96 protein-coding genes, 2 tRNA genes, 3 rRNA genes and 1 pseudogene (2 of these 102 running past the window's edge) are annotated in these 115,343 nt (G+C 48.8%); 46 read left to right on the top strand and 56 right to left on the bottom strand.

Going from position 1 to position 115,343, the window contains the following annotated elements; all coding sequences use genetic code 11:
• From TOLA_RS01870 to TOLA_RS01835, 8 genes are all read left to right on the top strand, one after another.
• Positions 1 to 874 carry the 3' portion of an efflux RND transporter periplasmic adaptor subunit gene (locus tag TOLA_RS01870; protein WP_425358055.1) on the top strand. It extends 314 nt beyond the left edge of the window, so only the last 874 of its 1,188 coding nucleotides appear in the window; the start codon falls outside the window, past its left edge; its stop codon occupies positions 872 to 874.
• A 17-nt stretch (positions 875 to 891) separates the two neighbouring features.
• Positions 892 to 4,038 carry an efflux RND transporter permease subunit gene (locus tag TOLA_RS01865; protein ID WP_012728582.1) on the top strand — a complete coding sequence of 1,049 codons (3,147 nt, stop codon included), beginning with the start codon at positions 892 to 894 and terminating at the stop codon, positions 4,036 to 4,038.
• Positions 4,031 to 5,422: an efflux transporter outer membrane subunit gene (locus tag TOLA_RS01860; RefSeq protein WP_012728581.1), complete on the top strand. Its 1,392-nt coding sequence runs from the start codon at positions 4,031 to 4,033 to the stop codon at positions 5,420 to 5,422. Before TOLA_RS01865 ends, TOLA_RS01860 begins: the two co-directional genes overlap by 8 nt.
• A gap of 269 nt (positions 5,423 to 5,691) precedes the next feature.
• The gene (locus TOLA_RS01855) at positions 5,692 to 6,384 is read left to right on the top strand and encodes a hypothetical protein (RefSeq protein WP_012728580.1); all 693 of its coding nucleotides are present in this window, start codon (positions 5,692 to 5,694) and stop codon (positions 6,382 to 6,384) included.
• Positions 6,385 to 6,401: 17 nt separating this feature from the next.
• Positions 6,402 to 8,270: a low affinity potassium transporter Kup gene (gene kup, locus TOLA_RS01850; protein WP_012728579.1), complete on the top strand. Its 1,869-nt coding sequence runs from the start codon at positions 6,402 to 6,404 to the stop codon at positions 8,268 to 8,270.
• A 143-nt stretch (positions 8,271 to 8,413) separates the two neighbouring features.
• Positions 8,414 to 10,603, top strand: a complete 2,190-nt coding sequence (uvrD, locus tag TOLA_RS01845; RefSeq protein ID WP_012728578.1) for a DNA helicase II — start codon at positions 8,414 to 8,416, stop codon at positions 10,601 to 10,603.
• A gap of 162 nt (positions 10,604 to 10,765) precedes the next feature.
• A complete protein-coding gene (locus TOLA_RS01840; protein WP_012728577.1) occupies positions 10,766 to 11,362 on the top strand; it encodes a LemA family protein in 597 nt (198 codons plus the stop codon).
• A 12-nt stretch (positions 11,363 to 11,374) separates the two neighbouring features.
• On the top strand, positions 11,375 to 13,360 hold the full coding sequence (locus tag TOLA_RS01835; protein WP_012728576.1) for a M48 family metallopeptidase: 1,986 nt from the start codon (positions 11,375 to 11,377) through the stop codon (positions 13,358 to 13,360).
• A gap of 54 nt (positions 13,361 to 13,414) precedes the next feature.
• Here the strand turns inward: TOLA_RS01835 and dmeF are convergent, their stop codons facing one another.
• Positions 13,415 to 14,389, bottom strand: coding sequence for a CDF family Co(II)/Ni(II) efflux transporter DmeF (dmeF, locus tag TOLA_RS01830; RefSeq protein ID WP_425358054.1), 975 nt, complete (start codon positions 14,387 to 14,389; stop codon positions 13,415 to 13,417).
• Between the two features lie 117 nt (positions 14,390 to 14,506).
• On the opposite strand from dmeF, the gene TOLA_RS01825 reads away from it, so the two are divergent.
• The 6 genes from TOLA_RS01825 to TOLA_RS01800 all read left to right on the top strand — a co-directional run bounded on the left by TOLA_RS01825 (position 14,507) and on the right by TOLA_RS01800 (position 20,813).
• A complete protein-coding gene (locus tag TOLA_RS01825; RefSeq protein WP_012728574.1) occupies positions 14,507 to 14,776 on the top strand; it encodes a metal/formaldehyde-sensitive transcriptional repressor in 270 nt (89 codons plus the stop codon).
• A 245-nt stretch (positions 14,777 to 15,021) separates the two neighbouring features.
• Positions 15,022 to 16,278, top strand: a complete 1,257-nt coding sequence (gene sstT / locus TOLA_RS01820; protein ID WP_012728573.1) for a serine/threonine transporter SstT — start codon at positions 15,022 to 15,024, stop codon at positions 16,276 to 16,278.
• Between the two features lie 200 nt (positions 16,279 to 16,478).
• The gene (locus TOLA_RS01815; protein WP_012728572.1) at positions 16,479 to 17,063 is read left to right on the top strand and encodes a cytochrome b/b6 domain-containing protein; all 585 of its coding nucleotides are present in this window, start codon (positions 16,479 to 16,481) and stop codon (positions 17,061 to 17,063) included.
• A 307-nt stretch (positions 17,064 to 17,370) separates the two neighbouring features.
• Positions 17,371 to 17,889 (top strand): Hcp family type VI secretion system effector, encoded by a 519-nt coding sequence (locus TOLA_RS01810; protein WP_012728571.1) that lies wholly within the window; start codon positions 17,371 to 17,373, stop codon positions 17,887 to 17,889.
• Between the two features lie 89 nt (positions 17,890 to 17,978).
• Positions 17,979 to 20,141, top strand: coding sequence for a type VI secretion system Vgr family protein (locus tag TOLA_RS01805; RefSeq protein ID WP_012728570.1), 2,163 nt, complete (start codon positions 17,979 to 17,981; stop codon positions 20,139 to 20,141).
• A 3-nt stretch (positions 20,142 to 20,144) separates the two neighbouring features.
• On the top strand, positions 20,145 to 20,813 hold the full coding sequence (locus tag TOLA_RS01800) for a hypothetical protein (protein WP_012728569.1): 669 nt from the start codon (positions 20,145 to 20,147) through the stop codon (positions 20,811 to 20,813).
• Between the two features lie 325 nt (positions 20,814 to 21,138).
• Here the strand turns inward: TOLA_RS01800 and TOLA_RS01790 are convergent, their stop codons facing one another.
• Positions 21,139 to 21,549, bottom strand: a complete 411-nt coding sequence (locus TOLA_RS01790) for a hypothetical protein (protein WP_012728568.1) — start codon at positions 21,547 to 21,549, stop codon at positions 21,139 to 21,141.
• A gap of 113 nt (positions 21,550 to 21,662) precedes the next feature.
• Here TOLA_RS01790 and TOLA_RS01785 point away from each other — a divergent pair, with 113 nt between their 5' ends.
• Positions 21,663 to 21,908, top strand: coding sequence for a hypothetical protein (locus TOLA_RS01785; RefSeq protein ID WP_012728567.1), 246 nt, complete (start codon positions 21,663 to 21,665; stop codon positions 21,906 to 21,908).
• Between the two features lie 156 nt (positions 21,909 to 22,064).
• A complete protein-coding gene (gene yihA, locus TOLA_RS01775) occupies positions 22,065 to 22,703 on the top strand; it encodes a ribosome biogenesis GTP-binding protein YihA/YsxC (protein ID WP_012728566.1) in 639 nt (212 codons plus the stop codon).
• A 43-nt stretch (positions 22,704 to 22,746) separates the two neighbouring features.
• Here yihA and polA read toward each other — a convergent pair whose 3' ends face one another.
• On the bottom strand, positions 22,747 to 25,479 hold the full coding sequence (polA, locus tag TOLA_RS01770; RefSeq protein WP_012728565.1) for a DNA polymerase I: 2,733 nt from the start codon (positions 25,477 to 25,479) through the stop codon (positions 22,747 to 22,749).
• Between the two features lie 308 nt (positions 25,480 to 25,787).
• A complete protein-coding gene (locus TOLA_RS01765; protein ID WP_012728564.1) occupies positions 25,788 to 26,447 on the bottom strand; it encodes a 7-cyano-7-deazaguanine/7-aminomethyl-7-deazaguanine transporter in 660 nt (219 codons plus the stop codon).
• 889 nt (positions 26,448 to 27,336) lie between these two features.
• Here TOLA_RS01765 and ubiE point away from each other — a divergent pair.
• The 4 genes from ubiE to hemB are packed head-to-tail and all read left to right on the top strand — an operon-like array spanning position 27,337 to position 31,386.
• Positions 27,337 to 28,080, top strand: a complete 744-nt coding sequence (gene ubiE, locus TOLA_RS01760) for a bifunctional demethylmenaquinone methyltransferase/2-methoxy-6-polyprenyl-1,4-benzoquinol methylase UbiE (RefSeq protein ID WP_012728562.1) — start codon at positions 27,337 to 27,339, stop codon at positions 28,078 to 28,080.
• A 24-nt stretch (positions 28,081 to 28,104) separates the two neighbouring features.
• Entirely contained in the window at positions 28,105 to 28,725 is a 621-nt protein-coding gene (locus tag TOLA_RS01755) for a ubiquinone biosynthesis accessory factor UbiJ (protein WP_012728561.1), read from the top strand.
• Positions 28,722 to 30,353 carry a ubiquinone biosynthesis regulatory protein kinase UbiB gene (gene ubiB, locus TOLA_RS01750; protein WP_012728560.1) on the top strand — a complete coding sequence of 544 codons (1,632 nt, stop codon included), beginning with the start codon at positions 28,722 to 28,724 and terminating at the stop codon, positions 30,351 to 30,353. The genes TOLA_RS01755 and ubiB overlap by 4 nt, the downstream gene beginning before the upstream one ends.
• A 22-nt stretch (positions 30,354 to 30,375) precedes the next feature.
• Positions 30,376 to 31,386 (top strand): porphobilinogen synthase, encoded by a 1,011-nt coding sequence (gene hemB / locus TOLA_RS01745; protein ID WP_012728559.1) that lies wholly within the window; start codon positions 30,376 to 30,378, stop codon positions 31,384 to 31,386.
• Between the two features lie 36 nt (positions 31,387 to 31,422).
• Here the strand turns inward: hemB and TOLA_RS01740 are convergent, their stop codons facing one another.
• From TOLA_RS01740 to TOLA_RS01705, 8 genes are all read right to left on the bottom strand, one after another.
• Positions 31,423 to 31,806 carry an EF-hand domain-containing protein gene (locus TOLA_RS01740; protein WP_012728558.1) on the bottom strand — a complete coding sequence of 128 codons (384 nt, stop codon included), beginning with the start codon at positions 31,804 to 31,806 and terminating at the stop codon, positions 31,423 to 31,425.
• A 146-nt stretch (positions 31,807 to 31,952) separates the two neighbouring features.
• Positions 31,953 to 32,381, bottom strand: coding sequence for a L,D-transpeptidase family protein (locus TOLA_RS01735; RefSeq protein ID WP_425358053.1), 429 nt, complete (start codon positions 32,379 to 32,381; stop codon positions 31,953 to 31,955).
• 254 nt (positions 32,382 to 32,635) lie between these two features.
• Positions 32,636 to 32,712: transfer RNA gene (locus TOLA_RS01730), tRNA-Asp, on the bottom strand.
• Positions 32,713 to 32,775: 63 nt separating this feature from the next.
• A 5S ribosomal RNA gene (rrf, locus tag TOLA_RS01725) occupies positions 32,776 to 32,890 on the bottom strand.
• A gap of 126 nt (positions 32,891 to 33,016) precedes the next feature.
• Positions 33,017 to 35,905, bottom strand: a 23S ribosomal RNA gene (locus tag TOLA_RS01720).
• A 135-nt stretch (positions 35,906 to 36,040) separates the two neighbouring features.
• Positions 36,041 to 36,116, bottom strand: a tRNA-Glu gene (locus tag TOLA_RS01715).
• A 44-nt stretch (positions 36,117 to 36,160) separates the two neighbouring features.
• Positions 36,161 to 37,706: ribosomal RNA gene (locus TOLA_RS01710) — 16S ribosomal RNA — on the bottom strand.
• Together the 16S, 23S and 5S rRNA genes with 2 tRNA genes alongside form the textbook arrangement of a ribosomal RNA operon.
• A 352-nt stretch (positions 37,707 to 38,058) precedes the next feature.
• Positions 38,059 to 38,868: an undecaprenyl-diphosphate phosphatase gene (locus TOLA_RS01705; protein ID WP_012728556.1), complete on the bottom strand. Its 810-nt coding sequence runs from the start codon at positions 38,866 to 38,868 to the stop codon at positions 38,059 to 38,061.
• 218 nt (positions 38,869 to 39,086) lie between these two features.
• Here TOLA_RS01705 and TOLA_RS01700 point away from each other — a divergent pair, with 218 nt between their 5' ends.
• Together TOLA_RS01700 and TOLA_RS01695 are read left to right on the top strand one after the other, a co-directional pair.
• Complete coding sequence (locus TOLA_RS01700) at positions 39,087 to 39,908, top strand: Cof-type HAD-IIB family hydrolase (RefSeq protein ID WP_012728555.1); 822 nt, start codon at positions 39,087 to 39,089, stop codon at positions 39,906 to 39,908.
• A 449-nt stretch (positions 39,909 to 40,357) separates the two neighbouring features.
• Positions 40,358 to 40,834 (top strand): Dps family protein, encoded by a 477-nt coding sequence (locus TOLA_RS01695; protein WP_012728554.1) that lies wholly within the window; start codon positions 40,358 to 40,360, stop codon positions 40,832 to 40,834.
• 135 nt (positions 40,835 to 40,969) lie between these two features.
• On the opposite strand, the gene TOLA_RS01690 is transcribed toward TOLA_RS01695, so the two are convergent.
• Positions 40,970 to 42,031, bottom strand: coding sequence for a YeiH family protein (locus tag TOLA_RS01690; protein ID WP_012728553.1), 1,062 nt, complete (start codon positions 42,029 to 42,031; stop codon positions 40,970 to 40,972).
• 118 nt (positions 42,032 to 42,149) lie between these two features.
• On the opposite strand from TOLA_RS01690, the gene TOLA_RS01685 reads away from it, so the two are divergent.
• Positions 42,150 to 42,743, top strand: coding sequence for a class I SAM-dependent methyltransferase (locus TOLA_RS01685; protein WP_012728552.1), 594 nt, complete (start codon positions 42,150 to 42,152; stop codon positions 42,741 to 42,743).
• Between the two features lie 64 nt (positions 42,744 to 42,807).
• On the top strand, positions 42,808 to 43,416 hold the full coding sequence (locus tag TOLA_RS01680; RefSeq protein ID WP_012728551.1) for a class I SAM-dependent DNA methyltransferase: 609 nt from the start codon (positions 42,808 to 42,810) through the stop codon (positions 43,414 to 43,416).
• 7 nt (positions 43,417 to 43,423) lie between these two features.
• On the opposite strand, the gene TOLA_RS01675 is transcribed toward TOLA_RS01680, so the two are convergent.
• The 12 genes from TOLA_RS01675 to TOLA_RS01625 form a co-directional block, all read right to left on the bottom strand.
• Positions 43,424 to 43,762, bottom strand: coding sequence for a rhodanese-like domain-containing protein (locus tag TOLA_RS01675; RefSeq protein ID WP_012728550.1), 339 nt, complete (start codon positions 43,760 to 43,762; stop codon positions 43,424 to 43,426).
• 29 nt (positions 43,763 to 43,791) lie between these two features.
• A complete protein-coding gene (locus TOLA_RS01670) occupies positions 43,792 to 44,634 on the bottom strand; it encodes an MBL fold metallo-hydrolase (protein WP_012728549.1) in 843 nt (280 codons plus the stop codon).
• A 1-nt stretch (position 44,635) separates the two neighbouring features.
• Positions 44,636 to 45,061, bottom strand: coding sequence for a PaaI family thioesterase (locus TOLA_RS01665; RefSeq protein ID WP_012728548.1), 426 nt, complete (start codon positions 45,059 to 45,061; stop codon positions 44,636 to 44,638).
• Between the two features lie 53 nt (positions 45,062 to 45,114).
• Positions 45,115 to 45,459 carry a carboxymuconolactone decarboxylase family protein gene (locus TOLA_RS01660; protein ID WP_012728547.1) on the bottom strand — a complete coding sequence of 115 codons (345 nt, stop codon included), beginning with the start codon at positions 45,457 to 45,459 and terminating at the stop codon, positions 45,115 to 45,117.
• Between the two features lie 29 nt (positions 45,460 to 45,488).
• Complete coding sequence (locus TOLA_RS01655; RefSeq protein ID WP_012728546.1) at positions 45,489 to 47,198, bottom strand: FAD-dependent oxidoreductase; 1,710 nt, start codon at positions 47,196 to 47,198, stop codon at positions 45,489 to 45,491.
• 51 nt (positions 47,199 to 47,249) lie between these two features.
• Positions 47,250 to 48,227: an SLAC1 anion channel family protein gene (locus TOLA_RS01650; protein ID WP_012728545.1), complete on the bottom strand. Its 978-nt coding sequence runs from the start codon at positions 48,225 to 48,227 to the stop codon at positions 47,250 to 47,252.
• 54 nt (positions 48,228 to 48,281) lie between these two features.
• Complete coding sequence (locus tag TOLA_RS01645) at positions 48,282 to 48,929, bottom strand: peroxiredoxin (protein WP_012728544.1); 648 nt, start codon at positions 48,927 to 48,929, stop codon at positions 48,282 to 48,284.
• A 100-nt stretch (positions 48,930 to 49,029) separates the two neighbouring features.
• Complete coding sequence (locus tag TOLA_RS16750) at positions 49,030 to 49,197, bottom strand: hypothetical protein (RefSeq protein WP_012728543.1); 168 nt, start codon at positions 49,195 to 49,197, stop codon at positions 49,030 to 49,032.
• The gene (locus TOLA_RS01640) at positions 49,194 to 49,739 is read right to left on the bottom strand and encodes a NifB/NifX family molybdenum-iron cluster-binding protein (RefSeq protein WP_012728542.1); all 546 of its coding nucleotides are present in this window, start codon (positions 49,737 to 49,739) and stop codon (positions 49,194 to 49,196) included. The genes TOLA_RS16750 and TOLA_RS01640 overlap by 4 nt, the downstream gene beginning before the upstream one ends.
• A 294-nt stretch (positions 49,740 to 50,033) precedes the next feature.
• On the bottom strand, positions 50,034 to 50,456 hold the full coding sequence (gene fur / locus TOLA_RS01635) for a ferric iron uptake transcriptional regulator (protein WP_012728541.1): 423 nt from the start codon (positions 50,454 to 50,456) through the stop codon (positions 50,034 to 50,036).
• 98 nt (positions 50,457 to 50,554) lie between these two features.
• Positions 50,555 to 51,079, bottom strand: a complete 525-nt coding sequence (gene dsbB / locus TOLA_RS01630) for a disulfide bond formation protein DsbB (RefSeq protein WP_012728540.1) — start codon at positions 51,077 to 51,079, stop codon at positions 50,555 to 50,557.
• A gap of 177 nt (positions 51,080 to 51,256) precedes the next feature.
• Positions 51,257 to 51,628 (bottom strand): TSUP family transporter, encoded by a 372-nt coding sequence (locus tag TOLA_RS01625; RefSeq protein ID WP_012728539.1) that lies wholly within the window; start codon positions 51,626 to 51,628, stop codon positions 51,257 to 51,259.
• 191 nt (positions 51,629 to 51,819) lie between these two features.
• On the opposite strand from TOLA_RS01625, the gene ykgO reads away from it, so the two are divergent.
• Positions 51,820 to 51,945 carry a type B 50S ribosomal protein L36 gene (gene ykgO, locus TOLA_RS16425; protein ID WP_012728538.1) on the top strand — a complete coding sequence of 42 codons (126 nt, stop codon included), beginning with the start codon at positions 51,820 to 51,822 and terminating at the stop codon, positions 51,943 to 51,945.
• A 125-nt stretch (positions 51,946 to 52,070) separates the two neighbouring features.
• On the opposite strand, the gene TOLA_RS01620 is transcribed toward ykgO, so the two are convergent.
• The 10 genes and pseudogenes from TOLA_RS01620 to glmU all read right to left on the bottom strand — a co-directional run bounded on the left by TOLA_RS01620 (position 52,071) and on the right by glmU (position 64,568).
• Positions 52,071 to 52,352, bottom strand: coding sequence for a DUF134 domain-containing protein (locus TOLA_RS01620; RefSeq protein ID WP_012728537.1), 282 nt, complete (start codon positions 52,350 to 52,352; stop codon positions 52,071 to 52,073).
• A gap of 127 nt (positions 52,353 to 52,479) precedes the next feature.
• Entirely contained in the window at positions 52,480 to 54,096 is a 1,617-nt protein-coding gene (locus tag TOLA_RS01615) for a Tn7-like element transposition protein TnsE (RefSeq protein WP_012728536.1), read from the bottom strand.
• 11 nt (positions 54,097 to 54,107) lie between these two features.
• Positions 54,108 to 55,625 (bottom strand): TnsD family Tn7-like transposition protein, encoded by a 1,518-nt coding sequence (locus TOLA_RS01610; protein ID WP_012728535.1) that lies wholly within the window; start codon positions 55,623 to 55,625, stop codon positions 54,108 to 54,110.
• A gap of 4 nt (positions 55,626 to 55,629) precedes the next feature.
• Positions 55,630 to 55,842, bottom strand: a complete 213-nt coding sequence (locus TOLA_RS17040; RefSeq protein ID WP_425358052.1) for a hypothetical protein — start codon at positions 55,840 to 55,842, stop codon at positions 55,630 to 55,632.
• 609 nt (positions 55,843 to 56,451) lie between these two features.
• A pseudogene (locus TOLA_RS17035) lies at positions 56,452 to 56,994 on the bottom strand (ATP-binding protein); the annotation flags it as partial.
• Positions 56,995 to 57,293: 299 nt separating this feature from the next.
• Positions 57,294 to 59,381, bottom strand: coding sequence for a DDE-type integrase/transposase/recombinase (locus TOLA_RS01600; RefSeq protein WP_012728533.1), 2,088 nt, complete (start codon positions 59,379 to 59,381; stop codon positions 57,294 to 57,296).
• Entirely contained in the window at positions 59,365 to 60,195 is an 831-nt protein-coding gene (locus tag TOLA_RS01595) for a heteromeric transposase endonuclease subunit TnsA (protein ID WP_012728532.1), read from the bottom strand. The genes TOLA_RS01600 and TOLA_RS01595 overlap by 17 nt, the downstream gene beginning before the upstream one ends.
• A 159-nt stretch (positions 60,196 to 60,354) precedes the next feature.
• Positions 60,355 to 62,190 carry a glutamine--fructose-6-phosphate transaminase (isomerizing) gene (glmS, locus tag TOLA_RS01590; protein ID WP_012728531.1) on the bottom strand — a complete coding sequence of 612 codons (1,836 nt, stop codon included), beginning with the start codon at positions 62,188 to 62,190 and terminating at the stop codon, positions 60,355 to 60,357.
• A 104-nt stretch (positions 62,191 to 62,294) separates the two neighbouring features.
• The gene (locus TOLA_RS01585; RefSeq protein ID WP_012728530.1) at positions 62,295 to 63,068 is read right to left on the bottom strand and encodes a DeoR/GlpR family DNA-binding transcription regulator; all 774 of its coding nucleotides are present in this window, start codon (positions 63,066 to 63,068) and stop codon (positions 62,295 to 62,297) included.
• 135 nt (positions 63,069 to 63,203) lie between these two features.
• Entirely contained in the window at positions 63,204 to 64,568 is a 1,365-nt protein-coding gene (gene glmU, locus TOLA_RS01580; protein WP_012728529.1) for a bifunctional UDP-N-acetylglucosamine diphosphorylase/glucosamine-1-phosphate N-acetyltransferase GlmU, read from the bottom strand.
• A gap of 240 nt (positions 64,569 to 64,808) precedes the next feature.
• Between glmU and TOLA_RS16280 the strand changes: the two genes are divergently transcribed.
• The 8 genes from TOLA_RS16280 (at position 64,809) to TOLA_RS01540 (ending at position 74,040) form a co-directional block, all read left to right on the top strand.
• A complete protein-coding gene (locus TOLA_RS16280; RefSeq protein WP_012728528.1) occupies positions 64,809 to 65,573 on the top strand; it encodes a helix-turn-helix transcriptional regulator in 765 nt (254 codons plus the stop codon).
• Between the two features lie 177 nt (positions 65,574 to 65,750).
• The gene (locus TOLA_RS01570; RefSeq protein ID WP_012728527.1) at positions 65,751 to 66,602 is read left to right on the top strand and encodes a TOBE domain-containing protein; all 852 of its coding nucleotides are present in this window, start codon (positions 65,751 to 65,753) and stop codon (positions 66,600 to 66,602) included.
• A 13-nt stretch (positions 66,603 to 66,615) separates the two neighbouring features.
• The gene (gene modB, locus TOLA_RS01565; RefSeq protein ID WP_012728526.1) at positions 66,616 to 67,293 is read left to right on the top strand and encodes a molybdate ABC transporter permease subunit; all 678 of its coding nucleotides are present in this window, start codon (positions 66,616 to 66,618) and stop codon (positions 67,291 to 67,293) included.
• Complete coding sequence (gene modC, locus TOLA_RS01560) at positions 67,286 to 68,371, top strand: molybdenum ABC transporter ATP-binding protein (RefSeq protein WP_012728525.1); 1,086 nt, start codon at positions 67,286 to 67,288, stop codon at positions 68,369 to 68,371. The genes modB and modC overlap by 8 nt, the downstream gene beginning before the upstream one ends.
• A 95-nt stretch (positions 68,372 to 68,466) precedes the next feature.
• Positions 68,467 to 69,378, top strand: a complete 912-nt coding sequence (locus TOLA_RS01555) for an O-acetylserine/cysteine exporter (protein ID WP_012728524.1) — start codon at positions 68,467 to 68,469, stop codon at positions 69,376 to 69,378.
• 96 nt (positions 69,379 to 69,474) lie between these two features.
• Positions 69,475 to 70,677, top strand: a complete 1,203-nt coding sequence (locus tag TOLA_RS01550) for an efflux RND transporter periplasmic adaptor subunit (protein WP_012728523.1) — start codon at positions 69,475 to 69,477, stop codon at positions 70,675 to 70,677.
• Positions 70,674 to 72,653, top strand: coding sequence for a MacB family efflux pump subunit (locus TOLA_RS01545; protein WP_012728522.1), 1,980 nt, complete (start codon positions 70,674 to 70,676; stop codon positions 72,651 to 72,653). Before TOLA_RS01550 ends, TOLA_RS01545 begins: the two co-directional genes overlap by 4 nt.
• Positions 72,646 to 74,040, top strand: coding sequence for an efflux transporter outer membrane subunit (locus tag TOLA_RS01540; protein ID WP_012728521.1), 1,395 nt, complete (start codon positions 72,646 to 72,648; stop codon positions 74,038 to 74,040). Before TOLA_RS01545 ends, TOLA_RS01540 begins: the two co-directional genes overlap by 8 nt.
• A gap of 24 nt (positions 74,041 to 74,064) precedes the next feature.
• On the opposite strand, the gene TOLA_RS01535 is transcribed toward TOLA_RS01540, so the two are convergent.
• The 3 genes from TOLA_RS01535 to cra form a co-directional block, all read right to left on the bottom strand.
• On the bottom strand, positions 74,065 to 75,435 hold the full coding sequence (locus TOLA_RS01535; protein ID WP_012728520.1) for an MATE family efflux transporter: 1,371 nt from the start codon (positions 75,433 to 75,435) through the stop codon (positions 74,065 to 74,067).
• 145 nt (positions 75,436 to 75,580) lie between these two features.
• Positions 75,581 to 76,048, bottom strand: a complete 468-nt coding sequence (locus TOLA_RS01530) for an RpiB/LacA/LacB family sugar-phosphate isomerase (RefSeq protein ID WP_012728519.1) — start codon at positions 76,046 to 76,048, stop codon at positions 75,581 to 75,583.
• A 72-nt stretch (positions 76,049 to 76,120) separates the two neighbouring features.
• Positions 76,121 to 77,116 carry a catabolite repressor/activator gene (gene cra, locus TOLA_RS01525; protein WP_012728518.1) on the bottom strand — a complete coding sequence of 332 codons (996 nt, stop codon included), beginning with the start codon at positions 77,114 to 77,116 and terminating at the stop codon, positions 76,121 to 76,123.
• A gap of 256 nt (positions 77,117 to 77,372) precedes the next feature.
• Here cra and fruB point away from each other — a divergent pair, with 256 nt between their 5' ends.
• Genes fruB through TOLA_RS01510 form a run of 3 tightly spaced genes read left to right on the top strand, consistent with a single transcriptional unit; the run spans position 77,373 to position 81,194 of the window.
• Positions 77,373 to 78,506: a fused PTS fructose transporter subunit IIA/HPr protein gene (gene fruB / locus TOLA_RS01520; protein WP_012728517.1), complete on the top strand. Its 1,134-nt coding sequence runs from the start codon at positions 77,373 to 77,375 to the stop codon at positions 78,504 to 78,506.
• Positions 78,499 to 79,437 (top strand): 1-phosphofructokinase, encoded by a 939-nt coding sequence (gene pfkB / locus TOLA_RS01515; RefSeq protein ID WP_012728516.1) that lies wholly within the window; start codon positions 78,499 to 78,501, stop codon positions 79,435 to 79,437. The genes fruB and pfkB overlap by 8 nt, the downstream gene beginning before the upstream one ends.
• An 11-nt stretch (positions 79,438 to 79,448) precedes the next feature.
• Positions 79,449 to 81,194, top strand: coding sequence for a PTS fructose-like transporter subunit IIB (locus tag TOLA_RS01510; RefSeq protein ID WP_012728515.1), 1,746 nt, complete (start codon positions 79,449 to 79,451; stop codon positions 81,192 to 81,194).
• A 273-nt stretch (positions 81,195 to 81,467) separates the two neighbouring features.
• Here TOLA_RS01510 and TOLA_RS01500 read toward each other — a convergent pair whose 3' ends face one another.
• The 3 genes from TOLA_RS01500 to TOLA_RS01490 all read right to left on the bottom strand — a co-directional run bounded on the left by TOLA_RS01500 (position 81,468) and on the right by TOLA_RS01490 (position 85,264).
• Positions 81,468 to 82,004: an MltR family transcriptional regulator gene (locus tag TOLA_RS01500; protein ID WP_012728514.1), complete on the bottom strand. Its 537-nt coding sequence runs from the start codon at positions 82,002 to 82,004 to the stop codon at positions 81,468 to 81,470.
• A 134-nt stretch (positions 82,005 to 82,138) separates the two neighbouring features.
• Complete coding sequence (locus TOLA_RS01495) at positions 82,139 to 83,287, bottom strand: mannitol-1-phosphate 5-dehydrogenase (RefSeq protein ID WP_012728513.1); 1,149 nt, start codon at positions 83,285 to 83,287, stop codon at positions 82,139 to 82,141.
• 57 nt (positions 83,288 to 83,344) lie between these two features.
• Entirely contained in the window at positions 83,345 to 85,264 is a 1,920-nt protein-coding gene (locus tag TOLA_RS01490) for a PTS mannitol transporter subunit IICBA (RefSeq protein WP_012728512.1), read from the bottom strand.
• 441 nt (positions 85,265 to 85,705) lie between these two features.
• Between TOLA_RS01490 and TOLA_RS01485 the strand changes: the two genes are divergently transcribed.
• Positions 85,706 to 87,379: a GGDEF domain-containing protein gene (locus TOLA_RS01485; RefSeq protein ID WP_012728511.1), complete on the top strand. Its 1,674-nt coding sequence runs from the start codon at positions 85,706 to 85,708 to the stop codon at positions 87,377 to 87,379.
• 68 nt (positions 87,380 to 87,447) lie between these two features.
• On the opposite strand, the gene pgi is transcribed toward TOLA_RS01485, so the two are convergent.
• Both pgi and ilvY read right to left on the bottom strand, forming a co-directional pair.
• Entirely contained in the window at positions 87,448 to 89,097 is a 1,650-nt protein-coding gene (gene pgi / locus TOLA_RS01480) for a glucose-6-phosphate isomerase (protein WP_012728510.1), read from the bottom strand.
• 139 nt (positions 89,098 to 89,236) lie between these two features.
• Positions 89,237 to 90,115, bottom strand: coding sequence for an HTH-type transcriptional activator IlvY (gene ilvY / locus TOLA_RS01475; protein WP_012728509.1), 879 nt, complete (start codon positions 90,113 to 90,115; stop codon positions 89,237 to 89,239).
• Positions 90,116 to 90,267: 152 nt separating this feature from the next.
• On the opposite strand from ilvY, the gene ilvC reads away from it, so the two are divergent.
• The 4 genes from ilvC (at position 90,268) to TOLA_RS01455 (ending at position 95,428) form a co-directional block, all read left to right on the top strand.
• Positions 90,268 to 91,752, top strand: coding sequence for a ketol-acid reductoisomerase (gene ilvC, locus TOLA_RS01470; protein ID WP_012728508.1), 1,485 nt, complete (start codon positions 90,268 to 90,270; stop codon positions 91,750 to 91,752).
• 157 nt (positions 91,753 to 91,909) lie between these two features.
• Positions 91,910 to 93,211 carry a PqiA/YebS family transporter subunit gene (locus TOLA_RS01465; protein ID WP_012728507.1) on the top strand — a complete coding sequence of 434 codons (1,302 nt, stop codon included), beginning with the start codon at positions 91,910 to 91,912 and terminating at the stop codon, positions 93,209 to 93,211.
• Positions 93,201 to 94,838, top strand: a complete 1,638-nt coding sequence (gene pqiB, locus TOLA_RS01460; RefSeq protein ID WP_012728506.1) for an intermembrane transport protein PqiB — start codon at positions 93,201 to 93,203, stop codon at positions 94,836 to 94,838. The genes TOLA_RS01465 and pqiB overlap by 11 nt, the downstream gene beginning before the upstream one ends.
• Entirely contained in the window at positions 94,835 to 95,428 is a 594-nt protein-coding gene (locus tag TOLA_RS01455) for a PqiC family protein (protein ID WP_012728505.1), read from the top strand. The genes pqiB and TOLA_RS01455 overlap by 4 nt, the downstream gene beginning before the upstream one ends.
• On the opposite strand, the gene TOLA_RS01450 is transcribed toward TOLA_RS01455, so the two are convergent.
• The 4 genes from TOLA_RS01450 to TOLA_RS01435 are packed head-to-tail and all read right to left on the bottom strand — an operon-like array spanning position 95,416 to position 99,276.
• Positions 95,416 to 96,423 carry an NAD-dependent epimerase gene (locus tag TOLA_RS01450; protein WP_012728504.1) on the bottom strand — a complete coding sequence of 336 codons (1,008 nt, stop codon included), beginning with the start codon at positions 96,421 to 96,423 and terminating at the stop codon, positions 95,416 to 95,418. The two genes, TOLA_RS01455 and TOLA_RS01450, sit on opposite strands and share 13 nt — an antisense overlap.
• A 2-nt stretch (positions 96,424 to 96,425) precedes the next feature.
• Entirely contained in the window at positions 96,426 to 98,141 is a 1,716-nt protein-coding gene (locus tag TOLA_RS01445; protein WP_012728503.1) for an ArnT family glycosyltransferase, read from the bottom strand.
• A gap of 27 nt (positions 98,142 to 98,168) precedes the next feature.
• Positions 98,169 to 98,510 (bottom strand): lipid-A-disaccharide synthase N-terminal domain-containing protein, encoded by a 342-nt coding sequence (locus TOLA_RS01440; protein ID WP_012728502.1) that lies wholly within the window; start codon positions 98,508 to 98,510, stop codon positions 98,169 to 98,171.
• Positions 98,500 to 99,276, bottom strand: coding sequence for a glycosyltransferase family 2 protein (locus TOLA_RS01435; RefSeq protein WP_012728501.1), 777 nt, complete (start codon positions 99,274 to 99,276; stop codon positions 98,500 to 98,502). Before TOLA_RS01435 ends, TOLA_RS01440 begins: the two co-directional genes overlap by 11 nt.
• Before the next feature lie 204 nt (positions 99,277 to 99,480).
• Here TOLA_RS01435 and tcdA point away from each other — a divergent pair, with 204 nt between their 5' ends.
• Positions 99,481 to 100,260: a tRNA cyclic N6-threonylcarbamoyladenosine(37) synthase TcdA gene (gene tcdA, locus TOLA_RS01430; protein WP_012728500.1), complete on the top strand. Its 780-nt coding sequence runs from the start codon at positions 99,481 to 99,483 to the stop codon at positions 100,258 to 100,260.
• 64 nt (positions 100,261 to 100,324) lie between these two features.
• Here the strand turns inward: tcdA and TOLA_RS01425 are convergent, their stop codons facing one another.
• From TOLA_RS01425 to TOLA_RS01405, 5 genes are all read right to left on the bottom strand, one after another.
• Positions 100,325 to 101,002 carry an EAL domain-containing protein gene (locus tag TOLA_RS01425; RefSeq protein ID WP_012728499.1) on the bottom strand — a complete coding sequence of 226 codons (678 nt, stop codon included), beginning with the start codon at positions 101,000 to 101,002 and terminating at the stop codon, positions 100,325 to 100,327.
• A gap of 77 nt (positions 101,003 to 101,079) precedes the next feature.
• A complete protein-coding gene (locus TOLA_RS01420) occupies positions 101,080 to 101,538 on the bottom strand; it encodes a SufE family protein (protein WP_012728498.1) in 459 nt (152 codons plus the stop codon).
• Positions 101,531 to 102,757, bottom strand: coding sequence for an aminotransferase class V-fold PLP-dependent enzyme (locus TOLA_RS01415; protein ID WP_012728497.1), 1,227 nt, complete (start codon positions 102,755 to 102,757; stop codon positions 101,531 to 101,533). The genes TOLA_RS01420 and TOLA_RS01415 overlap by 8 nt, the downstream gene beginning before the upstream one ends.
• Positions 102,758 to 102,866: 109 nt before the next feature.
• On the bottom strand, positions 102,867 to 103,985 hold the full coding sequence (locus TOLA_RS01410; protein ID WP_012728496.1) for a TAXI family TRAP transporter solute-binding subunit: 1,119 nt from the start codon (positions 103,983 to 103,985) through the stop codon (positions 102,867 to 102,869).
• A gap of 42 nt (positions 103,986 to 104,027) precedes the next feature.
• The gene (locus TOLA_RS01405) at positions 104,028 to 104,468 is read right to left on the bottom strand and encodes a hypothetical protein (protein ID WP_041609441.1); all 441 of its coding nucleotides are present in this window, start codon (positions 104,466 to 104,468) and stop codon (positions 104,028 to 104,030) included.
• A gap of 102 nt (positions 104,469 to 104,570) precedes the next feature.
• Here TOLA_RS01405 and rep point away from each other — a divergent pair, with 102 nt between their 5' ends.
• The 3 genes from rep (at position 104,571) to TOLA_RS01390 (ending at position 107,346) form a co-directional block, all read left to right on the top strand.
• Positions 104,571 to 106,601 (top strand): DNA helicase Rep, encoded by a 2,031-nt coding sequence (gene rep / locus TOLA_RS01400; protein ID WP_012728494.1) that lies wholly within the window; start codon positions 104,571 to 104,573, stop codon positions 106,599 to 106,601.
• 4 nt (positions 106,602 to 106,605) lie between these two features.
• Complete coding sequence (locus TOLA_RS01395) at positions 106,606 to 106,908, top strand: hypothetical protein (RefSeq protein WP_012728493.1); 303 nt, start codon at positions 106,606 to 106,608, stop codon at positions 106,906 to 106,908.
• A gap of 108 nt (positions 106,909 to 107,016) precedes the next feature.
• On the top strand, positions 107,017 to 107,346 hold the full coding sequence (locus TOLA_RS01390) for a DUF496 family protein (RefSeq protein WP_012728492.1): 330 nt from the start codon (positions 107,017 to 107,019) through the stop codon (positions 107,344 to 107,346).
• Between the two features lie 43 nt (positions 107,347 to 107,389).
• On the opposite strand, the gene pmbA is transcribed toward TOLA_RS01390, so the two are convergent.
• On the bottom strand, positions 107,390 to 108,733 hold the full coding sequence (gene pmbA, locus TOLA_RS01385; RefSeq protein ID WP_012728491.1) for a metalloprotease PmbA: 1,344 nt from the start codon (positions 108,731 to 108,733) through the stop codon (positions 107,390 to 107,392).
• A gap of 85 nt (positions 108,734 to 108,818) precedes the next feature.
• Between pmbA and yjgA the strand changes: the two genes are divergently transcribed.
• Entirely contained in the window at positions 108,819 to 109,343 is a 525-nt protein-coding gene (yjgA, locus tag TOLA_RS01380) for a ribosome biogenesis factor YjgA (protein WP_012728490.1), read from the top strand.
• Between the two features lie 53 nt (positions 109,344 to 109,396).
• Here yjgA and tldD read toward each other — a convergent pair whose 3' ends face one another.
• The 3 genes in view from tldD to TOLA_RS01365 are tightly spaced (at most 4 nt apart) and all read right to left on the bottom strand, a layout consistent with a single transcriptional unit that may run on beyond the window.
• Positions 109,397 to 110,842 carry a metalloprotease TldD gene (gene tldD / locus TOLA_RS01375; RefSeq protein WP_012728489.1) on the bottom strand — a complete coding sequence of 482 codons (1,446 nt, stop codon included), beginning with the start codon at positions 110,840 to 110,842 and terminating at the stop codon, positions 109,397 to 109,399.
• Positions 110,843 to 110,846: 4 nt separating this feature from the next.
• Positions 110,847 to 111,668 (bottom strand): carbon-nitrogen hydrolase family protein, encoded by an 822-nt coding sequence (locus tag TOLA_RS01370; RefSeq protein ID WP_012728488.1) that lies wholly within the window; start codon positions 111,666 to 111,668, stop codon positions 110,847 to 110,849.
• On the bottom strand, positions 111,668 to 115,343 hold the 3' portion of the coding sequence (locus TOLA_RS01365) for a YhdP family protein (protein ID WP_041609440.1). 143 nt of this gene lie beyond the right edge of the window; 3,676 of the gene's 3,819 nt are visible here — the last part of the coding sequence; its start codon lies off the right edge, out of view; it ends in the stop codon at positions 111,668 to 111,670. Before TOLA_RS01365 ends, TOLA_RS01370 begins: the two co-directional genes overlap by 1 nt.

Below are 115,343 nucleotides of genomic sequence, written 5' to 3'. Positions count from 1 at the left end.
CAGTCTGGCCAGTGCGAAAGCATCCTGGGAGCGCGCGAAGGCATCAGAAGCCATTGCTCGCCTGAAAGCTGAACGCTATCGCGATCTGAGCAAAACCAATGGCGTCAGCCGTCAGGAAAATGATGATGCTGAAGCCAGCTGGAAACAGGCTGTCGCGGATGTTGCCTCAGCCAAAGCCGCGCTTGATACCGCCCGAATCAATCTGGAATACACCAAGGTGAAAGCACCGATTTCCGGCCGCATCGGGAAATCAACTGTCACCGAAGGTGCGCTGGTCACCGCCCAGCAAACCACCGCATTAACGACCGTTCAGCAACTGGATCCGCTGTATGTGGATGTCAGTCAGTCCAGCAATGAATTACTGAAACTGAAAAAAGCGCTGGCAGAAGGTCAGCTGGAAAAAGCTGGTCCTCAGGAAGCAAAAGTTAAGTTATTGCTGGAAGACGGTTCTTATTACACCGAAAGTGGCAAATTACAGTTCTCTGACGTCACAGTGGATGAAGGGACTGGCAGTGTCACCGTGCGCGCTATTTTTGCCAACAGCGAGCTACAGTTACTGCCGGGCATGTTTGTCCGCGCTGAACTGACTGAAGCCACACTGAAAGATGCCTTATTGGTACCGCAACTGGCCGTCAGCCATGATCCTCGGGGTAAAGCGACTGTCTTAGTGGTTAATGCGCAGGATCAGGTTGAGCAGAAAGCATTTGAAACCGCCCGCAGTATCGAGAACAACTGGCTGGTTAAAGACGGGCTGAGTGCCGGCGACCGGATCATTGTGAATGGCGCCCAGAAAGTAAAAGCCGGAATGAAAGTCAGCGCTAAAAACGTTGATGTTGCCTCACTGACCGTAGCCAGCCCGGCCACCAAACAGTAATTATCCGCGGAGTCGTTATGTCCAGATTTTTTATTGATCGCCCGATTTTCGCCTGGGTAATCGCAATAGTGATCATGCTTGCCGGGGCACTGGCAATTAAGTCTTTACCCATAGAGCAATATCCGACGATTGCTCCACCATCCGTGCGTATCAGTACCAGCTACCCGGGAGCCTCAGCTCAGACTGTAGAAGACAGTGTGACCCAGGTACTGGAACAAAACATGACCGGTATTGATAACCTGCTGTATATGTCATCGCAAAGTGACTCCAGCGGCAATGTGACGGTCTCCTTAAGTTTTCTTGCCGGTACCAATGCCGATACAGCGCAGGTCCAGGTACAGAACAAGGTGCAGCAGGCGTTAAGCTCGCTGCCACAAACAGTACAGGATCAAGGGGTTCGCGTAGAAAAATCCACCGAATCATTTCTGATGGTTGCCGGTTTGATCTCTGAGAATGGTGAGATGGATCAGTCAGATATCAGTGACTATATGGTCACCAATATCAAAGAACCGCTCAGTCGTATCAAAGGTGTGGGTACCGTACAAATCTTTGGTTCGCAGTATGCGATGCGCGTCTGGCTGGATCCGAACAAACTCAACAGCTTCAATCTGACACCGGGCGATGTCACCAGCGCCATTACGTCGCAGAATACGCAGATCTCTGTCGGTCAGTTGGGTGCTACCCCTGCTGTTGCCGGACAACAGTTTAATGCCACCATCACCGGTCAGGGTCGTCTGACCAGCATGGATGAATTTAAAAACATCCTGCTGAAAGTGAATACCAATGGTTCACAGGTACGTCTGCGTGATGTTGCCCGGGTCGAGCTCGGTGCGGAAAGTTATAACGCCGTCAGCCGCTATAATGGTAAACCTGCATCGGGTATTGCTATCCGTTTGGCAAGTAATGCAAATGCGTTAGATACAGCCGAGCTGGTTAAAGCCAAGATGGCAGATTTATCAAAGTATTTCCCGACAGGTCTGAAAGTTGTTTATCCGTTTGATACTACGACTTTCGTTAAGATCTCTATCTCTGAAGTAGCACAAACGCTGGTTGAAGCCGTGATACTGGTGTTCTTCATCATGTATCTGTTCCTGCAAAACTTCAGGGCAACCCTGATCCCGACCATTGCCGTACCGGTGGTACTGCTGGGTACATTCGGCATCATGTCGGTATTCGGTTATACCATTAACACCCTGACCATGTTCGGGCTGGTACTGGCCATCGGCCTGCTAGTGGATGACGCGATCGTCGTTGTTGAAAACGTCGAACGTGTGATGTCCGAGGAAGGGCTGTCACCGCTGGAAGCTACCCGGAAATCCATGGATCAGATCACCGGCGCACTGATCGGTATCGCACTGGTGCTGTCCGCCGTATTTGTGCCGATGGCATTCTTCAGCGGCTCCACAGGGGCGATCTACCGTCAGTTCTCGCTGACGATCGTCTCGGCAATGGCGTTGTCTGTTGTTGTTGCCCTGATCCTGACCCCGGCGCTTTGTGCCACCATGCTGAAGCCGGTTCCAAAGGGGGATCATGGTATTCAGACCGGTTTCTTTGGCTGGTTTAACCACATGTTCGAACGCAACAGCCGTCGTTACCGCAATACGGTAGGCCGGATACTGCAACGCAGCGGACGTATGCTGGTGATTTATGTGGTTCTGTTGCTGGGACTGGTCTGGTTATTCACGCGCATGCCTACCTCCTTCCTGCCGGAAGAAGATCAGGGTATTGCGCTGACCATGGTGCAGCTGCCTACCGGTGCTACTCAGGAACGAACCCTGAAAGTACTGGATAAAGTATCTGATCACTTCACTACTGCTGAGAAAAAGAATGTTGAGTCGGTGTTTACCGTGGCTGGCTTCAGTTTCGCCGGTAGCGGACAGAACATGGGCCTGGCATTCGTTAAGCTGAAAGACTGGAGTGAACGTAAAGCCTCAGACGATGCGGCCAGTGCCATTATCGGCCGGGCAATGGGTGCGTTTTCGCAGATCAAAGATGCGTCGATCTTTGCTTTCAACATGTCGAGTATTCCGGCGTTAGGTAACTCCAGTGGTTTTGACCTGTATCTGCAGGATCGCGGCGGACTGGGTCATGAAAAACTGATCGAGGCACGTAACCAGTTACTGGGCATGGCAGCAAAAGAGCCGTCGCTGACCCGTGTCCGCCCAAATGGCATGGAAGATACACCGCAATACAACATCAATATCGACTATGAAAAAGCGATGGCGCTGGGTCTGACGGTCAGTGATATCAACAGTACGTTATCCACTGCCTGGGGTTCAAACTACGTGAACGACTTCATCGATCGGGGTCGTGTGAAAAAAGTGTATGTGCAGGCTGATGCGCCATTCCGCATGCAACCGGAACATCTGCAATTGTGGTATGTGCGTAATGCTCAGGAACAGATGGTACCCTTTTCAGCCTTTGCTGAAGGTAACTGGAGCTATGGTTCACCACGTCTGGAACGCTATAACGGTTCATCTGCAATAGATATAGTAGGTGAAGCTGCCGAAGGCTATACCACTGGTGAAGCTATGGCGACTATGACCAGATTAATCAGTCAGTTACCGGAAGGTATTGGCTTCGAGTGGACAGGCCTTTCTTATCAGGAACAGGAATCCGGTAGTCAGGCCCCTGCGCTGTATGCCATTTCACTGCTGGTGGTATTCCTGTGTCTGGCCGCGTTATATGAAAGCTGGACCATCCCGTTCTCGGTTATGCTGATTGTGCCATTGGGGGTCGTCGGTGCCCTGGCGGCAGCGACATTGCGCGGCTTATCGAACGATATCTTCTTCCAGGTCGGCTTGTTAACCACTATCGGACTGGCGGCGAAAAACGCCATCCTGATCGTAGAGTTTGCCAAAGAGCTGTTCGACAAAGGCATGGGTATCAAACAGGCCGTTATTGAAGCATCGCGTATGCGTCTGCGCCCGATCCTGATGACCTCGCTGGCCTTTATCCTCGGTGTATTCCCACTGGTGATTAGCTCCGGGGCTGGTGCCAGTGGTCGTCATGCTATCGGTACCGGTGTGACCGGCGGGATGATCGCAGCGACAGTTCTTGCTATCTTTTATGTACCGAGCTTCTTCGTACTGGTTATGAAGTACTTCAGTAAACATCGTCATTCGTTACGCGCACCGACTTCTGCGGAGAAACATCATGATTAAACGCCCTATCGCGTTCCTGGTTTCCCTGTTACTGGCAGGCTGTTCACTGGCACCGGACTATCAGCGTCCGGCCGCCCCTATCCCTGCCGGATACGATACTTCATCCGCCAGTACCATCGCGGCGGTAAAAGCAACCGACTGGCAGCAGGCATTTACCGATCCTGCATTGCAAAAGCTGATCGATACCGCATTACAGAACAACCGCGATCTACGGATCGCCATTCTGAATGTGGAAGCCTATCAGGCACAGTACCGCATCCAGCGTGCGGCCCAGTTACCAACGCTGACCGCATCCGGCTATCAGGCCAGACAGCGGATCCCAAGCACCTACAGCGGAACCGCTGATGCCATCAGTAACACCGATTCCGCGACTGTGGGCATCAGTGCCTATGAGCTGGATCTGTTCGGCCGGGTGCAAAGCCTGAAGGATCAGGCGCTGGAAAATTATCTGGCGCAGGAAGAAACTCAACGTAGCACACAGCTGAGTCTGATTGCCAACGTGGCGACCGCCTATATGACCCTGCTGGCGGATCAGGATCTGCTGCGGCTGGCCGAGCAGACAGCCAAAAGCTATGAACAGAGTTATCAGCTGATTGAGCAACGCTATCAGGCCGGTATCTCATCGTCGCTGGATGTCAGTCAGTCCCGCTCTAACTTAGAGAGTGTTCGTTCCAGTCTGGCACAGTACCGCCGTCAGGTCACACTGGATAAAAATGCACTGCGCCTGCTGATGGGAACTAATATTCCGGCTGGCTTATCTTCCGGCTTGCCGGAACAGGATCTGACATTACTGTCACCGCTCGGTGCCGATATACCGTCTACCCTGCTGACCCGTCGTCCTGATATTCTGGCGGCAGAACATTCACTAAAAGCGGCTAATGCCAATATTGGTGCAGCACGCGCGGCGTTCTTCCCGACTATCAGCCTGACCGCGAATGCCGGCAGCATGAGCTCCTCGCTGAACAAGCTGTTTGACGCGGGTTCAGGCACCTGGCTATTCCAGCCAAACATCAGTCTGCCAATCTTTGACTGGGGCAGCCGCGATGCACAACTGGATGTCGCCAAAGTGCAGGAAAAAATCGAAGTTGCGACCTATGAAAAAGCGATTCAGACCGCTTTCCAAGAGGTCTCAGATGGTTTAGCCGCGCAGGATGGCTACCGGGATCAACTCCAGGCACAGCAAGCGCTGGTGGATGCCAACAGAACCTATTATCAGCTGGCACAAAGCCGTTACGAGAAAGGGGTTGATAGCTATCTGACTCTGCTGGATGCCCAGCGCTCACTGTTCTCTGCGGAACAGGGGCTGGTCAGCACCCGTCTTGCACTGCTCAGCAACCGGGTCAGCCTGTTTAAAGCACTCGGTGGTGGCTGGCAGCAAAAGTAATGAATCGTCATCAACCAAGATGAGGGAACCAAACACAATCGTAACAGGTTAAGGATGGTTCTGACCCGGTCACGGGTTATTTTGGTCTTTTCCGGCATGGTTGCCGATCCGGCTTTATATCTTTGATATAAAGCCTTTTTTCTTTCCGGAACCCTCCGTCATCCCGCTACCATCTGCGCTGGTTTTTCCACCGGTAATGCACTTTACGTTTGCTTCTGTGCTAGTATTGCGCCGATTAACAGCCCCTCAGATAAGTCAGTTACGGTTGTATGAACAAAATTAGAAAACTCCTGTTCAGTAGCGGATTACTGCTGTTGCCTTCACTGGCTTACGCGGTTCCGGTCACTGAATTTGTCGATACCCTTTTTATTGGTGGCGGCGTCATGCTGTTTATCGCTGGCGTATTACTGTTGCTGGTACCCGGATTATTCAAGACCGGTGTATTCATCACGTTGCTGGCAGATATTTTATTCATGTTCCGCATGTTGTTTCCGGATGTGCTGGAACAGGATCTGGCTGCGCAATCAGACTGGCAACCGCTGATTGAATCGGCATCTACCGGCAGCAGCCGGTTTTATGCCGCGATCGGTGTTGCACTCATTGTCATTACTACACTGTCATTGCGCTGGTTACTGCATTCTTTTCTGGCAGCACCTTCTGCGGCACCGAAAAGCAGCAGCAGGACATCCCTAACTGCCCGCAAGAAAACGGTCAGCCAGAACCATCCGTCCAGACAAAAACCATCAGGCCGCACTAAATCACGTCTGAATCGGGATCGTGATGATTTCTCCGGCTACACAGAAGAGCCGCCAGCACCACAAGCGGAGCCGGTATCTCCGGTACATAATAAGCGGTTTCGTGTGCACGACTATCTGGAAAACCTGGAACAGCAACAGGCACAACCAGCACCAAGTCCGCAGGAAACAGAACCCGCTATTCACTTTGACCGCATCGAACGCTAAGGATGACCGGTAATCACATGGATGCGCATCAGAAACAATCGTTGCCAGCAGTTACACTGGCAGCGATCGGCGTGGTGTACGGCGATATCGGCACCAGCCCGTTGTATACCTTCAAAGAGTGCTTTTCGCCGCATATTGGTTTGCCGCCGACACAACAAGTGGTCTATGGATTCCTGTCACTGATCTTTTGGGCATTGATACTGGTGGTATCAGTGAAATATCTGGCATTTGTACTGCGTGCAGATAACCGTGGTGAAGGCGGCATTCTGACCCTGATGTCACTGGCCGGCCGTAACACATATGCCGGTACCACAACGGTGCTACTGGTACTGGGTTTGATCGGCGGCGGGTTCTTTTATGGTGAGGTGGTGATCACCCCTGCCATGTCGGTACTTTCGGCACTGGAAGGGTTAAGTGTTGCCACACCGGCACTGACCCCCTACATTCTGCCTGTCGCCATTGCAGTACTAACCGCACTGTTCGTGATCCAAAAACACGGTACTGGCAGTGTCGGTAAATTATTTGGTCCGGTGATGCTACTCTGGTTCTTTTCGCTCGGCACACTCGGCGCTATTAGTATCTTCAAAAACCCGCAGGTACTGGCAGCACTGAATCCACACTGGGCGATCCAGTTCTTCCTCACCTATAAAACCGTCGCGTTCTTCTCATTAGGTTCGGTCGTTCTGGCGATCACCGGGGTGGAGGCGCTGTACGCAGATATGGGACATTTCGGTAAATTCCCGATCCAGCTGGCGTGGTTTACCGTCGCCTTACCGGCGTTGCTGCTGAATTATTTTGGTCAGGGTGCCTTGATCCTGAGTAATCCGGAAGCGATTGCAAACCCGTTTTTCATGCTGGCACCGGAATGGCTGGTCTTCCCGATGGTTATTCTGTCGACAATGGCTACGGTGATTGCCTCGCAGGCAGTGATCTCCGGGGTCTTCTCTCTGACACGTCAGGCCGTTCGTCTGGGTTACTTACCGGGTATGAACATCCTGCATACTTCAGAAGTTGAAGCGGGGCAGATTTACATTCCGTTTGTAAACTGGATGCTCTACATCGCCGTTCTGATCGTTGTGGTCACATTCCGCGAATCCACCAATCTGGCTGCTGCCTATGGTATCGCCGTAACCGGCACCATGGTGATCACGACCATTCTTGCCTGTACCGTGGCGCACTATAACTGGGACTGGCCGAGACGGGTGGTTAAAATCATTCTTATCAGTCTGTTACTGATTGATGTTCCGCTATTTCTGGCTAACGTCGTCAAGTTCTTCGCCGGTGGCTGGCTACCCGTTATGTTAGGCGCCATCATGTTTATGGTGATGGCGACCTGGAAATGGGAACGCTTTCTGTTGCTGCGGCAACTCAGCCGCATGAGTATGCCGCTGGAAAGTTTTGTCGCTATGGTGGAAAAAGAGACACCCCAGAAAGTACCGGGCACAGCCATTTATCTGTCGCGAACCCAGCAGGGTATTCCGCATGCACTGTTGCATAATCTGAATCACAACCATGTGCTGCATGAACGGATCGTACTGATGACTTTCCGAACTCAGGACGTGCCATATGTGGATCCAGACCAGCATATCGAGATCAAATCATTGTCACCGAATGTATGGCGCATTTCAGCGACCTACGGTTTCCATGAAACACCCGATGTGTATGAGGTGTTCCGCCGTTGTGCAATGAAAGGCATGGCGTTTAACCTGAATACCACCTCGTTCTTCCTGTCACGCGAGACGTTGCTCCCGTCACATCGATCAATCCTGGCACGATTACGAGCCGCATTGTTCATCTGGCTAAGCAAAAACTCGCTGCGTACCAACGACTTTATCCATGTACCGGCCGATCGGGTGGTGGAAATGGGTGTACAGGTCGAAGTATAAGCTCACCTGTTGCACATGAGCCGGGGTTATTCCCCGGCTTTTTTGTCTGTTGGGTCTGCGAACAACAACAGGTATAATCTTTTTTTACTGTATAAAAACCCACCCCTGTTCACACCGGGTGAGGCATTATTTCTGGAGCTGTGATGGATATCTCCCACCTGCTGGATGGTCTGAACGATAAACAACGCGACGTCGTTGCAGCTCCGCTGCAAAACATGCTGGTACTGGCTGGTGCCGGTAGTGGCAAGACCCGGGTGCTGGTTCATCGCATTGCCTGGTTGTTACAGATCGAGCAGGTATCCCCGCACAGCATTCTGGCCGTAACCTTCACCAACAAAGCGGCCGCAGAGATGCGCGGACGTATTGAACGTCTGCTCGGAAACAGTCTCGGTTTTGGCCGCGGCGGCATGTGGATCGGCACCTTTCATGGTTTGGCTCATCGTCTGCTGCGGGCTCATCCGCTGGATGCCAATCTGCCGGAAGATTTTCAGATCATCGACAGCGATGATCAGTTGCGGCTGCTGAAACGCATTCTGCGGAACCTGAATCTGGACGAAAAGCAGTGGGTACCCCGCGCCGTTGCCGGTTATATCAACAGCAAAAAAGACGAAGGCTTACGTCCGCACCATATTGATGTTTATGATCCGGTGGGCCGCACCTACCAGAAAATTTATGCCACCTATCAGGAAACCTGTGATCGTGCCGGTTTAGTCGATTTTGCCGAACTGCTGCTGCGGGCCCATGAGTTATGGCTGCATAAACCCCATCTGCTGGAACACTATCAGCAACGCTTCCGCCATATTCTGGTGGATGAATTTCAGGATACTAACGGCATTCAATACGCCTGGATCCGCATGCTCGCCGGTGACAGCAGCAAGGTGATGATCGTCGGGGATGATGACCAGTCCATCTACGGCTGGCGTGGTGCCCGCGTGGAGAACATCCAGCGTTTCATGCAGGATTTTGACGACGTACAAACCATCCGTCTGGAACAGAATTACCGTTCCACCAGCACCATATTGAAAGCGGCTAACCAGCTTATTGCCAACAACTCAGCCCGGCTGGGTAAAGAACTCTGGACGGATGGTGTCGCTGGCGAATCAATTTCCGTCTATGCCGCCTTCAATGAAATTGATGAAGCCCGCTTTGTAGTCAGTCGCCTGAAAGCCTGGCGCGAACAGGGTAACAGCTTGCTGGACGCCGCCATTTTATACCGGAACAACGCCCAGTCGCGCATTCTGGAAGAGGCGCTGATGCAGGAACAGTTACCGTATCGTATCTACGGTGGTCTGCGCTTCTTCGAACGTCAGGAGATCAAAGATGCCATCGCTTACCTGCGTCTGCTCAGCAATCACAGTGACGATGCCTCCTTTGAACGCGTCGTTAACACCCCAACCCGCGGCATCGGCGATCGGACGCTGGGCCTTATCCGGGAAGCAGCTCGTGACCGGAGCCTGAACCTGTGGCAATCCGCCTGGCAGTTGTGTGAGCAGGGTGTGCTGGCTGGCCGGGCTGCCAATGCGGTGCGTAACTTTCTCGCGCTAATCAATCAGCTGGAAACCGATACGTCAGAATTACCGCTGCATGTGCAGGTCGATCGGGTGATCCGCCAGTCCGGTTTATGGACGCATTACGAAAACGAGAAAGGTGAAAAGGGTCAGTCACGTATCGAAAACCTGGAAGAACTGGTCAACGCCACCCGGTTATTTCGTCCGGCCGAAGAATATCTGGATATGAGCCCGCTGACCGCCTTTCTGGCACATGCCACGCTGGAGTCCGGCGATAAACAGGCGGATGAATTTGACGAAGCGGTACAGCTGATGACACTGCACAGCGCCAAAGGGCTCGAATTCCCGCTGGTCTTTATGGTGGGTGTTGAAGAAGGCATGTTCCCCAGCCAGCAGAGTTCGGAAGAACCGGGACGCCTCGAAGAAGAACGCCGTCTCTGCTATGTCGGCATGACCCGAGCGATGCAGAAGCTCTATCTGACGCATGCGGAAAGCCGCCGTCTGTACGGGAAAGAGAGTTACAACCGCCCCAGCCGCTTTCTGAAAGAGTTGCCCAGTGACTGTCTGGAAGAAATCCGGCTGCGGACACAGGTCGGCTGGAGTAACAGCGCTCAGTCGCAAAGCCGTTTTAGTCAGGAAAAGCTGCAGGACAGTTTCGCCAGTACCGGTTTTAAACTGGGTCAACGGGTGCTGCATCCGACCTTTGGTGAAGGTGTGGTGCTTAACTATGAAGGCGTCGGTGCACAAAGCCGGGTGCAGGTAAACTTTGCCACAGCTGGCAGCAAATGGCTGGTCGTTGCCTATGCCCGTCTGGAAGCTATTTAATGCATCATCCGGTCAGGCCCTTGATGGTCTGGCCGTTCATAACTGAATGAAATAAGTCATCGCTTCCGCAAGCTTATATCACTTTTCCTGCACAAAGGACGCGACTAACTCCATCCGGTTACACTACACTCTGCAGAGTTAACTTTTCATGCAGGGATGTGAATGATGATCGGATTACTGGTGGTACTCGGTGTTCTGTTACTGGCCGTGTTCTGGCTTGTCTCTATTTATAATCAGTTGGTTGCACTCAAAGGCCGCTATCAGAATGCGTTTGCTCAGATCGAAGTGCAGCTGAAACGCCGTTACGATTTAATCCCCAATCTGGTCGAAACCGCCAAAGGCTATTTGCAGCATGAGAGTAAAACGCTGACTGCCGTCACTGAAGCACGCAATGCTGCCTTAGCCGGACTGAAAGCCGCCACGGCAGCACCGGGTAATCCGGCGGCCATGCAACAGCTTGCCGCTGCCGAACACCAATTACATGGTGCATTGCAGGGGCTTAACATACAAATCGAAGCTTATCCTGATCTGAAAGCCAATGAGAATATGCTGCAGCTATCAGAAGAGCTGACAGCAACCGAAAACCGCGTCGCCTTTGCCCGTCAGGGATTTAATGATTGTGTCACGGCTTACAACATTTACCGCCAGCAGTTTCCGAACTCACTGATAGCCAATCGTTTCGGGCATACCAGTGATGCTTCATTGCTGGAGATAGAAAATCCGGAAGAATACCGTCAGACACCGAAAGTCAGCTTTTAGTACGGATAACTTATGGATTTTTATCAGTATCAGGATCAGGCGAAAAAAATCAGTGCCCGGCTGTTATTTCTGTTTTTCGCCGGCCTGATCAGTCTGTCGGCTGCACTGACATTTGCCGGATTACTGCTATGGAAACTGACCGATCAGGTCGTGTATATCAATACTGACAGTCAGTTCTGGCACTGGTATATCGTTGGTAACATTGCCATTTTTGCGGCTTTGGTTCTGATCACACTGCTGAAGTACTCCAGCCTGTGCAAAGGTGGCCGTGTCGTAGCCGAAGCATTAGGCGGCCGTTATGTGCATGTAAATACACAAGATCCCGGTGATACCCGGTTGCGCAATGTCGTGGAAGAAATGGCGCTGGCCTCGGGAACCCCGGTACCCAGTGTTTATGTGCTGGATAATGAGCCCGGTATCAACGCGTTTGCTGCCGGCATGAGCGTTAATGATGCCGTGATCGTAGTAACCCAAGGTGCGATCAGTTATCTCAGCCGCGATGAGTTACAGGCCGTTGTGGCGCATGAGTTCAGCCATATCCTGCACGGCGATATCCGGCTGAACCAGCAACTGGCGGCATTGATTGGCAGTCTGATGTTTCTGGGGGAATTAGGCCGCTGGCTGTCACAGGGTTCTGGCCGTCATCGTCACCGGATCAATACCTCTCAGGGAAAAAGCAGCTCTGCGCTGCCCTTTTTTGGCTTAACACTCATGCTGCTGGGCGCAGCCGGAACAGTATGGGGCCGGTTGATGAAGTCAGCCCTGAACCGGCAGCGGGAGTTTCTGGCCGATGCAGCTGCCGTACAGTTCACCCGTTATCCGGCGCCATTAGCCAGTGCACTGAAAAAAGTCGGCGGACACCGCTATGCCTCGCTGATTTTCCATCCGCAGGCAGAGACGTTCAGTCATCTGTTTTTCAGTCAGGGATTGACCCAGAACTTCCGTGGCTGGCTCGCCAGTCACCCGCCATTACAGGAGCGGATCCGGCGTCTGGATCCCGCCTGGGATGGTAAATATTATGCCAATCTGCAACCGATGGCCGATGAAGTACCGCCACCGTTACCTGCGTCTTTCGTTTCAGCCGTACAATTAAAAGCAACCGGTAATCAGGATCTGGCTGCCATGCTGCTGGCACAGAGTGCGCTGGCTACAACCCCGGTGGAAATGCCGAAACGTCCCAAACCGGAACAAACCGGGCTGCCGCTGACTACAGGTTCAGAACCCGTACTTTACGATACAACCGCGCCGGGTGAATGGTTACCACAGTTACCGGAACCACTGGTGCGTGCCGCCCGTTCACCGTTCGATGCCCGTCTGTTGCTGTATCGTCTGGTATTAGCGTCTGACCTGACAATCCGCTTAAAGCAGCGACACCTGCTCGGACAGGAAGAGTCTGCCGTTTTAGCACTGACACAATATCCCGTCCCCTGCGGTCTGCAACTGGCACTGGTGGAACTGGCGATCCCGGCGCTGAAAGAGCTGACGGCGGAACAATATCAGCAATTTCATGACATGCTCTGGCAGCTGATACAGGCAGATCAGCAAGTGTCATTACCGGAGTGGCTGTTGTACCGGATGCTGGTCCACCAGCTGCGTCCCCATTTCAGCGCTGAAGCACGACAAAACATCAACTATCGGGAAATTAACGAACTATCTTCAGCCATCACGGTATGGCTCAGTTATCTGACACATCTGAGCACTCATGACACACCGGCTGAACAGATTTTTGCTGCTTATGCCGCGCCATTAGCGATGACGGAACTAAGTCTGCAACCGATGCCATCGCTGGACACGCTGAGTGCCGCACTCGATCAGCTGCAACAAAGCAGCCCGGCGATCCGTTTTAAATTGCTGCAGACGATTATCGACGCGATAGAGCAGGATGGAAAAATTACCGAACAGGAAGCCGGAGTCTTTCAGATGCTGGCATACTGTCTGGATTGCCCGCTGCCACCACCGCAGGTCTGGAGCCAGAATAACAGCCCGAAAACCGGGTAGCTTGCCAGGTAAAATAAGCCTGGCAAGATATGCCCTGATGGCAGACGGTGGCTGTTAAACTTGCTCGATTGTAATATGCGCCAGTTTATCCAGCTGAGATAACGCGCCGCGCAGTTCTGAAATAGATTCAGGTTGTGATGACGCCAGACCAATAATCGCCGCATAACGCTGTTCACCGATACGCCAGACATGCAGATCACTGATCTGTAAGTCATGCCCGATGGCAGTTTCCAGAATCGCGGCCCGCATACTGTTCTGGTTATCTGCATCGATCAGAATCAGGGTACTTTCTTTCAGCAATCCCCAGGCCCAGACCAGGATAACGACACCACCAACGATCCCCATCAGCGGATCCAGCCAGGCCGCACCCCATAGCAAACCGCCTGCTAATGCAAAAATAGCCAGTACCGAGGTAGCGGCATCGGTGAGTACGTGGATATAGGCCGCTTTCTTATTCAAATCATGATGACCATGATCGTGGCTGTGGTCGTGGTCGTGGTCGTGGTCGTGGTCGTGGTCGTGGTCGTGGTCGTGGTCGTGGTCGTCAGCATGATGATCATCTGAATGATGATGTCCAAGCCCATGATGATGCTGATCACCCAGTAACCAGGCGCTGAACAGATTCACCGCTAACCCCAATACAGCAACCAGCATGGACTCCACATAGTTGATCTCACCCGGATTTGATAAGCGGGATACCGATTCCGCTATCATCGAAAAGGCGACCGCCGCCAGGATGAGCGCACTGGTATAAGCACCTAGTACTTCAATTTTCCAGGTACCAAATGCCAGCCGGTGATCACCGGCCCAACGTCGTGATAATGCATACGCCAGCAGTGAGATCCCCAAAGCCAGTGCATGCGTACTCATATGCCAGCCATCAGCCAACAGAGCCATCGAATGAAACAACCAGCCGGCGAAAATTTCAACGACCATCATGATAACCGTCAGGATCACAACCCAGCGGATACGCTGTTCAGCGCCCTGAACCGGACGCTGGAAAGCAGCCGCCTGACAACATTGCATCATTTCCCGTACGCTTGACATACAATCCTCACTGAATGAAATTGGTGCTGTTTAAGCAAAGATGAAATTGAGAGTTATTATTAAGTATATACTCCCCCCCAGTATAAACAAGGATCTTTAATGAGCCATACGCTGAAGCATAAGAAACCATTACTGAACCGGGTACGACGTCTTAAAGGACAATTAGAAGCACTGGAACGGGCTCTGGACGAGGAAACCGGCTGTTATCCGATCCTGCAACAGATCACCGCGATCCGGGGGGCAATCAATGGCCTGATGGCAACAGTGATTGAAGGACATATCCGCGAACACATGCAGCCGTTGCTGGAGCAGGATGAACCCCAGGCAACGGAAGAGTTAATAAAAGTGTTGCGTTCGTATCTTAAATAAAGTGGATATCACTACTAAAAAGCCAAAAAGTTGAACGAAATCGTTATTTTTTGCGCTTTTTAGTAGCAAAACAACGCAATGAATGGGATATTTCTCCGCCGCTCAGTGATCCGTGCAGAAAAAACTCGTTTTTCACCCAATTCGAGGCAGATGTCATCGCATCTGTTGTTTTACCGACAATTTATTCTGCTATCACCGGGCACAGGAGTTAATGATCAATACACACTAAGTGTCAGGGACTTTATATGAGCCAAACACCCCCATCTTTTATTCGACTACTCAATAATACCAGTCTGGTCAGCCAGATCCTGATCGGTATGATTGTCGGTATTTTACTCGCTACCCTGATACCCTCTGCGGCCCAGAGTGCCGGCCTGCTGGGTACACTGTTTGTGGGTGCACTGAAAGCGGTCGCCCCTGTATTGGTACTGTTGCTGGTTACCGATTCCATCGCCGGACATAAACAAGGACAGAAAACCAGTATCCGTCCTTTGCTTATTCTCTATCTTTTCGGTACTTTCTGCGCTGCAGTCGTTGCAGTAGTCGCTAGTTTTGCTTTCCCCTCAGTGTTACATCTGAGTGCCCAGAACGCGGATATTGTTCCTCCCGGCGGTATCGCTGAAGTGTTGAATACACTGTTATTCAATGTTGTTGCCAATCCGGTCAAAGCACTGCTGGAAGGTAACTACATCGGTATTCTGGCCTGGGCAATTGCACTGGGTCTGTCATTGCGGAAAGCCAGCGACACAACGAAAGCTGTAATTCATGATCTGTCACATGCCGTATCCGGTATTGTGAAAGGCGTGATCCGCTGTGCCCCACTCGGCATCATGGGTCTGGTCGCTTCTACTTTTGCCGAAACCGGCTTCAGCGCGTTGCTGAGTTATGCACAACTGCTGATAGTACTGATCGGCTGTATGCTGTTCGTTGCCTTTGTGGTAAATCCGCTGATTGTCTTCTGGAAAATCAAGCGTAACCCTTATCCATTGGTGCTGATGTGCCTGAAAGAGAGCGGTGTTACCGCGTTCTTCACCCGTAGCTCTGCAGCGAATATTCCGGTAAACATGGCGTTGTGTGAAAAACTGCGTCTGCCGGAAGAAACCTATGCCGTTTCAATTCCATTAGGCGCCACCATCAACATGGCGGGTGCTGCGATCACCATCACTGTGCTGAGTATGGCGGCAGTAAATACGCTGGGTATCAGTGTCGATCTCGCTACTGCGGTATTACTGAGTGTGGTTGCCACTATCAGTGCCTGTGGCGCCTCTGGTGTCGCCGGTGGTTCTCTGCTGTTGATCCCTCTGGCATGCAGCCTGTTCGGCATCAGTAATGATGTGGCAATGCAGGTGGTTGCTGTTGGTTTCATCATCGGCGTATTGCAGGATTCTGCAGAAACGGCACTGAACAGTTCGACTGATGTCCTGTTTACCGCGGCAGCCTGTATGGCAGAAGACGGCTCACTGAGCGAAGGTAATCTGCAGGAAGATGCAGATATCGTATAACACGTTCTGTTTCAGATAAAAAAGAAGGGCTATCTGTATATAAGATAGCCCTTTTTTATTGTGATTGATCAGCACGATTTTCTTGATACCCCCCTATATTTACTTCTTCTGATTAATGGAAACTTAATCCTCGCCTGTTACCGTAAACGACATCGGCTCAAAGGGCTAAATAAACTCTGCCATCGTTTAAGGAATTTACCGTGGGATTATCTTCAGAAAAAGTGAAAATATGGGACCCCTTCATACGAATATTTCACTGGACCGTCGTCACCCTGTTTTTCTGCAACTATCTGTTGTCAGACAAAGGCATGCCGTTTGAGCGGGGCGGCACACTGCATATCTACGCCGGTTACATTGTTATTGGTTTTGTCCTGGCTCGTCTGATCTGGGGTGTCATCGGTTCACACCATGCCCGCTTTAAGAACTTCATTCCAAAACCTGCCGAATTTATGGCTTACATGCGCGCCATGCTGCGCGGCGAACATACCAATTACGAAGGCCACAACCCTGCCGGGGCAGTAATGATTCTCTGTCTGTTAAGTGGTCTGCTACTCACCGGTCTGACTGGCTGGCTGGCAAGCCTTGCCGATGTATTTGATGGCTGGCAGGCTGGTATTGCCGCCGCAACCGACTTTATCGACTGGGGGGAAATGCATGAGTTCTTTGCCAACCTGACCATGCTGGGAGCCGGAATTCACATCACTGCCGTGCTGATCATCAGTCACCTGATGGGTGAGAATCTGGTACATGCCATGCTCAGTGGCTACAAGAAAAAATCCGGATAACCCCGGCAGAACTAGCAGGGGGAGAGAGAAAGCATCTGATCTCCCCTGTGATTCGCGCAAAATGCTGCACCCTGCCATAAAAGCTGCACATAAATAAAATCCCTTAAATAACAATGCATTACAACGAAAGACCTCATATCTTTCGACCAATCCCCTCTGCATTTCATCTCTCACCACGCCAGCCATCCAATAAATATCCTTATTTTTCAATTAATTAGACAAAGATAAAAGACTGGCACGATCACTGCGTTATATATGCCGTATGCCAATGCCGGCATACCACAATAACCAGATTAGGAGCACAAACATGCCAACTCCCGCGTATATGACTATCAATGGTGAAAAACAAGGTCTGATCACTGCCGGTACTTTTACCGAAGCCTCTGTCGGTAACATCTATCAGGAAGGTCATGAAGATGAAGTGATGGTTCAGGGTTTTGAACATCAGGTCGTTCTGCCACGTGATCCGCAATCAGGCCAGCCATCCGGTCAACGCGTTCATAAACCAGTAAAAATCACCAAAGTTTTCGATAAATGCTCCCCGTTGATTTACAACTCACTGACCTCCGGTGAGCGTCTGCCCAGCGTGAAAATCAAATGGTACCGGACTTCAGCGGCAGGTACTCAGGAGCATTACTTCACGACTGAACTGACTGATGCCATCGTGGTTGACGTGCAGGCCAGCATGCCAAACTGTCAGGATCCATCGCAGGCTCATTTCACTCACCTGGAAGACGTATTCATGACTTACCGGGCAATCAAATGGACACATGAAGTCTCTGGTACTTCTGGTTCTGATGACTGGCGTTCGCCAACTACAGCCTAATCGATCTATCGGGTGACATCAGCCACCCGCTTTCATACCGCATATCTCTGACAGGACATGCGGTTTGTTTTTTCCGGAGGGTATGGTGAATGTGGTTCTTTTCTGCCAATGAAGCGCAGTTTCTTTTTACTGTTGATGGCTGTCATGAAGAGTTAGGCGTATTACGTTTTTCCGGACAGGAAGCCCTCGGTTCTGACTACCTGTTTGAAATTGATGTCGTCTGCGATTCAGACTCGCTGGATCTCCTGGCATTACAGCATCAAACAGCGTGTCTTATCCTGCAGAACAATCCAACCCCACGTTATATTCATGGCATCGTGCTTTGTGCCGGGCATATCAAAACAGACTCCCGTCATCATCACTATCGCTTTCATCTCGTGCCACAAGCAAAGCTGCTTCAGTACAGAACCGATCAGCGTATCTTCCAGAACAAATCAGTGACCGGGATTATCCAGGCTGTCTGGCAACAAGCCGGGCTCAATCCCGCAGCCATCCGTTTTCAAACAACGCAGCAACACCCCCCGCTTGCCTACTGCGTGCAATATAGAGAAACCGACCTGAATTTTATCCAGCGGCTGTGTGAATTTCATAGCCTGTTTTACTACTTCGAACACACGGTCAACCAGCTCACCATGGTTTTTGTTGATGGTAAAGAAAACTGTCCGAAAACCGGAGCAGTCAGCTATCAGCCTGATTCAGGTCAGAATCCGGATAAACCTGCTATCAGCCAGCTGGACTGGCAATTTCAGGCAACGGAGGGATCCACGGAAATAAGAGAATATGACTTTACCCGCCCCTCTTTTTCCCTGACCGGAAAAACACAAACAGCACGGTGTGAATGGTACGAATATGGTACCCGGCAAGACTCTCAGCATCAGGCTGGCAAGCGGGCAGCATTATTTCTGAATCAACAACAAAATGAATGCCAGCGTGCCTATGCAACCGGCAATGTACGGAATATCACTCCGGGTTATTTTTTACCTGTGACGGAACACCCTCTGGCAACGCTCAATATCGACTGGCTGGTGGTTAGTATTCAGCATTCGGGAGAACAACCGCAGGTATTGAAGGAGTTAGCCAGTGGCAGTAGTAAGTATCAGAATAATCTGGTGTTACATCATAAAGATATCCCTTTCAGCCTGCCCCGGATTCATGCCAAACCACAAATCAGTGGCTACCAGACTGCATTAGTGACCGGGCCCGATGGGCAGGAAATTTGCACCGATGAATATGGCAGGATAAAAGTACAGTTTCACTGGGATAAAGACGCGACCGGGGATGCCAACTCCAGTTGCTGGCTGCGGGTAGCACAAGGTTGGGCAGGAGCCGCTTACGGACAGCACTTTCTGCCACGAGTCGGACAAGAAGTCATAGTGGCATTTCTGGAACACGATATTGATCGGCCTTATGTTACCGGCTACGTCTATAACGCAGCAAATACCTCGCCGGTGAAATATCCGGTAAATCATTCACAAAGTGGTATTCGAACCCTGTCCAGCCCGGGTGGCGGTGGTTTCAACGAACTGCGTTTTGAAGATAAAAAAGGCAAAGAGCAAATTGTGCTGCACGCGCAACGTAACTGGTATCGCAAAGTAAAACGCACCAGTCGTACTGAAATTGGCGGCAATGAACATCGGTGGATCGGCGGAAAAGATGTACAACATACTTCCGGTGAAGCACATCTGACTATAAATAAAAACCGCCTGACGGATATATCCGGCAATCAGGATCTACATGTATTACAGAATCAGCACCTGCATATCGACCATAAATGGCTGACAAAAATTGATCAGGAACTGCACGTTAAAGCCGGGCAAACTATGGTATTGGAAGCTGCAACCGCCATGAGCTTTGATGCAGGCGGCAGCACTTTGTTACTTGATGATGCCGGCATTAAACTGCAAGGAGCAAGCATCAGGATCAACAGTGGCGGTGCCATAGCACCAACACTATATCCTATATTACAAAAAATAACATTACCTGTAATATTAAGTTCCATTCAATTGCCAGCCATCAAAAAAATAACACCTCTCAGCAAAATTTATAATTCTAAGCAAGAACCTTCTATTATTTATGATGAGCAAGTTAAATTAATTGAAAAAAACTCAGGAGAACCGTTAAAAAATGTACCATACAAATTAATTAGGAAATCAAATAACGATCTATTAGCTCATGGACATACAGATGAAGGCGGATTAACAGAGCGTGTATTCTGTAAGAACCCAGATGATATAAAAATTCTGATTGGATAAGAAATGAACCTTTCATGCAAAGCAAATGAAACAAAAAACTCTTGCTATATAGCCAATATTGAGGCCAGGTTAATCTATTTTATCTTTTATTATATAAAAGATGGTGATGATAAAGCATTCGAAAGGGCCGGAACAACAAGACACAATCTAATAAAAGAAAAGACAAAAAAAGAAAATAACACTCTGATATTGTCATTTCCAATAAAAACTAGTACCGAATTCAAATCAGCATGGGATAAAATAAAAAACATGCAAAAAGAAAAATTATCCTTAATAAAGGAAGGACATATTTTCTCTCATGCAAGTAAAGGGGAAAGCGAAGATGGTTTGGAGTTTCTAGCATCAAATTCGGAGGATGGGACTATTAGCTATGATGAAATACTAAGTCTACCTAGGTTGTCATGGGCAAAAAACGCGACACTAACACTTTATGGTTGCAACTCAGGTATATCTGGCGAGGCCAGAGACTTATCCATTGCTGAATTATTCAGTGAATCACAAAAAACTATCGTTTGTGGCCAAAAAGGTTATGCTTATTTTTCAGAATCTGATATTGAATATAAAAAAATATCTACTACATCTAAAGAGGTCTATCTTTGGGCATATAAAAGAGGTCAAAATTCAGTTTTTGGTAATGGTTTTAAAATCAAACCACAAATAGTGAGACCATAAGACCATGAAGTTCATAACACTCCCAATTATAATTTTATTTTTTTTGTTTTTTATTGCATCCAAAGGAAATCACATAGGATTCAATATTTTTATTTTATTGTTCCCACTGTCACTAAACTTACTGGCAAGCATTATTTTAAAGAATAAAAAAGGGATTATTTTTTCTGTTTTATGTATTATTGCAATATTCGCCATGGATAAATTAGATTTCATTATAGAGTATGATGCTTGGATAAAAAGAGGAATGCCTGAACCAGGCTCATGGTAACGAGACGAAAATAAAAAGCGAGCTACATAAGCTCGCTTGGGTAATCACAAAGCAATATTAGCCGGCAGAAGCAGCATCAACCACTGCATAGCTCTTCATTACGTCACCATCAAACTTCAACTCAACTACTTTTTCAACTTTAGATGTATCGTTCCCGAAAGCTTTAGCAATGCCAGTGATTGTGCTTAATTTATTATTTACACTGTCCATGTCGTAGGTCCAGACATCCAGCGAGTTATCAGTAGCAGTAGCTTTGGGCTCACCCAGATTTTCTTTTACCTGTGCTTTAGTAGTCACATTTTCCTGAAATTTGGTTTTCAGCAATGCAGTAATCGCCTGATCAGCAGATACACCGGTTTCTTTAGATGAGGCCACTGCCGTCGCCGTTTCAGCCACGGCATCCAGCAATCCCGCATTTGCCACACCAGACATAACCAACAAAGCCCCAGCAACAATAATTTTTTTCATCGATTTTTTTCCAGTTAAATTATCCAGGCTCAGAGAAAAGCCGCGGCGAATGTATAAAATCCAATCATATTGGTCAACTGACTATATTGACACTACCAGGCCAGGAGTTTCTGATGAATAAAACAAAACTACTAGTTCCTTTACCTTGGTTAACACTGGATATGGCCGGGATTTTATTGGTCATGTGGGGAGGGCTGGAATATTTCGGCTGGCTGCACTGGTGGCCGGAAACGTGGCACTACCCTTACTACGAATTGCTGCTGATGATGGTTGGTTTCTTCATGATGGTACCCTATCAGGTGATGTTATTAATGGCAGTGATGCGCAAGATACAGGAAGTGAAAAAAGCACAGCAATGAGAGATCTGCACTCCATGTCAGCACCGTTAGTTAAACAGTCTGAAATCGGGCAGGAAAAGTACCGGTTCACCGTACCGCAGCTGTCCCAACGTTGGGGCTATGCAGCAGTCTGTGATAACATAGCCTATAAATCATTTTTTAGTCAGGACTGCGACTTTGGATACACCGCTGCTGAATTTTCGTAAGGTGCATTTTGTTACCAGTGCACCGGACATTCGTCATCTGCCCAATGACGGTGGCATTGAGATCGCCTTTGCCGGTCGTTCCAACGCAGGTAAATCGTCTGCACTGAATGCACTGACACAACAGCGACAACTGGCCCGTACCAGTAAAACCCCTGGCCGGACTCAGTTAATCAACTTGTTTGAACTGGAACCGGGTAAACGTCTGGTCGACTTGCCGGGTTACGGCTATGCACAAGTGCCGATCGAGATGAAACTGAAATGGCAAGCGGCCTTATCGGAATATCTGCAGAAACGTGAATCGCTGAAGGCCTTAGTATTGCTGATGGATATTCGTCATCCACTCAAGGATCTTGATCTGCAGATGCTGGAATGGGCATCAAACAGCGATCTGAACATACTGGTGCTGTTGACCAAAGCAGACAAGCTGAACCCGGGGCCACGGAAAACTGTCGTCCAGCAAGTGCGCAAAGCTACAATGGTTTTTGGCGACTCAGTACGTGTTGAAGCTTTCTCTTCACTGAAAGGTACCGGTGTTGATGAAGTCACCCGTATTCTTTCTGATTGGTATCAGCCCGAAGATACGCCAGATGAAATAAGCGAAGCAGAATAATCAAACGCCGATGGCTTTCGCTATCGGCGTTTTTGTTTGCAGATCAGTGTGCCTGATCCCAGTTATCACCTACACCAATCCCAACGTCCAATGGTACTTTCAGGCTGGCAGCATCCATCATATATTGCCGGATCACCGGTACATAAGCGTCCAGCTTATCCTCGCGAACTTCAAACACCAATTCATCGTGTACCTGCATCACCATACGGATCGTGCCGTTATCACAGGTTTTGATCCAATCCGCGAGTTTGATCATGGCGCGCTTGATGATATCGGCTGCAGTTCCCTGCATCGGCGCATTGATTGCCGCACGCTCAGCTGCCTTACGCAACCCCATATTTTTCGCTTTAATATCAGGCAGATAAAGCCGACGACCGAACAGTGTTTCCACATAACCCGCCTGTTCTGCTTGCTCACGGGTTCTTTCCATATAAGTCAGCACACCAGGATAACGCTCAAAATAGCGATCCATATAACGCTGCGCTTCACCACGGGGAATACCTAACTGCTTCGCCAGGCCAAACGCACTCATCCCGTAGATCAAACCAAAGTTGATTGCCTTAGCATTCCGGCGCTGCTCACTGGTTACGGCTTCCGGCGTAATATTCATGATTTCGGCAGCTGTTGCCCGGTGAATATCCTGACCATGCGCGAAGGCCTGCAATAAGCCATCATCTTCTGACAGGTGTGCCATGATCCGCAACTCAATCTGCGAGTAGTCAGCCGCTACGATTTTGTAACCGTGATCAGCAACAAAAGCTTGCCGGATCCGACGCCCCTCTTCAGTTCGTACCGGAATATTCTGCAAGTTAGGATCAGAAGAAGATAAGCGCCCCGTGGCCGTAACCGCCTGATGGTAAGAGGTATGCACCCGCCCGGTCGAAGGAGCAATCATCAGCGGTAATTTGTCGGTATAAGTCGATTTCAGTTTGGATAAACTACGGTGTTCCAGCAATAATTTGGGCAGCGGATAGTCATAAGCCAGCTCCTGCAATACTTCCTCGGCTGTTGATGGCGCACCTTTTGGCGTCTTTTTGATCACCGGCAACTGCAGTTTTTCGAATAACACTTCACCGAGCTGTTTCGGGGAACCCAGATTAAATGGACCACCGGCAATTTCATGCGCTTGTGATTCCAGTTCCGCCAGACGCACTTCAATTTGCTGACTCTGATTTTGCAGCAGGAACGGATCGATGAGTGCACCGGTACGTTCCATATCCGACAACACTTCGGCCAGCGGTAATTCCATCTCCAGCAACAATGATTTTAGCGCTGGTTCTTTTTCTACCTGAGGCCAGAGTGTCTGATGTAATCGCAGAGTAATATCCGCATCTTCTGCTGCATAGAATGCCGCCTTTTCCAGCTCAACCTGATTAAAAGTCAGCTGTTTCACCCCTTTCCCGGCGACATCTTCAAACGTCTGAGTGGTGTAATTAAGATATTTCTTCGCCAGATCATCCATGTTATGCCGGGAAGCCGTAGAGTTCAGTACATACGATTCCAGCATGGTATCAAATGCAATGCCCTGCAGATGGATACCATGATTGCGCAGGACATTGCGATCAAACTTCAGATGCTGTCCAACTTTCAGACGGGTTGGATCTTCCAGTAATGGCTTTAGTTTTGCCAGTGTCTGCTCTCGATCCAGTTGTTCTGGTGCACCCAAATAATCATGCGCCAGCGGCAAATATGCCGCATCACCGGGTGCAACGGCAAACGACAAACCAACCACTTGTGCCTGAATATAATCCAGTGAGTTAGTTTCGGTATCAAAAGAAAATAATTCCGCTTGCTGTAATTTCTCAAACCAGCGCGTCAGATCCGCATCTGTCAGAATCGTATCGTAATGTGCAGTCACATCCGATGGCGTGACTATCTCAGCATCAGCCTCGCTGGCGCTTTCCAGTTCCTGCACCAGATTCTTGAATTCAAACTGACGATAGAGTGCCAACAACACATCTTTCTGCAATTCATGGCGTCGCAACTCAGCCAGGGAAACCGGTAATTCCACATCAGTCTTGATCGTCGCCAACTGCTGCGACAGACGAACCATCGCTTCCTGCTCTTTAAATTTAGCGGCAAATGTTTTGGCGCCACGGAAACTGAGCTCCGCTACCCGTTCCGGATGAGCGGCAATGGTGTCAATACTGCCAACGCCCTGCAGAACAGCAACCGCAGTCTTGTCACCAACACCAGCCATACCTGGAATGTTGTCCGAGCTGTCACCCATCAGCGCCAGATAGTCCACGATCAATTCTGGCGGCACACCAAACTTATCAATAACACCCTGACGATCCGTCAGTTGATCCTTCATTGTATCCATCAGCGTGACATGTTCTGACACCAGTTGTGCCATGTCCTTATCACCCGTACTGATCAACGTATCAATTTGCGATTCGGTCGCCTGTCGGGCCAGCGTCCCAATCACGTCATCCGCCTCAACCCCGTCAATTACCAGCAATGGTAATCCCATCGCACCAATAATCTGATGAATGGGCTCGATCTGACTGCGCAAATCATCAGGCATCGGGGGACGGTGGGATTTATATTCTGCATACAGATCGTTACGGAAGCTCTTTCCTTTAGCATCAAAGACCACCGCCACGACTGAATCCGGATACTGTTTCAGCAGGCTGCGCAGCATATTCGTTACTACACGAATAGCCCCCGTCGGTTCACCGTTTGACGTACGTAAATCAGCTTGCTGCGAGGCAAAAAAAGCCCGGTAAAGATAAGAAGAACCATCAACCAGAATCAAAGGAGGCGTCTGTGTCATTGTATTTCGATCTATGAAAGGGAATCGTACTAGCATGCCACAGCTGACTATTCAGCTCCATGACAGGAATCTGTGGATAACTAAATTAATTTGTGGATAAGTTTGTTGAAGAAATTGGCAGAACCTGTTAAACAATATGTAAAACTTTTAAATTCAAATTTAAAATTCAATATTTTCAATGAGTTACAAAAAACAGAATGAAGAATTAACAAGAAACATGATTTATGTCAATGTGGAAAAAAGATTGGCTTTTGGAAAAAAATCATAAAATTGATGCCAAAAATGCTTGATCTTTGGCATCAATTGATTCAGATGGTCTGCCAGTTGGCATTATCCTGTCCCAGCAATTTCCGGGTTAAGTGACGTAATAACACACCATACGCAGGAACAAACAAACCGATACTAATAATCAACTTCACCGCATAATCCACAGCGGCGATTTCCACCCAATGTTCCGCCATAAACGGATCCGGGCTCTGATAAAAGGCAATACCAAAAAACGCAACGGTATCCAGCAAATTGCCAATGATGGTTGAAGCCAGCGGCGCAGCCCACCACTGCGGTAATTGCCGTAGTCTGCTGAATACCGAGATATCCAGGATCTGTCCCAGCAGATAAGCCATAAAACTGGCGCACGCAATTCGGGCCACAAACAAATTAAACTGCGTTATCTGCGCCAATCCCAGAAAGTCACCGGCATTAAACAGCACTGATAACAAATATGAGATCACAAGTGCCGGTAACATGGCATACAGAATGATGCGGCGGGCCAGCAATGAACCAAAAATACGAACCGTTAAATCAGTTGCCAAAAAGATGAATGGGAAACTAAACGCGCCCCAAGTGGTGTGTACACCAGCAATTTCTATTGGTAACTGCACCAGATAATTACTGGATGCGATGATCAGAATATGAAACAAAGACAAACGCCACAGCGCTTGCCGTGACTGATGTTCGGTAAACAGCATAGTATTTCCTTTTTGGATAACGAATGGGGTGAGGGAACCCATGAGTGCTCGTACTTTAACCAACCATTTTGCACATAAAATGGCGGTTGACTATAGCGAGGCGCGCGATTATACCGATAAAAATGGCAGAAACAAGTTCGGCATCAAACTAATAATAAAATCTCATGCTCTTACTTGCAGAACCTTCCAAGCCGTACCATGCTTAGGTTAAGCGAGCAACAAGCTTTTCGGGCGTCAGGATTCCACTTCGCACCCGAAGGATGACGAAGTGAATCGTTCACGACGTTCCGGCTTGTTGGCCGACTGGGTGATTGTTTTTTGTTCTGTCGCAAACGATCCGGTGAGCAGGCTTATAGCCAGACCCGATCAGGACACATGATGATGCCATGCGCAGCTGCAAAAACAATCAGAAGGACCATCTGGGAGCGCTTTGCAAAGTTGGCTGTCGGGAAATACCGGATAGCATCGCAACTAGTAAAGACGGCTCTTCCTAAACTAAGGAGGCAGCACCCTGATAATTCTTTTAAAAGTAATCCAGTGTTAATTATTAGCTAGTTTGAGTGTTTTGTTAGTTAGTTAGTTAGTTAGTTAGTTAGTTAGTTAGTTAGTTAGTTAGTTAGTTAGTTAGTTAGTTAGTTAGTTAGTTAGTTAGTTAGTTAGTTAGTTAGTTAGTTAGTTAGTTAGTTAGTTAGTTAGTTAGCAAGTAAAACCGTTTTGTTGGGGCCCATCCACCGGGCCCCTTTTAATATCTGCAATTTTTTTCTTTTTTCCTGTAAACATCTCATGCCACTCGACCTACCAATCCCGTAACACAATAATGAATCGCTTCTGAAGTCTGGTTAAAATTACGTTACACTGCAGATGTTATTGGCATAAGGAATCGTTGCACATGGCGGACAACACTCATTTCGGCTTCAAGACCGTTGCTGAAACTGAAAAAGAGCATCTGGTGGCAGATGTATTTCATTCGGTTGCAGATAAATATGACCTGATGAATGACTTGATGTCGTTTGGTATTCATCGTCTGTGGAAACGTTTCACCATTGATTGCGCCGGCGTTCGTCCGGGCCAGAAAATATTGGATCTTGCGGGTGGTACCGGCGATCTGACCGCCAAATTCTCACGCTTAGTCGGCGAAAGCGGTGAGGTCATACTGGCTGACATCAACGACTCCATGCTGAAAGTCGGTCGCGAAAAACTGCGCAATAAAGGTCTGGTTAACAATATCCGCTATGTTCAGGCAAATGCTGAGAATTTGCCCTTCCCGGATAATTACTTCGATCTGATAACCATCGGTTTTGGTCTGCGTAATGTGACGCATAAAGATCAGGCATTAGCTTCCATGTACCGGGCCCTTAAACCAGGCGGACGCTTACTGGTACTTGAATTCTCCAAACCGACTAACGCAGTGATGTCAAAACTGTATGACTTCTACTCTTTCAAGGTATTGCCGAAAATGGGGCAATTAGTGGCGAAAGACAGTGACAGTTACCAATATCTGGCGGAATCCATCCGCATGCATCCGGATCAGGAAACACTGAAAGCGATGATGGAATCTGTTGGTTTTGAACAAGTTACATATCATAACCTGACCCAGGGTGTCGTTGCCCTACATCGTGGCTTCAAATTCTGAACATAAAATAACGGGAATAACGGCATGACTCTGTCCCCCCTGAGTGTCGCATTGGCTGCACTGCTGGAAACAGGATTAAACCAGTTATTATCTCTTGATCCCCAGTCAAGAGAACGCAGTAAAACCCTGTATGGCAAAGTGTTAAAACTGGAATTACAGAGACTGCCTGCAATCTGGTTAATTTTCTCGCCACAACAGGTGGATGTATTAACTTGTTATGAGCATCCGGCTCATGCCAGCCTCAGCCTTAAATGGCAAGGATTACAGGTCTTGCGACAGCCGGAGAAGCTGAGCCGTTATATCCGTGAAGAACGGATCGATCTGCAGGGCGATCCTGTCCTGTTTCATGCCTTTAGTCATTTATTCAGCGAATTAGATATCGATTGGGAAGAACAACTTTCAGCCTGCACCGGTGACGTATTGGCACACTGGATATGCCGGGGAATAAACAGAATACAGCAGAGTGCATCCGTACAATTGCTGTCAGCAAAGCAAGAGTTGCGCGAAGCTATTACCGAAGAATGGCAGCTTGCTCCCGGCACTCTACAACTTGCCGCTTTTTGTGATGATGTCTCAGATCTGGAACGGGATAGCGAACGGTTGTTGCAACGGGCAGAACAATTTTTCAAGCGGAGTCAGCAATGATATTGCGCGAATGGCGACGCTTTTACACCATCGGTAGTGTCTTATTACGACATGGCCTGGATGAATTGATCCCCCGCCACTGGCAACCCTGGCCGGTACGTCTGTTCCGACGCTCTCTGTTCTGGCTACGCAATCGTTATCCGGAGCAATCACGGGGAGCGAGATTACGTCATGCGTTTGAAGGCTTAGGACCGGTTTTCATTAAATTCGGGCAAATGCTTTCAACCCGACGCGACTTGCTTCCTCCTGATTTGGCTGAAGAATTAGCGATGTTACAGGATCGGGTCCCTTCTTTTGATGGGCAACTGGCACGGGAGCAAATTGAGCAGGCATTAGGCCAACCAATTGAAGCGCTTTTTGCCGATTTTGATCAACAACCTCTGGCATCCGCGTCGGTGGCTCAGGTGCATACTGCCCGTCTGAAAGAAAATAATGCCGAAATAGTCATTAAGGTGATCCGCCCGGATATTAAACCGGTGATTAATGATGACATCCGGCTGATGCGGCTGTGCGCAAAAATCGTCGCTTTCCTCATACCAAACAACCGGTTACGTCCTGTAGAGGTAATAGAGGAATATCGTCGGACGCTACTGGATGAACTCAATCTGATGAGTGAAGCAGCGAATGCAATTCAGTTGCGCCGGAACTTTGAAAACTCATCCCATTTGTATGTCCCACTGGTGTACTCTGATTATTGCCGGGAGAGTGTACTGGTCATGGAACGGATCTACGGTATCCCGGTTTCTGATCGTGCAGCGCTCGAAGCCAATGGCACCGACCTGAAATTACTGGCTGAACGCGGAGTTGAAGTCTTCTTCACCCAGGTCTTCCGCGACAGTTTTTTCCATGCAGATATGCACCCCGGCAACGTCTTTGTTTCTTATGAACACCCGCACGATCCACAATGGATCGGCATTGACTGTGGGATTGTCGGTACGCTGAATCGACAGGATAAACGTTATCTGGCAGAAAACTTTCTGGCGTTCTTTAACCGCGATTACCGGAAAGTGGCTGAGCTGCATGTGCAATCAGGCTGGGTACCACCAGATACCAAAGTGGAAGAATTTGAGTCTGCATTGCGCACAGTGCTTGAGCCTATTTTCGCCAAACCGCTGGCCGAAATATCGTTCGGGCAGGTATTACTGAATCTATTTAATACCGCCCGCCGTTTTAATATGCATGTACAACCCCAATTGGTTCTGTTGCAGAAAACGCTGCTTTATATCGAAGGGCTGGGCCGGCACCTTTATCCACAACTGGATCTGTGGCAAACCGCAAAGCCGTTTCTGGAACACTGGATGCGACAGCAGATCGGACCTAAGGCTGCATGGCGTGCAATCAAAGAGAAAGCGCCATTCTGGGCCGAAAAATTACCCGATATGCCCGATCTGATTTACGATACTCTGACACAGGTTCAGCATCAGCAGCATATGGTGAAGGGACTTTATCAGCAATATCATCAGCAACACCGCCGCCATGCACAAGCCCGTTTTCTGTTGGGTGCCGGAGCAACTCTGCTGCTCGGTAGTATCCTTCTGCTACCAACGCATGAACAGCTGGCATCGGCTGGCCTGACTATCAGTATTATTTGCTGGCTCAACGGCTGGTGGAAAATATCCCGCCGTTAACCTATCAGCTACAGGAGCATTCATGCCGCAATTTGTATCCTCACCATTTCCGCTTCGCCGTTTGCGCAGAGTCCGTAAACATGAATTCAGCCGCCGTCTGGTACGTGAGAATCAGCTGAGTGTTGATGATCTGATTTATCCGATGTTTGTTTTAGATGGCGAGAGTCGTCGTGAAACGATTACCAGCATGCCGGGAATTGAACGCTTATCACTGGATCTGTTATTACAGGAAGCTGAAGAGTTGGTACGGTTAGGTATCCCAGCCATCGCCCTGTTTCCGGTTATACCCGCAGAACAAAAAAGTTTGCTGGCAGAGGAAGCCTATAACGATGACGGACTGGTCCCCTGTGTTGTGCGCGCACTAAAAGAACGCTTTCCAGAGTTAGGCGTAATCACCGATGTGGCACTTGATCCTTATACGACTCACGGACAGGATGGCATCATTGACGATCATGGGTATGTACTGAATGACATTACCAGCGATATTCTTGTCCGGCAGGCGCTTTGTCATGCGAAAGCCGGAGCAGATATCGTTGCGCCATCCGACATGATGGATGGCCGTATTGCTGCAATCAGACGCTCACTCGAACAACATAATCTGGTCAACACACAGATCATGGCCTACTCCGCTAAATATGCATCCAATTACTACGGACCATTCCGGGATGCTGTCGGCTCTTCGGCTAATCTTGGTAAAGGTAATAAAAATACCTATCAGATGGATCCGGCTAACAGCAATGAAGCCCTACAGGAAGTTGGTCTGGATATACAGGAAGGTGCCGATATGGTGATGGTGAAACCAGGTATGCCTTATCTCGATATCATTCACCGGGTCAAACATCAATATGGTGTACCAACCTTTGCCTACCAGGTTAGTGGGGAATATGCCATGCATATGGCAGCTATCCAAAATGGCTGGTTAAAAGAACGCGAGTGCATCATGGAGTCCCTGCTTTGCTTTAAACGGGCCGGAGCAGATGGCATTCTGACTTATTTTGCTAAACAGGTTGCTTACTGGTTACAGAATAAGTAATACGACAATAAAGCCCCCTCTCGGGGCTTTATTGGTTTATTTTTTAGCCGAATCAACCGCAGTTGATACAACAGGCTTAAGCTGTAACTGACGTTCACGTAGTTGCTGCATCATCTTCTGACGAGCCTCAATACGTGCCGACTTTAATTCATCCTGAGTAACTTCACTATCCCCGTCTTTATCAAAAGCAGAAAATTGCATCTTACTCATACGCTGCTTAATCTGCCGGATCATGCGCTCTTCCTGCAATTGTTTAAATGCAGCAAATTCTTTCTGATCCAACTTACCATCCTGATCTTTATCAGCTTTGGTAAATAAATTATCGGCTTGTACCGGAACAGATTTGGTCTGTGTAACTTCTGTAGCATAAACAGGTGCACACAAAAAAGTTACCAATAACGCAGCTCCCATCACTTTCATTTTTATTTCTCCGGTTATTCGAGCACAGATAAACTAACGAAGAAATCACGTAAATCTATGTCTGAAATAACTTTATTTGCGACAAAATGTGACAGTAACCGCAAAAAAATAAGCCAGCAAAGCTGGCTTACCGGGTAGTCATATACTCAAGGACGGATCTCTATCGGCGTCCCCGGCGATACAGATTCCCAGAGTTCGTCCATATCCGCATTAATCAGTGCAATGCAGCCATTTGTCCAGTTAGAGCGCTGTAAGGTTTCATCACTCATCACCGAGCCTTTACGCTGACCATGCAATAAAATCTGCCCGCCTGGCTCAACACCCAAGTGCTGAGCCCGCTTCATATCGTTCAAACTCGGATAAGATATATGAAATGCTTTATAGTAATTGGAATCCATCTTTCTGTAGTCTAATAAATAACGGCCTTCAGGCGTTTTATTATCACCTTCGCGAATTTTTGGCCCCCGAGGATTAGGGCCTAATGCCACCCAATAGCGCTTTAATGGGACCCCTTTTGAATACAAGGTCAGGCTATACTGTGACTTTTTTACAACAACCAGATCTGCTTTCGGCATTATTGTTGCGTTAACCGAGAAACCTAACAGCAACCCTGAAATCAAAATAGCGAACTTCATGCTTCCGTAACCTTGTCAGTCCATCTTTATCAATTAAAACTATCAACATCTGATCATAGCCATTACTGCGATCAACTCAATGCAATAGTGCAATTTTTAGCGAAGAGTCTGGTACCGGATCGAATACACATAATGTATCTTCTGGATTCCGGACAGCAAAAAGCCCTGAGCATGGCTCAGGGCTTTTGTGTTATTGGCGGAGTGGACGGGACTCGAACCCGCGACCCCCGGCGTGACAGGCCGGTATTCTAACCGACTGAACTACCACTCCGCACTTTTCGTCTATGCTCGCTTAACCGTTGTCACCCGGCCAAGGTCTTCACATTAATTTGGTGCCTGGCAGTGTCCTACTCTCACATGGCGAATGCCACACTACCATCGGCGCTACAACGTTTCACTTCTGTGTTCGGCATGGGTACAGGTGGTTCCATCGCGCTATTGCCGCCAGGCATATTCGGGTCCCTTATCACTAACTCATTGGGTCTCGTTAGCAATAAGTCTTGGAAAGCTGTGACCTCGCGGTCTTTATTTCGTTCATCAATCAAACAAGCGCTTCAAAACTACTTGGGTGTTGTATGGTTAAGCCTCTCGGGTCATTAGTATGGGTTAGCTCAATGTATCACTACACTTACACACCCCACCTATCAACGTCGTAGTCTTCAACGGCCCTTCAGAGGACTTATAGTCCTAGGGATGACTCATCTCGTGGCAAGTTTCCCGCTTAGATGCTTTCAGCGGTTATCTTTTCCGAACTTAGCTACCGGGCAGTGCCATTGGCATGACAACCCGAACACCAGCGGTTCGTTCACTCCGGTCCTCTCGTACTAGGAGCAACCCCACTCAATCATCCAACGCCCACGGCAGATAGGGACCGAACTGTCTCACGACGTTCTGAACCCAGCTCGCGTACCACTTTAAATGGCGAACAGCCATACCCTTGGGACCAACTTCAGCCCCAGGATGTGATGAGCCGACATCGAGGTGCCAAACACCGCCGTCGATATGAACTCTTGGGCGGTATCAGCCTGTTATCCCCGGAGTACCTTTTATCCGTTGAGCGATGGCCCTTCCATTCAGAACCACCGGATCACTATGACCTGCTTTCGCACCTGCTCGACCTGTCCGTCTCGCAGTTAAGCGGGCTTATGCCATTGCACTAACCTCACGATGTCCGACCGTGATTAGCCCACCTTCGTGCTCCTCCGTTACTCTTTGGGAGGAGACCGCCCCAGTCAAACTACCCACCAGACACTGTCCCTGACCCAGATAATGGGTTGAGGTTAGAACATCAAACATACCAGGGTGGTATTTCAAGGTCGGCTCCATGACAACTGGCGTCATCACTTCAAAGCCTCCCACCTATCCTACACAGGTAGGTTCAATGTTCAGTGTCAAGCTATAGTAAAGGTTCACGGGGTCTTTCCGTCTAGCCGCGGGTACACCGCATCTTCACGGCGAATTCGATTTCACTGAGTCTCGGGTGGAGACAGCGTGGCCATGGTTACACCATTCGTGCAGGTCGGAACTTACCCGACAAGGAATTTCGCTACCTTAGGACCGTTATAGTTACGGCCGCCGTTTACCGGGGCTTCGATCAAGAGCTTCGCTTGCGCTAACCCCATCAATTAACCTTCCGGCACCGGGCAGGTGTCACACCCTATACGTCCACTTTCGTGTTTGCAGAGTGCTGTGTTTTTGTTAAACAGTCCCAGCCACCTGGTCACTGCGGCTGTCATTCGCTCCGGAAGTAAATTCCTTCACCAACAACAGCGTACCTTCTCCCGAAGTTACGGTACTATTTTGCCTAGTTCCTTCACCCGAGTTCTCTCAAGCGCCTTGGTATTCTCTACCTGACCACCAGTGTTGGTTTGGGGTACGATTCTTCGTAACCTGAAGCTTAGAGGCTTTTCCTGGAAGCGTGGCATCAGTAACTTCATGACCGTAGTCACTTCGTCTCGGCTCTCGGAATAAAGTACAGCGGATTTGCCTACCGTACATCCCTACCACCTTTCACCAGCACTACCAACCGCTGGCTTACTTAGCCTTCTCCGTCCCCTCATCGCAGTTACAAAAAGTGCAGGAATATTAACCCGCTTCCCATCGACTACGCCTTTCAGCCTCGCCTTAGGGGTCGACTCACCCTGCCCCGATTAACGTTGGACAGGAACCCTTGGTCTTCCGGCGAGGGAGTCTTTCACTCCCTTTAACGTTACTCACGTCAGCATTCGCACTTCTGATATCTCCAGCATGCGTTACCACACACCTTCACAGACTTACAGAACGCTCCCCTACCACTTGCACTTGCGTGCAAATCCGCAGCTTCGGTGACTAGTTTAGCCCCGTTACATCTTCCGCGCAGGCCGACTCGACTAGTGAGCTATTACGCTTTCTTTAAATGATGGCTGCTTCTAAGCCAACATCCTAGCTGTCTGAGCCTTCCCACATCGTTTCCCACTTAACTAGTACTTTGGGACCTTAGCTGGCGGTCTGGGTTGTTTCCCTCTTCACGACGGACGTTAGCACCCGCCGTGTGTCTCCCGGATAGTACTTACTGGTATTCGGAGTTTGCATCGAGTTGGTAAGTCGGGATGACCCCCTAGTCGAAACAGTGCTCTACCCCCAGTAGTATTCGTCCGAGGCGCTACCTAAATAGCTTTCGGGGAGAACCAGATATCTCCGAGTTTGATTGGCCTTTCACCCCTAGCCACAGGTCATCCCCTAATTTTGCAACATTAGTGGGTTCGGTCCTCCAGTACCTGTTACGGCACCTTCAACCTGCCCATGGCTAGATCACTCGGTTTCGGGTCTACACCCTGCAACTAGTCGCCCAGTTAAGACTCGGTTTCCCTACGGCTCCCCTATTCGGTTAACCTTGCTACAGAATGTAAGTCGCTGACCCATTATACAAAAGGTACGCAGTCACCCCACAAAGAGGCTCCCACTGCTTGTACGTACACGGTTTCAGGTTCTATTTCACTCCCCTCACAGGGGTTCTTTTCGCCTTTCCCTCACGGTACTGGTTCACTATCGGTCAGTCAGGAGTATTTAGCCTTGGAGGATGGTCCCCCCATGTTCAGACAGGATACCACGTGTCCCGCCTTACTCGTTTTCATCTCAAGGTCGTTTTCATGTACGGGGCTATCACCCTGTGCCGCCAGCCTTTCCAGACTGTTCCACTAACTTCCAAGAAACTTAAGGGCTAATTCCCGTTCGCTCGCCGCTACTAAGGAAATCTCGGTTGATTTCTTTTCCTCGGGGTACTTAGATGTTTCAGTTCTCCCGGTTCGCCTTGCATGACTATGTATTCATCATGCAATACTGCATAAATGCAGTGGGTTTCCCCATTCGGATATCTGTGAGTAATAGCGTCTCTTACCGACTCCTCACAGCTTAACGCAGGTTAGCACGTCCTTCTTCGCCTCTGACTGCCTAGGCATCCACCGTGTACGCTTAGTCACTTAACCATACAACCCCAAGTAGTTTCCTACTCAACGCTGCATATGTGACCAGTTATACTGGTTTACATACCAAGTTTTTTCCAAGACGCTTGTTTGTCTTGATTGAACTTTTATCAGCTTTCCAAATTTTTAAAGAACTTCTGGCGTCCCCTAGGGGATTCGAACCCCTGTTACCGCCGTGAAAGGGCGATGTCCTGGGCCTCTAGACGAAGGGGACACAAGCAATCTGTGTGAGCACTCACATAGTCAATTAGTTTAAGGTAAGGAGGTGATCCAACCGCAGGTTCCCCTACGGTTACCTTGTTACGACTTCACCCCAGTCATGAATCACACCGTGGTAATCGTCCTCCCCGAAGGGTTAGACTAACTACTTCTGGTACAACCCACTCCCATGGTGTGACGGGCGGTGTGTACAAGGCCCGGGAACGTATTCACCGTGGCATTCTGATCCACGATTACTAGCGATTCCGACTTCACGGAGTCGAGTTGCAGACTCCGATCCGGACTACGACGTACTTTGTGGGTTCCGCTTGCTCTCGCGAGGTCGCTTCCCTCTGTATACGCCATTGTAGCACGTGTGTAGCCCTGGCCGTAAGGGCCATGATGACTTGACGTCATCCCCACCTTCCTCCGGTTTATCACCGGCAGTCTCCCTTGAGTTCCCGGCATTACCCGCTGGCAACAAAGGATAGGGGTTGCGCTCGTTGCGGGACTTAACCCAACATCTCACGACACGAGCTGACGACAGCCATGCAGCACCTGTGTCTGAGTTCCCGAAGGCACATTCGTATCTCTACAAACTTCTCAGCATGTCAAGGCCAGGTAAGGTTCTTCGCGTTGCATCGAATTAAACCACATGCTCCACCGCTTGTGCGGGCCCCCGTCAATTCATTTGAGTTTTAACCTTGCGGCCGTACTCCCCAGGCGGTCGATTTATCGCGTTAGCTTCGGAACCCACGCTCATAATGGCACAAACTCCAAATCGACATCGTTTACAGCGTGGACTACCAGGGTATCTAATCCTGTTTGCTCCCCACGCTTTCGCACCTGAGCGTCAGTCTTTGTCCAGGGGGCCGCCTTCGCCACCGGTATTCCTCCAGATCTCTACGCATTTCACCGCTACACCTGGAATTCTACCCCCCTCTACAAGACTCTAGTCGGACAGTTTCAAATGCAGTTCCCAGGTTGAGCCCGGGGATTTCACATCTGACTTATCTAACCGCCTGCGTGCGCTTTACGCCCAGTTATTCCGATTAACGCTTGCACCCTCCGTATTACCGCGGCTGCTGGCACGGAGTTAGCCGGTGCTTCTTCTGTAGGTAACGTCAATGATGATGCGTATTAGACATCACCCCTTCCTCCCTACTGAAAGTGCTTTACAACCCGAAGGCCTTCTTCACACACGCGGCATGGCTGCATCAGGGTTTCCCCCATTGTGCAATATTCCCCACTGCTGCCTCCCGTAGGAGTCTGGACCGTGTCTCAGTTCCAGTGTGGCTGGTCATCCTCTCAGACCAGCTAGAGATCGTCGCCTTGGTGAGCCGTTACCTCACCAACCAGCTAATCCCACCTGGGTGCATCCAATCGCGGTAGGCCCGAAGGTCCCCACCTTTCCCCCGCAGGGCGTATGCGGTATTAGCAACCGTTTCCAGTTGGTATCCCCCTCGATTGGGCAGCTCCCCAGGCATTACTCACCCGTCCGCCACTCGCCGGCAGGATAGCAAGCTATCCCCCGCTGCCGTTCGACTTGCATGTGTTAGGCCTGCCGCCAGCGTTCAATCTGAGCCATGATCAAACTCTTCAATTAAAGTTTTTTGACTCAATGAATACTTGTTTCTTAATAGTCACTCGCATCATTGATTAAATTTTTTCAATCTAATCAATCTACGCAAGTGCCCACACAGATTGCTTGATATATTGTTAAAGAGCGTGACCGCATTGGGTCAGGGAGGCGCATTCTACGCTTTCCCTCTGGCTTGTCAAGTGTCGTTCGTCACAACCACTTAACTCGCTCTGTCGCGGCGTCTGCCGTCTCAGTGGGGCCGCATTATAGGGAGTGAACTTTTTTGATCAAGCGCTTTATTGCAGATTTTTGCTGAGTGCTGCTTTTTACAGCAAACAGCCGAATTAATCGGCGGTTTGCTGTCATTTCAGGATATTTATACGCTTGGTGAGAAGAAGCCAAAATACGATAACGCGAGGATGATGATGCCAACAACAATACGATAAACGGCAAAACCACGGAAATTGTGTTTACTGATGTAACGTAATAGCCAGCCAATAGAGAGCAGACTAACGATAAAGGAAGAGATAAGGCCAATACTGATATTGAGAATGCCATGCTCGCCTACACCGTTCAGATCTTTCAGCAGAGAATAGATGCTGGCTGCGCCGAGTGTCGGTATAGAAAGAAAGAAACTGAATCCAGTCGCAGTGGAGCGATCAAGACCTGTCAGCATGCCTCCCATGATAGTAGAGGCGCTACGACTTACCCCTGGGATTAATGCGCATAGCTGAGCACAACCGATGGCCAGAGCCTGTTTTAATGTGATTTGCTCAAAAGCGAGAGTCCGGGGTTTAAAAGCGACACCTTCGATCCACCACATAATGACGCCACCAACAATTAAACTGCAGGCCACGGTGACACTATTAAACAGGTATTCGGTGATGTAATGATGAAATGCCAGACCGATACAAGCGGCCGGTAAAAATGCGACGATGACCGCCATCCAGAAACGACGAACAGCAGCGTCAGTGGCTACGCTTTTTACTTGCTGCAGAATGGTTTTGAAATAAAACCACAACACAGCCAGTACACCACCTAACTGGATAACAATTTCAAACGTATCACTGCCTTCGAATTTCAGAAGTTCTTTAGTGACGATCAGATGACCCGTGCTGGATACAGGCAAAAACTCAGTAATGCCTTCCACCACCCCCATGATTAAACTATTAAGAATGTCAGACATGCTGTAAATCCCACTGCTCAGATGCTCAAAAGAGCCGCAAGTTTACGTAAAGCTCTTCGCGAGAGCCAGTCTATTTCTCTTCTGAACGGTGCACTTATTCTTAATAGTACGTACCCCGATTAATGGATAAACAATAATTTTTCTTGTATCGGTAACTTGCAAAAAAAACGCTAAAGTTTCAGCCTGTCACTATTAACCCGGAAAGAGATACGTTGACCATGGCAGATATTGCAGTCATTGCCTTAGATATGGATGGTACTCTGTTAACCAGTGATCATACGGTGACCAGAGAAACAGTGGATACATTGCGACAGGCGAGAGATAAAGGGATTGAGGTTATTCTGGTAACAGGACGTCATCATATGATGGCTTGTCCGGTTCACCATCAGCTAGCTCTGGAAACCCCGTTAATCTGCTCGAACGGAGCCTACATTTTTGATTTTCAGGCTAAGCGAATCACTGCTGGCAACCCCTTACATGACTGGCAGTGGCAACAACTCTTACCCCTCATCGAATCCTTACAGCTGGATGTGATATGTCATTTTAGTGATGGTATTGGTCATCAGCCGGACAATGTGCATATTGCTAAAATAAAAAATCACCTGAGTACCCTCCCGCCAGAACATTATCCTCACTTTATTGAACATTCATCCTTAGCCACGCTCTGCAATACGCACGTGCCTTTGTGGAAAATAGAGATAGCACATGCTACTCCTGCTGCTATTGACGCATTTATTGATGCATTGCCGGATGGATTAGCGATTACTCATGACAGAACAGCACCTAACGGTCTGGAAATTGTGAATACTGGTAGCAGTAAAGGTAATCGTCTGGCCGAATGGGTTGCTGGTAAAGGGATTGCGCTGGATCAGGTAATTGCTTTTGGCGATAACCATAACGACATCAGTATGTTCCAGCAGGTCGGTTTAGGGGTGGCCATGGGTAACGCCACGCCGGAGATACAGCAATATGCTGATTTTGTCACATGCAGCAATGATGATAGTGGTATTGCTTCCGCACTGCGCCGCTGGGTGTTGTAAATCAGGAATTCCATTCAAATAAAACAGGGAGATAAAATCTCCTGTCGGTTAACATTATATTCGTAAACTAAAAGCCCCTTTTTTGCTGAAAAATCAATCCCAATAAGGGCTTTTTTCACATTTATATTGAAAACAAATATTAGAAAATAAAAATATAAAGAGACAGATATTTAACAAAATAATCTTAAACTAACTTGTGGCTCGCGATACGCAGTTTCTTGCACTCCTACACCACTAACCAAGAATCTATCAGCAACTGGTTCTTTTTCGTCGAAGAACTATATCAACATCCTAATGGTATACGTGCTATGAGTGCGGCCTACTCACATAAACCTGTCTTATGATAAAAATCAATGAAATGCGACACCTGTTACGCTTTTTTGTGACTATCCAATTATAGTCTAGACAGAAACTTCATTTGACCTATAAATATACAGAAGGAGTTCAGTATGAGCGCTCAAGCCATCAATATCGGTATTAATGAATCTGATCGTTTGGATATCGCAACTGGTTTGTCACGTCTATTAGCTGATAGTTATACGCTTTATCTGAAAACACACTATTACCACTGGAATGTTACTGGCCCAATGTTCAATACATTGCATCTGATGTTTGAAACACAGTACAACGAATTGGCATTAGCGGTAGATTTAATCGCTGAACGCATTCGTGCCTTGGGAGTCTATGCGCCAGGAACGTATCTGGAGTTCGCTAAATTGACAGTTATTGCGGAAGATACAGATGTACCGAAAGCACAAGAAATGATAAAGAATTTAGTTGCAGGTCAAGAAGCTGTTGTTCGCACTGCACGTTCGCTCTTTTCCGTTGTTGAAAAAGCAAATGACGAAGCATCTGCTGATTTGTTGACACAACGAATCCAACTACATGAAAAAACAGCATGGATGTTACGTAGTTTACTAGAGTAAACGCGCGGGTATTTATACATCTTTTGCCTGTTCTCGACTCTGTTGTTTCGATTAATATTGAACGAACGTGGAAAGAACAGGCATGAAAATATCCAAAATTATAAGAAAATGCCTTTTTAGCATTCTGATTACTGGTCAGAATATTGCAACCAACCAGTTAATACATCCGCCACCAAAAATCAGGTATATAAAAAGAATACCGCCCAGCATAAGAGGTTTAAGTCCCGCAGCTCGAACTCCCCCCAGATGAGTAGTCAAACCCAATGCAGCCATTGCCATCGCAAGCAAAAAATTATCTAACACAATCAAGCTTTGAGTCAGTGTCGAGGGCAACCACTGTAATGAATTGATCCCTGCCATAACAATAAAAAATACAGCAAACCAAGGAATGGTAATTTTACGACTCTGAGCAGACCCTTTAACCGAATTAAATCGCAACCAACCAGATAGAATCAACAGAAATGGTGCCAACATCATCACCCTAATCATTTTTACAATAACAGCAGTATCTGCCGCTTTAGTACCTATCGCTTGACCCGCAGCAAATACCTGTGCAACTTCGTGAATTGTCGAACCGACATAAACCCCATAACTGTTTTGATTTTTGAATATGGGCAACAATGTAGTGCCCAGATGATAGAACATCGGATACAAAAACATGCCAGCAGTACCAAATACCACGACGGTTGCAACCGCAATGCTGACTTTACTGGCTTGAGCTTGTACCACAGGCTCAGTTGCCATCACAGCCGCCGCGCCACATATTGAACTACCCGCACCAATTAATAAGACTGAATCCCGCTCAAGTTTAAAAATTCGGGTCCCAAGCCAATAAGCCAGTAGAAAGGTAGAACTTAATACCAACAAATCGGTCAGAATAGCCGTTACTCCCACCCCAGCAATCTGCTGGAAAGTGATCCGTAAACCGTAAAGAACAATACCGATTCTAAGTAATTGCTGTTTTGCAATACCAACGCCAGCCCCGCATGCGTGTGATATGTGTGGATACACGGTATTACCGAGCACAATACCTAAAGCAATAGCAATCGTCAGGGCGCTTAATCCCCAATGCTGCGCAATGTTACTTTGGGCCATAAATATCCCAGCTAAAGCAACGCTAGCAGCACATATAAGCCCAATACAATTTGATTCGGCCTCATCCTTTTTATTTAATAAAAACCTAATATACTGACTCATGACGGTACTCCTCTTCATACTGTCAGAGTAGCATCCATGTTTTCTTTATCTAAACTCGTTATATCGATAGAACTAATTTAGATAACAAATAACCATTAACTTCAGATGGATATAATCAATGTGGAACGAAAAATACAGCGATCCGAGATTTATTTATGGCACAGCACCAAATGATTTTCTGAAGCAATCTGTACACCATTTTCATCCTGGCGGAAATATTTTGTGTATTGCCGAAGGTGAAGGCCGAAATGCTGTTTGGCTGGCAGAGCTGGGTTTCAATGTGACCGCTGTTGACGCCTCTGAAGTGGGATTGAGCAAAGGGCTAACACTGGCAAAGTCAAAAGGTGTTAAGGTGGATTGGATCCATGCCGATTTGCAGCATTACAATCCAGGTAAACAAGCATGGGATGGCGTGGTGGCAATATTTGCGCATTTTCCGCCAGACTTACGCTCGCAAGTACATGCCGATTGTGTGGAAAGTCTGAAAGAGGGAGGCGTATTACTGCTCGAAGCCTATACGCCGGAGCAGCTTGAATTTAAAACAGGCGGCCCATCAAATCCGGATTGGTTAATGACACCGGAAATACTAGAACAAGAATTACGAGGCCTGACGTTCGAACGGCTGCAAAAAGTTGAACGCAAAATCATCGAGGGTATTGGCCATACTGGGACGGGTTCTGTTGTGCAAGTCATTGGTGTACGAAACTCCTGACACTACATCAATGCTATAATGCCAAGCTTGAATAATACGGATTTTCCACACACTAACTTTTGATATGTCAGACTTTTTTGATAACGCCGCAAAAGAATGGGATACAAAGCACCAGCGGGTTGCGCAGGCTAAGGCCATTGCCCAAATAATAGAACAGACGATCCCTTTAACACGAGCAACCAAAGCGCTGGAATTTGGTTGTGGCACAGGTTTGCTTGGTTTCAATCTCATTGAAAAAGTGGGAGAAATGACCTTCAGCGATACCTCTCGCGGTATGCTATCTGAAGTAGAAAATAAGCTGAAAATATCTGCTTGTACGTCAGCAAAAATAGTAGACCTGAATGTTGCCAAGATTGTTGACCGTTATGATCTGATTTTTTCTTCGATGGTGCTGCATCACATCGCAGATCATAAGCAAACTATTGCTGATCTTAGTCAATCGCTACATCCTGAAGGCTATCTCTGTATCTGTGATTTAGATAAGGAAGATGGCTTATTTCACAGTAAGGAAACTGTTCCGCACCATGGCTTTGAACGCGCTGAAATTAAGCAGGAATTTCAGAATTCTGGTCTGAATGTCATCCATTCCTGTACCGGATTTGTAAACAGGAAAATCATCAACGGTCAGGAAGTTGATTTCCCTGTTTTTTTGTTGATTGGTCAGAAAAAGTAGCGCGGTATTAGTGATTAGTCGCCACGGCAAGATGCGAGGTTTTAGCCCAGCTTTCTGCGTCTTGCAATGAACCCAGATTTTCCACCTTTTGATATCCATTTTGTATTAATAACTCTTTGGCAATCTCAGCTCGACGACCGGATCGGCAATACAGATGCACCGTATCTTGCTTTTCAATACCGGCCTGCTGTGCTCCAATCACTATCTGCTGGTATTCAATGTTCGCCGCACCATCAGCATGCTCAATGGTGTACTCAGCAGCAGTTCTGACATCAATCAACCACTCTTTAGCGCTGACCGTAAAACAGCCAGTTAATGCTGTAAATAATAAAAATACTCTGAACATAGTTTTATTCCTATGATTAATAAATCTTGTTATTCGGTGCCTATTTGCATACCAGCGAAAAACTGGCCAACTGCAGTGTCCCGCAAATTCTCCCGCAACTTAACAATAACGTCATCTCCTGTGCAATGCCCTGCATAGATGAACTGCGGTTTTAGCTTTTTCAAATAAATTATTGTCTGTTCAAGCCGTTCAGCAGAGGCATGCAGCAAATGCAGCCCGCCAATAATACCAGCGACACTGGCGCCATCATTGAGCTGACGAATGTATTCAACCGTATTGATCACTCCGGAATGACAACAGCCTAAGATAACGACAAGCCCTTGCGGTGTGTTGATCCATAACGCCTGATCATCCGGGATCAGGTCTGCAAACTGCCCCGTCTCATCAAGATAAAACGGCCCGCCGGTATCTTCAAATACATGAGTGCGGGGAATAAAGCCGGTGATACCGATGTTATCACTGATAAAAGAAGCAACCGGACTGCAATGCAACCGTACCGGATCTAACTGTTGTAATACTGCCCGTACGCTCACAGGCATACCGATCCGTTTAACGGGGCGATCAGCATGACGGCTATAGCGCTCAGACAGAATAAACGGGTGCGCAATCACCGAACAGTGCGTATTTTTCGCCAGCATTTGAGCAATGCCACCAGTATGATCGTAGTGACCATGACTTAATACCAGATGCGTGCAATTTGCCAAATCGATACCCAATTTCATCGCATTAGGCAGCAATGTCTCACCACCGCCGGTATCAAACAAAATTGTCAATCCATCTGCCAGGATATGAAACGAGAGGCCATGTTCTGAAAGTAATTCATTCTTGGCATGATTATCACAAATGACAGTTAACTCAAACCGGCAACTCACGCTAGATCACGCCCCCTTTAGGCTGAATGAATTTTCCGGTGGCTTTAACACAAATCTGTTTCGCCACCGATAAGGTCGCTTCTAATAGATAGATGCCACGCCGCTGGCTGATTAATCGACCGATGACCTGAACTGAATCTCCCACCAAGACCGGTGTATGGAAACGGACATTCAGCTCTGCTGTCAGCGCTTCAATCCCTTTCGACAACAAACAGTGCGTCATCGCTGCATCCAGTAACGTACTAGCGATGCCGCCGTGTAATAAATCGGTATAGCCCTGATGTTTTTTATCGACCTGATAATCTGCCGCAACTTCATTTTCGGTGATCTGCTTAAAACTTAGTTGCAGTGAATGCGGATTAGTTGAGCCGTCACTGCACACAACACAATGTGCATGGCTTTGCAGACATGCCTGATAGGTTTTCATGCTATTCCTGCTTTCAGATCAGGAAGGATATCGCCTTCCTGAATATCACTGAGTTATTCGGCAGAGAGCTCTTCGACCGCCGCCAGTGCCTGTGTACCATAAATAATCGCCGGACCACCGCCCATCAATACAGCCACATCGATTGTTTCAATCAGTTCTTGTTTTGTTGCGCCAGCTTTCAGTGCTGCCGCGACATGCGCGCCAATGCAACCATCACAACGGGCTGCAATAGCAATGCCGGTAGCAATCAGCTCTTTATGCTTAATACTGACAGCGCCTTCAACCATCGCCGCCTTGTGCAAAGCCAAAAAAGCATTCATGGTATCCGGGCTGGCCTTGCGATATGCCGAACCGAACTGCCGTTGATCCTGATTAATTTCTTTGTAACTTTTAGCCATGATGACTCCTTATTTATAAACAGAAATTATTAAAATTTTGTGGTGACCATTTGATAGGTTTTGAATCCACCGGTCAGATTGCGGGCTTTAAACCCGTGTTGAATCAACATCCGGCAGGCGACATGCCCTCGTAAACCAACCTGACAGGCAACCAGAATCTCTTTATCTTTCGGCAATTCGTGTAACCGCTGACGCAATTGATCCAGTGGAATATTGATGGCATCAGGGAAAGTGCCGGATGCTTCCAATTCAGGCGGATTGCGAACATCTAATACGATTTGATCTGACGCGCCGAGTAATAACTCTTCCGAGTGGCAAACCGCTTCATCACCTTTAAGAATATTTGATGCCACCATGCCAGCCTGATTGACAACATCACGGGCTGAACCGAAGGGCGGAGCATAGGTGAGTTCCAGATCCTGCAATGTATAAACGCTCATCCGCGCTCGCTGAGCAACGGCCAAGACGTCGATGCGTTTATCTACACCATCCAGCCCAGCCGCCTGAGCGCCTAAAATTTCACCATCCGTCGGATTAAACAATAATTTCAACGTAACCGGATGCGCACCCGGGTAATAACTGGCATGGCTGGCGGTATGAACGTAAATTTTTTCATAAGGCAGTTTTAGGCGTTTCAGCGTTTTTTCATTCAAGCCCGTACTGCCGATCGCCATGTCAAACAGCTTACAAATAGATGTACCTTGTGTACGTCGATATATTTCGCGGCGCCCCAGCATATTATCCGCAGCGATACGCCCTTGACGGTTTGCAGGGCCAGCAAGTGGCACCAGCGAAGGTAATGCGGTCACAAAATCTTCGGTTTCAACCACATCACCAACCGCAAAGATGTCAGGATCAGAAGTACACATCCGGGCATCAACTTTGATCCCACCTCGGGCACCCAACTCGATACCCGCTTGATTTGCCAACATGGTTTCGGGTTTGACACCAATCGCCAGCACAACCAGTCCGGTTTTCAGCATCTCGCCGGTACTCAACATCAATTCCAGCGTGTTGGTATGTTCAATTTGCTTATCATATTCACCTGTTGCCTCAGGCTCTGCAGGTTGGATCTCCAGCTCTGTCACTGCCGCCAATCCGGTATTCAGGCGTAAATCGACCCCTTTCTCGACCAATTCCTGATGCAGCATATTGGCCATTTCGCGGTCTACCGGCGCCATAACCTGATCGGACAACTCCAGTAATGTCACCTTGATCCCACGATGGTGTAATGCCTCAACCATTTCCAGCCCGATAAAACCACCACCGACAACAGTGGCATGTTGTGGTTGATTCAGTAACAAGGAAGATAGTATTTGATCCATATCCGGAATATTACGCAGACTAAAGACATAGTGACTGTTGATACCAGGAATCGGCGGTTTAACCGGTGAAGCGCCAGGGCTCAGCAATAACTTATCGTAGGATTCCTGATAGATTTCCCCCGTTAAAACCCGACGCACTGTGACTTCTTTTTTATGTTTGTCGATAGCAATAACTTCATTGAAAACCCGAACATCCACATTAAACCGGTGGCGGAAACTCTCTGGTGTTTGCAGCAATAAGGCGTCTCTGGCTTCAATCTCTCCGCTGATGTGATAGGGCAAACCACAATTCGCAAAAGAAACAAATTCTCCTCGTTCAAGCACAATAATTTCTGCGGTTTCTGATAAACGACGCGCTCTGGCCGCAGCCGATGCACCGCCAGCAACACCACCGATGATCACAATTTTAGTCATAGTCGATTCCTGCAAGTCAGATAATGAATAATTTAAGCAACCACATTGTTTTTATTCAGGTCGGCACAATTCACCGGCAATAACTGCTTTGCAGGTTCTGACCACAAGCCACAGCACCAAAAGCGACAATATGGAAATCAATGCCATAAATAAAACGTTAAAAAGAGGTAACGCGGTAAACATAAACATTTTCTTCGTGGCTATCGTCAATGCAGCAACCGGAAAGGAATATGCCCATGAAGAAAGAAAAAATGGAAGGCGGATAAAACGCAGCACATTACTGAAGAGTAGCAGGCTGAGAAACAAAGCAATGTAATAGAGGACCCGACCAAAGTTATCTAATCCGCCCACCAAGCCACTGTATGAAACAAATCCAACGGATGGTGGTGCCAGAAGAATAAACAACATCGGCGTCAAACGGGCTGGCAAGGGCTCATGAAAAAACAAGCGGTAAAGCACAATCGTCAACAACACCAGCCAGAAGACCAGACCAATGCTGAAGAAAAACCAGCTAACCTCAGTGTAAGCAAAATGGGAACCGGTAATAGGCACAATAATGTTACCCACCACGGGAATAAACCAACTCGGATTAGCATGTGACAATGTGTAATGCGAATGATGGATCCAACTGCTCATGACATACAGAGTCAGGCAAAATTGAATCACGGCGCCACAAAGCCACAATCCAAATGAAATCTGCGAGTAATCCTGCCAAGCCACAGACAGTAGTAACAAACTAATTGAAAATGCAGGGAAAAAATTAAGACGAACAGGATGGCGTAACTCATCCAGTACAGCTGATGGATAACGCAAAAGTTTCACGGCATAAAACGATGTGATGACAACCATCACCAGTGATGTAAACAACATCAACATGAATGGAATAGCAGCTGGTGTCGGTTGTCCAGCCGCTTTCCAGGCCAGTGTTACTCCGCTTAACCCCATCACGATTGAAAAAAAAGACACCGGAAAATGCAATAACCGGCTTTGTTCGGCAACAATGCCATGATCTGTCTGGATATTACTCATACTGACCTCAGTAAAAGAAGACAGGGGCTCTACATCTCCCCCGTCTTAACGGAGTTATAATTTACGTTTACTGAAATACCAGTCTGTGTAGTTAAAGCCTTCGCTTTTACGTGCTTCTGCCGCCATCGTCGTGGCTGGCGGCGGAACAATGACTTCATCTCCCGGCTGCCAATTTTCAGGAGTTGCACAAACATTGTTATCTGTGGTTTGTAAAGCTTTAACCAGACGGAGGATCTCTGCGACAGAACGGCCATTACTCATTGGGTAATACAGCATAGCCCGCAAAACACCGTCAGGATCAATGACAAATGTTGCTCGCACAGCCGAGGTATCACTAGCCCCTGGCTGAACCATGCCATAAGAACGAGCGACCGCCATATTCAAATCAGCAATGATGGGAAAATTGATCTCAACGCCAAAGTTATCTTTAATGCTACGCGCCCAAGCAATATGAGCATGAACACCATCAATCGATAACCCCAGTAATTCACAGTTCAGAGCTTTAAAATCACCACCGGCTTTCGCAAATCCCATAAACTCTGTCGTGCATACTGGCGTAAAATCAGCAGGGTGTGAGAACAAAATCAACCATTTACCTTTGTAATCAGACAGACTTAACATGCCATGTGTTGTTTTAGCTGTAAACGAAGGTGCGGCTTCATTTAAACGCGGCATAGCAACATTATTTCCGGCTTCAGTCATTATAAACTCCTTGGTTAGAGCTATACATTAGGGACATCTAATAAATAAAGGATACTTTAGTTTTTGGCATATTCCAATAAAAAATATAAATTTCATAAAATCAAAAATGAATAGTTGTCTCTTTACCACTTTCGGCATTGTTGTTTTTTTCTTCTGATAGAACTGATTTTTCAACTGCTTTTGTTAGCAAGAAAAAGAAGCCCATCATCGCTACAGCAATGATCAGTAGTGAAATAAAACCCGCTAAAACGGCAATCCAAATATTCATGAATGACAGCAACGCCCTTTGCCATGACCATGGCCAGTTTTTTGTGCATCACTCCGATTCTGACAGCAACGTCCGGCACCATGTTGATGATGTGAATGCTCGTGCTGTCCGTCTTGTCCACAACAGGATTGATGCGGTTCATGTCCATCATGCTCACAACCACATCCACCATTCGCTTGTTTAGCTTCATAGTTCAATGATTGACGGCCTTGTGATGAGCTGGTCATTAATACCAACTTATTTGCTTGGGCACTCACCAACTCCTGTACATTTTGTCGACCACAACTCGTTTGAAATACAGCAAATTGGCTTTCGAGCAATTTGCCCAGAATTCGCTCACCAATATTTCGGACAATCACACGCTTAGCATTTTCTGCAAGCAACATGGCGAGCAGATCTTTTTTTCCTGAACAATTTGCATTCAGTGCAGGGTTTGCCTTACGGGATAAAACATCTCCGTTTTCATTAACAAAAACAAAACTATCAGCCTTAGTAAAATGGCTGGCTACACGATCTTCCTTCATGGGAATAGCTGTAATCATCAGACGTGACTCCTATATCAAAATAACTGAGAGGTCTTTCCCGATCCTGATAACTTCCTGCAAATTACAGCAACGAGTTCTGACCTGAGGTAGCCAATTACTACCGTTCCCTGACGCGACATTGCCTTTCAAACATTCACATCCGAAAAATCAGGAACAGCAGTAACTGGCATATGCAAACTATAGGTCTTTTATTTGGCATATGCAATATACAAATGAATAAAATTCAACCTTTGGTTTAAAGACAGGCAGTAAACGTCCACAGATGAACGCCCACTGACTATTCAGAAAAAGTCAGTTCTTGAGTTTGCAGTCAGGATCAGAACAGTAACCAAACAGACACAAATGATGATGACTCAATTGAATGCCATATTGCTCAGCAATCTCTTTCTGTCTTTGCTCAATGAGGGGGTCAAAAAATTCAACTATCTTTCCACAACGTAGGCACACAAGATGATCATGGTGCTCTTTCGATTTCAGTTCATAGTAAGCCTTACTGCCCTCGAAATGATGCCGTTCGAGCATACCCGCTTTTTCAAGCTGATTAAGTACTCTGTATACCGTTGCCTGGCCAACATCAGCACCATTCAGACGCAGATCTCTGAAAATATCTTCAGCACTGAAATGACGTTCATCCGCATCAGATAAATAATCAAGAACGGACATACGCTGATTCGTAATTTTAAGCCCTGCTTTTTTTAGTTTTTTTATGCTCATGCATCGCTCCGCATGTACTAGTGCCGCAAACAATTTAAAAAGTTCCTGTGTCTATATCATCACTGACAGATCGTTATACCGATTTATAAATAGCAAACTCATTCAGCCAAATACTTATGTGTCAGCAAATTAGCAGCGACAATGACAATCCAGACAATCAGATAAACACTAAAAATAAGCACTAGCCATTGGGGTAATTCCCAGCCCCACAAATTCCATTGACGTTCAGAACACTCGGCCAGAGGCTTAAACCACCAAGGGAACCAAATATCCAACGGTAACCAAGCAGGAAAATCAGGAAAAAATGCACAAGAATTGAATGGTGATGGATGAAGCAAATAATCAACATGTCTGAGTGACAGCTGCAAACCCCGATAAATACTCAACCCCCACAAGATCAGCCCACCCCAACGCCACAGACTTTTAGCTGGGTCTATCAGCGCAATCAAAGCGGAACCAAATAACCCAATCACGGCAAGGCGCTCATAAATACACATCAGGCATGGCCGTAAACCGAGCCCATGCTGAAACAACAAAGCACACACTTCGAGAAATACGGCTGATAGCCCCAGCAAGAGCCAGGCAGAACGTTCCCTCGTGATATGACGCAACCAGAAGGTCATGCATCCTCTCCTTTAATTAATTAGCATATGCCATATAACAATAAATTATTGGCATATGCAATATTAATTAGCGGTTTTAGATAGCAGAATCTCTCACCTGTTCAATCTGAACAGGTATTCTAATTGTCAATTTGATAAGTGATTATAGACGGCAGGCAGGATACCCAGGCTGAGAACTCAACCGGATGTGGCATCATAAATAATGTATCCACCAAGGAGGATCAAAAAAATACCGAAGAGTAACTTCATCATAACTGGATCAATGCCCACAGAGAATTTTGAGCCAAACCAGCTTCCCACAACCACCATCACAGCAATGATCATTGCTGCTTTCATATCAACCGCACCTTGTCGGTAATATTCCATGACCGCCGCAATGCCAACTGGGGGTAATAAAATAGCGAGACTTGTACCGGTTGCCAATTTCTGACTAAATCCAAGCCCGTACATCAGCGCCGGTACAATCAAAATACCACCGCCAATGCCAAACAAGCCCGATAACACACCCGCTGACAACCCTATCAGAGCTAACCCAATTAATAATAACATTTATCAATAAACCTTATTGTCCATGAGGTGATGTATAGCACCCAATGCCAGTAAACCTTAGATATGCCTACCATTAGTTGTACGCATAAACTTCGGCCATTTATCCTATCAACAACAATAATGTCCAATTACTTCGCTGAGAATGATTAATATGTTACGTTATAACATATCACCCATAACACGGAATCATCATGAAAGTATTATCTTCATTGAAAAGCGCTAAAACCCGTCATCCGGATTGTCAAATAGTCAAACGTCGAGGGAGGGTATTTGTTATCTGCAAAACCAACCCTCGCTTTAAAGCACGTCAGGGTTAAGGTTGAAATAATTGGACTATTTTCCCGGAAAATAAGCAAAATCGGGAATATAGTCCTTCAGTTCTGGGCTCCACGTATTGAAAGCAAACGAATATGCGTAAGTAAACAGAGTGTTAGTTAAATCGTTAATCCGGCTGATGCATCATCAGTGCCTTACCATGCACTAAACAGTCAACGACTTTACAGCGGGCAGCCTTAACCAAATTTGCAAGAGTCTGGCGTGAAACCCCCATCACAACAGCGGCATCCTGCTGAAGCATACCCTGTAAATCAACCAGCCGAAGTGCTTCAAATTCATCCGGCGCTAAATCAATTCGCTCAAGCTCACTCATTGGAATACCGTTTGGCTTAAAACAGCTATCCGCTGGTTTACCACAAATATTCCGGGGGATCTTAGGGCGTCCCATAGGCATTCCTTTATAGCATATGCAATAAACATATTGTTTCACAAAATATAGTGATTTAATAGAATAAGATTACTTCATCTGGTGCTCGTAGCTTCAGACGTTGAAATACTCTATGGCGAAAAGATAATTATCTTATCCTTTCTATATCTGCGAATACACGCCCAGCCCAACTTTCTAAAGCATCAACCGGAATATTCCCCGCCTGAGCACCTTGATGCTGAGGATGGTTCGTTCCTTTATGGCCTTTTTCACCATACAAATCATCAAGTAAGGCAGTTGGCCATGAGAGTCTTTTGGATATAACCCCTTCGCGTATTGATTTAAAATTCTCTAGCCAATCTTTATCGCCAGCCCCATATAATATTTTCGTTGATATCATTTTTTCACCATCTGACGTATCAATTTCAAGTAACCTGACGGTGACGTTCGTTGTTTTGATTTTTACATATTGAATGACTCTCTGGAGACCATTAGCAAGGAGATGTTTTCGCGAACGACCAACCTTTGGCAATTCAATCATCTTAGTATCAAGCTTTGTACAGCCATGCTTATGTTCCAGTATTTTCAACATATCATTGAAGCTCTGAAAGCGGCTGGCACACTCTTTCTCTTTATCAGATAGATCTTGTTTACCGCCGACATCAGCACTGGGTAATGTTCCGCCTTGGTGAGCATCACTTGTGCTTACTTTTTCCCCTGCTAATATGCCGTTGTCACCGTTTTCACTAACCTTAGTGATGTCTTTTTCTTTTGTTTTTTTGGTCACTGAACATGGTTTAGAGAAACTAACCCATAAACGACCATCGTCTAAAACAATGGTGTTGTTTTCATCGGATGCAGATTCAATATCATCAATGCTTAATTCATCCGGTCTAACATGCCATGACTGACTATCACCGCCCCCCTCAAGAGCCGTGTGCTCTTTTGGTTTTCGTCGGATAAACGAAGGGTTATGAAATTGAACACTATCAGGCATTTCACTATCAATTTCGACCCCGATAATTTCATGCACCAAATAGGCTTGTTGTTTATGAGACATTTTCCCTTTCACATGAAATTTCCAATTCGTCATATCTGGCGGATCAAAATTAAACGTCCATCGCTCCCAAGTTTTATCGCTTTGCCGTTCTTTATCTAACCGTCGGTAAATACTTTCAAATGATTGCAATGCAGCCTTATTCGTCAGCAGCCAAGCAAGGATCATTCTCGTACCATTCTGATCAAAAGCATCTAATGGAAACGTTGTTGTTTTTAATACATGGATATCAACGTGTCCCTCAGAATTCTTCGGTTTCACATCAAATTCTAAGGATAAATGTGTCGTGCTCGTACAAGCTCTGCATAGATACGAATCGATCAAGAAGATTGCTTTGGCTAATTCTAATTGGGGAATATAAATAGTGGGCTGATTACGTTGTTTGATTTTAAACGCTTTTTGCGTCCCTTCAGCCCGCACCACCGACTCATAATCACTCAGCTCAGAAAAATCACTGAGAAATACTGATTCAATTTGATGTTTTGGCCTCAAGTGAATGATTCTGTCAACGGATGAACGATCAGGTTTCGTTGCATTAATTATTTTGTCTCGACTCAGCAATGGCAAATTAGCGAATCGAGTATATTTCTTATCCTGGATAGGACTTCCGAATACATTGATTTTCCAATCCTTCGTACCAATTTTTTTAAATAAATCGCCGATATGAACGATACGAACATTTTCATCAAAACCTTCTATCGGAACCATAACTTCTCCATTCATAAATAGGTCAGTGAATCTAAAATTTTCATGGTATCTGGTGTAATTCTTTGTTCGCTCAGCCCCACATTCCGAAATAAACTCCAGCGTCTTATTTCCATGTGTTTTTCTCTAGACTCCACAATGAATTGAGATATCCGTCTCAATTGATATTCCGTCACAGACTCTGCATAACGGACTAAAAATTGATGGGTGAGTGGTAGTTTGTGTAATTTTTTAGCGACCGAGTTTTTATGAGGTAATTGATTTAAAAGCCATGTGGCAGACATCCGTTGATGTACAGGATGATTTTCAGATAACAGATGAATTCTGATTAAATGCCTTACTAATTGTCGGTCACGCAAATGCCAATCAACTCGATTGTTAACCGTTTTTAACGGTCTTTTTTGCTGTTCATTAAACGTAAGCAACCAATCCCGATCATGCCGGTAAAGCCAAGCATATAAAGAACCACCCGTCGCTTGATGCCTGGCCGGTTTAACGCCATGTTGTAAAACTAATGCTTCCCATTTTTGGCGATACATTCGACATTCATCTGATATGGAAATGGCATTATCAACGCTGGATTGACTCTTTTTGAGCACTGTTTCGGGTGCATATCGACGGACTTTAATGAAGATCTCAGAAACTGAAAGTGCAGGGACTAACGCTTGCCACACGATGAGATGTTCAAAAAAACTGAATGATTTTCGATGCTTACGAAAAATAGACCGCAACCAAAAACTGTTACTTTGTGATTGCTTCAATAAACCTTTGTTTTCCAAATAACGAATATCGAACCGAGAACACACTAAATTCAAAATTTTCTCATGATCAACCTGCTTACCTCTGCCGCATCCACTTTCCGTAGCAATTTCATGATAAAAATGTGTCCATTGCGCAAAGGTGGGTGATTGTTGCGCTGGTTGTTCAAGAAGCTCTGCGGCAGCCAGTGCAAGAGGAAGGTCATTGGCAACGTATTTATTACTCGTCTTCGTTGTGAAACATGCAGGATTTAAAGGTACGAACTGATGCCGATGCTCATCTAAATGAATAGACGTATCAATTAAACAACCATGCTCTGGGCAAACTGGTAATTCAGGTAAAAACCAATCGCGTTGCCAATAATATTCCCCATAGGTGTGTAGCTGTCGTTCCATGCAAATAGGACAGAAACGAAAAGTACGGACAGATTTAATTCTTGATGTAGCAACACCGAGCATCAAGTGAACCGCACCATCAGCTCTGTCAGACATGCGCTTTATCGCTTTCTGCCGTATGTGTTCCGGCACAAAAGGAGCGTAAAGTGGAAACAATGTGTGTTTGTACACCAATGTTTCTAAATCATATAGTCCAGTGCCACTTAACAATCCCACAATTGATTGTAGGTGGCTGGGTAGATCAAGCGTGGCGATGACCTTTCTATCGGCAAATACCTCATCCAGCAGTTGTTTGGGGCTTACCAGACCGAAATAAACACCAGCCCGCGCGACAGTGCTGTAAATCAATTCATTAGGATGCGGGGCCGGTAATTTCATCGCGTTATCCTGCTTTTTGCAAAATGTCGCTGAGCTTTAAGATATATCCCGCTTTGACCATCTCATTGTAAATTGCTGTTGGAGCGGAATTTTGCGAATACATATACCGTAAACTGTCAGTTTGCAACGTATCCCAATCTTTTGATTTTATGATGCTTGTTTGTTTTTTTGGCTTAGCGATTTCAGAAGGAGTATCAACTTCGCCAACCGATGTCATTAACCATTCTAGAATAATAGGAAGTAGCTGTTGTCTGGTTAACTGTGGATGTTGACTAAATGCATTACGGATCGTTTTTACCAGTAATGTAGAATCATAATCCTCTTGCAGCATCATATAGATACGTTGTTCATCTTCGGTTGGAAGTTCTTTCATCGCGAGTGTTGCTGGCGTTTCTTGCGAAATTGAAGAAATCTTTTGTTGTAATTGAATCAGCCTTTTGTCCATTTCTGGAACCATGAGATCAGAATAGCGAGCAATACGTTCAGGAATACCAGAGCGTAATGCGTCCAACATTGGATGAACCGGTATCAGGTCATCGTCATAAACCTGTTGTAGCAGCCCTGTTGTGATCCGTTCTTTACCTATAGCCAATGCTCTTAATTGCGCCAAGATAAAAAGCTTCACCACGATATCCATAACTCCTTGGCTGAGATCAAACCATAGAGCTCGAATATCATCAGAAAGTAATAGATCACGCTTTTGCAGTAGTTGCAGTTTCCAGAGATTATTTGTAAACCCGATCCATTCGTTATTCGGTGCACCCTTGACATATTGCGGCATTGGTTCCCAATATATCGCCCCGAACCCTGCGCCTCGTCGTGCAGAACGCAGATCCGCTTCGAAAATATCACGCGCTTTGGGTGTTCCAATCAGCATCACCGGCACGCCGATTGTATTCACCATCGTGACAAAAAAGTTCAGCATTTCCTGAGAACCACCAGATTTTGAACGACTGAGATGCTGAATTTCATCAATAACTAGCAGGCCCAAGGCATGTGCATTCGCAATCTGAGCCATCAATGCCAGCATGGTTTCAATACCATGCTTTTTTAACCCATATCGTTTTTCGTAATTTTCACCAAGCGCACGATCTAATGCCCTGAAAAAATTAAGACAAATTTCTTTCAATGAACCATTATGAGAACAGTCAATTTTAAGATAAACAACCTGCTCAAGATTCATCTCTGGGTGATAAATCACTTGAGGGTACGCTGATAAGATGCGTTTTAACGAGGTAGTTTTTCCACAACCAGAACAACCAATCAAAAGCAGACTCTGAGCCGTCGAACCGACATCATCATATCGAAATGCAGAAAGTTCACCACGTTGAACCCGCTCATATCCATTTTGGAGATGTCGCTGTAGCATCCCATTCTGGGGATTGCGGCCTACATATCCACCCCTGATCATGATGGAAACTCGTTCGTTTAACGCCATATGCGAACTCAGTGGTTGAAAAAAATCATCTTGAATTCGACAAATGTTGTGTGCCCGAATCACTCTAGATTGAGCTAAATCCGATGCTTCAAATTTCAGCGTTGCTTTCAGATCAAGTGTTGCATCATAAGCATCCAGCAATGGCGGTAATGCCTCGATCAAAGGGTTTGCTTTATAGGCTTCAACACCTGTATCCCTGTAAATTGCTGTAATACGGGATGTTGTCATGTTTATTCATCCTCATCAGTTTCAAATAACCCAGGGATAAAGGATGGATAGCTATAATCATCCTCTGAACTCTGAAGTGGGATCACTTCAGCGATATTCTGTTCTGGCTGAACTGTATTAGATTTTGTTCTTTGCTGGCGCTCTTGTTCACGGGCTTCTTTTTTATTAGAGCGAATTTGCTGAATTCGCTGTTGATTTGATTCTTGAATATTTGGTAATAACTTCTTCGATTCCGCAATGACACCCTGAATAAAATCATCCAATTCCCGACGATGTACATCCTCATCAAATTTTGCGTTTGCTTGGGAATGCTTCTCTTCTTTTTGAATATCCCAAACTTGCCAGAATGTCATGCCTCTGAATCGTCGGCTTTGTTCTGTAAGCGAGCAAATCCAATAGCCTCGGCTACCAGATTGAGGAAAAAGATAAATTGTATCGGCACAACCAGGATCATACGCGGCTTCTAGTTTATCTGGTCGATTCACCTCCTGACTGCGAAGCAACCACCCCTCACGTAACATTTCTGAACTGGTGTAATACATTCCCCATAGGCAAACACCGGATGTAGAAACACTGACTTTTTCCCGAGGTAATACTGCAATTCTTAAAAACTCAGGATCAACAGTTCGTAGCCGACCCGTTCGGTTTTGCAGGCCCCACCGCCATAAATAGATTGGTATTGAAGGCATATCTATCGGTAAATCAGCATCACGATCATATTTGGTTAAAACATGGTGGTTATTTCTAAAGAGAATCGATCTGATGATAATACGAGCAAAATCCGAGATTGTTATGGCTGCATTCAGCCGATAATCCTGTTCACCATGTTTTTTGATTTTATTTCCAACAACAACCCCTGGTGCATAAGGTTTGAATTCCGCTTGTAGTGTTTTAAAACAGCGTTCAACGATCCCTTTCGCATCACCTCGTCTGGGTGGCGCACTTTCAATACGAACATTGAATGTACTGATGAGTGAGTCCAATTGGTTACTCATCAACTCGCCTCTATCGGCTAAAACAACATCAGGTAAACCGATACACGGCCAATCATCCACTGAGATATTCAGTCCAAGAGAATGGCATATTTCAGTTTTATCAACACATGCATTAATGAATGCCTGCATTGCAACCACATAGGACGGATTATCAAACCCGATATAAAATCCGACAATCATTCGGCTAAAAACATCAATGACAATATATAGCGTTGGCCTACCAATAATTTTACTTCTATCGTCATCGGCAACTAAATATATATCCGCAATAGTCGCATCAATTTCATAGCGGCTACCTGGACCAAATGAGGCTGCGGTTGCAGTACCTGTAAGCGGCCTAACATCTTTTTTATATATACCGTCATCAGTTCTAGCCTTAACTCTGACTGATTGGTCATATTCTCGTTTGTAAAAATATTCAAATTGCCTACGTGTTGGCAAATTTTCTTTACTAACATCTGGATAATATTGAATAAATTTACTTTTAAAGTCTCGGAGTACTTTGGCAATACTTAACTGAGTTGATGCGAGTAACTTTTCTTCTATAGCTAATCGCATTAATCTTTCTATGTTTTCATCTATTTTTATTCCGACACTATCACCATATTGGCGCTTTCTGCCTACTTTATTAGTATTCGTTGCCGCTCTTTTCTTATTTGGAGCACCTTGGTTTTTGAAATCAGGAAGCAATGCATTTAACGTTTGTCCTCGTTGCCAATATTGTCTTAACAAACGATAAATATTTGCTTTGGTCGCGATACCGGTTTGTTCTACATGTTTTATGCGTTGTGCTCGTACCGTTGTATCAAAACATTGATCATCGAAGATAACAGGGGATATAACCTGATATGCATGTTCCCTTTTCTTAAATGCAGCCGAATCAACTAGCGGTTCTTCATGAATCAAATAGGCGTAAGGATCTTGAGATCGGACCAATCGACCATTGTCCATCCACTCAATAAGTTGCAGGTGAAGAACTAATTTTGGAATGCCTTTGTTTTCATCAATATTGATCCAGATGATTTCACTTTGATGTATGTGCAAAATTCGATAGCGGACATCATCAAAAGACAATACTTCATTGATTTTCCACATAAAGAAACGGCTCCATACCATTCAATTGCATAAATTTTATATCTGCGATTTTTAACTGATGAACAGGTTTTCTGATATCAAAAACAGCGAGTCTATTAGCCATAAGAAGTCTGAGATCTCGAAGTGATTGACCGAGTTCGAGTTCATACGCTAAATCAATATGCTTACAAGCATCGATAACAGAGAACTCTGAAAATCTCGCGACAGCAGCAGGCAAAAATGCCATGGTCTCTGATATTTGTTTAGTTGATGTAATGTCATCTATTTTTACGGAGTAAAGCCATTCAATGTTTTTGCGAATTTGCACATCAATGTCTTGTTCAGTAATCGTGACCCACGGAATACCTTTTTGTTGCCAATAACAACGTTCTAAATCAAGTTTTTCAATGGTTCGTGGGTCTTTGAAGGATTCCTGATATTTCACTTGAACAGCAAATTGAGCCGGAAATGGGTCTTTCGCATCAATCAGAAAATCCGTCGTCATGACCAGATCAACACCTTGAGTAACGGGATGTTTTATTCCTTCTCTCTGAGCAATGATACGAGTGTCATCGCGTATCAAAGGAAATTGCTCCCGAATGTCCAGAACACTTTCTGACCAGTCAAATAAGAGAAATGTCGCAAGTTCCAGATCAGACAATAAATGATGAATGCGTTTTGTTTTGTGAGAGAAAATACGATGAGATCGACCATCGGAAGGGACATCCTGAACGCGTAGCCATGGTTGATACTTTTCGACATAGCCTTGCCCACGACCATCCTTGATCCGCTGTTCAATCAGTTTTTCCGATAAGAAGTAATTTTTACGTGCCATAAAAAAGTCCAGGATGCTTTTTAATCAAGCATAGCTGGACTTTTATAGTTTTCAAATATAATGTCAAGTTTACATATATTTTGTCAAACTTTACGAATTTAATGTCAAGTTTAAGAATATAATGTTAACCAACATCTCCCTGTTTTTACTGCTGTATTATTATTCGACTGTAACCGATTTAGCCAGATTGCGCGGCTGATCCACATCGGTACCTTTGATTAGTGCGATATGATAAGCCAGCAACTGCATCGGGATGGTGTACACAATTGGCGCAATAATGTCTGCAACGCTTTCCATCGGCATAACCCGCATGGTGTCGTCACTGCTGAAACCAGCAGCCCGATCAGCAAACACATACAACAAACCACCACGCGCACGCACTTCTTCCACGTTCGATTTCAGTTTTTCCAGCAATTCATTGTTAGGAGCGACCACAATGATTGGCATTTCGCTATCGATCAATGCCAGCGGGCCATGCTTCAATTCGCCAGCAGCATAAGCTTCCGCATGAATATAACTGATCTCTTTCAGTTTCAGCGCACCTTCCATCGCGATCGGATATTGATCACCGCGACCTAAAAACAGGCTGTGCTGTTTATTGGCAAATTGTTCCGCCAATGGCTCAATCTGTTTATCCAGTTTCAGAGCCTGTTCGATTTGTGAAGGCAAGGCCTGTAATGCACTGGCAACACAACGCTCATCTGTTTCGGTCATCTGACCATTGCAACGACCAATTGCAGTCACCAGCATCAGCAGACCTGTTAACTGAGTAGTAAATGCTTTGGTAGAAGCGACACCGATTTCAGCACCGGCGCGGGTCATAAAGGCCAGGTCGGATTCCCGTACCAATGAAGAGCCCGGCACATTACATAGTGTCAGACTTGCCATATAACCCAGCTCCTTCGCCAGGCGCAGTGCTGCGAGGGTATCAGCCGTTTCACCTGACTGAGACAGGGTGATGATCAGACTGTTCGGATGCACAACGGATTTGCGATAACGGAACTCAGAGGCAATTTCAATGTTACAGGAAACGCCAGCCAGCGATTCAAACCAGTAACGTGCGACCATGCCGGAATGGTAAGAAGTACCACAGGCAACAATCTGCACATGTTTTACTTTCTGGAAAATTTCACGAGCATGCGTACCGAAAGCTTCAGGCACAATATGATTGCCAACTAACCGGCCTTCCAGTGTGTTCAGGATCGCTTGTGGCTGTTCGTAAATCTCTTTCTGCATATAATGACGATAATGACCTTTATCACCGGCATCGTGCGATAATTCAGATTCAATTTCTGCGCGTTCTACCGGCTGACCAGCCACGTTAAAGATCTGTACACCACGACGGGTAACTTCCGCGACATCACCCTCTTCCAGGAAAATAAAACGACGGGTAACCGGCAATAACGCCAGCTGATCAGATGCGATGAAGTTCTCGCCCAGACCGCGACCGATAACAAGCGGAGAACCGGAACGGGCAACAACCAGACGGGAAGGATCACGACGATCCATAAGTACCGTACCGTAAGCACCACGCAGATCTTTCACTGTAGTTTGCAGTGCCTGCAACAGGCTATCTGAGGTTTTCAGGTAATGATGCACCAGATGAACGATGACTTCGGTATCAGTCTGGGAAACAAATTCGTAGCCTAAACCCTGCAGCTTTTCCCGCAGTTCTTCATAGTTTTCGATAATACCGTTATGTACTACTGCCAGATCGCCATTCGACACATGTGGATGCGCGTTAGCTTCGGAAGGTTCGCCATGCGTCGCCCAACGGGTATGCGCAATACCAATACCGCCGGACAAAGGTTGTTGCTCCAGTGCAGCCGCTAATTCCTGCACCTTACCTAAACGACGCACACGCTGTAATTCACCTTGCGGGCTTATAATTGCCACACCGGCTGAGTCGTAACCGCGATATTCCAGACGACGAAGGCCTTCCACCAGAATTTCAGCGATATCACGTTGAGCTACTGCACCGACGATTCCACACATGTTTATTTTTCTCCAATCTGCTCAGACTTGGTATATAGAACGCAGAGACATCACTGTAAGTTTGCTTGCTTATCTATATACGAAATATTCGTTTAATTAAGTTATCAACCTGTTACCGGCACACGAATGACCCGCACACCATGTTGTTCAATTTGTACTTTCAGTTCTTCCCCAATCCCGTCATCGGTGATCAGGGTATCAATCGCACTCCACGGCAGCTCCAGATTCGGAATGCGACGGCCAAACTTTTCAGAATCCACCAGCACAATGACTTCACGTGCGACTTCCGCCATTACCCGGGACAGACCAACCAACTCATTGAAGGTTATCGTGCCACGAGCCGGATCAACACCATCGGCACCGATAAACAGCTGATCAAAATCATAGGAACGCAACACCTGCTCCGCGACTTGCCCCTGAAAAGCTTCAGAATGCGGATCCCAGGTCCCGCCGGTCATTAACAATGTTGGTTCATTTTCCAGTTCACGCAGTGCCTGTGCGACTGTCAGTGAGTTAGTCATGACCACCAGACCGCGTTTTGTCGCCAGCAACGGGATCATGGCTCCCGTGGTACTGCCGCTGTCGATAATGATGCGGTTATGATCACGGATATGCTGAACAGCGGCCTGAGCGATGGCTAACTTTCGTTTCGAAACTTTGGCCGGAACTTCCTCTGCCAGAATTTCTGACGGCAGTGGAATGGCACCACCATAACGACGCAGCAACACTCCACTACGTTCCAGCTCGGCCAGGTCTTTACGAATGGTGACTTCTGACGTTTCAAAACGCTGTGACAGATCTTCGACGCTGACTTCACCCTGCTCATTCAACAGAGAGATAATGGCATGCCGGCGCTGCTGTGTGTTTCGCTTGATCATCACTTTTGTTTCGATTCGAAATTTAACGAGCAGTATATGCTTACAAAAAGAAAGTTCAAGCAGATGAAAAAGGTTTTTCCCGGGGAAATTTAAGAGCCCACACAGACGGTGGGCCGGAAATACGCGGATGGACGTTTATTTCTTTTGTTTTACCGGACGGTGCCAACCGGTAATGTGGTGCTGGCGCACCCGGGTCAGAACCAGTTCATCTTCCCCTACATCGCGGGTGATGGTGGAGCCTGCCCCCAGCGTGGCCCCTTTTGCGACTCTCACAGGCGCTACCAGCTGAGTATCAGAGCCGACGAAGACATCGTCCTCAATGATAGTTTTATGTTTATTGGCACCATCATAATTGCAGGTGATCGTTCCCGCGCCGATATTTACATTAGCGCCAATCTCGCTGTCGCCAAGATAGGAAAGATGGCCGGCTTTTGAACCCAGCCCCAGTCTGGCATTTTTCAGTTCGACAAAGTTTCCCACATGCGCCTGAGCAGCCAGTTCGGCACCCGGACGTAACCGGGCAAATGGGCCAACAGTACAGCCTTCAGCCAGTACAGAACCTTCAATAATGGAATATGGGCTGATAATGCTGTCATCCGCAATCCGGCAGTTTTTAAGAACGCAGCCGGCCCCAATCTGCACACGATGCCCCAGCTCAACCTGTCCTTCAATGATCACATTCACATCAAGCAATACATCTTCACCACACTGCAGGGTCCCACGCAGATCAAAACGTGCAGGATCGAGCAGCGTCACCCCTTCCAGCATCAGCTGTTCTGCAGCTCGCTTCTGGTAGAAACGCTCCAGTTGTGCCAGTTGCAGACGATTATTTGCACCTTCCACTTCCTGCGCGCAGACAGGCTGTGCGGTCTGAATTGAACTGCCGGAATGATGTGCCGCAGCAATCACATCCGTCAGATAATATTCGCCCTGCGCATTCAGATTGGTTAAGCCGGACAGCCATTGTTTAAGCTGTTTCGCAGGCGCCACCAGCACACCGGTATTTACCTCATTGATCAATTGTTGTTCTGCTGTGGCATCTTTTTGTTCCACAATACCGACGACCTGCCCGTCAGCCCGCAAAATGCGACCATAACCGGTCGGATTAGCCAGTGATACCGTCAGCAGACCGATACCATTAGCAGGCTGGATAGTCAGCAAGGTTTCTAAAGTGACCGGACTAATCAGAGGTGTGTCGCCGTATAACACCAATACTTTGGCATGATCTGGAATTGTCGGCATAGCCTGCGCCACCGCGTGACCGGTACCGAGCTGTTCAGCCTGCAGAACCCATTCGACATCAGCATCGTTTAATCTGGCCTGCATTGCCTCTCCGCCATGCCCGTAAACCAGATGGATCTTCTCCGCATTTAAACTACGCGCAGTATCAATCACATGGCTGACCATGGGACGTCCGGCAACCGGATGAAGGACTTTAGGTAAAGATGAACGCATACGGGTACCTTTACCCGCGGCAAGAATAACGACATGCAGAGACATAACGAACCTCGATCGATACAGATGTCGCTATTCTAGAAGAAAACGGCTGGCCCGGCACAGAACTATCCAATGCAAATTAACAGAATCAAATTTTATGCCATTCAATCCAATCTGACCCTGTCAGATTTTCTTGGTGCGTCCGCACTGAATTAAATGCGCAAAATATGTCACATCATGTATCTTATTTTACCGTAGTCAACTGACAACTAATTACTAATAAAAACGCGGGATAACAACATAATGCAAAATTTTACTTTTCCTCAGGAAGAGCAGCACTTTCGTATCCAAAACTGCAAAACCCCTCAGATGCTGGCTAATCAGCTGACAATATTATGTGCAGCCAATAACTTTGAGTATTACCAGTTATGCCTGACATTACGTCGCGGCCTGCAACAAACGGATCTTACTCTGCTGACGCAAACACCGGACAACTGGGCAGAGCACTATGCTAAAAACAACACGATCCAGAATGATTCATTATATCAGCGCGCGCAAACCCAAAGCCGGCCATTATTCTGGCAGTCTGAAGCCAAACCGGAACATGAAAATTTCCTCCCGATGGACTGCTGGCGGCAGTTTGGAATGGAAGAAGGGATAGCAGTACCGTTGCATGGTCCTGCTGGTTTTTGTGGTTATTTTGCATTGAGCCGTCACAAGAAAGAACCGATCCGGCTTCAGGACTTTTTTCACTTAAGCTATCTGGGACATATTCTCCAGGAACAGGCAATTCAGCTGTTTTCTCCGGAACAATCAAATCTTTCCGGCCGGGAAAAAGAATGTCTGTTCTGGGTGAGTGAAGGTAAAACTTCATGGGAAATTGCACAGATCCTGGGTATTACAGAGCGCACCGTAAACTTTCATCTGAATAATGCCATCCGGAAGAGCGGCTGTAAGAACCGCTATCAGACAGTGGCAAAAAATATTATTACCGGTGAACTGGCACACACAGTGACCCGAATCAATCTGACCCATCTGCTCCAGAGTCCGCAATCCCTCTCTGCCTGACACCTGAAATACAGACGCAGCATGTTTGCTGCGTCTGCACCTGAAGAAATATTGTATCCGGGAACAATTGTTGCACTCCCCGAATTCATCAGTATCTGTTTTGTGCCGTTTTAAAGCACGATAAACGGGTCGTTATATGAAAAAACGCATAACAACTATGAATTCAGAGAGGTAGATATGTCCAGGCGCCTAACATCGACTCAGCCGTCATTGCTGGGGGAATTGAAATTATGCACCGAAGTAGGGCCCTCTTTAGGGGATTCCCGGATCCAATTGCTGGAAGCAATTGAAAGACTCGGTTCATTATCACAGGCCGCAAAGTCGATCCCCCTGTCATACCGTGCCGCCTGGGATGCACTGGATGAAATGAACAATCTGGCGGAGCAACCGCTGGTGATACGCACCGCCGGTGGTAAAAACGGCGGGGGCACACAACTGACCGCTTACGGAAAACAGGCTGTCGCCTTATATCGTGCATTGCAGACGGAATATCAGCAGGCCCTGGCCCGGATTCAACAACAGCTGCAGAGAGCATCGTGTCAGCAAGGCAATGATTATTATGATATTGGCCAATTTCGTCGCTTACTTCGCCGTATCTCAATGCGCAGCAGTGCCCGTAATCAATTTATAGGCACTGTGGTCGCGATGCATACCGCACCGGTGGATTTCGAGGTGACCCTGCAGCTCAGTGACAATGTACAACTGATTGCCGTGATCACCCGTGAGTCAGCAGAAACTCTGGGCATCGCCTTGGGTCAAGAATTGTATGCCCTGGTGAAATCATCGTCAGTAATGCTCGTGACTGATCGTCAGCTGAAATTATCGCCCCGTAATCAGCTCTGGGGACAAATCAGCAAAATTCATCAGGGACCGGTCAACAGCGAAGTGGTAATCAACTTACCGGGAGATAAGAGCGTATGTGCAGTGGTGACGACAGAAAGCGTCAACACCATGCAACTGATGGAAAATCAGGAGGTCTGTGCCGCATTCAAGGCATCCTCGGTGTTGCTGTGCGGTTATTCCGGATGAAGAGACGACAAAAGTGACCGAACAGGACTGGAGCACGGTCTGGCTGACGCTGAAACTGGCGCTGCTGGTGACCGGAATTTTGTTATTGATTGCAACACCACTGGCCTGGTGGCTGGCGCAAACCCGTAGCCGGTATAAACCCTTATTTAATGCGGCATTAAGCTTGCCGATGGTGTTACCGCCAACGGTATTGGGTTTTTATCTGTTGTTACTGCTGGGGCCTCACGGACCGGCCGGAAAGCTGCTTATCGCCCTGGATTGGCAAGCACTGCCTTTTAGTTTCAACGGAATTGTACTCGGCGCGGTCTTACACAGTTTACCGTTTGCTATTCAGCCCATTCAGAATGCTTTTGAAGCCATCGGCCGGCGGCCATTAGAGGTAGCGGCAACGTTGCGCGCTTCACCTGTTGATTGCTTTTTTTCTGTCGCACTTCCTCTGGCCCGGCCTGGTCTGGTCACCGCAGCGGTCATGGCATTTTGCCACAGTATCGGTGAGTTCGGTGTCGTGCTGATGATTGGTGGCAGCATTCCCGGAGAAACCAAGGTGTTATCGATACTGCTGTATGAGCATGTGGAAAATCAGGAGTATCAGCAGGCACACTGGCTGGCGGGAGGCATGGTGATATTTGCAATGCTGGCCCTGATGTTGATCTACTGGTTCGGCAATAGCCGGAGAACACATCATGCATGATATTGAAATTCGCTTATGCTGGTCACGCAGTGAATTTCAGCTGGATGTTGCGTTACAGCTTCCCGGACAAGGCGTCAGTGCGCTGTTTGGTCCTTCCGGCTGCGGTAAAACAACCTGTCTGCGGGCAATAGCAGGACTGGAGAAATTGCCGGATGCTTATATCGCTATCGGTGATGAAGTCTGGCAGGATTCCGCCCGGAATATTTTCATCCCGCCCCACCAACGTGCCCTCGGTTATGTCTTTCAGGAAGCCAGTCTGTTTCCGCATCTATCCGTAGAACAAAACTTGCTGTTCGGCGTAAAACGCCTTCCGCCCCAGCATCCGAAAGCCGACCAGAGTTATATCTGTCAGCTGTTAGGTATTCAGTCGCTGTTGCAGCGGCACCCTCATCAACTCTCCGGAGGAGAACGTCAGCGGGTCGCCATCGCCCGCGCACTGCTGCTGGCACCCAGGATCTTGCTGATGGATGAACCTTTGTCGGCGCTCGATCAGGCAAGAAAACAGGAAATTCTGCCCTATCTGGAACGCTTGCACCGACAGCTTTCTATTCCGATCATTTATGTCAGTCATGCTGCTGATGAAGTTTCCCGGCTGGCAGATCATCTGGTCTTGCTACAGCAGGGAAAAGTTGTGGCTAGCGGCGCATTGAATGAAACCTTAACACGTCTGGATTTGCCGGCAGATTTCACCGAACAGGCGGGCGTGGTATGGGAGATGACATTACACGAACTGGAAGATGACGGGCTGGCGGAATTAAAAACCAAGACATCCGATCAGATGTCATTACTGGTGGCCCAAACCGCACAGGCACTGGGTAGCAGTGTCCGCTGCCGGATTGATGCCCGCGATGTCAGCCTGAGTCTGCATAAAGCCGTTGATTCCAGTATTCTGAATCTTTTGCCTGCAACCATAACCGGTATGGTGCCGGCAGATACCCCCGGGCATTTACTGATTAAATTACAGGCAGGCCAGCAGCCGCTACTTGCCAGAATAACCCAGCGTTCTGCAAAAGCGTTGCAGTTACAGAGCGGAATGACGGTGTGGGCCCAAATAAAAGCAGTGGCACTGCTGGAGTAAGCCATTCCGGCGATAAAGATGAAGCTGTACCGCCGGTATCCGATATAACAGGTCAGGATTATACTAATCTATTGTCATCAAAAGGATCATTCACCATGTCGCCCAAAGACTGGGGGTTTGCATTACTGATTGTTTTCGCCTGGGGTTTTAACTTTGTCATCATTCACTGGGGACTGGATGGTGTACCGCCCTTGTTACTTGGTGCGCTGCGTTTCACTCTGGTTGCCTTCCCCGCCATCCTGTTCGTTCCCCGGCCCCGGATCTCCTGGCGCTGGTTGCTGGCATATGGCCTCACGATCAGTTTTGGTCAGTTTGCCTTCCTGTTTACAGCCATGAAGATTGGCATGCCAGCCGGTATTGCCTCATTAGTTTTGCAATCTCAGGTATTGTTTACCCTGTTGTTTGCAGCCTTGTTGTTACGGGAACATTGGCTGCCACATCAGCCGTTTACTCTGGGTATTGCGGCGCTGGGACTGTTCGTACTGGCGACGCAACAGGGGCAAAATGGTATGACGCTGGCTGGTTTTCTGCTGACCGTGGCCGCTGCCGCCAGTTGGGGGATGGGAAATATCATCAACCGCTACATTACCCGGGAAGGTTCACTGAACCTGCTCAGTCTGGTGGTATGGAGTGGCCTGATTCCGCCGGTTCCCTTTTTCATCGCTTCATATTGGCTGGAAGGCCCCGCGCTGATCGCTGAAAGTCTGCAACAAATCCAGCTGCACTCTGTTTTGGCCGTGGTTTATCTGGCGCTGGTCGCCACGCTCTATGGCTATGTGGCCTGGGGACGTCTGCTGCAGCGTTATCCGGTCGCGCAGGTAGCGCCATTAACATTGCTGGTGCCATTAGTCGGCTTAATGTGCGCCCGCTTGTTTCTGGATGAACAACTGACCCGCTGGCAATGGCTGGGGATTTTGCTGGTTCTTCTGGGTCTGGTGCTGAATATTTTCTGGCCCCGGTACCTCAGACTTCGTCGGCAAAGTGCACAGCAGCAACCCAAAGCCTGAGCGGATGCGGTACAGAAATAAAAGAATGTAAAGCTTCGCCAGTGTTCCGCCGGCAGCCGATATGATGTCGGACGGATATGAGCGCGGAGCTGACTCGTGGTATTTTTAAAAAAACGATGGTTATATTTTCTGTTACCGTTGCTGGCAATGTTTGCGGTATTTGCCGTACTGCAACGCCCGGAGCCGGTGCAGTACATCACCTCTCCGGTCCGTTATGGCAATATTGAGCAAACGGTACTGGCCAGCGGTACATTAAATGCGGTCAATCAGGTCAATGTCGGCTCTCAGGTTTCCGGCCAGCTGAAATCACTGAAAGTGGCATTGGGCGATCAGGTCACCAAAGATCAGCTGATTGCCGAAATTGACCCTATTCTGCAGCAATATACTTTACGTCAGGCGCAGGCCAGTCTGGACAGTGCGAAAGCACAAAAACAGGCTAAACAGGCTCTACTCCGTCAGTATGAACTGGCCTATCGCCGGCAACAGCAGATGTGGCGGCAGGATGCGACGTCCAAAGCCAGTCTGGAAGAAGCCGCGGCTACGCTGGATACCACCCGGGCTGCAATTAACCAGCTGGATGCGGAGATCACCTCTGCTCAGGTGTCAGTTGATACGGCGAAAGCCAATCTGGGTTATACCCGGATTACCGCGCCCATCAGTGGTACCGTCGTTTCTATCGTGACCAAAGAGGGACAAACCGTAGCCGCTTCTCAGTCCGTCCCCACCATTATCAAACTGGCCAATCTGGATACCATGACCGTGAAGGCTGAAATATCGGAAGCCGATGTGATCCATGTTAAACCGGGGATGAGTGTCTGGTTCACCACCTTGGGTGATCCGGATAAGCGGTATCATGCCACGTTAAGAGCCATCGAACCGGCATCAACCTCAGACAGCAGTGATGATGATAGTTCCTCCAGCAGCTCAAGTTCATCCGACTCATCGTCTTCATCTTCCAGCGCGGTCTATTACAACGGTTTATTTGATATCGCTAATATGGATCACAAATTGCGCGTATCGATGACGGCACAAGTGACGATTGTCTCCGGTGAAGCGAAGAATGTGCTGTTAGTGCCGATTGCTGCTGTTGAAAATAATGCGCAACAGCAATCCACGGTCCGGGTGCTGGAACAAGGTAAAGTCATCAGTAAAATCATTCAGACCGGATTAAAAGACAGCCTCAATATTCAGATCATCAGCGGTCTGAAAGAAAAAGAACAGGTCATCCTGGGGGATAGTCAGAGCAGTACTGACAATGCCGGCAATTCCGGGCAGATGATGCCACCACCTGGTCCATGAAAATGATGCAAACACCGCCCTTAATGGAACTGCAGCAAATCAGTCGTCATTTTCAGACCGGCGATGAACGGCTGACCGTCCTGCATGAGATCAGTCTCAGTATTTACGCCGGTGAAATGGTTGCCATCATCGGTGCATCCGGCTCAGGTAAATCGACGTTGATGAATATACTGGGCTGTCTGGATCGCCCCAGCAGTGGTGACTATCGCGTCAATGGCCGGAGTACCGCAACGCTGAGCAGTGACCAACTCGCTGATCTGCGCCGGGATTGCTTCGGTTTCATCTTCCAGCATTATCACCTGCTCTCACATCTGAAGGCAGAAGGTAATGTCGAGATCCCGGCTATTTATGCCGCACAGCATAAGCACACGCGAATTCAGCGCGCCCGTTCACTGCTGCAGCGTCTGGGGCTGGCGGATAAACAAAGTAACCGGCCGGGTCAGCTTTCCGGCGGCCAGCAACAACGCGTCAGTATTGCCCGGGCGCTGATGAATGGTGGTGATGTGATTCTGGCGGATGAACCTACCGGTGCGCTGGACAGTCAGAGTGGCAAAGAGGTCATGCAGATCCTGCGGCAGCTTCACCGGCAGGGACACACTATCGTGCTGGTCACTCACGATCAAAATATAGCTGCCCACGCCGAACGGGTAATAGAGATCAGTGACGGACGTATTATTGCCGATCATCGCCAGACCGCCAGTCATATTGAACTGCCGGATAATGACGCCAGCTTACCGGAGCAGCCGGCAGAACCACATACTTTCCGCTGGTGGAGCCGGCAATGGACCCGTTTTTCTGAAGCATTCCGAATGGCCTGGATCTCGATGCTCACGCACCGGATGCGAACCTTACTGACCATGCTCGGGATCATCATCGGTATCACGGCTGTCGTCAGTGTGGTGGCCGTCGGTCAGGGAGCAAGGAATAAGGTCATCAGTGATATCAGCTCAATGGGTACCAATACCATTGATGTTTATCCCGGAAAAGACTGGGGTGATCGCAATGCCAGCGCGATCCAGACACTTACGCCCCAGGATTTACCCTTACTCAGCGGGCAGATTTATACCGACAGCGTGACACCCAACGTCAGCACGAATGCTCTGCTACGTGATGGTGGACAGGCACTGAAAGCCATGGTGTATGGCGTCGCCGGACAATATTTCCAGGTAAAAGATCTGCAGATGGTTTTTGGTAAAGCATTTGATCAACGTGCCGTGGAACAACTCGAACCAGTCGTGGTCATTGATCATAACACCCGGATCAAACTCTATGGTGAGCACATCAATCCGGTTGGCAAAGTGATCCTGCTGAATAACCTGCCCTGCCGCATCATTGGTGTCACTGCAGAAAAAAAGAGCTCGTTTGATACGCAGAATCTGAATGCCTGGTTGCCTTACACATCCGCGATGTACCGGTTAATGGGGCAGCACTATTTCAGCTCAGTTTCCGTTCGCATTAAAGACGGGGTTTCCAGCGGTATTGCTGAACAACAGATCATTAAACTCCTGACCCGGGCACATGGCCGTAAAGATTTTTATACCCGTAACAGTGACAGTATACTGCAAACGATCGAGAAAACGACCGCCACGCTGACACTGCTGATTTCATCCATTGCCGTGATCTCACTGATTGTCGGTGGCATCGGCGTCATGAATATCATGCTGGTTTCCGTCACCGAACGGACACGGGAAATTGGTATCCGCATGGCGGTCGGCGCCCGGCAACAAGATATCCTGCAACAATTTCTGATTGAAGCGGTGATGGTCTGTCTGCTCGGTGGCAGTTTGGGGATCCTGTTATCATTCGCTGTCAGCGCTGTCTTTTCTATGCTTGTCAGCAGTATGCAAATGGCATTTTCCATTTGGTCATTGCTCGCAGCATTCCTGTGTTCATCATTAATTGGCGTACTGTTTGGCTATCTGCCAGCCCGCAATGCTGCCCGGCTTGATCCGATAGAGGCACTGGCCCGTGAATAAACTATCCCCGCTTTATCTGGCGCTTTGTATCTTGACTGCCTGCAGCCAGCACACCGCGTCTCCACCGCAAAAGGATTTATCTCCGGCCACACCTGCGCAGTGGCAAAATAACTTGTTTTCAGCGCAGGAAGTGCTTAAACAGGCACATTGGTGGCAGGCATTCCAGGATCCCGCACTGGATCAACTGATCCAGCAGGTATTAGAAAAAAACAATGATCTGGCTGTTGCGGCACTTAAAGTCAGACAGGCGCGCCTGAATGCCGGCCTTACCGCGACCAATTTAACGCCCGATTTATCTGCCGCCCTCAGTGCAGAAAAACAAAAAACATGGCAACAGACAGCCGCCGTGAACAGCAACGACACTGCTACATACAACACGGCACTTTCACTCAATTATGAACTGGATCTGTGGGGAAAGCTGGCTGATGAACGGGCTGCTGCCAACTTTGAAGCGGAAGCAACGGAGCAGGATCGACAAGCATCGGCACTATCTCTTATTGGTACGACCGCGACGCTGTACTGGCAACAAGGTTATCTGAATGAGCAGATCCGGCTTAATCAGGAGAGTCTGACCTATACCCGGCAAGCACTGAAAATAGCGAATGCGCATTATCAGGCCGGTGCGAACAGCAAGCTTGATGTATTACAGGCCGAACAGAGTGTCGCCAGCCAGCTGGCAAGTCATGAATTACTCCTCCAGCAAAGAGAAGAGAACCAGAATGCACTGGCTATCTTGCTGGATCAGCCGCCAGGAGCCACTTTGCCGCTGCCGTCAGCGCTGCCGGTCACACCAATACCCGATATACCAGCCGGTTTACCTGCCGATGTACTGGCGCAACGCCCTGATGTTAAAGCGGCTGAATTACGGGTACGTTCTGACTATGCCACCCGCCAGTACACGGCAAAAAGTTACTATCCGACATTTAGTCTGACCGGTGCACTGAGTACCGGTAGTGAACAATTACATTCCGTATTGCGAAATCCGACAGGCAGCATAGGGACTGGATTGACTCTACCTTTTATTGAATGGCAGACTACCCGCCTGAGTATTGCAAAACAGCAAGTGGTGTATGAGCAGACCGTCCGAAATTTCCGGCAAACGTTTTATACCGCACTATCTGAAGTTGAAAATCAGCTGTCTGCCCGGCAGCATTATCTGAATGCCGCCTCTCAACTGGTCCATTCACTGGCACTGGCGCAGCAAACAGAAACGATCACCGCCGTACGTTATCACGCCGGTGAGATTGAGATGCAGAACTGGCTGGAACAGCAGGAAAACCGTCGCACAGCGGAAAAAGAACTGCTGGATAATCGCTATCAGCAACTGACAACCCAGCTGGCACTGTACCAGGCACTGGGTGGAAATCCCGCCCGGCAACAGAATTAACGTTTGATCCCGTGTGAAGCGGCACTAATGTGCCTGATTGGCTGGTGCAGTGCGCTGCACCAGCACTTTTTTCTCCCAGCGCCGGCTGCGCCAGCGCCAGAACATGGTCAAACCCCGCACCCATTCATCGACCACAAAACCACACCAGATCCCGACCAGTCCCCATGCCCAGTGAATACCACACAGGTAAGCGATTGGGATCGCAATGCCCCACATAGAGATCAGAGCCATGCGGAATGGGAAACGGGCATCCCCGGTCGCCCGCAGTGAACTGATGACGATGATGTTAAATGTACGCCCCGGCTCCAGGATCAGACTCAGTAAGAACAGCTGCCCGGCTGTCGCCAGTATAACTTCGTCAGCAGTGAATAATTCCATCAGATACGGTCCGGAAACGACAACCAGCGCCACCGACAATACGGTCACAACTAAGCCGATTTTCAGACTGCGCATCAGACGATGATAAGCCTGATCCAACTCACCGGCCCCCACCAGATGACCGATCATGATCTCCGTACCCAGTCCAATCGCAATACCAAACAACATCACAAACAGACTGATCTGAAAGAAATAGGATTGTGTTGCCAGCATCTTATCGCCCAGCAAAGCAACAAAGGAGGTGATTACCATCATCTGCAACATCCAGGAGAGGTTTTCCCCTGCTGCAGGTAATCCGATTTTCATGATTTTACTGATAATATCGGAAGAGAAACGACAGCATTCAGCCCAGCGCAATTGCAAACCGATACGACGACGAATCAGCCACACCAGTAACATGACCCCGATGACACGTCCCGCAACGGTCGACCAGGCCACACCGGCCACGGACATCTGTGGCAAACCAAACCAGCCGTAAAGCAGCAACGCATTGCCGACCAAAGTCACCAGGTTGACAATCACCGTGACATACATCGCTTCACGGGTATAACCATAGGCTCGCAGGCTGGCAGCCAGACACAGCGCGATTGCTTCCGGTAACAAACACAATGCAATAATCTGCAGATAGACATGCCCCATGGATTGCAGATGTTCCGGCATATTCATTAATTGCAGAATAGGTGTTGCACCAAATAATACTCCGAGCGCCACAACCAACCCAATCAAGGCATTGAATCCAATGGCCTGCTGCACCACTCTTCTGGCGACATCCCGTTGCCCGGCGCCTAAATACTGCGTGATCACCACGCTGGAGCCGATACCGACAAAGTTGAACAGCGTGATACTGACATCAAAAAACTGGTTCCCCACAGACAAGGCAGCGACAGCCTGATAGGAAACATGGCTGATCATGAATGTATTCAGTGCCGCAGTCAGAAAATGCAGCGCCAGATCAATAAACAGCGGCCAGGTTATCTGAAACAGCGACTGAGAACGGACAGCAGATACAGAAGTCATAAGAGGGAAAAACACCGGGAGGCAGAATAGACTTGATTAGACGTTCTTTTAAGGGAAAAAACAATCCGCCATCTGCAGAGATGATTCCCGTTTTCTAAGATTTCAGAGTACGTGAACAGTCTCGGGACTGTTCACGCAATAAACATTAACTGAGTTTTTTCAGATGTTTCTCTGCAATTTCCTGCACTTTCCCCACGCGGCGACGATATTTCTCTTCGGTGTGTCCCAGATATTCTGTCGTCATCCAGGTTTTCACAATTTCCATCGCAATCGCAGAACCGATGATTTTACCGCCGATGCAGAGCACGTTGGTATCGGAGTGAGAACGCGCCAGATTCGCACAGAAAGGATCCTGACATACGGCAGCGAAAACACCGTAGATTTTATTGGCGATCATTGCACTGCCATAACCCACGCCATCGACAAAAATACCTCGATCGGCTTTGCCTTCACCCACAGCCAGCGCTGCCGGATAAACCGTATCAGGCAAGTCACAGGCATCTTCACTGTGGGCACCAAAATCAAGAACTTCGTGTCCCTGGCTCTGCAGATAAGCTTTGATCTCTTCTTTCAAAGAGAAACCTGCATGATCACTGGCCATTGCTATCTTCATGTTACGCTCCATACCTGTACTATTCAGAATTAGATCCCTGTCATCATCATTTTTAACACTGAAAAACAATGACTACCCGGTGTGACTGCGGACCTTCAGGCGACGCGGAATCACCTCAACTCCCGGAGTGTAATTATGTTCGGTGGCAGCCAGCGCTAGCGCCAGCGCCCGCTCAGCGATCAATGAGAACTGCTGAGGTAATGCATTCACTTTAACCGGAAGGAAATCAAGTAATTGATTATCGCCAAATGTAGCTAACCGCAGGTTTTTCATCAGCTCAGGATGTTCCTGCAACGTGTTAAGCACACCTTCCAGCAACACATAAGACGTCGTAACCAGCGCTTCAGGCATCACTCCCCGCGCGATCCAGTCGGCACAAATACGGGCACCTTCACTGCGGCTGAAATGTTCCCCATACGCAATCAATGGTTCTCCGGTTATATCAGCCGACCGTAATGCCGCACGGAATCCACGTTCACGCTCATGAGATATACCCAAATCCGGCACCGCACCTAACAGACCAATGCTGGCGGGTAATGGCGATAATAAGGAGTTCGTCAGTCTGATCGCACCATCAAGGTCCTCGCTGATAACGGAGGCAAATTTTTCGTCATCCAGTGCACGGTCGATCGCAATGACAGGCAAACCTTTTTGCTGTAACCGGGGATAAAAATCGTTATACGGCTCTAATACTGTAGACACCAGCAGTGCATCAATACGGCGGGATGTCAGCATTTCTGCCAACGCTTTCTCAGTTTCCGGATTATCATCCGAGCAGGTGATAATCAGCTGAAAACCGTGTGCGCGCGCACCGGCTTCCAGCAATTTGGCCAGACGGGCATAACTGGTGTTTTCGAGATCAGGCAGAATAAAACCAAACAGACGACTACTACCAAGTCTCAGGGCTGTCGCAGCCTGATCGGGCTTATAGTTATACTGATTGACGACCGCCATCACCCGTTCGCGGGTTTTTTCACTGATGCGGTGTTGTTCAGCTTTACCGTTCACCACATAGCTCGCCGTTGTACGCGATACTCCTGCCAGGCGCGCGATTTCTTCAAGCTTCATTCGACACCCACCTCTTATTTTCGCTGACGTAAATGTGCACCACATCAAATTACTGGTGATTATACAATAACCAGTTCTTGAATATCTAGCTGAAACGATACAGCATATGAACTGAAACGATTAATCTACTTTTTGGCAAATGAGAGTTGCAAACTTGCTACCCAAAGTTGCAACAAATAGCTCAGAATATGAATTGGTGAATCGTTTGAGTTCTGCGATTTATATATCTGACACAACTATAAGAGAGGTACACGCCATGCTGACACTGGCGGAGCAAGATATCCAATTGGGGGCTAAAGCCGACGACAAGCAAAGTGCCATTCGTATGGTGGCACAGAAGATGGTCGATGCGGGGCTGATTGAAGCACCTTATGTTGAAGGGATGCTGCGTCGTGAGACTCAGAATTCCACTTATCTGGGTAACGGTATTGCCATTCCTCATGGCACCACTGACACCCGTGAACAGGTTAAACAGACCGGCGTTCGCGTATTGCATTTCGCTGATGGCGTTAACTGGGGCGATGGTCAGACAGCGTATGTTGTTATCGGCATTGCTGCCCGCTCAGACGAACATCTGGGTATTCTGCGCCAGCTGACCCGTGTTCTGGCTGATGACTCTGTTGCTGACTATCTGAAGCACTGTAAGAGTACTGCTGATTTGGCAAAACTGCTGAGTGGCCAGAAACCGACCCCGACATTGCTGTTAGACAGCAGCACCGTACAGTTGCAGACTTCTGCACAGGATATTTTCGGTCTGCAATCAACTGCCTGTGTCTTATTGCAAAACGGCGGCGCACTGGATGCAAGCGGTACTGCAGCAATCCAGGCATCTTCTCCGGTATGGATGGGTCAGGGTCTGTGGCTGGCTCGCACGAATACCGGTGTTAAGCGTACAGCAGTGTCTCTGGTTCGCCCTGCAGCGCCGTTCCAGCATGCGGGTCAACCGGTACAAGGTCTGTTGCTGATTGCTGCACAGGATGCGCTGCACAAGCCTGTATTGGATCGTCTGGTTGATATGATCAGCGAACAGAACGTGGCTCAGCTGTGGTCTGCTGCTGACAGTATGAAAGCAGTCAAATTGCTGACTGAAAAACCAATCGAAGGGCTGGAAGGTACGTTCACTATTACCAATCCGCACGGCCTGCATGCCCGTCCAAGCGCGACACTGGTTAAAGTAGCAAAAGAATTCCAAAGCGAAATCTGGGTTGCCAACCTGGATGGTGATGGCAAGTCTGTCAATGCCAAGAGTCTGATGAAAATTGTGAGCCTGGGCGTGAAGAGCGGCCACCGCCTGCAATTCATCGCGAAAGGTGATGATGCGCAGCAGGCTATCAGCAAAATCGGTCAGTCAATCGCCGATGGTTTAGGCGAAGGAGCTGGTCATGAGTAAGCCTTTGCTGACTGTAACTCTTAATCCTGCGCTGGATTTAACCGGTCACATTGGTCAAATCCAGGTTGGCAGCGTTAACGTGGTTAAATCAGGCAGTCTGCATCCGGCAGGTAAAGGCATCAACGTTGCCCGTGTGTTACGTGATCTGGGTGCGGATGTTGCCGTTACCGGTATTCTGGGCGCCGGAAACCAGCAGGCTTTCCGTGATCTGTTCAAGCAATGTGGCCTGACAGATCATTTCATGACTGTACCGGGTGATACCCGTATTAACGTCAAAATGGTGGAAGACAGCGGTGATGTAACTGACCTGAACTTCCCGGGTGTGGCGGTAGCGGAAGATGAGCTGAAAGAATTTGAAGCCCGTCTGCTGCGTCAGGCTGAACAGCATGAATACATCGTGGTAGCAGGTAGTCTGCCGCGCGGTATCAGTGCGGAAGCCAGCCGGGATTTGATCGCGAAACTGCAACAAAAGGGTGCGAAAGTACTGTTTGATAGCAGCAAAGAAGCGCTGGTCAAAGGTCTGGAAGCAAAACCGTTCCTCATCAAGCCAAATGAAGTTGAACTGGCTGAATGGGCTGGTCGTCCACTGGAAACAGAAGCTGAATTACGTCAGGAAGCAGAAAAACTGCGTGCTGCCGGCATCACCAACGTGGTGATTTCCCGTGGTGCTGATGGTGTTCTGTGGCTGGCAGACAACGAATGGTGGTCTGCATGCCCACCGCGGATGGAAGTAGTCAGTACCGTTGGTGCTGGAGACTCCATGGTTGCAGGCTTTGCCTGGGGTATGAGTCAGGGAATGGATAAAGAACAAATCCTGCGCCTTGCTTCTGCCGTTTCAGCTCTGGCTGTAACCCAAATTAGTGTGGGTGTTCCGAACAAACAGCAACTGGCCGACATGATGGCCCGTATTGACGTGAAAAGATTAGGTTAAGGAATAAACTTATGAATATTGTAATTGTCACCTCTTGTCCGAGTGGCATTGCCAACAGTGTTATCGCCGCAGGTCTTCTGGAAAAAGCGGCTGCCTCCCTGGGTTGGAATGCCGTTGTTGAATGTCATAACAACATTGAACCAGCAAAATTACTGACTGTAGATGAAATCAGTACTGCAGACCTGGTTGTTGTTGCTGGCGACAACATTGATCTCGCCCGTTTCACCGGCAAACGTGTTTATCAGGCCGGTGTAATGGATGCTATTCCGGACGCAAAAGCTTTCTTACAAACGGCAGCCGCAGCAGCGACAGTGACGTCAGCTGAAGCGGTTGCTTCTCAGCAAACCCAAGAGAAACCCAAGGTGTCCCCAATGAGCAAACGTATCGTTGCTATAACCGCCTGTCCAACAGGGGTTGCCCATACTTTTATGGCTGCCGAAGCACTGGAAGAAGAGGCAAAAAAACGTGGTTACTGGATCAAAGTCGAAACTCGCGGCTCTGTTGGTGCTAAAAACGCACTGACTGCCGAAGAGATCGCACAAGCTGATGTAGTCATCATCGCTGCCGATATCGAACTGGACCTGTCCCGTTTCGCTGGCAAAAAACTGTACAAAACCAGCACTGGCGCAGCACTGAAAAAGACTGCTCAGGAAATGGACCATGCTCTGGCTACCCAGAACGTATTCCAGGGTGGTGCATCTGCTGCCGCTTCTCACTCAGGTAAAGCTGAGCTGCCAGGCGTTTACAAACACTTGATGACCGGTGTATCACACATGCTGCCAATCGTGGTTGCAGGTGGTCTGTTGATTGCGCTGTCTTTCGTGTTTGGTATCGAAGCATTTAAAGAAGAAGGCACTATGGCTGCCGCACTGATGAAGATCGGTGGTGCGTCTGCATTTGCTCTGATGGTTCCGGTTATGGCTGGTTTCATCGCGTTCTCTATCGCTGACCGTCCAGGTCTGGCGCCAGGTTTGATCGGCGGTATGCTGGCAAGCTCTATCGGTGCAGGTTTCCTGGGTGGTATCGTTGCTGGTTTCATCGCCGGTTATGCCGCTAAAGCTATTGCTGACAACGTCAAACTGCCACAAACCATGGAAGCGCTGAAACCAATTCTGATCATTCCATTGTTCGCCAGCTTAATCACTGGTCTGGCAATGATCTATGTTGTTGGTACACCAATTGCCTCTATCATGAAAGGTCTGACTGACTTCCTGACTGGCATGTCTGGTGCGAACGCTATCCTGCTGGGTATTATCCTGGGCGCGATGATGTGTTTCGACCTGGGTGGCCCGGTAAACAAAGTAGCCTATGTATTCGGTACTGGTCTGCTGGCTTCAAACCCTAACGTTCCTAGCCTGCCAATGGCTGCTGTTATGGCTGCCGGTATGGTTCCAGCTATCGGTATGGGTATCGCTACTTTCGTTGCTCGCAACAAGTTCATCGATTCTGAACGTGAAGCTGGTAAAGCGTCTTTCGTTCTGGGTCTGTGCTTCATCTCTGAAGGTGCAATCCCATTCGCAGCACGTGACCCAATGCGTGTAATTCCATCAACTATGGCAGGTGGCGCACTGGCTGGTGCTCTGTCAATGCTGTTCGGTTGTGGTCTGATGGCACCACACGGTGGTCTGTTCGTACTGTTAATTCCAGGCGCAATCAGCAATGCTCTGATGTATATCGTTGCTATCGCTGCGGGTTCTGCTCTGACTGGTCTGATGTACGCAACCATCAAACCATCACAGGAAGTACAAACTGCTTAATTGTTTCATCACAAATGGAACCAGCTCCCTCCATTTTTGTGTGCCCCCCTCCCCGGCTGAATAAGCCGGGGCTTTTTGCTTTCTGATAGCAGGTGAAGGAAACCGGGGACAAAGGAAAACATCAGACACAGTAGATACTGTGTTTTGTCGTTGATGTCATAGTGGTTTGCTGAGCTTTCACCTGCTTCAGCAATATGCAAGAACAGGCTCATAAACAAAAAGCCCCGGAGCATTGCTCACGGGGCTTTCTCGTTTCTCAGACGGCCGGTGGATTTAAATCGGGCTGTCTTTACTCAGTTCTGATAATACGCCCGATACCGCTAACAGCAGTGCGGAGCGGATCACCTGATCACGACGGTTCAGTTGCAGTTGCTGCAATACCGGATCAGCGTTGTCTGTCGGCTCATCAATCTGCATCATGCTGATATTCTGCAAACTATGTAAACGGTTAAGATGATCTTTGACACATTCTTCACCAAAACGGTGATCATGAATGTCATTCACCAGAAAATCCCGCAGGCGAATGAAACGTTCGATATCCTGAGATACCTCGTAGGAAATCAGCCCCAGCGCAAAAATAAGCTTTAAACGAATATGGAGATCCGCCAGCGGACCTTTGCCATTCAGCAGCGGTTCAATGGCATATTTCACCGCATACTCTTCCTGGCGGAAGGCACGTCGCATCAGTTGATCGACGGCATCTTCCAGCATATCGACAACTTCAATGAAGAAACCGCGAGGGTTCTCAGGTTCAGCCAGACGTTCAAAAACCGCGTCCTCCTGATAGGTTGATACTTTAACTTTATTCATATGATGTGATCTTATGTGGAAACCCAGAAATCTGACCCGTTACCGCCGTTTATTCTTATATTGTTATAAATTTATTAGTTTCTTCAGAACCATAAACGAGAAAAGAGAGGACATAGCCTCTCTTTCCTTCATCACTATGCCATGCGCTGATATTCAGCCACAATGGTAGCCACACAAGGCTCATCCGCCTTCAGGCCAGTAGCGCGTAATAACGCAGCCTCGACACCATCCTGCTCGATCCAGCCCTGTAACTCTACAGCCTGAGGATCGTCTGCATTACGGTAATGCAATGCTGCCGCAATACCTTTCAGCAACGCATCATTCGGTAAACCATACTCCAGCGTACCCAGCAATGGTTTAGTCAAACGATCTTCCGCGCCCAGTTTACGCAGTGGCTGACGACCAACCCGGTCAATTTCGTCAACCAGATAAGGGTTCGCAAAACGGGTCAGGATCTTCTCGATATAAGCGTGATGTAACTGACGATCAAACCCATAACGTTTCACCAGCACTTCGCCGCTCTGCTGCATCGCCTGACGCACCGCCTGCTGGATTTCTTCATCGGCAATCGCTTCACGGATGGTTTTATAGCCCGCCAGTTTACCTAAGTATGCGGTCACAATATGACCGGTATTCAGCGTAAACAGTTTCCGCTCCACATAGGCAATCAGATTATCCGTCAGTTCCATTCCCTGTACCGGCGGAATATCACCTCTGAACTGATTTTTATCGACAATCCACTCACTGAAACTTTCCACCGTTACCGCTAACGGATCTTCATCGTTAGCCGCTGCCGGAGGAACGATACGGTCTACTGCCGAATCAACAAAACCAACATACTCTTCCAGCTGTGCATGATACTGAGCTGGTAATTCAGCTAATACCGCCTGTTTCAGCTGACTGGTACCACGTACCATATTTTCACAGGCAATGATATTCACCGGGGCATAGTTGCCCTGTTCAAAACGCAACTGCAGGCCACGCGCAATAGTCGCAGCAATTTTCGCCAGCACCTGCGGTCCAACCGCAGTAGTAATGATGTCGGCTTTAATAATCTGATTGATCACGTCATCGCTGTTCGCCTGAACGGCGGCAATATGACGGATAACGTCGGTATGCTGGTTGTCTCCCACCACACGTACGTGATATTCCTGAGAATGATTCAGCTGATCAACCAGCTGAGTGTTGGCATCCGCAAATGTTACTTCTGCATCTGACTCTGCCAGTAATTTACCAATAAAACCACGACCAATATTTCCAGCGCCAAAATGTAATGCTTTCATCTTTTATTACTCCTTTGATCCGAGGGAAAGAAGGCCACCGGAGTGGCCTTCCAGCTATCACGCTGCGCGTTGACCGCTAAGCAGTTCCAGTACGAACTTCACATCCGTGGTGGTTGCCAGACGCTCAATCAGCGATGGATCATCCAGAGTGCAGGTCAGGTTGTTGATCACTTGCAGATGTTCATCATTACGGGCTGCAATACCAATTACCAGACGCGCCACTTCATCTTTTTCCGGACCAAACTGCACACCCGCAGGGTATTGGCAGATAACGATACCGGTTTTCTTCACTTTATCTTTTGATTCAATAGTGCCATGCGGAACAGCGATTGATTCACCCAGATAAGTTGATACCAGTTTTTCACGTTCTAACATCGCATCGATATATTCAGGTTCAACACAGCCATTAGCCACCAGCATTTCACCTGCTTTACGAATCGCCTCTTCCTTATTGCTGGCTTTCAGACCCAGGCAGATGTGCTCTTTACCTAAGGTGAACAATGCCGGGCTCAGGTTCTCGCCACGATAAACGTCATCGTTAGCGGCTACCGCCTTTGGGCGACGGCCTTCGCCAGCCTCCTGTAAGCGAGCAATCAGATTGTCATACAGCTGATTGTCCAGGAAGTTGTTCAGCGAAATGTGCTGAGCATTTGGCGCATGACGTTTTGCACGGTCAGTCAGGTCACGATGCGTGATCACGATGTCCGCTTTTTCATCCAGATTATTGATCGCCTGGTTTACCACAGTAATTGGCAGACCCGCTTTTTCAATTTTCTTGCGCAGCAGGCTCGCACCCATTGCACTTGAACCCATACCAGCGTCACAAGCTACAACGATGTGTTTTGCAGTCAGCGGAGAGTGACCATCGTCATTGGCAGCAGAAGAAGCAGCAACATTACCTTGCTTCATGCTTTTCATTTTACGGGTAGCGCCTTCAAGGTCATCGCTAGTAGTGTTAGTCGCTTGTTGGCGAACGAACACAGAAGCTACCAGGAATGAAACTGCAGTTGCGGCTGTTACTGAGCACAGAATACCCAGAATAGAATCTTTTGGTGTCATCAGCAGCACAGCGAAGATAGAACCTGGTGATGCAGGAGATACCAGACCCGCGTTGAACAGAGTCAGAGTGAACACGCCAGTCATACCACCAGCGATAACAGCCAGGATCAGACGTGGGTTCATCAGTACGTATGGGAAGTAAATTTCGTGAATACCACCCAGGAAGTGGATGATAGACGCACCGGCAGCTGATTGTTTCGCGTTACCACGACCAAACATCATGTATGCCAACAGGATACCGAAACCTGGACCCGGGTTAGCTTCAATCAGGAAGAAGATGGACTTGCCATGCTCGGTTGCCTGCTGAATACCCAGTGGGGAGAAGATACCGTGGTTGATCGCGTTATTCAGGAACAGAATTTTCGCTGGTTCAACAAAGATAGAGGTCAGCGGTAACAGGCCATTTTCAACCAGGAAACCAACACCGGCAGCCAGAGCGGCAGACATACCTTTTACAAATGGGCCAATCAGGAAGAATGCAACGATTGCCAACAGCATACCGATGATACCGGCAGAGAAGTTGTTAACCAGCATTTCAAAACCGCTTTTGACTTTACCGTCAATCATGCGGTCGAAGCGTTTGATAGTCCAACCGCCCAGAGGGCCTGCCATCATCGCACCCATGAACATTGGGATATCAGTACCAACGATAACACCCATGGTGGTAACCGCACCTACTACCGCACCACGTTCACCACCTACCAGTTTACCGCCGGTATAACCGATCAGCAGTGGCAGCAGGTACATAATCATTGGACCAACCAGTTTGGCTAACGTTTCACTTGGCAGCCAGCCAGTTGGAATAAACAATGCCGTAATAAACCCCCACGCGATAAATGCGCCAATATTGGGCATAACCATGTTGGAGAGAAAACGGCCAAAATTCTGTATCTTGACCTTGGTATCTGGTGATAGCATAAAACACCCCGTTTGATGCCTGATTAATGATGGATTGCGGTAACGGATTTGCCGATCCGTGATTTGTTGTCTCATTAATAAATCTACCACTTTCTGCGGTAATCGGTTTGAGAACGGGGAGTTTTGTGAAGCACATCAATTATTCACTGTGCACACCCCTCTTTTGGTGTGACTACGATCACACAAAATGAGCGGTGAATCGGTGATTTTGTAATCTCCGACCGTCCAACCACCCCATTTTTGTGACAAGCATCACCTTTTGCCTCTGCAACACCCATTCCATCCAGGTGATCAAGATCACAAATAGAACAAAAATACTCAAACGAGACAAAAAGTAAATTTTTGACATCCATTCACGTTATTTTCAACGGATACCTACACTATTAATAAGGGAATGCAGGCATTCTCTTTTTATTGAATCCGTACAATATGTACCGCTCCATGGAAAAGGATATTCAGATAGCGGGTTTCCGGTGGATAGTATTTCTGTTTATTTTTTGTTTTATCAACCCATTAGCTGCTGCGGAGCATGTAGTCGTTCAGCTGAAATGGGTCAATCAATTTCAGTTCGCCGGCTACTATGCCGCTCTCGAAAAGGGCTTTTATAAAGCGGCGGGATTCGATGTCGAATTACGGCCTAACGGCTATGACGGCGCTTTTGTTTCGCCTGTCGATGCCGTGGTCAGTGGTAAAGCACAATATGGTATTTCCAACTCCGGGTTGGTACTCGATTATCTGAATGGCAAACCAGTCGTTGCACTTGCCGCCACACTGCAGCATTCGGCGGTCAGCTGGATTGTGCTGGAGAAGTCCGGGATCAGAAATATTCACGATATGGCGAATAAACGACTGATGACCGTTTTCCCCCTGAGTGAAAGCCTGGAATTACTGGAACCATTCCGGGCAGAAGGCATTGCGCCGGAAAAACTTAATCTGATACAAACTGTTTTTGACCTGCAACCACTCATCGACGGTAAAGTCGATGCTTATGATGGTTATGTCACCAATGAACCCTTTCTGCTGGAACAAAAAGGGATTGCCTACCGCCTGATCGATCCACGAACCTATGGTATTGATTTCTACGGTGATGTGTTATTTACCTCGCAGAATGAGCTTCGGGATCACCCGGAACGGGTTGCTGCATTCCGCAAAGCCAGCATGGATGGCTGGCGCTACGCCATGGCGCATCCTGAAGAAATCACCGATCTCATCCTGAACAAATACGCGCCACAGAAAACGCGTGAGCATCTGCGCTATGAGGCCAAAGCAATGTGGGATCTGATGCAGCCGGAGATCATTGAAATCGGCCATATGAACCCGGGGCGCTGGTTGCATATTGCAGAGGTGATGGTTGAGCATAAACGGCTTATTGACGATAAAGCGCTTAATTCGTTTATCTATAACGAAGAAGATTATCAGCCTGATTTGTTACGTTATCTGCGCATCGCGACAATAGCTTCCATCATTGCCTTGCTACTGGCGGGTATCGCGACCTGGATTTACCGCATCAATCGCCGTCTGACCCGGGAAATCGCAGCAAGAGAAGCGGCGGAACAGCAACTGCGTCGCTTATCCGAAACCGATGCCTTAACGGGTCTGGCTAACCGGCGGGCCTTTGACCAGCAACTACACAAAGAATTTCAGCGTTTTCTGCGCTACCGTCATACCTTCAGCATCGTAATGATCGATATCGACTTGTTTAAACGCATCAATGATACCTACGGCCATCCGGCGGGTGATCATGTACTAACGGAGTTTGCCTGGCGTTTACGCGACCACATCCGTAAAACGGATATTCTGGCCCGGATCGGTGGCGAGGAATTCGCCATCATGCTGCCGGAAACCTATCCGTGGGAAGCCAAAAAAAGAACCCTGTTGTTGCAACAGATTATAAGCAAGACGCCTTTTAAGCTGTCAGACACAACTGATACGCCGGTAATGATTACGGCCAGTTTTGGTATTTCATCTGTGGCCGAGAATGATCTGATTGCGGATGCGGCATTAATCCGGGCAGATACCGCATTATACGAAGCGAAAAACAATGGCCGTAATCAGGTCATATTGTTTAATGCTGATCGTAAGCCCGTGTTAGTCGCCGACAAAACCACTGCCTGATTATTGGATAACCATTAAAAAAAAAGCCCCTTTTACAAGGGGCTTGGCGGATAAGCGAGAAATTGTATTTACGCTTTCCACGCTTTCCAGGTGTTGATCAGACCATTGGTAGAGCTGTCATGGCTGGTCACAGCTGCATCTGAATTCAGCTCAGGCAGGATCTTGTTCGCCAGTTGCTTACCCAGTTCAACACCCCATTGGTCAAAGCTGAAGATATTCCAGATGATACCTTGTACGAAGATTTTGTGTTCGTACATGGCAATCAGAGCACCCAGCGTTTGTGGCGTCATCTGTTTAAACAGAATGGAGTTGGTTGGACGGTTACCTTCAAATACTTTGAATGGCACCAGATCTTTAACCTGTTCCAGTGTTTTGCCTGCCGCCAGGAATTCAGCTTCAACCGCTTCTTTAGACTTACCAAATGCCAGCGCTTCGGTCTGGGCAAAGAAGTTCGCCAGCAGTTTAGGGTGATGATCACCGATTGGGTTGTGAGTGATCGCCGGAGCCAGGAAGTCACAAGGGATCAGTTTAGTTCCCTGATGCATCAGCTGATAGAACGCGTGCTGACCGTTAGTGCCTGGTTCGCCCCAAATGATTGGGCCAGTCTGGTAATCCACTTTGTTGCCGTTACGGTCAACATATTTACCGTTGGATTCCATGTTGCCCTGCTGGAAGTAAGCAGCAAAACGGTGCATGTACTGGTCATACGGCAGGATAGCTTCAGATTCAGCTTCGTAGAAATTGTTGTACCACAGGCCGATCAGGGCCAGCAGAACCGGAATGTTTTGTTCATAACTGGTGGTGGCGAAATGGGTATCCATCTCAAACGCGCCTTCCAGCAGTGCTTCGAAGTTTTCAAAGCCCAGTGACAGTGCGATTGGCATACCAATCGCAGACCAGGAAGAGTAACGACCACCAACCCAGTCCCAGAACTCGAACATGTTGGCAGTGTCGATACCAAATTCAGCCACGGCTTTGGTGTTGGTAGACAGCGCGGCGAAATGTTTTGCTACATGAGCCTGATCACCAGCGATATTCACAAACCAGTCACGCGCAGACAGCGCATTGGTCATGGTTTCCTGAGTGGTGAAGGTCTTGGATGCAACCAGGAACAGTGTGGTTTCCGGATCAACATTTTTCAGTGTTTCTGCGATATGAGTACCATCGACGTTGGAAACGAAGTGCATCTGCAGATGATTTTTGAACGGACGCAGCGCTTCAGTGATCATCACCGGGCCTAAATCAGAACCACCGATACCGATGTTCACTACGTGCTGGATCGCTTTACCGGTATAACCTTTCCATTCACCGGAAATAACGCTGTCACAGAAAGCTTTGATTTTAGCCAGTACCGCATTCACTTCCGGCATAACGTCTTTGCCGTCAACCATCACAGGACGGTTTGAACGGTTACGCAATGCAGTGTGCAGAACAGCACGGCCTTCAGTGTGATTAATCTTCTCACCATTGAACATGGCATCAATAGCAGAGCGCAGATCCACTTCGTGAGCCAGATCGATCAACAGATCCAGTGTTTCGTCAGTGATCAGGTTTTTGGAGTAATCCACCAGAATATTGTCTTTGTAGGTGGTGGAAAACTTGTCAAAACGAGCAGGGTCTGCAGCAAACAATTCACTCAGCTGGCGATCTTTATTCGCAGCGAAATGTGTTTCCAGCGCTTTCCACGCTTTGGTCTGGGTAGGATTGATGTTTTTCATCGTGTCACTTTTCCTGAGTCGATTAATAAACTTTTATTGTCTGCACATACGTCTCACAGAGCCCCCACAACGTATGCACAGTGCCGATGATTCAGACCGCAGTTTACACCTTTTTGTATGGATTTGCTGCAACCGGCGATCATTGCTGAACCATCTGCCAGAAGGCCTGCAGCAAGGGCTCTTCGAGTCTTCGTTTGAGCACACAAAAGCCAACCTCGAAGGGTTTGAGTGCCGGCACCGGCTGGATCACCCGTACCTGAGAGCCAAATGTACTATGTTCAATCACCGCTTCCGGTACCAGACCAATGCCACAATCCAGCGTTACCATGCTGACAATTGCTTCATTACCTGCCACTTCCGCATAGATGTTCGGGCTGATACCTTTATTACGAAACCACTGGTCACAACGTTTCCGGGCCAACCCCTGCTGCGATACGATCAACGGCACCTGTGACCAGTCGGGTTCGCCGTCTTTCAGCCACTGACTGACATTGGTGCTGTTTCGGGGGGCAATAAAGACCAAAGGCACCTGTTGTAACAAACAATATTGTAACCGTGCCGGCAACGCATCCGGCCGGGCAGCAATCGCAATGTCCGTTTCTTCCTGCAGCACTTTGTCTACCGCCAGTGCCGCATCGCCGGTTTCGAGTTTCAGTTCCAGCTGCGGATAACGATGACGAAAGCGCCCCAGCACTTCCGGTAACAGAAAATAGCTAGCGGTAACCGAACAAAAGACGCGGATCCGCCCCTGCAATGCTTCACGTGGATGACGTAAATCATCACGCAAATCCTGCCATTCCTGCAACCAGCGCTCGGCGAAAGTAAGTAAACGACGCCCTTCGGCAGTTAATACGACACTGCGGTTATCGCGTTCAAACAACGCACAGCCCGTTTCCTGCTCCAGCCGTTGCATCGTCCGGCTTAACGTGGAAGGACTAACCGCCATCTGGTTGGCAGTATTGGCAAAATGCAGCGTGTGCGCCAAATGCGCAAATAACGATAAGGTACGGAAATCCATGAGTCACTCCACGTTGCAAAAAACGCAATATTTAGTTCTAAATATATCATTTCCAGCAATGTCATTGCTCGTTTATAGTAGTGCAGTTTTCGGACTCTGACCGTTATCAGACCCTATACAGCAATCTCAATTTCAGCATGGAGCTATTCCAGATGGCTAACTACTTCAATACCCTGAACCTGCGTCAGCAGTTAGAACAATTAGGCAAATGTCGTTTCATGAACCGTGACGAATTCGCCAGCGAATGCGATTTCCTGAAAGGCAAAAAAGTCGTGATCGTGGGCTGTGGCGCACAAGGCCTGAACCAGGGTCTGAACATGCGTGACTCAGGTTTAGACGTTTCCTACGCACTGCGCGCAGAAGCTATCGCTGAAAAACGTAAATCATTCAAACAAGCCTCTGAAAACGGCTTCACTGTCGGCACTTACGAAGACCTGATCCCAACTGCGGATCTGGTAGTAAACCTGACGCCGGACAAACAGCACACCAGCGTTGTTAAAGCAGTTATGCCGCTGATGAAAGACGGCGCTGCGCTGGGTTACTCTCACGGTTTCAACATCGTGGAAGAAGGCACTCAGATCCGTAAAGACATCACTGTTGTGATGGTTGCGCCAAAATGCCCGGGCACTGAAGTTCGTGAAGAATACAAACGTGGTTTCGGTGTTCCAACACTGATCGCTGTTCACCCGGAAAACGATCCAAAAGGTGACGGTCTGGCAATTGCTAAAGCATGGGCTGCGGCAACTGGTGGTCACCGTGCCGGTGTTCTGCAGTCTTCTTTCGTTGCGGAAGTTAAGTCTGACCTGATGGGCGAACAGACTATTCTGTGCGGTATGCTGCAGGCTGGTTCTATCCTGTGCTACGAAAAAATGATCGCTGACGGTATCGATGCTGGTTATGCGGGCAAACTGATCCAGTTCGGTTGGGAAACCATCACCGAAGCCCTGAAACAGGGTGGCATCACTGCCATGATGGATCGTCTGTCTAACCCGGCTAAACTGCGTGCATTCGAACTGGCAGAAGAGATGCGTGTACTGATGCGTCCACTGTTCCGTAAACACCAGGACGACATCATCTCTGGCGCGTTCTCCAGCGGCATGATGGCTGACTGGGCAAACAACGATGCGGATCTGTTCAGATGGCGTGAAGAAACCGGTGCTTCTGCATTCGAAAATGCACCAGCATTCGACGGCGCGATTGCAGAACAGGAATACTTCGACAACGGTATCCTGATGGTTGCCATGGTAAAAGCGGGTGTTGAACTGGCGTTCGAAACCATGACCGAATCAGGCATCATTGCTGAATCTGCTTACTACGAATCACTGCACGAACTGCCGCTGATCGCAAACACCATCGCGCGTAAGCGTCTGTACGAAATGAACGTGGTTATCTCTGACACCGCTGAATACGGTAACTACCTGTTTGCTAACGCAGCAGTACCATTGCTGAAAGCGCACATCATGCCGAAAGTGGGCACTGACGTGATTGGTAAAACCCTGTCTGTAAAAGACAACGGTGTTGATAACGTAACGCTGGTTCAGGTGAACGAAATCATCCGTAACCATCCAATCGAGCAGGTTGGTAAAGTACTGCGCGGTTACATGAAAGACATGAAACGTATTGCAGTTGGTGGTTAATCGTTCCTGATTAATACCCTGTAAATACAAAAGCCCGTTCAGTAATGAGCGGGCTTTGTTCTTGATACGCTTTTTCATTCACATCCATTCCAGCCAGACCCCGCCCGCGCTACACTGTAATAGTATTTTTTCATTCCGGAATTATTCCCTGTCCTCCATGAAACGCCATCGTCGCAGTACCTATGTTCGCTCTGCCGTACAATATACTGCCTGCCATGAATGTGACTGGCTGATGGTGGTACCGCCATTGCAGCCCGGTGAACAAGCCGTGTGCCCACGCTGTGAACACAAGCTCCGTAGCCTGCCGGCAGAGGCACGCCTGCAGCCGATGGTTTACAGTATCGCGGCACTGATCATGCTGCTGTGCAGCAATCTGTTTCCGTTTCTCGGCATGATGGTCAAAGGCATGCATCAGGATATGACGCTGTATCAGACCGCAACCACGTTGCTGGAAGAACAGCATCCGGCGCTGGCGCTGACGGTCTATCTGTTTATGCAGATCCTGCCCGCCATTTGTCTGTTACTGATTTGTCTTATTTATTCCCGCCTCGGCCAGTGGCGCGGTAAACGCTTACGTAAACGCTATACCTTGTGGCTGTTCCGGCTGATCCCCTGGTGCATGGTGGAAGTATTTTTGATCGGTGTACTGGTCAGTCTGATAAAAATAGCCTCATTGGCCGATATTGAACTCGGCTACAGTTTCTGGGCCTATGTGCTGTTTTCCCTGACTATGCTGAAAGCGTTTAGTGCCATTGATCGCGACTGGCTGTGGTGGCAACAAAGCGGTCCGGTACATTTGCGTACCCCACCTGCGCCCCGCGGCAGAGCCATTGACCAGAACTTAACGCTTTGTCATGCCTGCCACGGATTGGTATCACTCAAAACGCATCGCTGCCCACGCTGTCAGAGCGTATTACATGCCCGTAAACCACACAGCCTGCAATGGACTTTGGCGTTATTGTTTACCGCCGCGATCCTTTATATTCCGGCCAATATCCTTCCCATCATGGTGACGGAAAGCTTTGGCCAGCAAACCTACTCCACCATCCTTGGTGGTGTGGTGTTATTGTGGGACATGGGCTCTTATCCGGTAGCGCTGATTATTTTTATCGCCAGCGTTCTGGTTCCGATGGTGAAAATGCTCGCCATCAGCTGGTTATGCTGGAGTGTCTATGTGAAACGACTGCATCACCGCCGCGGACGTACCCGTCTCTACCGGCTGACCGAATTTATCGGTCGCTGGTCGATGGTCGACGTGTTTGTGGTGGCCATCCTGGTCGCGCTGATCCGCATGGGTAAACTGATGTCAGTTTATCCGGGATCCGCCGCACTGGCCTTTGCTGGCGTGGTAGTATTGACCATGTTATCAGCCATGAGCTTTGACCCGCGACTGCTGTGGGATACCGAACCCGATACCGTTCAACCAGTAACAGAAGGTAAATCAGACCGTGCCGAATAATTACGCCAGAATCAAAAAGTTACAACGTTTATCCCCGATCTGGCTGATCCCGATTGTCGCCGCCTGTATTGGCTTATGGATGGTCGTAACCACTATCAATAGTCAGGGACCATTGATCACGCTGGAAATGGATAATGCGGAAGGCCTTGAACCGGGCAAAACGCCGATCAAAGCCCGCAGTGTTGAAATCGGTAAAGTACAGACGGTACGTCTTGGTAACGATCTGAAGCATGTCATTGTCACTGCGCAGATGAATGTCGAAGCCGAGCCATTATTACGTGAGGATACCCGTTTCTGGGTAGTAAAACCGCGCGTGGGTAAGAGTGGGATCTCCGGACTCAATACACTGTTATCCGGTTCCTATCTGGAATTGCAGCCCGGCAAAAGCAAAGAGCATAAGCTGGAATTTACGGTGCTTGATACCCCGCCGGTGACACCAACTAACGCGCCCGGATTACGGATCGAGCTCAGCAGCGAACAGGACAGTGCCTTATCGATCGGAGATCCGGTGTTATATCGTGGCTTTACGGTTGGTCGGGTGGAACAGGCAGAGTTTAAATCCGACTCGCGGCAGATGAGCTACCAGCTGTTTATTCAGGCACCATATGATGCACTGGTCACCAGTAATACCCGTTTCTGGCTCAACCGCGGCATTCAGTTACAGGCCGCGACCGATGGCATCAAGATCAAAACCGGAACACTGGAAACCATCCTCTCCGGTGGTGTCAGTTTCAGCGTGCCACCTGGCTGGGAACTGGGTCAGCCGGTAAAAGGCTACCGTTCCTTTAATCTTTATGCCGATGAGGACAGCAGTACCATCCGTCGCTATCAGGATAAGGTTGATTACATATTACTCTTCGATGAATCAGTTCGCGGACTGAACCCCGGAGCCCCGGTCGAATATCGCGGTATTCAGGTGGGGAGTGTGCTGGCTGTACCATTCTCTGTGCCGGGTAATGACCTGCTGACCGCCCGCTCCCGCCAGATCCCGGTATTGATCCGTATTGAGCCGGGCCGCATCCGTGGTGATATGGATAAAGATCAGTTACCTAACTGGGAGAAAGAGTTTACCACCGCAGTCAGACAGGGCTTACGCGCTTCTCTGCGCTCGGGTAACCTGCTGACCGGCGCGCTGTATGTTGATCTCAATTTTTATCCTGATTTACCGAAAACAACCGGACTGGGTGAACTGGCCAATTACCGGACCTTACCCACTGCTTCGGGCGGACTGGCGCGAATCGAACAGCAGGTGGTGCAATTGCTGAACAAACTGAACCAGCTGGATATTGAACAAGTGCTGACAAACGCCCAGACCATGCTGACCGAAACCGAGGCGGCGATGGCGAACGTCAGACAAGTCAGTGCCAGCATGGATAAGATTGCCAATCAGCAAAGCAGTCAGGAGCTGCCGGCAGAACTGAAGAGAACGCTGGCTGAGATGCAGCAGACCCTTAAGGGCTTGTCCGCCAGCTCACCTGCTTATGGTGAACTGAATCGTTCGATTCAATCCCTGAACCGGGTCTTACGCGAAGTGCAGCCAATGGCGCGGACACTGAATGAAAAGCCGAATGCACTGCTGTTCCAGCCAGACACTGCTACCGATCCTGAACCGAGGAAAGCCAAATGATGATGCCGCGATATGTACTTGTTGTCCTGTTATTGTGCGGACTCTCAGCCTGCAGCACTGCCACGGCGCCACAATACTATGCCATTGCGTTACCGGATGAACAAAGCGGCACCTTATCTGCCAGCCAGCAGCCCGTGGTCGCCGTGAGTGATGTGGAGCTGGCGGATTATCTGAGCAGCATCGGTATCGTTTATCAGCAGGATGACGTACAGCTGACCACCGCGAATCAGCATCGCTGGGCGGAAGCGCTGGATAAGCAACTGACCCGCGCCTTACTGCAAAACCTGAGACAGCAGTTACCGGACTGGCAGTGGCAGAATGGGCAAATGGCAGGACAAAATATCGCTCAGTTACAGGTCAAAATACGCGGCTTTCACGGTAAGGCCGATGGCCATGCCGTGATCAGTGGTGAATGGGTGCTGAACACGGGAAAACAACAATACAGCGGACAATTCCAGCAATTGTATCCGCTGACAGCTGATGGCTATCCGGCCCTGGTGCGCGAGCTGCGCACTGGCTGGCAACAAACCACCAGCCAGTTGGCAATGCAGCTGAAACCCTTACTGCAGAATGCGGCTCACAGCGAATAAAATGATTTATACCAGCTGACAAAACGAGCCAGACCGCTGGCAAGTGGGGTCTGTGGTTTAAAACCAATCACGGTTTCCAGTGCTGAAGTATCCGCACTGGTTTCCAGCACATCACCCGGTTGCAGTGGCAATAAATTCATCTGAGCCGGAATGCCTAACGCCTGTTCCAGTTCATGGATAAACGTTTTCAGCTCAACCGGCTGACTGTTGCCAATGTTATATACCCGATATGGTGCGGAACTTTCCGCCGGAGAACCGGTTTCTACCGTCCATTCCGCATTCGGCTGTGGGATCACCTCCGCCAGACGAATGATCGCTTCGGCAATATCATCAATAAACGTGAAATCCCGCTTCATCTCACCGAAGTTATACACGTCGATCGGCTGCCCGGCCAGAATCGCTTTGGTGAACTTAAACAGTGCCATATCCGGACGCCCCCACGGACCGTACACGGTAAAGAAACGCAATCCCGTGCAAGGTAACCCATACAGATGAGCATAACTGTGGCTCATCAGCTCATTGGCTTTTTTCGTCGCGGCATATAAAGAGACCGGATGATCGACACTGTCATTGACCGAGAACGGCGTTTTGCGGTTCAGTCCATACACCGAGCTGGAAGAAGCATATAACAGATGTTCAATCTTGTGCTGACGGCATCCTTCCAGAATATTCAGATGCCCGACCAGATTGGCATCGGCATACGCATGCGGATTATCCAGTGAATAACGCACACCGGCCTGCGCCCCCAGATGGATCACGCGCCGGAACTGTCCGTTAGTGAACAGATCGGCCATCAGCGTACGATCGGCCAGATCCCCTTTCACAAAATGGAAAGCAGGATGCGCTTGCAGTAACGCTAACCGGCTCAGTTTCAGATTAACATCGTAGTAATCATTCAGGTTGTCCAGACCGGTAACCTGATGCCCTGCCGCCAGTAGCCGTTCAGCAACATGAAAACCGATGAAACCAGCGGCACCAGTAACCAGATAATGCATACTCACTCTCCCACCAACAGCTTAGGTGCATAATAAAAAATGCCGGCACCTGAACTCTGCGCTGACTGACAGGCAGGTAATACTGCATCGGCCCGGAACAGGAACCAGTCATCACCATGACGCTGACCCAGCGCGATGCCTTTATCCGCAGCAAAACACGGACTCAGCTTGTCACCCGGACCTAGCACCCAGCGATGCGATGCAGCCTGCACCCATGCTGCCGCATCAGTAGGCTGCGGTTCATCGTCCTGCAGATAGGCAAAGTGATACACCGGCCGATCGGCAAACAACAGGAACTGCTCACGGAAATTAGTCAGTAATAATTCATCCTGCGGCGCTAAACGCTGCCCGGCCTGCTGCATGATCTGTTGCGGTGTCCGCAGATGATTCATCAGCGGATACGCCCAGAAACCATAATGCAGCCAGAGAATGGTTAATGTCGCCAGAATGGCTGATAACGGCTGGCGTCGTAGTAACCAGTTAGCGACTAGCCCTGTTGCGCCCAGTGATAATGCCAGCAGTACTGGCGAATCCATCTCGCCCAGTTTGGCAATCAACGCTGGTTTAAGCAGTAACACAAGACCGGCGCACAAAAACAAACCACTCAACAACCAGCCTAACCCTGCCAGCAGACGGGCAGGCCAGCGTCGGGTCAGTAATTCCGGTAACCAGTAGGCAACCAGCAGCGCCAGAACCGGGGTTGCCGGTGTGATATACACGCCCCGTTTCCCCGCAGAAGCAGAGAAAAACAGCAGGATTAGCAGCAGATAACCAACCAGCAGGATCACCGGGCGCTGTCCCAGTTTCACATCCCGTTTGGTTTGCCAGACCATCCAGGGCAGCAGCAATGACCATGGCAACCAAAACGAGGGAATGACATTCACCAGATAGAACCAGAACGGCTTGATGTGATGCCAGGCATTGGCATAACGGGTCACTGTCTGGCGAAATAAGATATTATCCCGGTACGCCAGAAATTCCGGTAACGGATGCTGCTGCACCACCAGTACCATGGGGATCACCCACAATGCACAGGCCAGCAACATAAACAGCGGACCCGCCAACCCCTTCAGCCACTGCGCTTTGGATGCCTGTTTTATCTGTTCGCGATGGGTCCAGAGGGCCGGAATTAACACCAGTGCCGCAATAATCCCGACGCCTTTCGTGATAATTCCCAGACCGGCGGCAAACCAGCCGAGGTAATACCAGCGCCAGCCACCACCGCACAGCAGAAACCGCAGAAACCCATAACCACCCAGCGTGATAAAGAAAGTCACCAGGGCGTCAATTTGCGCCTGTTTTGCCTGTACCGTGAATTGCACAGCAAACAGCAAAAACAAACCGGCACGGAACGCCGTTGCCCGATCCCAGATCCGGCGGGCAATATCATAAACTAAAGCGATGCACCCTAAACCAGCCAGCAAAGACGGCAGCAAAAAAGCAACCCGCAGTGAGCCGGTAATGAAATAACCCAGCGCAATGCCCCACATAAACATCGGTGGCTTATCCGGATAAATCTCGCCACCACGGAACGGGAACAGCCATTGCCCGGACTCCACCATCTGCTTCGCCACCAGAGCAAAACGCGGCTCATCCGCTGGCCAGGGATCGCGTAAACCAAGACCGGCACCCAATATCAGCAGCCCTAATCCCAGTAAAAATAATAAGTTGAGCCGGTCACTCTGCCAGCCCTGAAGCGCAAAACGATCAGTTATCATAAAGGATCCTGAAATGAGGCTTCGGTATTAATGCGAAGCCCTGTCACGGTGCCAGCCACGGTGCTTGATATCCAGCCAAAGGCTGTACAGCGCGGTAAATGCCGGGAAGAGATTCTGTAATACGCCGACAGAATCCTGTTTGGCAGAAAACAGAAAGTAACTGAGTGTCATCAGACTACCGCCGACACTCATGTACCAGAAGAGCCGCGGGATCACCGGCTTACCAGCCCGTTTCGAGGCCACAAACTGTACCAGCCAGCGGCCACCGAACATCAGTGCACCGGTATAGCCAATAATTTTCCAGCCAGTGATATGGACACCCGTCCACTCCAGCCAGGAGATCGGCAGATCCAGCCAATCAGCGCCCATTGAGGATCTCCTGGATCACAATACGTTTGGCCCGATGCTGTAACCAGCGGACACCGAACACATCAACCAATCCAACCCACAGACGATTCCAGACACCATAGTTAGAAACCCCGGCCATACGCGGACGATGATTCACCGGGTGTACCAGCATCTCGCCGCCCATACTCTGGATCAGCGCAGGCACATAACGATGCATATGATTGAATGCCGGCAGTTGCACATACCATTCACGACGAGTTGCTTTCAGACCACAGCCGGTGTCCGGAATACCATCTTTAAGCATCCAGTCTCGGAAACCATTGGCCAGTTTAGAAGAAAGACGTTTTATCCAGTCATCACGACGTGTCACCCGGTGACCAATGATGCCCACTTTTTTCGGATCAGAGGCATAGGCGGCCTGTAACGTTTTTAACATTCCCGGAATATCCGCCGGAACGTTCTGACCATCCGCATCCAATACCACCAGCCATTCACCGGCACCATGCCGGGCACCATTCAATACCGAAAAACTTTGCCCTACTGATTGCTGATGGCGGATCACTTTCAGTTTGCTGAATCCTTCATCACGAATTGATTTAAGGATATTGAAAGTATCATCGGTACTGCCGTCATCAACGTAGATCAATTCATAATCAAATTCATCATCCATCGCTGTACGGATTTCATTGATTAGCGGCCGGATGTTTTCTGCTTCATTTTTAGCAGGGATAACAACGGTAACTGCCGGTTGGTGTATTACCATTTCAACTTGTTCATCACAGATCATGATCGATTCCTGATACTTCTGGATATGTGCTCAAGCAACACATGAGACTGGTTGACTCTATTTTGCCTGATTAGTGACAATCACTAAATAGTGGTATTAGCTGCCACGTAACAAAAAGAACAAACCGCGAATGCCACAGAGAACCAGCTTAATATCCAAAGCTGATATAATCCTTAAATTCTCATACTGGTATGAACATTTAATATGCAGTCAGATTATTCCCAGCGTTTCGGTGGCATCGCCCGTCTATATGGTGAAAAAGCGTTGCAATGCTTTCAACAGAGCCATGTCTGTGTGATCGGTATTGGTGGTGTCGGCTCATGGGCTGCGGAAGCGCTGGCACGCTCGGGTATTGGCCAGTTAACATTAATCGATATGGATGACATCTGTGTGACCAACACGAACCGTCAGATCCATGCCTTGCAGGGGAATGTCGGCAAACTGAAAACCGAAGTGATGGCCGAACGTATTCGCCTGATCAACCCGGACTGCCAGATACACATCGTTGATGATTTTATCACTGAAGACAATCTGGCCGGATTCGTTGACGCACGTTTTGATTTTGTCGTCGATGCTATCGATAGTATCCGGGCAAAGGTTGCGTTGCTGGCTCACTGTAAACGTCAGAAGATCTCGCTGATCACAACCGGTGGCGCCGGTGGGCAGAAAGACCCGACACAAATTGCCATCACCGATCTTTCCAGAACAACACAGGATCCGCTGGCCGCAAAAGTCAGAGCCGATCTGCGGCGCAAATTTGGTTTTCCCCGCGATCCGAAGAAAAAATTTGGCATCCCATGTGTCTATTCTACCGAACAACTGACCTATCCGGATGGTGCCGGCGGAACCTGCAGCGCTAAAGCCAGCAGTGATGGCAATATGAAAATGGATTGTGCTTCCGGATTCGGCGCGACGACAGTCGTTACCGCGACTTTCGGCTTGACCGCAGTATCCTATGTTTTACAAAAATTAGCGGACAAATAAAAAACCCACAAAGACGTCCTGGTTGTCTTTGTGGGTTTTCTAATAAACGGCTGAATCAGACAGCTTATGCAGTCTGGTTCTGGTTCAGCAATACCATGTCAGCAAATATCTTGCCTTGCAGGAAGTCAATTCCCAGCTCGCGCAATGCTTCACGGTGCGTGTCATCATCAACACCGGCAGCCAACATTGGTACACAGTTACTTTCTGCAAATGAAATCCAGCGGGCCCATTGATCTTCCGGTACCTGACGGATGTCCATACGCAACATATCTACCGGCAGAGACATCGCAGTGATCTGCATCAATAATTTAACATCGAAACAGAAGCGCACACCACACTGCCGCAAGTCAGCAATAATTTCTGACAGGTTAAATTGCTTATTGCTGGTATCCAGTTGCATAACGTTGACCATTACCCAGCGGCTCGCACTCGGATCGGCCAGCATTAACAGTGCCTCAATAACGTTTTCTTCCTGCAGCGAATCAGCAAACAGGTTAATGCAGCAGCAACCGGTTAAATTGTGAGTTCGCAGTACTGGCTCTGCCATACGGCAAACTTCGAGATCCAGATTCTGACGTAAACCCATATGGTTCACGATTTTCATAAACATCGCCGGATCTTTATGCTGCTTATGCAACAACATCATCTCGTGACCATACAGCTCACCTTTCTGGCGAAAGATAGGCTGAGCCACAAATCTTAGCGATGCTTTATTTAGTACGGCAGGTAATCCGTCTAGCATGCGATTCCTCCACCTCGAATTATCAAGTAGTTATCCTAACTAACCGAGATCTCGATTAATGTGCTCCCGTAGCAATTTTATGCAAATGATGCGCAAAAATCACTCATTTTTTTCCATACAGCTTGTAAACCATTCGTTCTTGATAACGTTATATGCTGAGCAAACCCCAACTCGGCAAGATAGGATGCTACTTGGATCCTATGGATCTTGTCAGCTGTCTGATGATTAGCAGCAGCTAAAATTGTGATCAAGAGCGCTTTTACTATGCGGGACTCGCTATCTACGGCAAAATGATATTTTCCGGCATCGTCTCTACAGAGTAGCAGCCACACGCGACTCTCACAACCACCGACTTCATGATCCGGATGACGCCACAACTGTGGAACAGATGGTACCTGTTTTGCCAGCAATAATAACTGTCGGTAGCGTTCCTCCCAGCTGTTTGCATCGGCCAGCAATTGACGGACGTGGTTTTCATCTAATGCGGTTCCCGCCCCGACCGGAAAGTGCACAGTAAAATCAAACAACTCAGTCATGTAACAACTCCAGCGCCTGACGCAATGCCTGCAGGAAAGCATCAATCTCGGTTTCATTATTATAGACACCAAGCGAGATCCGCAAGGTTCCGGCCAATCCAAGGCTGTGCAGCAATGGCATCGCGCAATGATGTCCGCTGCGCACGGCGATCCCCTGTGCATCCAGTAACTGGCAGACATCATGATGATGTGCATGCGCCAACACCACAGACACCACGCCCTGACGGGCGGCCGGTTGTCCGACCAGCGATACCCCGTCTATTTGTTGTAAACCCTGCAGCAGGCGTTGCAACAACTGCTGCTGATACACTTCCGCCCCGGCCGCCAGTTGCTCGCACAGAAAATCCAGAGCGGCAGACAAACCTACTGCTTCGGCAATCGCCGGGGTTCCCGCTTCAAAGCGCAGTGGCGGCAGACTGAATTCACTCTCGGTAAAAGTGACTTTCCGAATCATTTCACCACCGAACTGCCAGGGTGGCAGTTGCGCCAATATCTCTTTGCGGCCGTACAACACGCCAATCCCGGTCGGGCCATAGACCTTATGACCGGAAAACGCATAAAAATCACAACCCAGCGCCTGTACATCCACGGGTGCGTGCGCCACCGCCTGTGCCCCGTCGATTAACGTCAGCGCCCCGGCCTGTTTGGCCAGACGAACGACGTCAGCCACCGGATTTACCGTCCCCAGTACATTAGATACATGCACTATGGCGACCATTCGGGTGTGTGTTGATAACATGGCCTGATAAGCCTGCATATCCAGTTCACCGCTTTCCAGCAATGGAATAATGCGTAACCGGGCTCCGGTCTGCCTGGCGACCTGCTGCCAGGTCACCAGATTGGCATGATGCTCCATCGCCGACAGCAGAATTTCATCACCTGCCTGCAGACTCTGCAGTCCCCAGGTTTGAGCCACCAGATTGATCGATTCCGTCGTCCCGCGGGTCCAGATGATCTCTTCACGGCGGCGGGCATGCAGAAAATCAGCCACGCGCTGACGTGCCTGTTCAAATTTTTGTGTCGCGCGGGAAGCCAGCGTATGCGCACTCCGGTGCACATTGGCGTTATCCGTACGATAAAAATCCAGCATGGCCTGCAAAACACACTCCGGCTTATGCGCCGTTGCAGCACTGTCGAGATAGACCAGCGGATAGCCATTGATCTGTTGCTGCAGGATCAGAAATTGCCCGCGCACCCGCTGCACATCAAAAGAGGTCATAGCATCAAATCACCTGTGTTCAAAGGCGGCTATGATAACGTAAAGCCGTGATAGCGTGATGTAAAAAAACCACCAGATAATCCGGTGGTTTCATTAATCCGGCGCTTTTTTACATGCACAATCCGATAGCCCGGTCTTCCATTGAACATGGGAAAGCAGGAGCATTACTGCTCGCGACCGGCTGAGTCACGCCTTGTGGCAAACAGGCTTCCAGAATCGGTTTGGTTACATCCGAATAACGCCATCCGGAGAGCAAAGACGGTAAACGTGGACGTTGTGGCGACCAGGCCAGTGCTTTCCATTTCTCATGACCATGCTCATAAAGCTTGTCGTAATTTTTACAGAGTGAACCGGCGAATTTTTTCACAAAATCATTCCGCTGCTTATCACGGAACTGGGCTGTTACCAGATAAGACTGCACCATCATGACCGGCATATGTTTCGGCAAAAACGGATAATTTTTCTGATCAGCAAATCCGATGCTGTAATCTTTCAGCAAGGCTTCGGTGGCATCATTTTTGATGTTGGAAGCCAGCAACTTGTAGTCTTTGCCCAGACGCTGTAACAGCGGCAATGGCTGTCCGCCGATAATCACCACGACATCCGCCTTGCGCTCTTCCGGACCCGCCTCCGGGTGCGCAAGATGCCAGAGCGCCGAACGGACATACTTCGTGCCCTCGTCCGAACCCACGACACCCTCTTCAATAAACGGTTCAACAACTACCGGCGCTTTACCAAACAGCTTGTAGTAGATATTTTTCGCCGTCAGATTAGCTCCGCTGCCATTCAGGCCGATAGCTAATCGTTTACCTTCAATATCCTGCAATTCCTGCATTGGTGAGTCTTTATGTACTACAAAATATATTTCTTCGTTATACAGCGGAGCGACCACACGCAGAGAATTCAGCAAGTCAGCTGCCCACTGTCTTACGGCTGGATCCGGATCATTTTTTTCAAGATTCACATATGTCTGATAGACATCAGATTGCACAATAGCAAAAGAAACACCGGTCGTTTTACTCAATGCCTTGATGTTATCGACCGCCCCTTTAGACTGCAGATTGCGCAGTTCCGGCATCGCATATTGCCGGAGATCTTCACCGATCCGGTAGTAGGTATCGCTCTGATTACCGGTAGTAATAGCATTGCTCAACTGTGCTGAAGCACCCGTGATATGGAGTGTCATCAGCAGACAGGCTCCTTTGACAATATACGAATTCACTTTCATGACATCATCCCTATGATTGTTTTCTGATTATCAATGTATGGTTTACTGGCAAAGCTCGGCTTCCCGATCTTCTGCTGAACAGACAATCTGCGCTTTTGAAGCTGAACGAGGCTCTTCTGCAATATGTTGAGTCGTTGCCGTTTCAGTCGTCTCAACAGTTACGTGAGTATCTGTTGCTGCCGGAACAGAATTCACCACCTTGGTTTCTGTTTTGACTACCTGTTCCACCGCAGGGGGGCTGGCTTTTGCCGGTACCTCAGCAACGGCAATCACCGGATGGGATGCGGTGGCGGCTGATTTTTCTGACGGAACATTTTGCGGACTGGCGGTATTAACAGCGGGGGATGAAGATGACAAAACGGAAAACAGTTTTTCCTGCGTCATATCCGGAAACAACAGTTTAATGGTCACCAGCGCACAAACTGCGACCAGCAGCAGAATGATGAATCCAATGATTCTCCAATCATACTGCGATGTTTTCATCTCTATTCCTGAATTCACATAAGCCATCGTATTTCACCTCCACAAGGTATCTTGCATTTGTTTTGTTATACTGCCCGCCCGATGCTCTGATGGTGACAAGGCATGAAACTCAATCCCCGACAACTGGATGCTATGCACTATGTATCCGGCCCTTGCCTGGTACTGGCCGGTGCCGGTAGCGGAAAAACCCGTGTTATTACCGCTAAAATTGCTTACCTGATCCGCGAATGCAGCTATCAGGCACGTCACATCTTTGCCGTCACATTTACCAATAAAGCAGCGAGAGAGATGAAAGAGCGTGTTGCACAGACACTGGGGCGCCGGGAAGCCCGCGGTCTGACCGTCTCGACATTTCACTCACTCGGGCTGGATCTGATCCGTCGTGAACATCAGCATTTACAGTTGAAAGCAAACTTCTCCCTGTTTGATGACACCGATCAGATGAGCCTAATCAAGGAGCTGACTGAGGCTGACCCTGAATTGCAGGGTAACAAAGAATTGTTACAGCAATTAGTTCAGACCATCTCCCGGTATAAAAATGATCTTATTTTGCCGGCACAGGCGTTAAAGCGGGCTCATACCCCGGAAGAACAGCGCTTTGCGATTTGGTATGAGCGTTATCAGAAACAAATGAGCGCGTATAACGCACTGGATTTTGATGATTTGATCCTGTTACCGACGCTGTTGTTAAAAACCAATGCTGAAGTGCGGGAGCAATGGCAGAACCGTATCCGTTATCTGTTAGTGGATGAATATCAGGACACCAACACCAGCCAGTATGAATTAGTGAAGCTGTTAGTCGGTGAACGCGCCCGGTTTACCGTGGTGGGTGATGACGATCAGTCGATTTATTCCTGGCGCGGTGCCCAGCCACAGAATCTGGTCCGTTTGCAGCAGGATTTCCCTCGACTGAACGTGATCAAACTGGAGCAGAATTACCGCTCCAAGGGCCGCATTCTGAAATGTGCCAACATTCTGATTGCCAATAACCCGCATGTGTTTGACAAGCAGCTGTTCTCAGAGCTGGATTACGGTATGCCGGTCCGGGTGCTGATGGCCAAAAACGAAGAACATGAAGCCGAAAAAGTGGCGGCGGAAATCATGGGGCACCGTTTCATGAACCGTACCAGCTGGAAAGATTACGCGATTCTGTATCGCGGTAATCACCAGTCCCGGCTGCTGGAAAAGGTGCTGATGCAAAACCGCATCCCCTACAAAATCAGCGGCGGGACCTCGTTCTTCTCGCGCACTGAAATCAAAGACATCATGGCGTATCTGCGCCTGCTGGTGAATCCGGATGATGACAACGCTTTTCTGCGGGTTGTTAATCTGCCACGGCGCGAAATTGGTCCGACGACGCTGGAAAAACTTGGTCACTATGCCAATCAGCGCGGTAAAAGCCTGTATGCTGCCAGCTTTGAGATCGGGCTGGAGCAACATCTGCATGGCCGGGGATTACAGGCCCTGCGTCACTTCTGTGACTGGCTGTGCCGCATGAGCGATAACGCGGCGCGCGGTAACAGTGAAGAGGTGGTGCGCGATCTGATCAAAGATATCCACTACGACGAATGGCTGTATGAAACGTCACCCAGCCCGAAAGCGGCCGAGATGCGGATGCAGAACGTCTCCACGCTGTATCGCTGGCTGACCGATATGCTGGCCGGGGATGTGCAGCAGGATGCCGCGCCATTAAACCTGAGTGAAGCCGTCGCCCGCTTTACGCTGCGCGATATGCTGGAGCGCAATGAAGGCGACGAAGCGCTGGATCAGGTGCAACTGATGACACTGCACGCGTCCAAAGGGCTGGAGTTTCCGTACGTCTTTATGATCGGCATGGAAGAGGGATTGCTCCCGCATCAGGCCAGTATCGATGAAGATAACATTGATGAAGAACGCCGTCTGGCTTACGTCGGCATCACCCGGGCGCAGACAGAGCTTTGCTTTGTTCTGTGCAAAGAACGCCGTCAGTTTGGTGATACCGTAAATCCGGAGCCCAGCCGTTTTCTGCTGGAACTGCCGCAGGACGATCTGCAATGGGAAGCCCGCAAAGAGCCGGCCAGCGCCGAACAGCGTCAGCAAAAAGCCAAAACCGGGATTGCCAATTTACGAGCCATGCTGAAAGAAAAAGGATAACGCCATGTCTTCTGCCCGCTGGAAAATCCAGCTGAGCCCGAAAATCCGCCTGAGCTCACTGGTGCTCGGTATCGTACCCGTGATTATTGTGCTTGGCTGGCTGGGGATCTGGATGCCGCAGTCATTGCGCTTACTGATGCTGTCACTGTTTGATCAGCTTGGAACACTGATCTACTACCCGCTGGCAGCACTGGCACTGGCCGCCGGCTTTTTCCTTGCCGCATTATGGCGGCGCGAATTTAACTGGCAATATTTGCTGGAAGGCACACTGTCTGTATGGATGTTGCTGAATTGGCCGATATACTAAAGCGGGATCTGGCTCTTACGCCATAAACATGGCAGGATGAGAACAAACCACAGCAAACAGACAGTGGTCAGAGAGAAGAATCAACAAGCTGATATGGTGGATAACACAATGCAAAGTAATGAAATGAATAACATTCTGGAATTCGTACGTGTCGCGCGTCTGAAAAACAAACTGACCCGCGAAATCGAAGACAACGCCCGCAAAATCCGTGACAACCAGAAACGTGTTGCACTGCTGGCTAACCTGACCGAATACCTGAAACCAGGCATGAGCTACGAAGATATTCTGGAAATCATCCACAACATGAAAGGCGATTATGAAGATCGCGTGGATGACCTGACTATCGTCGGTGCAGAACTGTCTAAACAACGCCGTGAAGCCAGCAAACAGCTGCGTAACTTCCCGCGTACCTTCCGCAAAGAAGGCAGCGCAGAGTAATCTGCCAATAACAGACGGCCTCTCAGCCGTCTGTTATTCCTTATCAATTCCCCGCAATTTTCATCCGTTCAAGCAGCACGGAACCACTCTGCAGACTGCAGCGCGGATCAATATCATTACCGACTGCCACGATCTGGCGGAACATCTCTTTCAGATTCCCCGCAATGGTGATCTCTTCCACCGGATACACGATCTGGCCATTTTCGACCCAGAAGCCGGTCGCACCACGGGAATAATCGCCGGTAACAATATTGACGCCCTGCCCCATCAGTTCACTGACGACGAGACCCGTCCCCATCTGTTGCAACAAAGCGTCCAGCGTTTGCCCCTGACCTTCAACAAACCAGTTATGAATACCACCGGCATGACCGGTAGATTGCATCCCTAATTTCCGGGCGGAATACGCGGTCAGCAGATAGGTTTGCAGAACACCGCTCTGGATAATGGCGCGATCCTGCGTACGCACACCTTCCCCGTCAAACGGTGAACTGGCCAGTCCTTTCGGCAGATGCGCAAATTCATTGATGTGCAACCAGTCCGGAAACAGTTGCTGACCGAGACTATCCAGCAGGAAAGTGGATTTACGGTACAGGTTACCACCGCTGATCGCCGACACCAGATGACCAAACAGACTGTTCGCCGCTTCCGGCAGGAACAGGACCGGCACTTCGGTCGTCGCGATTTTGCGGCCGCCAAGGTGTGAAACCGTACGGCTGACCGCATCTTCAGCAATTCGCTCCGGCGTCCAGAGATCACTCAGTTCGCGCGCCGTGCTGTAGCTGTAGTCGCGCTGCATATCGCCATCCTGCTCACCGATCAGCACACAGCTCAGTGAATGCCGGCTGGCCGCATAACCTTTGACGAAACCATGGGTGTTGCCATAAACCTTAATGCCATGATGACTGGAGAAACTGCCACTGTCTGACTGTTTGATGCGTTTATCCAGCGACAGCGCATGCAGTTCACAGCGGCGAGCCAGTTCAATGCCATATTCCGGCTCCAGCGCCACGGGATACAGCAGATCCAGCTCCGGCGCATCCCAGGCCATCAGCTCACGATCCGCCAGACCAGCACAGGAATCAACGGCGGTATAACGGGAGATCTCCAGCGCCGCTTCAATGCAGCGACGGATCGCTCCAATGCTCAGATCGGCTGTGGAGGAGGAACCCTTGCGGCCATCGCGGTAAATAGCGATACCGAGTGCTCCATCCTTGTTAAATTCAATGTTCTCTACTTCGCCGCCACGGGTATTCACTGAGATCCCGGTCTGTTTGCTGATAGAGATCTCCGCAGTATCGGCTCCCAGCTCCTGCGCGATATGCAGCGCATCTGTCACCACCTGCTCGAGTTTGTGCTGTTCCTGTAAAATCTGTTCCTGAGAATTCATGTCTGCCTGGTCCTGCTGCATTTTTTCACAGGCTATCACAGATACCTGTTACCATATAAGGGAGGAATTAAGGAAGAGTGACACCATGAATCATCAGAAAAACACCCAAGACGATTGGGATGACGATTACGTCAGTAAAAGTGGACAGAAACGCGAAGCGGCCGCGCTGCAAAAACTGGGCGAAGAGCTGGTCAACTTGAAGCCTGCCGAACTGGAACGAGTGCCACTGGATGAAGATCTGATTGCTGCTATCGCCATGGGGCATAAGCTGAAAGGCAAACATGAAGCGTTACGCCGTCATTTGCAATATGTCGGCAAAATGATGCGTAACCGCGATACCACTGAAATTAAAAACGTGCTGGATCAAATCCACAGCCGGAATAACAGCACCAACGCACGTTTACATAAACTGGAACAATGGCGTGACCGTTTGTTAAGTAACGGCGATGATGCGATCAATGCCGTGATCGGTGAATGTCATACGCTGGAACGCCAAAAACTGCGTCAGTTGATCAGCCGGGCGAAAAAGGAAGCAGCCGCAAATCAACCACCTGCAGCATTCCGTGAACTGTTCAAATATCTGCGTGAACATATGGACGAACAGCTGTAGTTAGCACAGCTTAGAGAGAATGGCGTGGTATTCCACGCCATTTTTTTATCCGTTTATTGCGTACCGCCAACCGTCAGTTCGTCCAGTTTTAGCGTAGGTTGCCCAACACCAACGGGCACACTCTGACCATCCTTACCGCACACGCCGACGCCTTTATCCAGCGCCAGATCGTTACCCACCATCGACACCTGCTGCATCGCTTCCGGACCGTTACCGATCAGGGTTGCACCTTTGATGGGTGCGGTGATCTTGCCGTTTTCGATCAGATAGGCTTCGGAGGCAGAGAACACAAACTTGCCGGAGGTGATATCCACCTGTCCGCCGCCAAAATTCGGGGCGTAGATACCTTTCTTCACCGATGCAATGATCTCTTGTGGATCATGTTCACCGGCCAGCATGTAGGTGTTGGTCATGCGCGGCATTGGTAATGCAGCGTAGGATTCCCGACGGCCATTACCAGTGGGGGCAACACCCATCAGACGGGCGTTCAGCTTATCCTGCATGTAACCTTTCAGAATGCCGTTTTCAATCAGCACATTGTATTGCGTTGGTGTTCCTTCATCATCGACGCTCAATGAACCACGGCGCCCTGCCAGCGTACCATCATCCACGATTGTGCAATGCTTCGAAGCCACTTGTTGACCGATCTTACCGCTGAAGGCAGAGGAGCCTTTACGGTTGAAATCGCCTTCCAGACCATGTCCTACTGCCTCATGCAGCAACACACCCGGCCAGCCGGCACCGAGAACCACCGGCATCATGCCGGCAGGCGCATCAATGGCTTCCAGATTGACCAGTGCCTGACGCACGGCCTCACGGACATAACCGCGGGCACGGCTTTCACCGTTTTCAACCTCAAAGAAATAATCATAACCACAGCGGCCACCACCACCGGAGCTGCCGCGTTCCCGACGGCCTTTACGTTCCGCCAGGACAGTAACACTGAGCCGCACCAGCGGACGAATATCGGCCACCAGAGTGCCATCCGTTGCCGCAATCAGTACTTCTTCATACACACCGGACAACGAGGCCATCACCTGGGTCACACAGGGATCCAGTGAACGGGCAAATTGATCCAGTTCTTCCAGTAAAGTGATCTTTTGCGGTTGGGGTAAACCAGGCAGCGGATCCAGCGCCAGATAACGCGCCGCTGGCTGAGTCGGTTGCCAGATTTTGACCTGCCCTTCACCACCGGCTGCCGCTACGCCGCGCGCCGCAACCACCGCCTGCTGTAAGGCATTCAGACTGAGCTCGTCAGAATAGGCAAAACCGGTCTTCTCACCGCTGATGGCACGCACACCGACGCCTTGTTCGATGTTATAGCTGCCATCTTTCACAATACCGTCTTCCAGGATCCAGGACTCATGAACACCGCTCTGGAAATAGAAATCACCGAACTCAATCTGATGACTCATCAACTGGCGCAGCTGTTGCGCCAGAATGTCCTGATCCAGACCGTTCGCGGCCAATAATCGTTCACTGACTTGCGGTAACAACATTAAATTACTCTCTCCAGGCCGGTGTCAGTCTGGCATGCAGCTGTACCGGCATTGATTTGCGGATTTGTTCGGTTTTTTGTGGATCCAGTGTCGCCACGATCAGTCCCGGCTGTGAACCTTGTTGTGCCAGTACCTCGCCCCAGGGGTCGATGATCACGGAGTGACCTCGGGTTTCACGGTTACCACCATGGCTGCCACATTGATTAGCTGCGACCACATAACATTGATTTTCTATGGCCCGCGCCTGTAAGAGCGGCAGCCAATGTGCCTGACCGGTCACTTTCGTGAATGCGGCAGGCACCAGTAATACATCCGCGCCACGCTGACGCAGCAGACGATACAATTCCGGAAAGCGGACGTCATAACAGATACTTAAACCGAGACCACCAAACGGAGATGCCACCACGCAGCTATCATGCCCCGCCACAAAAGAATCAGATTCACGATAACGCCCACGGGCATCATCCACATCCACATCAAACAGATGCAGTTTGTGATAAAAACCGGTCAGCTCACCTTGCGGATTAAACACCAGTGATGTGGTGTGCACCCGGTTTTGCTGCGGAATCAGCGTCGGCAACGAGCCGGCCACCAGCCACAGACCAAATTCCTTTGCCCATTCACTCAGCTGACGCTGCACCGGGCCTGAACCCACAGGTTCAGCCAGCTGTTGATAATCCTGCGGCGCGCCCATACAGGCAAAATTTTCCGGCAGCAAGACCAGACAAGGGCGTTCTACCGGCAAACGCTGCAATAGCGAGGCGATCTGTGCACGGTTCGATAGCCAGTCCGCCTGAGCGTTGATCTGTAGTGCGACCAGCTGCATTACTTGCTCTCCTTTGCCTTTGGCGCGGATAATTTAACTTTCTCTTGTTTACGGCCCAGCTCGGTGATTACCGGTTTGGCAATATCACCTTTGACGGAATAGCTTACCTGTGTGATGACATCAAACACCGGTTGTAAAATCGTGGTCGCCGCCAGCACCGCAATGCCGGTGATAGGCGTAATCGCAAACGCGGTCGCCACACCAAAACCGCCGGTTAATGTCGGCGAAAATGTCACCTGATAGTCGATCGTTTTCTGACCTAAATCGACCATACCATGCCCATTCAGTTCACCGGAATTACTTTCAAGTACTAAGTCATCATTACGCAGCACACCCCGTTCCAGTTTGCTGCTGAACGTGATTTTTTTGAAATAGAGACCATCGCCAAAAATATCGCGGAAATCAAAGCTGATACGACTGACAATCGCATTCAGCGAGAACAGGGATAACAAACGGTTGCCGCCGGTATTTTTCACTTCCCGCAGAATACCTTCACCGGTCTCCATTCTGATCTGGCCATCTAATGCTGACAAACGAGGCTGCACTAAAGCACCGGGCCAGGAAACATCAATATCCAGCTGACTCTTGGTACCGGTTAACCCGGGATCAAAACCAAAATGCCCCAGAAATACTTCGGTATTGTTACTGACAAATTTACCTTTCAGCGTACTGAGTGGCTGATAATTTTTTATTGACCAGCCCGCCTGCCCGTCAAAGTGTGAATTAGCCACCTGCCAGTGCAAGTCACGGATTTCACCACCCTGTTTTACCGGATAAAGGTGACCGCGGAACTGGCCAAGGGTATTGCCACCGTAACGGCAATCCTGACAACTGAACAATAAATCAGGCCAGCGCGCCAGCCATGCCCGTTGTGTAGCCAGACTCATCGGCTCCGCAGGTTTTGTGTCTACACCGCTATCCGCCCAGTACAAACGGGCCATATCGATCCGGATCGGTTTCTTTTTACTGGCCGGAAGATGGATCACCCCCTGCGCTTTACTGCTTTCCAGCCAGATCCTGCTGCCATCGCGATCCGGACTCATATTCAGGCGGATATCACGCCATAATTGATCCGCTACATGTAACTTATCCACCCGCACGTCAATAGCGCCCGCACTGGGGAACAGCTGGTTCACCGCATGTTGCCCATTAGCCGGCCAACGCTGCCACCAGTCCAGCCAGGCAGACCCATCAGCCTCACTCAGGATCGCGCTGACCGAGAACGGCAAACGGGGTCCGGCACTGCGCTCAATGATCTGATTATCCAGCCAGAAACGGCGGAACTGTTTCTTGTCTGGCGTCCAGTCAGCCTGCAACTGCCATTCATGATTCAGCGAACCATTGATTACACTGCTCCGCTGATTACCACTGATTTTTACCTGCAGCGGCCAGCTGCGCCCGGATGGTTTGTTGTAGGGTGCCGGCAAATCCAGTACCAGCGCTGTCAGCGGACTGGTTAGTTGTGCATCATAATAATAATGTCCACCCTTATAGAGATGCAGATCCAGAGCACCCTGCCAGTTTGCCTGCCCTTGCAGAGTCTGATGCGCCAGCTGCGGTAATGCCTTGTCGCGCTGACTATCCCACTCCCCCTGCAGACCCAGCTTAACCTGATATTCATTGGCTAGTTGTTCACCGGCATACTGCACGCGCAATGGCTGCCCCCATAAGGTGGCCTGTAATTTCTCTATCGCCGTTTTATTGTCATCGAAGCTCAGTTCACCCTGCAGCTGTTCCAGTGGTAAATCCAGACTCGGAAGATACAGACTGTTTCCCGCCAGTTTTACTTTGCCATTGACCTTAACCTGAGTGCCATCCATCGGAATATCCAGTTTCAGTTCACCGGTTAATGGCTTCTGAATACGCACTGCCTGCAGAGCACTGCCAACGGAATTCTGCAGCGGAGAGCGGTAGAGATAATCACTGACAGCTTCACCGGTACCGGCAATATCGGCATCAATGTACAGACGGGCACCGGGTGCCAGCTTCGGAAACCAGGCGTGCAAACGCGGAGAACTGGCATCACCCAGCAGGGCACGATCACCCTGCATATCCAGACGATCATTCTCAAACAGCAAATCCAGTGACATTTCACGTAACGGCAACCAGCCGGCACCAAACTGGAAGGTCGCATCGCGTAACGGCACCCATGCCTGGAAAATGCCGTTTTTCTCTTTGAAAGGAAAATCACGGAATGCGCCATGCCACAGGATGCGGGCATTTTCAGCATGTCCGCCCTGTAATGCGTTGGTCAGGTATTTGATCACCGGCTCGCCCATGGCACCGTGCGGAAAATAGTAATGCGCCTGACTGGCATCTTTCAGATCAACACCACTGTCCAGTGCCAGAAATAAGGGCTGTGTTCCTTCCTGACTCAGACGGAATTGCGTTGCGGTGGTGACAACGTCGGTTTTAAGTTGCACCTGGTCAGCGGTTAATGCCCAGCCATTGCTCAATTTCTGCCAGTTCAGATCGGCCGAAAATGTTTGCACCGGCCAGGGCTTTTCAAAATAGGGCTGCAGATCCCATGTCTGCGGTTTTAACTGCTGCAGCGTCAGCGCAACGCCCTGCGGTGACAGACGGAAAGAGGCATCTACATCGTGCAACCCGGGGATCATGCGCCAGCGCTGCCACTGCAATTGCTGCAACTGACCACTGAACAGCCAGCTGTCCTGTGCTTCATCGCGGGAAAAGCGTAATTCACTCAGCCGGCCTTGCGGCATCAGCGTCCGTAACGCCTCTGCCGCGGCAGATTCCACAGGCAGGAACATCCCCGTTAGCGGGGTCAACTCATCAAGCAATAACGGATCCATTTGTCCGGTGTATTGTTCAGCCTGTTTTTTCAGTTGCAGCTGCCAGGAACGCCAGGGTTGATGATTACTGTGTAATTGCAGCCCCTGACTGTATAACTGCCAGTCACCGGCATGACGTTGCCAGACGATTTCGCCACCCTGCAGTTCCAGACTGTGCTGCTGCTCGGCCTGTTGCCAGCCAAGACGGTTTAAGCCCAGTTGCAGCAATGCGCTCTGCCACTGACCGGGTTGCCGCTCCAGCCAGAGCTGAAACGCCAGTGAACCATGAATAGACTGCGCATTGGCAGTCAGCGGCGTTGGCAACAGCGCCCCCGGCTGTTTGCCGGCATGAGGCTCTGTGGCCAGATAGATATGCCCCTGCAACGCATCCTGACGCGCGGCACCCTGTAATTCAGCTTGCAGCAATAACGGCACCACCAGCGCCTGTTGCGCTACTGATATGCGGGAAAAAAGTTTGTGCTGATCGGCCCGGTTTTCGGCATAGAGTTGGTCGATATGAAATTCCGCCAGTAATTGTTGCTGGCGGACTAACCGGATCTGGCTGTTGGTAATATTGGCCTGCGCGACCTGTTCCAGTAACAGCGGCAACAAATCATTCAGACCGGGGCTGTCGGAGGAGGATGCTGCGGCTTTGGGTAACTGCAGCGTCAGCTGCAGTTGATCTGCCTGCAGCGTGGCCAGACAACCGTGCGTTTTCCAGAACTGCAGGAACGGATTACAGTGTAACTGCAGCTGCTTTGCACTGAGCTCAAACGGTACGGCACCTTGCTGCTGCAACGCCACATCACGCAATTCCAGCTGCAGGCCATAGTCCTGCCAGCGCCAGCCGATATGAGCCACTGATGCGGATGACATCGTATCC

Origin of the sequence: Tolumonas auensis DSM 9187 (assembly GCF_000023065.1) — a bacterium.
Taxonomy (GTDB): domain Bacteria; phylum Pseudomonadota; class Gammaproteobacteria; order Enterobacterales; family Aeromonadaceae; genus Tolumonas; species Tolumonas auensis.
The sequence above is the reverse complement of the archived record's forward strand: the minus strand, read 5'-3'. Positions and strand labels throughout refer to the sequence as shown.

What these genes read in the sequence shown, in the direction of transcription:
- TOLA_RS01865 (WP_012728582.1), top strand. Translation starts at nt 892, where the DNA reads ATGTCCAGATTTTTTATTGATCGCCCGATTTTCGCCTGGGTAATCGCA.
- TOLA_RS01860 (WP_012728581.1), top strand. Translation starts at nt 4,031, where the DNA reads ATGATTAAACGCCCTATCGCGTTCCTGGTTTCCCTGTTACTGGCAGGC.
- TOLA_RS01855 (WP_012728580.1), top strand. Translation starts at nt 5,692, where the DNA reads ATGAACAAAATTAGAAAACTCCTGTTCAGTAGCGGATTACTGCTGTTG.
- kup (WP_012728579.1), top strand. Translation starts at nt 6,402, where the DNA reads ATGGATGCGCATCAGAAACAATCGTTGCCAGCAGTTACACTGGCAGCG.
- uvrD (WP_012728578.1), top strand. Translation starts at nt 8,414, where the DNA reads ATGGATATCTCCCACCTGCTGGATGGTCTGAACGATAAACAACGCGAC.
- TOLA_RS01840 (WP_012728577.1), top strand. Translation starts at nt 10,766, where the DNA reads ATGATGATCGGATTACTGGTGGTACTCGGTGTTCTGTTACTGGCCGTG.
- TOLA_RS01835 (WP_012728576.1), top strand. Translation starts at nt 11,375, where the DNA reads ATGGATTTTTATCAGTATCAGGATCAGGCGAAAAAAATCAGTGCCCGG.
- dmeF (WP_425358054.1), bottom strand. Translation starts at nt 14,389, where the DNA reads ATGATGCAATGTTGTCAGGCGGCTGCTTTCCAGCGTCCGGTTCAGGGC.
- TOLA_RS01825 (WP_012728574.1), top strand. Translation starts at nt 14,507, where the DNA reads ATGAGCCATACGCTGAAGCATAAGAAACCATTACTGAACCGGGTACGA.
- sstT (WP_012728573.1), top strand. Translation starts at nt 15,022, where the DNA reads ATGAGCCAAACACCCCCATCTTTTATTCGACTACTCAATAATACCAGT.
- TOLA_RS01810 (WP_012728571.1), top strand. Translation starts at nt 17,371, where the DNA reads ATGCCAACTCCCGCGTATATGACTATCAATGGTGAAAAACAAGGTCTG.
- TOLA_RS01805 (WP_012728570.1), top strand. Translation starts at nt 17,979, where the DNA reads ATGTGGTTCTTTTCTGCCAATGAAGCGCAGTTTCTTTTTACTGTTGAT.
- TOLA_RS01800 (WP_012728569.1), top strand. Translation starts at nt 20,145, where the DNA reads ATGAACCTTTCATGCAAAGCAAATGAAACAAAAAACTCTTGCTATATA.
- TOLA_RS01790 (WP_012728568.1), bottom strand. Translation starts at nt 21,549, where the DNA reads ATGAAAAAAATTATTGTTGCTGGGGCTTTGTTGGTTATGTCTGGTGTG.
- TOLA_RS01785 (WP_012728567.1), top strand. Translation starts at nt 21,663, where the DNA reads ATGAATAAAACAAAACTACTAGTTCCTTTACCTTGGTTAACACTGGAT.
- polA (WP_012728565.1), bottom strand. Translation starts at nt 25,479, where the DNA reads ATGACACAGACGCCTCCTTTGATTCTGGTTGATGGTTCTTCTTATCTT.
- TOLA_RS01765 (WP_012728564.1), bottom strand. Translation starts at nt 26,447, where the DNA reads ATGCTGTTTACCGAACATCAGTCACGGCAAGCGCTGTGGCGTTTGTCT.
- ubiE (WP_012728562.1), top strand. Translation starts at nt 27,337, where the DNA reads ATGGCGGACAACACTCATTTCGGCTTCAAGACCGTTGCTGAAACTGAA.
- TOLA_RS01755 (WP_012728561.1), top strand. Translation starts at nt 28,105, where the DNA reads ATGACTCTGTCCCCCCTGAGTGTCGCATTGGCTGCACTGCTGGAAACA.
- ubiB (WP_012728560.1), top strand. Translation starts at nt 28,722, where the DNA reads ATGATATTGCGCGAATGGCGACGCTTTTACACCATCGGTAGTGTCTTA.
- hemB (WP_012728559.1), top strand. Translation starts at nt 30,376, where the DNA reads ATGCCGCAATTTGTATCCTCACCATTTCCGCTTCGCCGTTTGCGCAGA.
- TOLA_RS01740 (WP_012728558.1), bottom strand. Translation starts at nt 31,806, where the DNA reads ATGAAAGTGATGGGAGCTGCGTTATTGGTAACTTTTTTGTGTGCACCT.
- TOLA_RS01735 (WP_425358053.1), bottom strand. Translation starts at nt 32,381, where the DNA reads ATGCCGAAAGCAGATCTGGTTGTTGTAAAAAAGTCACAGTATAGCCTG.
- TOLA_RS01705 (WP_012728556.1), bottom strand. Translation starts at nt 38,868, where the DNA reads ATGTCTGACATTCTTAATAGTTTAATCATGGGGGTGGTGGAAGGCATT.
- TOLA_RS01700 (WP_012728555.1), top strand. Translation starts at nt 39,087, where the DNA reads ATGGCAGATATTGCAGTCATTGCCTTAGATATGGATGGTACTCTGTTA.
- TOLA_RS01695 (WP_012728554.1), top strand. Translation starts at nt 40,358, where the DNA reads ATGAGCGCTCAAGCCATCAATATCGGTATTAATGAATCTGATCGTTTG.
- TOLA_RS01690 (WP_012728553.1), bottom strand. Translation starts at nt 42,031, where the DNA reads ATGAGTCAGTATATTAGGTTTTTATTAAATAAAAAGGATGAGGCCGAA.
- TOLA_RS01685 (WP_012728552.1), top strand. Translation starts at nt 42,150, where the DNA reads ATGTGGAACGAAAAATACAGCGATCCGAGATTTATTTATGGCACAGCA.
- TOLA_RS01680 (WP_012728551.1), top strand. Translation starts at nt 42,808, where the DNA reads ATGTCAGACTTTTTTGATAACGCCGCAAAAGAATGGGATACAAAGCAC.
- TOLA_RS01675 (WP_012728550.1), bottom strand. Translation starts at nt 43,762, where the DNA reads ATGTTCAGAGTATTTTTATTATTTACAGCATTAACTGGCTGTTTTACG.
- TOLA_RS01665 (WP_012728548.1), bottom strand. Translation starts at nt 45,061, where the DNA reads ATGAAAACCTATCAGGCATGTCTGCAAAGCCATGCACATTGTGTTGTG.
- TOLA_RS01660 (WP_012728547.1), bottom strand. Translation starts at nt 45,459, where the DNA reads ATGGCTAAAAGTTACAAAGAAATTAATCAGGATCAACGGCAGTTCGGT.
- TOLA_RS01655 (WP_012728546.1), bottom strand. Translation starts at nt 47,198, where the DNA reads ATGACTAAAATTGTGATCATCGGTGGTGTTGCTGGCGGTGCATCGGCT.
- TOLA_RS01650 (WP_012728545.1), bottom strand. Translation starts at nt 48,227, where the DNA reads ATGAGTAATATCCAGACAGATCATGGCATTGTTGCCGAACAAAGCCGG.
- TOLA_RS01645 (WP_012728544.1), bottom strand. Translation starts at nt 48,929, where the DNA reads ATGACTGAAGCCGGAAATAATGTTGCTATGCCGCGTTTAAATGAAGCC.
- TOLA_RS16750 (WP_012728543.1), bottom strand. Translation starts at nt 49,197, where the DNA reads ATGAATATTTGGATTGCCGTTTTAGCGGGTTTTATTTCACTACTGATC.
- TOLA_RS01640 (WP_012728542.1), bottom strand. Translation starts at nt 49,739, where the DNA reads ATGATTACAGCTATTCCCATGAAGGAAGATCGTGTAGCCAGCCATTTT.
- fur (WP_012728541.1), bottom strand. Translation starts at nt 50,456, where the DNA reads ATGAGCATAAAAAAACTAAAAAAAGCAGGGCTTAAAATTACGAATCAG.
- dsbB (WP_012728540.1), bottom strand. Translation starts at nt 51,079, where the DNA reads ATGACCTTCTGGTTGCGTCATATCACGAGGGAACGTTCTGCCTGGCTC.
- TOLA_RS01625 (WP_012728539.1), bottom strand. Translation starts at nt 51,628, where the DNA reads ATGTTATTATTAATTGGGTTAGCTCTGATAGGGTTGTCAGCGGGTGTG.
- ykgO (WP_012728538.1), top strand. Translation starts at nt 51,820, where the DNA reads ATGAAAGTATTATCTTCATTGAAAAGCGCTAAAACCCGTCATCCGGAT.
- TOLA_RS01620 (WP_012728537.1), bottom strand. Translation starts at nt 52,352, where the DNA reads ATGGGACGCCCTAAGATCCCCCGGAATATTTGTGGTAAACCAGCGGAT.
- TOLA_RS01615 (WP_012728536.1), bottom strand. Translation starts at nt 54,096, where the DNA reads ATGGTTCCGATAGAAGGTTTTGATGAAAATGTTCGTATCGTTCATATC.
- TOLA_RS01610 (WP_012728535.1), bottom strand. Translation starts at nt 55,625, where the DNA reads ATGAAATTACCGGCCCCGCATCCTAATGAATTGATTTACAGCACTGTC.
- TOLA_RS17040 (WP_425358052.1), bottom strand. Translation starts at nt 55,842, where the DNA reads ATGACATCGGTTGGCGAAGTTGATACTCCTTCTGAAATCGCTAAGCCA.
- TOLA_RS01600 (WP_012728533.1), bottom strand. Translation starts at nt 59,381, where the DNA reads ATGTGGAAAATCAATGAAGTATTGTCTTTTGATGATGTCCGCTATCGA.
- TOLA_RS01595 (WP_012728532.1), bottom strand. Translation starts at nt 60,195, where the DNA reads ATGGCACGTAAAAATTACTTCTTATCGGAAAAACTGATTGAACAGCGG.
- glmS (WP_012728531.1), bottom strand. Translation starts at nt 62,190, where the DNA reads ATGTGTGGAATCGTCGGTGCAGTAGCTCAACGTGATATCGCTGAAATT.
- TOLA_RS01585 (WP_012728530.1), bottom strand. Translation starts at nt 63,068, where the DNA reads ATGATCAAGCGAAACACACAGCAGCGCCGGCATGCCATTATCTCTCTG.
- glmU (WP_012728529.1), bottom strand. Translation starts at nt 64,568, where the DNA reads ATGTCTCTGCATGTCGTTATTCTTGCCGCGGGTAAAGGTACCCGTATG.
- TOLA_RS16280 (WP_012728528.1), top strand. Translation starts at nt 64,809, where the DNA reads ATGCAAAATTTTACTTTTCCTCAGGAAGAGCAGCACTTTCGTATCCAA.
- TOLA_RS01570 (WP_012728527.1), top strand. Translation starts at nt 65,751, where the DNA reads ATGTCCAGGCGCCTAACATCGACTCAGCCGTCATTGCTGGGGGAATTG.
- modC (WP_012728525.1), top strand. Translation starts at nt 67,286, where the DNA reads ATGCATGATATTGAAATTCGCTTATGCTGGTCACGCAGTGAATTTCAG.
- TOLA_RS01555 (WP_012728524.1), top strand. Translation starts at nt 68,467, where the DNA reads ATGTCGCCCAAAGACTGGGGGTTTGCATTACTGATTGTTTTCGCCTGG.
- TOLA_RS01545 (WP_012728522.1), top strand. Translation starts at nt 70,674, where the DNA reads ATGAAAATGATGCAAACACCGCCCTTAATGGAACTGCAGCAAATCAGT.
- TOLA_RS01535 (WP_012728520.1), bottom strand. Translation starts at nt 75,435, where the DNA reads ATGACTTCTGTATCTGCTGTCCGTTCTCAGTCGCTGTTTCAGATAACC.
- TOLA_RS01530 (WP_012728519.1), bottom strand. Translation starts at nt 76,048, where the DNA reads ATGAAGATAGCAATGGCCAGTGATCATGCAGGTTTCTCTTTGAAAGAA.
- cra (WP_012728518.1), bottom strand. Translation starts at nt 77,116, where the DNA reads ATGAAGCTTGAAGAAATCGCGCGCCTGGCAGGAGTATCGCGTACAACG.
- fruB (WP_012728517.1), top strand. Translation starts at nt 77,373, where the DNA reads ATGCTGACACTGGCGGAGCAAGATATCCAATTGGGGGCTAAAGCCGAC.
- pfkB (WP_012728516.1), top strand. Translation starts at nt 78,499, where the DNA reads ATGAGTAAGCCTTTGCTGACTGTAACTCTTAATCCTGCGCTGGATTTA.
- TOLA_RS01510 (WP_012728515.1), top strand. Translation starts at nt 79,449, where the DNA reads ATGAATATTGTAATTGTCACCTCTTGTCCGAGTGGCATTGCCAACAGT.
- TOLA_RS01500 (WP_012728514.1), bottom strand. Translation starts at nt 82,004, where the DNA reads ATGAATAAAGTTAAAGTATCAACCTATCAGGAGGACGCGGTTTTTGAA.
- TOLA_RS01495 (WP_012728513.1), bottom strand. Translation starts at nt 83,287, where the DNA reads ATGAAAGCATTACATTTTGGCGCTGGAAATATTGGTCGTGGTTTTATT.
- TOLA_RS01490 (WP_012728512.1), bottom strand. Translation starts at nt 85,264, where the DNA reads ATGCTATCACCAGATACCAAGGTCAAGATACAGAATTTTGGCCGTTTT.
- TOLA_RS01485 (WP_012728511.1), top strand. Translation starts at nt 85,706, where the DNA reads ATGGAAAAGGATATTCAGATAGCGGGTTTCCGGTGGATAGTATTTCTG.
- pgi (WP_012728510.1), bottom strand. Translation starts at nt 89,097, where the DNA reads ATGAAAAACATCAATCCTACCCAGACCAAAGCGTGGAAAGCGCTGGAA.
- ilvY (WP_012728509.1), bottom strand. Translation starts at nt 90,115, where the DNA reads ATGGATTTCCGTACCTTATCGTTATTTGCGCATTTGGCGCACACGCTG.
- ilvC (WP_012728508.1), top strand. Translation starts at nt 90,268, where the DNA reads ATGGCTAACTACTTCAATACCCTGAACCTGCGTCAGCAGTTAGAACAA.
- TOLA_RS01465 (WP_012728507.1), top strand. Translation starts at nt 91,910, where the DNA reads ATGAAACGCCATCGTCGCAGTACCTATGTTCGCTCTGCCGTACAATAT.
- TOLA_RS01455 (WP_012728505.1), top strand. Translation starts at nt 94,835, where the DNA reads ATGATGATGCCGCGATATGTACTTGTTGTCCTGTTATTGTGCGGACTC.
- TOLA_RS01450 (WP_012728504.1), bottom strand. Translation starts at nt 96,423, where the DNA reads ATGCATTATCTGGTTACTGGTGCCGCTGGTTTCATCGGTTTTCATGTT.
- TOLA_RS01445 (WP_012728503.1), bottom strand. Translation starts at nt 98,141, where the DNA reads ATGATAACTGATCGTTTTGCGCTTCAGGGCTGGCAGAGTGACCGGCTC.
- TOLA_RS01440 (WP_012728502.1), bottom strand. Translation starts at nt 98,510, where the DNA reads ATGGGCGCTGATTGGCTGGATCTGCCGATCTCCTGGCTGGAGTGGACG.
- TOLA_RS01435 (WP_012728501.1), bottom strand. Translation starts at nt 99,276, where the DNA reads ATGATCTGTGATGAACAAGTTGAAATGGTAATACACCAACCGGCAGTT.
- tcdA (WP_012728500.1), top strand. Translation starts at nt 99,481, where the DNA reads ATGCAGTCAGATTATTCCCAGCGTTTCGGTGGCATCGCCCGTCTATAT.
- TOLA_RS01425 (WP_012728499.1), bottom strand. Translation starts at nt 101,002, where the DNA reads ATGCTAGACGGATTACCTGCCGTACTAAATAAAGCATCGCTAAGATTT.
- TOLA_RS01420 (WP_012728498.1), bottom strand. Translation starts at nt 101,538, where the DNA reads ATGACTGAGTTGTTTGATTTTACTGTGCACTTTCCGGTCGGGGCGGGA.
- TOLA_RS01415 (WP_012728497.1), bottom strand. Translation starts at nt 102,757, where the DNA reads ATGACCTCTTTTGATGTGCAGCGGGTGCGCGGGCAATTTCTGATCCTG.
- TOLA_RS01410 (WP_012728496.1), bottom strand. Translation starts at nt 103,985, where the DNA reads ATGAAAGTGAATTCGTATATTGTCAAAGGAGCCTGTCTGCTGATGACA.
- TOLA_RS01405 (WP_041609441.1), bottom strand. Translation starts at nt 104,468, where the DNA reads ATGAAAACATCGCAGTATGATTGGAGAATCATTGGATTCATCATTCTG.
- rep (WP_012728494.1), top strand. Translation starts at nt 104,571, where the DNA reads ATGAAACTCAATCCCCGACAACTGGATGCTATGCACTATGTATCCGGC.
- TOLA_RS01395 (WP_012728493.1), top strand. Translation starts at nt 106,606, where the DNA reads ATGTCTTCTGCCCGCTGGAAAATCCAGCTGAGCCCGAAAATCCGCCTG.
- TOLA_RS01390 (WP_012728492.1), top strand. Translation starts at nt 107,017, where the DNA reads ATGCAAAGTAATGAAATGAATAACATTCTGGAATTCGTACGTGTCGCG.
- pmbA (WP_012728491.1), bottom strand. Translation starts at nt 108,733, where the DNA reads ATGAATTCTCAGGAACAGATTTTACAGGAACAGCACAAACTCGAGCAG.
- yjgA (WP_012728490.1), top strand. Translation starts at nt 108,819, where the DNA reads ATGAATCATCAGAAAAACACCCAAGACGATTGGGATGACGATTACGTC.
- tldD (WP_012728489.1), bottom strand. Translation starts at nt 110,842, where the DNA reads ATGTTGTTACCGCAAGTCAGTGAACGATTATTGGCCGCGAACGGTCTG.
- TOLA_RS01370 (WP_012728488.1), bottom strand. Translation starts at nt 111,668, where the DNA reads ATGCAGCTGGTCGCACTACAGATCAACGCTCAGGCGGACTGGCTATCG.